General features: G+C 33.1%; 109 protein-coding genes and 2 tRNA genes (1 of these 111 only partly in view). 74 read left to right on the forward strand and 37 right to left on the reverse strand.

Features of this window, described 5'->3' with window-relative positions:
• The 6 genes from ACRBBL_RS14475 to ACRBBL_RS14500 all read left to right on the forward strand — a co-directional run.
• A protein-coding gene (locus tag ACRBBL_RS14475; protein ID WP_431369783.1) for a nucleotidyltransferase domain-containing protein crosses the window boundary here: on the forward strand, positions 1 to 13 show its end. It extends 770 nt beyond the left edge of the window; the window shows 13 of its 783 coding nt (coding positions 771–783); the start codon falls outside the window, past its left edge; it ends in the stop codon at positions 11 to 13.
• Entirely contained in the window at positions 6 to 1,469 is a 1,464-nt protein-coding gene (locus ACRBBL_RS14480; RefSeq protein WP_431369784.1) for a B12-binding domain-containing radical SAM protein, read from the forward strand. Before ACRBBL_RS14475 ends, ACRBBL_RS14480 begins: the two co-directional genes overlap by 8 nt.
• Positions 1,462 to 2,247 carry a class I SAM-dependent methyltransferase gene (locus tag ACRBBL_RS14485; RefSeq protein ID WP_431369785.1) on the forward strand — a complete coding sequence of 262 codons (786 nt, stop codon included), beginning with the start codon at positions 1,462 to 1,464 and terminating at the stop codon, positions 2,245 to 2,247. Before ACRBBL_RS14480 ends, ACRBBL_RS14485 begins: the two co-directional genes overlap by 8 nt.
• A 248-nt stretch (positions 2,248 to 2,495) precedes the next feature.
• Positions 2,496 to 3,881, forward strand: coding sequence for a B12-binding domain-containing radical SAM protein (locus ACRBBL_RS14490; protein ID WP_431369786.1), 1,386 nt, complete (start codon positions 2,496 to 2,498; stop codon positions 3,879 to 3,881).
• Positions 3,878 to 4,627 (forward strand): class I SAM-dependent methyltransferase, encoded by a 750-nt coding sequence (locus tag ACRBBL_RS14495; RefSeq protein ID WP_431369787.1) that lies wholly within the window; start codon positions 3,878 to 3,880, stop codon positions 4,625 to 4,627. The genes ACRBBL_RS14490 and ACRBBL_RS14495 overlap by 4 nt, the downstream gene beginning before the upstream one ends.
• A gap of 29 nt (positions 4,628 to 4,656) precedes the next feature.
• Positions 4,657 to 5,763, forward strand: a complete 1,107-nt coding sequence (locus ACRBBL_RS14500; protein WP_431369788.1) for an SGNH/GDSL hydrolase family protein — start codon at positions 4,657 to 4,659, stop codon at positions 5,761 to 5,763.
• A 258-nt stretch (positions 5,764 to 6,021) separates the two neighbouring features.
• Here ACRBBL_RS14500 and ACRBBL_RS14505 read toward each other — a convergent pair whose 3' ends face one another.
• On the reverse strand, positions 6,022 to 7,440 hold the full coding sequence (locus ACRBBL_RS14505; protein ID WP_431369789.1) for a B12-binding domain-containing radical SAM protein: 1,419 nt from the start codon (positions 7,438 to 7,440) through the stop codon (positions 6,022 to 6,024).
• A 30-nt stretch (positions 7,441 to 7,470) separates the two neighbouring features.
• On the reverse strand, positions 7,471 to 8,211 hold the full coding sequence (locus tag ACRBBL_RS14510) for a glycosyltransferase family 2 protein (protein WP_431369790.1): 741 nt from the start codon (positions 8,209 to 8,211) through the stop codon (positions 7,471 to 7,473).
• A 100-nt stretch (positions 8,212 to 8,311) separates the two neighbouring features.
• Here ACRBBL_RS14510 and ACRBBL_RS14515 point away from each other — a divergent pair, with 100 nt between their 5' ends.
• A complete protein-coding gene (locus ACRBBL_RS14515) occupies positions 8,312 to 9,745 on the forward strand; it encodes an ArnT family glycosyltransferase (RefSeq protein WP_431369791.1) in 1,434 nt (477 codons plus the stop codon).
• A 200-nt stretch (positions 9,746 to 9,945) separates the two neighbouring features.
• Positions 9,946 to 11,064, forward strand: a complete 1,119-nt coding sequence (locus ACRBBL_RS14520) for a hypothetical protein (protein WP_431369792.1) — start codon at positions 9,946 to 9,948, stop codon at positions 11,062 to 11,064.
• 79 nt (positions 11,065 to 11,143) lie between these two features.
• Here the strand turns inward: ACRBBL_RS14520 and ACRBBL_RS14525 are convergent, their stop codons facing one another.
• From ACRBBL_RS14525 to ACRBBL_RS14535, 3 genes are read right to left on the reverse strand one after another with little or no spacing between them, the layout of a single operon-like run.
• Positions 11,144 to 11,872 (reverse strand): LytR/AlgR family response regulator transcription factor, encoded by a 729-nt coding sequence (locus tag ACRBBL_RS14525; RefSeq protein ID WP_431369793.1) that lies wholly within the window; start codon positions 11,870 to 11,872, stop codon positions 11,144 to 11,146.
• Between the two features lie 25 nt (positions 11,873 to 11,897).
• Positions 11,898 to 13,592 (reverse strand): ATP-binding protein, encoded by a 1,695-nt coding sequence (locus ACRBBL_RS14530; protein WP_431369794.1) that lies wholly within the window; start codon positions 13,590 to 13,592, stop codon positions 11,898 to 11,900.
• 18 nt (positions 13,593 to 13,610) lie between these two features.
• The gene (locus ACRBBL_RS14535; protein WP_431369795.1) at positions 13,611 to 14,114 is read right to left on the reverse strand and encodes a hypothetical protein; all 504 of its coding nucleotides are present in this window, start codon (positions 14,112 to 14,114) and stop codon (positions 13,611 to 13,613) included.
• Positions 14,115 to 14,331: 217 nt separating this feature from the next.
• Between ACRBBL_RS14535 and ACRBBL_RS14540 the strand changes: the two genes are divergently transcribed.
• The 6 genes from ACRBBL_RS14540 (at position 14,332) to ACRBBL_RS14565 (ending at position 20,223) form a co-directional block, all read left to right on the forward strand.
• Entirely contained in the window at positions 14,332 to 15,318 is a 987-nt protein-coding gene (locus ACRBBL_RS14540) for a polysaccharide deacetylase family protein (protein WP_431369796.1), read from the forward strand.
• Positions 15,319 to 15,321: 3 nt separating this feature from the next.
• Positions 15,322 to 16,251 (forward strand): GNAT family N-acetyltransferase, encoded by a 930-nt coding sequence (locus ACRBBL_RS14545; RefSeq protein WP_431369797.1) that lies wholly within the window; start codon positions 15,322 to 15,324, stop codon positions 16,249 to 16,251.
• Between the two features lies 1 nt (position 16,252).
• Positions 16,253 to 17,095, forward strand: coding sequence for an FkbM family methyltransferase (locus ACRBBL_RS14550; RefSeq protein ID WP_431369798.1), 843 nt, complete (start codon positions 16,253 to 16,255; stop codon positions 17,093 to 17,095).
• 179 nt (positions 17,096 to 17,274) lie between these two features.
• Positions 17,275 to 17,604 carry a GIY-YIG nuclease family protein gene (locus tag ACRBBL_RS14555; protein WP_431369799.1) on the forward strand — a complete coding sequence of 110 codons (330 nt, stop codon included), beginning with the start codon at positions 17,275 to 17,277 and terminating at the stop codon, positions 17,602 to 17,604.
• 437 nt (positions 17,605 to 18,041) lie between these two features.
• Positions 18,042 to 19,091, forward strand: a complete 1,050-nt coding sequence (locus tag ACRBBL_RS14560) for a glycosyltransferase (RefSeq protein WP_431369800.1) — start codon at positions 18,042 to 18,044, stop codon at positions 19,089 to 19,091.
• On the forward strand, positions 19,084 to 20,223 hold the full coding sequence (locus ACRBBL_RS14565; protein WP_431369801.1) for a lipopolysaccharide biosynthesis protein: 1,140 nt from the start codon (positions 19,084 to 19,086) through the stop codon (positions 20,221 to 20,223). The genes ACRBBL_RS14560 and ACRBBL_RS14565 overlap by 8 nt, the downstream gene beginning before the upstream one ends.
• Positions 20,224 to 20,758: 535 nt before the next feature.
• On the opposite strand, the gene ACRBBL_RS14570 is transcribed toward ACRBBL_RS14565, so the two are convergent.
• Positions 20,759 to 21,595 (reverse strand): 2OG-Fe(II) oxygenase, encoded by an 837-nt coding sequence (locus tag ACRBBL_RS14570; RefSeq protein ID WP_431369802.1) that lies wholly within the window; start codon positions 21,593 to 21,595, stop codon positions 20,759 to 20,761.
• A gap of 159 nt (positions 21,596 to 21,754) precedes the next feature.
• On the opposite strand from ACRBBL_RS14570, the gene ACRBBL_RS14575 reads away from it, so the two are divergent.
• From ACRBBL_RS14575 to ACRBBL_RS14610, 8 genes are all read left to right on the forward strand, one after another.
• Positions 21,755 to 22,807, forward strand: coding sequence for a hypothetical protein (locus ACRBBL_RS14575; protein ID WP_431369803.1), 1,053 nt, complete (start codon positions 21,755 to 21,757; stop codon positions 22,805 to 22,807).
• A gap of 86 nt (positions 22,808 to 22,893) precedes the next feature.
• Positions 22,894 to 23,796 carry an ExbD/TolR family protein gene (locus ACRBBL_RS14580; RefSeq protein ID WP_431369804.1) on the forward strand — a complete coding sequence of 301 codons (903 nt, stop codon included), beginning with the start codon at positions 22,894 to 22,896 and terminating at the stop codon, positions 23,794 to 23,796.
• A 72-nt stretch (positions 23,797 to 23,868) separates the two neighbouring features.
• Positions 23,869 to 24,894, forward strand: coding sequence for a metallophosphoesterase (locus ACRBBL_RS14585; protein ID WP_431369805.1), 1,026 nt, complete (start codon positions 23,869 to 23,871; stop codon positions 24,892 to 24,894).
• A gap of 334 nt (positions 24,895 to 25,228) precedes the next feature.
• Positions 25,229 to 26,089 (forward strand): sensor histidine kinase, encoded by an 861-nt coding sequence (locus tag ACRBBL_RS14590; RefSeq protein WP_431369806.1) that lies wholly within the window; start codon positions 25,229 to 25,231, stop codon positions 26,087 to 26,089.
• A gap of 44 nt (positions 26,090 to 26,133) precedes the next feature.
• A complete protein-coding gene (locus tag ACRBBL_RS14595) occupies positions 26,134 to 26,676 on the forward strand; it encodes a hypothetical protein (RefSeq protein WP_431369807.1) in 543 nt (180 codons plus the stop codon).
• Positions 26,673 to 27,710, forward strand: coding sequence for an RNA ligase family protein (locus ACRBBL_RS14600; RefSeq protein WP_431369808.1), 1,038 nt, complete (start codon positions 26,673 to 26,675; stop codon positions 27,708 to 27,710). Before ACRBBL_RS14595 ends, ACRBBL_RS14600 begins: the two co-directional genes overlap by 4 nt.
• A 384-nt stretch (positions 27,711 to 28,094) precedes the next feature.
• Positions 28,095 to 29,327: a hypothetical protein gene (locus ACRBBL_RS14605; RefSeq protein ID WP_431369809.1), complete on the forward strand. Its 1,233-nt coding sequence runs from the start codon at positions 28,095 to 28,097 to the stop codon at positions 29,325 to 29,327.
• Positions 29,324 to 30,073, forward strand: a complete 750-nt coding sequence (locus ACRBBL_RS14610; protein ID WP_431369810.1) for a hypothetical protein — start codon at positions 29,324 to 29,326, stop codon at positions 30,071 to 30,073. Before ACRBBL_RS14605 ends, ACRBBL_RS14610 begins: the two co-directional genes overlap by 4 nt.
• A 57-nt stretch (positions 30,074 to 30,130) precedes the next feature.
• On the opposite strand, the gene ACRBBL_RS14615 is transcribed toward ACRBBL_RS14610, so the two are convergent.
• The 3 genes from ACRBBL_RS14615 to ACRBBL_RS14625 are packed head-to-tail and all read right to left on the reverse strand — an operon-like array spanning position 30,131 to position 33,271.
• A complete protein-coding gene (locus ACRBBL_RS14615) occupies positions 30,131 to 31,720 on the reverse strand; it encodes a glycosyltransferase family 39 protein (protein WP_431369811.1) in 1,590 nt (529 codons plus the stop codon).
• Positions 31,713 to 32,147, reverse strand: a complete 435-nt coding sequence (locus ACRBBL_RS14620) for a hypothetical protein (protein ID WP_431369812.1) — start codon at positions 32,145 to 32,147, stop codon at positions 31,713 to 31,715. Before ACRBBL_RS14620 ends, ACRBBL_RS14615 begins: the two co-directional genes overlap by 8 nt.
• 2 nt (positions 32,148 to 32,149) lie before the next feature.
• Positions 32,150 to 33,271 (reverse strand): hypothetical protein, encoded by a 1,122-nt coding sequence (locus ACRBBL_RS14625; RefSeq protein WP_431369813.1) that lies wholly within the window; start codon positions 33,269 to 33,271, stop codon positions 32,150 to 32,152.
• Positions 33,272 to 33,476: 205 nt separating this feature from the next.
• Between ACRBBL_RS14625 and ACRBBL_RS14630 the strand changes: the two genes are divergently transcribed.
• The 7 genes from ACRBBL_RS14630 to ACRBBL_RS14660 all read left to right on the forward strand — a co-directional run bounded on the left by ACRBBL_RS14630 (position 33,477) and on the right by ACRBBL_RS14660 (position 40,518).
• Positions 33,477 to 33,824 carry a hypothetical protein gene (locus ACRBBL_RS14630; RefSeq protein ID WP_431369814.1) on the forward strand — a complete coding sequence of 116 codons (348 nt, stop codon included), beginning with the start codon at positions 33,477 to 33,479 and terminating at the stop codon, positions 33,822 to 33,824.
• A 189-nt stretch (positions 33,825 to 34,013) separates the two neighbouring features.
• Positions 34,014 to 35,084, forward strand: coding sequence for a radical SAM protein (locus ACRBBL_RS14635; RefSeq protein WP_431369815.1), 1,071 nt, complete (start codon positions 34,014 to 34,016; stop codon positions 35,082 to 35,084).
• Positions 35,085 to 35,113: 29 nt separating this feature from the next.
• Entirely contained in the window at positions 35,114 to 36,634 is a 1,521-nt protein-coding gene (locus ACRBBL_RS14640; protein ID WP_431369816.1) for a B12-binding domain-containing radical SAM protein, read from the forward strand.
• A gap of 11 nt (positions 36,635 to 36,645) precedes the next feature.
• Positions 36,646 to 37,302 carry a methyltransferase gene (locus ACRBBL_RS14645; protein WP_431369817.1) on the forward strand — a complete coding sequence of 219 codons (657 nt, stop codon included), beginning with the start codon at positions 36,646 to 36,648 and terminating at the stop codon, positions 37,300 to 37,302.
• A 223-nt stretch (positions 37,303 to 37,525) separates the two neighbouring features.
• Positions 37,526 to 38,467 carry an acyltransferase family protein gene (locus ACRBBL_RS14650; RefSeq protein ID WP_431369818.1) on the forward strand — a complete coding sequence of 314 codons (942 nt, stop codon included), beginning with the start codon at positions 37,526 to 37,528 and terminating at the stop codon, positions 38,465 to 38,467.
• 12 nt (positions 38,468 to 38,479) lie between these two features.
• Entirely contained in the window at positions 38,480 to 39,679 is a 1,200-nt protein-coding gene (locus ACRBBL_RS14655; protein ID WP_431369819.1) for a hypothetical protein, read from the forward strand.
• A gap of 14 nt (positions 39,680 to 39,693) precedes the next feature.
• Complete coding sequence (locus tag ACRBBL_RS14660; protein WP_431369820.1) at positions 39,694 to 40,518, forward strand: TerC family protein; 825 nt, start codon at positions 39,694 to 39,696, stop codon at positions 40,516 to 40,518.
• 170 nt (positions 40,519 to 40,688) lie between these two features.
• Here ACRBBL_RS14660 and ACRBBL_RS14665 read toward each other — a convergent pair whose 3' ends face one another.
• On the reverse strand, positions 40,689 to 41,657 hold the full coding sequence (locus tag ACRBBL_RS14665) for a hypothetical protein (protein ID WP_431369821.1): 969 nt from the start codon (positions 41,655 to 41,657) through the stop codon (positions 40,689 to 40,691).
• 299 nt (positions 41,658 to 41,956) lie between these two features.
• On the opposite strand from ACRBBL_RS14665, the gene rplM reads away from it, so the two are divergent.
• From rplM to tsf, 4 genes are all read left to right on the forward strand, one after another.
• A complete protein-coding gene (rplM, locus tag ACRBBL_RS14670) occupies positions 41,957 to 42,412 on the forward strand; it encodes a 50S ribosomal protein L13 (protein ID WP_431369822.1) in 456 nt (151 codons plus the stop codon).
• 1 nt (position 42,413) lies between these two features.
• Complete coding sequence (gene rpsI, locus ACRBBL_RS14675; protein WP_114902334.1) at positions 42,414 to 42,800, forward strand: 30S ribosomal protein S9; 387 nt, start codon at positions 42,414 to 42,416, stop codon at positions 42,798 to 42,800.
• A gap of 171 nt (positions 42,801 to 42,971) precedes the next feature.
• Entirely contained in the window at positions 42,972 to 43,793 is an 822-nt protein-coding gene (rpsB, locus tag ACRBBL_RS14680; RefSeq protein ID WP_431369823.1) for a 30S ribosomal protein S2, read from the forward strand.
• A 105-nt stretch (positions 43,794 to 43,898) separates the two neighbouring features.
• A complete protein-coding gene (gene tsf, locus ACRBBL_RS14685; protein WP_431369824.1) occupies positions 43,899 to 44,864 on the forward strand; it encodes a translation elongation factor Ts in 966 nt (321 codons plus the stop codon).
• A gap of 166 nt (positions 44,865 to 45,030) precedes the next feature.
• Here tsf and ACRBBL_RS14690 read toward each other — a convergent pair whose 3' ends face one another.
• On the reverse strand, positions 45,031 to 45,192 hold the full coding sequence (locus ACRBBL_RS14690) for a hypothetical protein (RefSeq protein ID WP_431369825.1): 162 nt from the start codon (positions 45,190 to 45,192) through the stop codon (positions 45,031 to 45,033).
• A gap of 158 nt (positions 45,193 to 45,350) precedes the next feature.
• On the opposite strand from ACRBBL_RS14690, the gene pyrH reads away from it, so the two are divergent.
• The 5 genes from pyrH to asnS all read left to right on the forward strand — a co-directional run bounded on the left by pyrH (position 45,351) and on the right by asnS (position 54,055).
• On the forward strand, positions 45,351 to 46,058 hold the full coding sequence (pyrH, locus tag ACRBBL_RS14695) for a UMP kinase (protein WP_431369826.1): 708 nt from the start codon (positions 45,351 to 45,353) through the stop codon (positions 46,056 to 46,058).
• Between the two features lie 109 nt (positions 46,059 to 46,167).
• Positions 46,168 to 46,722 carry a ribosome recycling factor gene (frr, locus tag ACRBBL_RS14700; protein WP_431369827.1) on the forward strand — a complete coding sequence of 185 codons (555 nt, stop codon included), beginning with the start codon at positions 46,168 to 46,170 and terminating at the stop codon, positions 46,720 to 46,722.
• Between the two features lie 185 nt (positions 46,723 to 46,907).
• Positions 46,908 to 49,430, forward strand: a complete 2,523-nt coding sequence (locus ACRBBL_RS14705) for a DUF5686 family protein (RefSeq protein WP_431369828.1) — start codon at positions 46,908 to 46,910, stop codon at positions 49,428 to 49,430.
• A gap of 49 nt (positions 49,431 to 49,479) precedes the next feature.
• The gene (locus ACRBBL_RS14710) at positions 49,480 to 51,951 is read left to right on the forward strand and encodes an efflux RND transporter permease subunit (RefSeq protein WP_431369829.1); all 2,472 of its coding nucleotides are present in this window, start codon (positions 49,480 to 49,482) and stop codon (positions 51,949 to 51,951) included.
• Positions 51,952 to 52,612: 661 nt separating this feature from the next.
• Positions 52,613 to 54,055 (forward strand): asparagine--tRNA ligase, encoded by a 1,443-nt coding sequence (gene asnS / locus ACRBBL_RS14715; RefSeq protein ID WP_431369830.1) that lies wholly within the window; start codon positions 52,613 to 52,615, stop codon positions 54,053 to 54,055.
• Positions 54,056 to 54,114: 59 nt separating this feature from the next.
• On the opposite strand, the gene ACRBBL_RS14720 is transcribed toward asnS, so the two are convergent.
• The 3 genes from ACRBBL_RS14720 to ACRBBL_RS14730 all read right to left on the reverse strand — a co-directional run bounded on the left by ACRBBL_RS14720 (position 54,115) and on the right by ACRBBL_RS14730 (position 56,662).
• Entirely contained in the window at positions 54,115 to 54,387 is a 273-nt protein-coding gene (locus ACRBBL_RS14720) for a hypothetical protein (protein WP_431369831.1), read from the reverse strand.
• Positions 54,388 to 54,423: 36 nt separating this feature from the next.
• Positions 54,424 to 54,660 carry a hypothetical protein gene (locus ACRBBL_RS14725; RefSeq protein ID WP_431369832.1) on the reverse strand — a complete coding sequence of 79 codons (237 nt, stop codon included), beginning with the start codon at positions 54,658 to 54,660 and terminating at the stop codon, positions 54,424 to 54,426.
• A 265-nt stretch (positions 54,661 to 54,925) separates the two neighbouring features.
• On the reverse strand, positions 54,926 to 56,662 hold the full coding sequence (locus tag ACRBBL_RS14730; protein WP_431369833.1) for a tetratricopeptide repeat protein: 1,737 nt from the start codon (positions 56,660 to 56,662) through the stop codon (positions 54,926 to 54,928).
• A 193-nt stretch (positions 56,663 to 56,855) separates the two neighbouring features.
• On the opposite strand from ACRBBL_RS14730, the gene ACRBBL_RS14735 reads away from it, so the two are divergent.
• From ACRBBL_RS14735 to ACRBBL_RS14745, 3 genes are read left to right on the forward strand one after another with little or no spacing between them, the layout of a single operon-like run.
• Positions 56,856 to 57,644, forward strand: a complete 789-nt coding sequence (locus ACRBBL_RS14735) for a hypothetical protein (protein WP_431369834.1) — start codon at positions 56,856 to 56,858, stop codon at positions 57,642 to 57,644.
• Positions 57,645 to 57,697: 53 nt separating this feature from the next.
• Positions 57,698 to 59,158, forward strand: coding sequence for an RNA polymerase factor sigma-54 (rpoN, locus tag ACRBBL_RS14740; RefSeq protein ID WP_431369835.1), 1,461 nt, complete (start codon positions 57,698 to 57,700; stop codon positions 59,156 to 59,158).
• On the forward strand, positions 59,159 to 59,764 hold the full coding sequence (locus ACRBBL_RS14745) for a hypothetical protein (protein ID WP_431369836.1): 606 nt from the start codon (positions 59,159 to 59,161) through the stop codon (positions 59,762 to 59,764). It abuts the gene before it with no gap.
• Here the strand turns inward: ACRBBL_RS14745 and ACRBBL_RS14750 are convergent.
• From ACRBBL_RS14750 to ACRBBL_RS14785, 8 genes are all read right to left on the reverse strand, one after another.
• Positions 59,759 to 60,454, reverse strand: a complete 696-nt coding sequence (locus tag ACRBBL_RS14750; RefSeq protein ID WP_431369837.1) for a porin family protein — start codon at positions 60,452 to 60,454, stop codon at positions 59,759 to 59,761. The genes ACRBBL_RS14745 and ACRBBL_RS14750 overlap by 6 nt on opposite strands.
• A gap of 100 nt (positions 60,455 to 60,554) precedes the next feature.
• The gene (locus ACRBBL_RS14755; RefSeq protein WP_431369838.1) at positions 60,555 to 61,040 is read right to left on the reverse strand and encodes an ExbD/TolR family protein; all 486 of its coding nucleotides are present in this window, start codon (positions 61,038 to 61,040) and stop codon (positions 60,555 to 60,557) included.
• 12 nt (positions 61,041 to 61,052) lie between these two features.
• A complete protein-coding gene (locus ACRBBL_RS14760) occupies positions 61,053 to 61,679 on the reverse strand; it encodes an ExbD/TolR family protein (protein WP_431369839.1) in 627 nt (208 codons plus the stop codon).
• A gap of 2 nt (positions 61,680 to 61,681) precedes the next feature.
• Entirely contained in the window at positions 61,682 to 62,092 is a 411-nt protein-coding gene (locus ACRBBL_RS14765) for a hypothetical protein (RefSeq protein ID WP_431369840.1), read from the reverse strand.
• A 30-nt stretch (positions 62,093 to 62,122) separates the two neighbouring features.
• Positions 62,123 to 62,848 (reverse strand): MotA/TolQ/ExbB proton channel family protein, encoded by a 726-nt coding sequence (locus ACRBBL_RS14770; protein WP_431369841.1) that lies wholly within the window; start codon positions 62,846 to 62,848, stop codon positions 62,123 to 62,125.
• A 77-nt stretch (positions 62,849 to 62,925) separates the two neighbouring features.
• Positions 62,926 to 62,995 (reverse strand) — tRNA-Ser (locus tag ACRBBL_RS14775).
• Between the two features lie 57 nt (positions 62,996 to 63,052).
• Positions 63,053 to 64,081, reverse strand: a complete 1,029-nt coding sequence (locus ACRBBL_RS14780) for an asparaginase (RefSeq protein WP_431369842.1) — start codon at positions 64,079 to 64,081, stop codon at positions 63,053 to 63,055.
• A gap of 163 nt (positions 64,082 to 64,244) precedes the next feature.
• The gene (locus tag ACRBBL_RS14785) at positions 64,245 to 65,012 is read right to left on the reverse strand and encodes a TatD family hydrolase (RefSeq protein WP_431369843.1); all 768 of its coding nucleotides are present in this window, start codon (positions 65,010 to 65,012) and stop codon (positions 64,245 to 64,247) included.
• Between the two features lie 146 nt (positions 65,013 to 65,158).
• On the opposite strand from ACRBBL_RS14785, the gene ACRBBL_RS14790 reads away from it, so the two are divergent.
• Positions 65,159 to 65,599: a retropepsin-like aspartic protease gene (locus ACRBBL_RS14790; RefSeq protein WP_431369844.1), complete on the forward strand. Its 441-nt coding sequence runs from the start codon at positions 65,159 to 65,161 to the stop codon at positions 65,597 to 65,599.
• Between the two features lie 379 nt (positions 65,600 to 65,978).
• Here the strand turns inward: ACRBBL_RS14790 and ACRBBL_RS14795 are convergent, their stop codons facing one another.
• The 3 genes from ACRBBL_RS14795 to ACRBBL_RS14805 form a co-directional block, all read right to left on the reverse strand.
• The gene (locus ACRBBL_RS14795) at positions 65,979 to 68,015 is read right to left on the reverse strand and encodes a carboxypeptidase-like regulatory domain-containing protein (RefSeq protein ID WP_431369845.1); all 2,037 of its coding nucleotides are present in this window, start codon (positions 68,013 to 68,015) and stop codon (positions 65,979 to 65,981) included.
• Between the two features lie 271 nt (positions 68,016 to 68,286).
• Positions 68,287 to 69,507: a 2-oxoglutarate dehydrogenase complex dihydrolipoyllysine-residue succinyltransferase gene (gene odhB, locus ACRBBL_RS14800; RefSeq protein ID WP_431369846.1), complete on the reverse strand. Its 1,221-nt coding sequence runs from the start codon at positions 69,505 to 69,507 to the stop codon at positions 68,287 to 68,289.
• A gap of 148 nt (positions 69,508 to 69,655) precedes the next feature.
• Positions 69,656 to 72,424 carry a 2-oxoglutarate dehydrogenase E1 component gene (locus ACRBBL_RS14805; RefSeq protein WP_431369847.1) on the reverse strand — a complete coding sequence of 923 codons (2,769 nt, stop codon included), beginning with the start codon at positions 72,422 to 72,424 and terminating at the stop codon, positions 69,656 to 69,658.
• Between the two features lie 114 nt (positions 72,425 to 72,538).
• On the opposite strand from ACRBBL_RS14805, the gene ACRBBL_RS14810 reads away from it, so the two are divergent.
• On the forward strand, positions 72,539 to 73,078 hold the full coding sequence (locus ACRBBL_RS14810) for an alpha-ketoglutarate decarboxylase (protein ID WP_431369848.1): 540 nt from the start codon (positions 72,539 to 72,541) through the stop codon (positions 73,076 to 73,078).
• Here ACRBBL_RS14810 and ACRBBL_RS14815 read toward each other — a convergent pair.
• On the reverse strand, positions 73,062 to 73,412 hold the full coding sequence (locus tag ACRBBL_RS14815) for a hypothetical protein (protein ID WP_431369849.1): 351 nt from the start codon (positions 73,410 to 73,412) through the stop codon (positions 73,062 to 73,064). The genes ACRBBL_RS14810 and ACRBBL_RS14815 overlap by 17 nt on opposite strands.
• Positions 73,413 to 73,644: 232 nt before the next feature.
• On the opposite strand from ACRBBL_RS14815, the gene ACRBBL_RS14820 reads away from it, so the two are divergent.
• Both ACRBBL_RS14820 and ACRBBL_RS14825 read left to right on the forward strand, forming a co-directional pair.
• The gene (locus tag ACRBBL_RS14820) at positions 73,645 to 75,795 is read left to right on the forward strand and encodes a hybrid sensor histidine kinase/response regulator (protein WP_431369850.1); all 2,151 of its coding nucleotides are present in this window, start codon (positions 73,645 to 73,647) and stop codon (positions 75,793 to 75,795) included.
• Positions 75,796 to 76,174: 379 nt separating this feature from the next.
• Positions 76,175 to 76,522 carry a hypothetical protein gene (locus tag ACRBBL_RS14825; RefSeq protein WP_298419231.1) on the forward strand — a complete coding sequence of 116 codons (348 nt, stop codon included), beginning with the start codon at positions 76,175 to 76,177 and terminating at the stop codon, positions 76,520 to 76,522.
• A gap of 211 nt (positions 76,523 to 76,733) precedes the next feature.
• On the opposite strand, the gene ACRBBL_RS14830 is transcribed toward ACRBBL_RS14825, so the two are convergent.
• Positions 76,734 to 76,815, reverse strand: a tRNA-Leu gene (locus ACRBBL_RS14830).
• Positions 76,816 to 76,968: 153 nt separating this feature from the next.
• On the opposite strand from ACRBBL_RS14830, the gene ACRBBL_RS14835 reads away from it, so the two are divergent.
• From ACRBBL_RS14835 to pth, 3 genes are all read left to right on the forward strand, one after another.
• A complete protein-coding gene (locus tag ACRBBL_RS14835; protein ID WP_431369851.1) occupies positions 76,969 to 77,910 on the forward strand; it encodes a ribose-phosphate pyrophosphokinase in 942 nt (313 codons plus the stop codon).
• A gap of 26 nt (positions 77,911 to 77,936) precedes the next feature.
• Entirely contained in the window at positions 77,937 to 78,536 is a 600-nt protein-coding gene (locus ACRBBL_RS14840; RefSeq protein ID WP_431369852.1) for a 50S ribosomal protein L25/general stress protein Ctc, read from the forward strand.
• 76 nt (positions 78,537 to 78,612) lie between these two features.
• Complete coding sequence (gene pth, locus ACRBBL_RS14845; protein WP_431369853.1) at positions 78,613 to 79,254, forward strand: aminoacyl-tRNA hydrolase; 642 nt, start codon at positions 78,613 to 78,615, stop codon at positions 79,252 to 79,254.
• Between the two features lie 55 nt (positions 79,255 to 79,309).
• Here the strand turns inward: pth and ACRBBL_RS14850 are convergent, their stop codons facing one another.
• Positions 79,310 to 82,675, reverse strand: a complete 3,366-nt coding sequence (locus tag ACRBBL_RS14850; protein ID WP_431369854.1) for a reprolysin-like metallopeptidase — start codon at positions 82,673 to 82,675, stop codon at positions 79,310 to 79,312.
• 216 nt (positions 82,676 to 82,891) lie between these two features.
• On the opposite strand from ACRBBL_RS14850, the gene ACRBBL_RS14855 reads away from it, so the two are divergent.
• The 11 genes from ACRBBL_RS14855 (at position 82,892) to ACRBBL_RS14905 (ending at position 93,842) form a co-directional block, all read left to right on the forward strand.
• Positions 82,892 to 83,824 carry a bifunctional riboflavin kinase/FAD synthetase gene (locus tag ACRBBL_RS14855; protein WP_431369855.1) on the forward strand — a complete coding sequence of 311 codons (933 nt, stop codon included), beginning with the start codon at positions 82,892 to 82,894 and terminating at the stop codon, positions 83,822 to 83,824.
• Positions 83,814 to 85,232 (forward strand): HTTM domain-containing protein, encoded by a 1,419-nt coding sequence (locus ACRBBL_RS14860; RefSeq protein WP_431369856.1) that lies wholly within the window; start codon positions 83,814 to 83,816, stop codon positions 85,230 to 85,232. The genes ACRBBL_RS14855 and ACRBBL_RS14860 overlap by 11 nt, the downstream gene beginning before the upstream one ends.
• Positions 85,233 to 85,432: 200 nt before the next feature.
• Positions 85,433 to 86,704, forward strand: a complete 1,272-nt coding sequence (gene serS, locus ACRBBL_RS14865) for a serine--tRNA ligase (RefSeq protein WP_431369857.1) — start codon at positions 85,433 to 85,435, stop codon at positions 86,702 to 86,704.
• A gap of 447 nt (positions 86,705 to 87,151) precedes the next feature.
• Positions 87,152 to 87,778, forward strand: a complete 627-nt coding sequence (locus ACRBBL_RS14870; protein WP_431369858.1) for a hypothetical protein — start codon at positions 87,152 to 87,154, stop codon at positions 87,776 to 87,778.
• Between the two features lie 62 nt (positions 87,779 to 87,840).
• Complete coding sequence (locus ACRBBL_RS14875) at positions 87,841 to 88,227, forward strand: VOC family protein (protein ID WP_431369859.1); 387 nt, start codon at positions 87,841 to 87,843, stop codon at positions 88,225 to 88,227.
• Positions 88,228 to 88,396: 169 nt separating this feature from the next.
• Positions 88,397 to 90,190 (forward strand): tetratricopeptide repeat protein, encoded by a 1,794-nt coding sequence (locus ACRBBL_RS14880; RefSeq protein ID WP_431369860.1) that lies wholly within the window; start codon positions 88,397 to 88,399, stop codon positions 90,188 to 90,190.
• 99 nt (positions 90,191 to 90,289) lie between these two features.
• Entirely contained in the window at positions 90,290 to 90,604 is a 315-nt protein-coding gene (locus ACRBBL_RS14885; RefSeq protein ID WP_431369861.1) for a DUF4286 family protein, read from the forward strand.
• A 13-nt stretch (positions 90,605 to 90,617) separates the two neighbouring features.
• On the forward strand, positions 90,618 to 91,064 hold the full coding sequence (locus tag ACRBBL_RS14890; protein ID WP_431369862.1) for a hypothetical protein: 447 nt from the start codon (positions 90,618 to 90,620) through the stop codon (positions 91,062 to 91,064).
• 6 nt (positions 91,065 to 91,070) lie between these two features.
• The gene (gene rsmA, locus ACRBBL_RS14895; RefSeq protein WP_431369863.1) at positions 91,071 to 91,853 is read left to right on the forward strand and encodes a 16S rRNA (adenine(1518)-N(6)/adenine(1519)-N(6))-dimethyltransferase RsmA; all 783 of its coding nucleotides are present in this window, start codon (positions 91,071 to 91,073) and stop codon (positions 91,851 to 91,853) included.
• Positions 91,840 to 93,192 (forward strand): magnesium transporter, encoded by a 1,353-nt coding sequence (gene mgtE, locus ACRBBL_RS14900; RefSeq protein WP_431369864.1) that lies wholly within the window; start codon positions 91,840 to 91,842, stop codon positions 93,190 to 93,192. The genes rsmA and mgtE overlap by 14 nt, the downstream gene beginning before the upstream one ends.
• Before the next feature lie 131 nt (positions 93,193 to 93,323).
• Positions 93,324 to 93,842, forward strand: a complete 519-nt coding sequence (locus tag ACRBBL_RS14905) for a GNAT family N-acetyltransferase (protein WP_431369865.1) — start codon at positions 93,324 to 93,326, stop codon at positions 93,840 to 93,842.
• 73 nt (positions 93,843 to 93,915) lie between these two features.
• Here ACRBBL_RS14905 and ACRBBL_RS14910 read toward each other — a convergent pair whose 3' ends face one another.
• Complete coding sequence (locus tag ACRBBL_RS14910; RefSeq protein WP_431369866.1) at positions 93,916 to 94,131, reverse strand: class I lanthipeptide; 216 nt, start codon at positions 94,129 to 94,131, stop codon at positions 93,916 to 93,918.
• Positions 94,132 to 94,241: 110 nt separating this feature from the next.
• A complete protein-coding gene (locus ACRBBL_RS14915; RefSeq protein WP_431369867.1) occupies positions 94,242 to 94,424 on the reverse strand; it encodes a hypothetical protein in 183 nt (60 codons plus the stop codon).
• Between the two features lie 203 nt (positions 94,425 to 94,627).
• Between ACRBBL_RS14915 and ACRBBL_RS14920 the strand changes: the two genes are divergently transcribed.
• The 13 genes from ACRBBL_RS14920 (at position 94,628) to ACRBBL_RS14980 (ending at position 105,999) form a co-directional block, all read left to right on the forward strand.
• Entirely contained in the window at positions 94,628 to 95,149 is a 522-nt protein-coding gene (locus tag ACRBBL_RS14920; RefSeq protein WP_431369868.1) for a GNAT family N-acetyltransferase, read from the forward strand.
• A 19-nt stretch (positions 95,150 to 95,168) separates the two neighbouring features.
• The gene (locus tag ACRBBL_RS14925; protein WP_431369869.1) at positions 95,169 to 95,534 is read left to right on the forward strand and encodes a cupin domain-containing protein; all 366 of its coding nucleotides are present in this window, start codon (positions 95,169 to 95,171) and stop codon (positions 95,532 to 95,534) included.
• A gap of 3 nt (positions 95,535 to 95,537) precedes the next feature.
• Positions 95,538 to 96,476: a 2-hydroxyacid dehydrogenase gene (locus ACRBBL_RS14930; protein ID WP_431369870.1), complete on the forward strand. Its 939-nt coding sequence runs from the start codon at positions 95,538 to 95,540 to the stop codon at positions 96,474 to 96,476.
• Between the two features lie 8 nt (positions 96,477 to 96,484).
• Positions 96,485 to 96,907 (forward strand): response regulator transcription factor, encoded by a 423-nt coding sequence (locus tag ACRBBL_RS14935; RefSeq protein WP_431369871.1) that lies wholly within the window; start codon positions 96,485 to 96,487, stop codon positions 96,905 to 96,907.
• A 52-nt stretch (positions 96,908 to 96,959) separates the two neighbouring features.
• Positions 96,960 to 97,700, forward strand: a complete 741-nt coding sequence (locus tag ACRBBL_RS14940; RefSeq protein WP_431369872.1) for a hypothetical protein — start codon at positions 96,960 to 96,962, stop codon at positions 97,698 to 97,700.
• 138 nt (positions 97,701 to 97,838) lie between these two features.
• The gene (locus tag ACRBBL_RS14945; RefSeq protein ID WP_431369873.1) at positions 97,839 to 98,354 is read left to right on the forward strand and encodes a DUF4199 domain-containing protein; all 516 of its coding nucleotides are present in this window, start codon (positions 97,839 to 97,841) and stop codon (positions 98,352 to 98,354) included.
• A 164-nt stretch (positions 98,355 to 98,518) separates the two neighbouring features.
• Complete coding sequence (locus ACRBBL_RS14950) at positions 98,519 to 99,034, forward strand: DUF4199 domain-containing protein (RefSeq protein WP_431369874.1); 516 nt, start codon at positions 98,519 to 98,521, stop codon at positions 99,032 to 99,034.
• Positions 99,035 to 99,051: 17 nt separating this feature from the next.
• Positions 99,052 to 99,438, forward strand: coding sequence for a VOC family protein (locus ACRBBL_RS14955; RefSeq protein WP_431369875.1), 387 nt, complete (start codon positions 99,052 to 99,054; stop codon positions 99,436 to 99,438).
• 73 nt (positions 99,439 to 99,511) lie between these two features.
• Complete coding sequence (locus tag ACRBBL_RS14960) at positions 99,512 to 100,072, forward strand: hypothetical protein (protein ID WP_431369876.1); 561 nt, start codon at positions 99,512 to 99,514, stop codon at positions 100,070 to 100,072.
• A gap of 96 nt (positions 100,073 to 100,168) precedes the next feature.
• Positions 100,169 to 100,888, forward strand: a complete 720-nt coding sequence (locus tag ACRBBL_RS14965; protein ID WP_431369877.1) for a hypothetical protein — start codon at positions 100,169 to 100,171, stop codon at positions 100,886 to 100,888.
• An 86-nt stretch (positions 100,889 to 100,974) separates the two neighbouring features.
• Positions 100,975 to 101,301, forward strand: coding sequence for an ArsR/SmtB family transcription factor (locus ACRBBL_RS14970; RefSeq protein ID WP_431369878.1), 327 nt, complete (start codon positions 100,975 to 100,977; stop codon positions 101,299 to 101,301).
• Positions 101,302 to 101,806: 505 nt separating this feature from the next.
• On the forward strand, positions 101,807 to 105,226 hold the full coding sequence (locus tag ACRBBL_RS14975) for a hypothetical protein (protein WP_431369879.1): 3,420 nt from the start codon (positions 101,807 to 101,809) through the stop codon (positions 105,224 to 105,226).
• Between the two features lie 224 nt (positions 105,227 to 105,450).
• Positions 105,451 to 105,999 carry a hypothetical protein gene (locus ACRBBL_RS14980; RefSeq protein ID WP_431369880.1) on the forward strand — a complete coding sequence of 183 codons (549 nt, stop codon included), beginning with the start codon at positions 105,451 to 105,453 and terminating at the stop codon, positions 105,997 to 105,999.
• 99 nt (positions 106,000 to 106,098) lie between these two features.
• Here the strand turns inward: ACRBBL_RS14980 and ACRBBL_RS14985 are convergent, their stop codons facing one another.
• From ACRBBL_RS14985 to ACRBBL_RS14995, 3 genes are all read right to left on the reverse strand, one after another.
• Positions 106,099 to 107,643 (reverse strand): glycine--tRNA ligase, encoded by a 1,545-nt coding sequence (locus tag ACRBBL_RS14985; RefSeq protein ID WP_431369881.1) that lies wholly within the window; start codon positions 107,641 to 107,643, stop codon positions 106,099 to 106,101.
• 36 nt (positions 107,644 to 107,679) lie between these two features.
• Positions 107,680 to 108,234, reverse strand: coding sequence for a class I SAM-dependent methyltransferase (locus tag ACRBBL_RS14990; RefSeq protein WP_431369882.1), 555 nt, complete (start codon positions 108,232 to 108,234; stop codon positions 107,680 to 107,682).
• A gap of 128 nt (positions 108,235 to 108,362) precedes the next feature.
• Positions 108,363 to 108,761, reverse strand: a complete 399-nt coding sequence (locus ACRBBL_RS14995; protein ID WP_431369883.1) for a hypothetical protein — start codon at positions 108,759 to 108,761, stop codon at positions 108,363 to 108,365.
• A gap of 52 nt (positions 108,762 to 108,813) precedes the next feature.
• Between ACRBBL_RS14995 and ACRBBL_RS15000 the strand changes: the two genes are divergently transcribed.
• Together ACRBBL_RS15000 and ACRBBL_RS15005 are read left to right on the forward strand one after the other, a co-directional pair.
• Positions 108,814 to 109,503, forward strand: a complete 690-nt coding sequence (locus tag ACRBBL_RS15000; protein WP_431369884.1) for a ComF family protein — start codon at positions 108,814 to 108,816, stop codon at positions 109,501 to 109,503.
• A gap of 61 nt (positions 109,504 to 109,564) precedes the next feature.
• On the forward strand, positions 109,565 to 111,181 hold the full coding sequence (locus tag ACRBBL_RS15005; RefSeq protein ID WP_431369885.1) for an Ig-like domain-containing protein: 1,617 nt from the start codon (positions 109,565 to 109,567) through the stop codon (positions 111,179 to 111,181).
• Positions 111,182 to 111,494: 313 nt separating this feature from the next.
• Here ACRBBL_RS15005 and ACRBBL_RS15010 read toward each other — a convergent pair whose 3' ends face one another.
• The 4 genes from ACRBBL_RS15010 to ACRBBL_RS15025 all read right to left on the reverse strand — a co-directional run bounded on the left by ACRBBL_RS15010 (position 111,495) and on the right by ACRBBL_RS15025 (position 115,198).
• Complete coding sequence (locus ACRBBL_RS15010) at positions 111,495 to 112,574, reverse strand: AAA family ATPase (RefSeq protein WP_431369886.1); 1,080 nt, start codon at positions 112,572 to 112,574, stop codon at positions 111,495 to 111,497.
• A gap of 62 nt (positions 112,575 to 112,636) precedes the next feature.
• Positions 112,637 to 113,422 (reverse strand): amidohydrolase, encoded by a 786-nt coding sequence (locus ACRBBL_RS15015; RefSeq protein WP_431369887.1) that lies wholly within the window; start codon positions 113,420 to 113,422, stop codon positions 112,637 to 112,639.
• A gap of 83 nt (positions 113,423 to 113,505) precedes the next feature.
• Positions 113,506 to 114,210 carry a LytR/AlgR family response regulator transcription factor gene (locus ACRBBL_RS15020; RefSeq protein WP_431369888.1) on the reverse strand — a complete coding sequence of 235 codons (705 nt, stop codon included), beginning with the start codon at positions 114,208 to 114,210 and terminating at the stop codon, positions 113,506 to 113,508.
• A 10-nt stretch (positions 114,211 to 114,220) separates the two neighbouring features.
• Positions 114,221 to 115,198 carry a sensor histidine kinase gene (locus tag ACRBBL_RS15025; RefSeq protein ID WP_431369889.1) on the reverse strand — a complete coding sequence of 326 codons (978 nt, stop codon included), beginning with the start codon at positions 115,196 to 115,198 and terminating at the stop codon, positions 114,221 to 114,223.
• Positions 115,199 to 115,343: the final 145 nt, after the last annotated feature.

The following is a 115,343-nucleotide window of genomic DNA, read 5'->3' on the forward strand; positions in this document are numbered from 1 at the left end:
AAAACATGCTTGATGTTGTTTTTTCACATTCCTATTACTATAAGTTTGATGCCAAACAATGGAAAAATCAAACACCATATCCGCCATTAGGAACTTTATATGCTGCTTCGTATTTACGCGAAAACGGATACACTGTTGGTGTGTACGACGCCAACTTATTAGACGATCCAAAAACGATTCAACCGTATTTAGAAGCACACAAACCTAAAACATTTGTATTATACGATGATGGCTTTAATTATTTGACAAAAATGTGCTTAACTACGATGCGTGAAGCCGCTTTTGAAATGATTAAAATTGCTAAAAATCTAGATTGTCATATTATTGTTTGTAGTTCTGATTCTACAGATCATTACGAAAAATATTTGGCTGCTGGCGCGGATTTTGTGATTCAAGGTGAAGGCGAAATTTCGTTGAAAGAATTGGTAGATGCATTAACGAATAATGAAGACACTTCACAAATAAAAGGTTTGGTTTTTGAAAAAGATGGCGAAATTATCAAGAATCCAAAACATCCTGTATTACGCGATTTAGACGAATTGCCAATGCCTGCATGGGATTTAATTGATATTGAACCCTACCGAAAAATTTGGGAAGCTGGCGGAAATGAATTTACGCTCAATATGGCAACTACACGTGGTTGTCCGTTTAAATGTAATTGGTGTGCGAAACCGATTTATGGAAATCGTTACAACTCACATTCGCCCGAATACATTACAAAACACATAAAATATTTAAAAGAAAAGTACGGTGTCACGCGTTTTTGGATGTGTGATGATATTTTTGGTTTGAAGCCGAATTGGGTTCAAAATTTTAACCAAGAACTCAAAAAAGAAAAACTTTCAATTGCATATTATATACAAAGTCGTGTTGATTTGTTATTGAAAGAAGATACGATTGAAGCCTTAGCTGAAAGCGGACTCGAAGAAGTTTGGGTTGGTGCAGAAAGTGGTTCGCAAGCTATTTTGGACGCGATGGACAAAGAAACCAAAGTGGAGCAAATTTATGAAGCAACACGCTTGTTGAAAGAAAAAAAGGTACGCGTTGCTTTCTTCATTCAGTTTGGCTATTTGGAAGAAACCAAAGAAGACATTCAGAAAACAATTGATATGATTAAAGAGTTGGTTCCTGATAATATTGGAGTCTCGGTTTCATATCCACTTCCGGGAACTAAATTTTACGATAAAGTCAAAGATGATCTAAAGTTAAAAGCCAATTGGACAGATTCTGACGATTTAGCTATGATGTTTAAAGGAACGTACAACACTCAATTTTATAGAAAATTGCAACGCTACGTTCACAAAGAATTTCGTAAAAGTCAAGCGACTCAAAACTTTAAGAAATTCTTTAAAAATCCATTTTCAATTTCTAAATCGGAGTTGCGTTCCATGATTTTGTTTGGGTATTATGTACCTGCTGCTTTTATTGACAAAGTTCAACTTAAAAATATGGAGAATACCAATGCATAGTGATTTTGATATAGCTGCGCCGCAGTATGATGATATTTTTACCTATTCAAACATAGGAAAAGCACAACGAAAACTTGTTTTCAAGCATATTAACTCTATTATTCAACAAGATAAAAAACTATCTATTTTAGAACTAAATTGTGGGACTGGAGCAGATGCAATTGAATTTGCAAAACTGGATCATGATGTTATTGCAACCGATATTTCCGCAGGAATGATTGAAGTTGCAAAAGCAAAATCGCATCCAAAAAATATAACATTCAAAGTACAAGATATCAATACAATCACGAAAGATACGTTTGACAGAAAGTTTGATTTTATTTTTTCAGATTTTGGAGGAATTAATTGTTTATCATACGAGCAATTACAAACATTCTTCAAAACTGCTGCCGATCTTTTACTTCCTAACGGAAAAATGTCGATTGTATTAATGCCAAAAAATTGTCTTTGGGAGCGCATGTATTTCACCTTAAAAGGAGATAAAGCCAAAGCCACTCGAAGAAACACAACCGAAAGTATTGTTGCCAATGTAGACGGTGTTGGCGTAGCAACTTGGTATTACAACCCACAAGACGTTTCTGCAGCAGCGAACGATTTTTTCACGACAAAAAAAGTAAAACCAATCGGAGTAACCATTCCGCCATCGTATTTAGAACAATCATTTGTGGCTAAATTTCCTATGCTAACTATTTTTAAAGGATTGGATGCTGTGTTAACGGCTTCATCACTTGCAAAATATGCGGATCACTTTTTGATTACTCTAGAAAAGAAAGGGTGATTTCTGGTTTCTGCATCTCGACTACGCTCGATGTGACAGTTTCTTATTAAAAAGTAAACCGTTTTTTACTAAACTCATAACTTTTAAAATCACAAACCATTTTTATATTCTAAATAAGCATGTACAGTAATTCAAATTTTAGAAGTCAATAAAACATCTTTATATTTACAAGCAACAAAACCTAAAATAAATTGCGATTAGCAATTTCAACCTAACAACGAACAACAGACAACCAACAACTAAAAAACATGAGCATCATTCTCACACATACCTATTATCTTTTTGAAGATGAGAAAGAGCAAAGCATCATGCGTCCGTATGCGCCGTTGGGATTGTTGTATATTTCGTCTTATTTGAATGAAAATAAAGTGGAGAATCATGTGTATGATTCTACGTTCTACTCCAAAAAAGAACAGTTGCGCTTTATTGAAGAGAAACAACCAAAAGCTATAGCTATTTACACAAACTTGATGACGAAAATAAACGTAATTAAGTTAGTTAAAATCTTAAAAACAGATGCTACGTATGGTTTTCCAAAAATTATTTTAGGCGGACCAGATATTACGTATAATTGTGAAAATTACTTGAATACAGGTGTTGATTTTTTAATTATTGGCGAAGGTGAACAAACGACTTTAGAATTGTATAAAGCCATTGTAAATGATGCCGATTATAGTGAAATTCATGGAATAGCGTATTTAGAAAATGGTGAAGTTGTTAAATCGCCTGCACGAATGCGCATGAAAAGTTTGAAAGAACTGCCATTGCCAAACAGAGCTGCCATTCCTGTAGAAAAATATTTGAATGCTTGGAAAACGCATCACGGACAAAGCTCTATGACCGTAAGTACGCAACGTGGTTGTCCGTATACTTGTAAATGGTGTAGCACGGCGGTTTATGGACAAAGTTACCGCAGACGTCCGCCAAATATGGTTGCTGCAGAATTGAAAATGCTGAAAGAAACCTATAATCCTGATGGAATTTGGTTTGTGGATGATGTATTTAGCGTAAGCCACAAATGGATTGAATTGTTTCATGAAGAAGTCATCAAGCAAAATGCTATTATTCCATTTGAATGTATTACACGTGCCGAACGTTTGAACGATCATATTTTACAACTATTAAAAGAAGCAGGTTGTTTCCGAATTTGGATTGGCGCAGAAAGTGGTTCACAAAAAATCATTGATGCCATGGATCGCCGTGTTGATGTAGATGTGGTAAAAGAAGCCATTCAAAAAACCAATGCGCTTGGTATGGAAACAGGAACGTTTATTATGGTTGGTTATCCTGGTGAAGATGAACAAGACATCAACGAAACCATTGATTATTTAAAAGCGGCAAATCCAACACATTTTACCATTACGGTTGCTTATCCGATCAAAGGAACTTCGTTATATAACGAAATTGAAGATAAAATTACTGTGCAACCAGAATGGGACACGTCTACCGATAGACAAATTGATTTTACACGTACATATTCGCGAAAATTTTACGATTTTGCTGTCCGCAGAATTGTGAATGAAGTCAACTACAATAAGGAATTGCTAAAAGGAAAAGATCGAAGTTTGCTCGCGTCTGTGAAATTAAAAACAAAGTCTTTACTAGCACAAACTGCCATGAAATTATATAAATGAAATTAGATTTTAGCCGTATAACTCAACAAGAAAACGTCTATTATTTGACGCCTGAAGATGCTAGTTTTTCTAAGTATTATCTTGCTGTGCGCGAAAAAGAAAATCGTATTTTGACTGATGTAGAAGTTCGTAAGTTGCCATATATAGATCGTGATGAGTGGCCGTATCGCATCAAATCTACAGAACGATTTTTAGCGTATGTAGCCGAAGAGAATGATCCAATGGAGATTTTGACTATTGGTTGCGGAAATGGTTGGTTTTCTAACAAAATTGCAGAAGTTGACACAAAACATGAAGTCATTGGTTTGGATGTAAACCGTGAAGAATTGGAGCAGGCTGCGCGTGTTTTCAAGAAAAAAAATCTACATTTTGTGTATGCCGATATTTTCAAAGCTTCCGAATACTTTCAAAGAAAGTTCGACATCATCACACTCAACGGAGCTGTTCAATATTTTGAGGATTTTGAAGGTTTAATTTCGCTCTTGACTACATTTTTAGCAATTGATGGTGAAATTCATATCATTGACAGTCCTTTTTATACAACAGCTGAAATTCCTACTGCAAAAGAACGGACCAAAGCCTATTATACAGAACTTGGTGTTCCAGAAATGGCAGCACATTATCACGCACATCACAAGAACTTTGTCAAAAATTTTGATATCCTATATACATACAAACGAAATATTATACATAAGATTCTAGGTAAAAAAGATTCGCCCTTTTCTTGGTATGTATTAAAAGGGTAAGACAAATAAGAAATATAAAATCATCCAACATGAAGCTTTTTTCAAAACGATTCCTTAAAAAACTAGCATTCTCAGGAGTGGTAACACTTGTATTGTTGATTATTGCCGAAATTATACTTTCTGCACTACAAATTTTTCCAACTGATTATTATACAAATACACCAAATTCTGGTTTTGTTTGGGAAATTAATCCTGATGAAATCATCGGTATCGATCAAGACTCTGAAGTTATTTTTGATGAATTAGGCGCGCGTTCTATCTCAAATCACAAAGATGCTTCACATAAGATGATTGTTTTTGGAGGAAGTACCGCAGCATGTTTTGCATTGACACAAGAAAAATCTTGGCCTGCCTTGGTTGAAAAAAAGTTAGGTGATCAGTATTGGGTTGGAAATTTTGGACGCCCTGGAAACAATAGCAGTCATCACGTATTGCAGTTTAAGCACATGCTTGAAAAACCTGAATTGAAAGACACGAAAACGGTATTGGTAATGCAAGGTGTAAACGATTTGGTTGCGTATTTAATCTCTTCGGAACGTTATTTAAACATGCCTCAATTGAAACTAAAAAAGTTTGCATTTCAACACATTCCAGACGATCATTTATCATGGCATAGACGATTAACGTTATATAAATTAGCTTCGAGAGCAAAGAAAAACATTTTGTTCTATTTTAACCACAAAGACCATTTAACCAAAACAGTTTTAGACATTAGAGACTTAAGAAAGAAATCTAAAATTATTGAGGAATTGCCTGATTTAACTGCTGGTTTAACACGTTACGAAGCAAATGTTAAAGCTATGATACAACTGGCAAAAGAAAAGAATGTCCGATTAGTTTTTGTCACACAAGCAACAATGTGGAAACCTAATTTAGAGCCACAATATGAAGAATTAATGCTTACAAGCGGCTTTCAAAACAACGAAGCTTTTTATAGCACAACAGCATTGTATGGCGGAATGGAACTGTTTAACCAACGATTGAAAACTATTTGTGCGCAAAACAACATTCCATGCATCGATTTGCAATTACCTAAAACGACAGCATCATTTTACGATGATTTTCACTTTAATGAATCGGGTGCAGAGTTAACCTCTGATCAAATTACGAAAGAGTTGAAAGTTATTTTGGAGTAAGCTTTGAACAGAGATTCATAGTACTTCTCGATACAATTTTTCTTCATTACATTACGAAAAACCACTCGAAGTGACGTTTTGTATATGAAACGTCTTTGCGAAAGTTTTGCTAGCACTGAGCGGAGTCGAAGTGCAAAAACTTGTGGCAATCTGTTTCTTAAGCTACAGATTAGTTTGTCATTCTTTCTCGTAATAACGTATCAAAAAAATCTAAAGCAAAGCGTATCTAACATTCTAAGAGCGATAGCGTCTAAAAACCTAAGCAAGTTGTTGTTTCTTAAAGAATTTATCTACTATTTTCTTCTCTACAGGAACATTGAAATATTTATGTTTACAGCGCCATCTCGCTAGTAATTGCAATGGTTTATAAATCCACTTTTGATTTGAATATGCAAATTTTAAATAGAACTTGAATTTTTCAAAGAAATCATACTTCTCTTTACTTACCCAAGGTCCAGATGAACCTACAAAATCAAAATCGGACCATTCGTGAACGGTTTCTGGAAGCTTGTATCCTTCTTTCACCACATTATCCGTAATTGTAGTTCCTGGATAGGGTTTAAAATAGAAAATTGGTGTATGAAAATTTGGATGCATACTATTTAAATCCAACGCAACTTTTACCGTTTCTTCAATACTTTTATCTGTTTCTTCTGGGAAACCAACGATAAACGGGAATTGTACCGCAATACCTAAGTCTTTGCAACGTTCGGCACACATATATACCTGCTCAACTTTGATATCCTTTTTCAACCAATTCATCATTTCTTGCGAACCAGATTCTACTCCAATCAACAAACGTCTTAATCCAGATTTAGCACAGATTTTAAAATCTTCCACGGACATTCTTGAACCTTGATCGGCACGCATTGTCGCTGCCCAAGTAATATTTAAGCCTTTCTCAATCATACGTTCCGAAATCTCAATAACTCGATCTCTGTATGTAAAATAGGTTTCATCTTGAAGATTCAAATCTGTAAACTTATATTTTTTATGAAGTTCTGCTAATTTATTCACCATAATTTCTGGCGAAATAGCAGTCCATTTTCTATTATATACAAAAGGATCGGCACAAAAAGTACATCTAAAATAGCAACCTGTAGAAGAAATATAATCAAGTTGTCGTCTCCCTTTCTTTTCAAAGTATTTTTCAACATCAATCAATTCGTAATTGATATCTGCAAACGTATCCATTGCTACAATCACACGTGGTGGATTTTTAATAATCTCACCTTCGTCATTTCGGTAACAAATTCCCTTTACGCCAGAAACATCCCCAGTAGTTGCATACGCCTCTACCAATTCTTTAAACGTATCTTCTCCTTGTCCTTGTGCAGTAACATCAATACAAATTTCATCTTTCAAGGTTTGTTTTGGAAACAAAGAAGTATGCCATCCGCCCCAAATTACAGGAATATCTTGGCGCATTTTTTTAACAGCTTGCGTCACAGACAAAGCATCTTTTATAGGTCTTCCCGTTAACACAGTTGTACCAAAACACAAAGCCTCATCAATATGTTTATTAATGCTTTCTAAAGGATTTTTATCAATACGACCATCAACAATGATGACTTCATATTTCTCAGGATCGAGAACAGATCCAATTGCCAACAAGGCAAGCGGCATATCAAAAAATACGGCTATTGGATTGTACAATAAGATTTTATGCTTTTTCAAATCGGGCGATTTTTTTATAAAGATACTTAACTATTTGAATATTTTGAATGACTTTATTTTCTTTTTGTGTAAAAAGTATTGAATTGAGACCTTTAAAACTCCTAAACCATAGGTAACACTGCGTTGAAAATTGATCGATGAACTTTCGCTAGAATAGGTTGTTGGACAGGTAATTTCAGCAATTTCAAAACCTTTATTAAATATTTGACACAACATTTGATTGTCGAAAATAAAATCGTCAGAATTATGTTCTAAAGCTAGTGAATTCAACACTTCTTTTGAAAATGCTCGGAATCCTGTATGATATTCAGATAATTTCTGATTGATGACAATATTCTGAAACAAGGTTAAAAAACGATTGGCAATATATTTATACATTGGCATACCACCGCGCAATGCTCCTTTTCCCAAAATTCGTGATCCCATTACAACAGGATATACATCATTTGCGATTAAATACGCCATAGAATGCACCAACTTTGGTGTGTATTGATAATCTGGATGCAGCATTATTACAATATCGCCTCCTAACGATAATGCCTTTTTATAACAGCTCTTTTGATTAGCTCCGTATCCTTTATTTTTATCGTGTTTCACTACATGTTCAATTCCTAACTCCTTTGCAACTCGTATGGTTTCATCGGTACTATGATCGTCTACCAATACAACTTCATCCACAATATCAAACGGGATTTCGTTGTAGGTTTTTTGCAAAGTTTCCGAAGCATTGTATGCAGGAAGTACAATAATTACTTTTTTGGAGTTTATCATGAATTTTATCTTAATTGCGCATAAAACACAAAAAATATTCCTAATTTTTTACGATCGACAATTTAACAACTATATTTATATACGCAAAACAAAACTAGCATTGAAATTACAAAAATTCACCGCACCTTTTTCTCAGAATTTAATCCTGTTCATCATTCCATTTTTCTTTATCACAGTATTGGGAATTATAGGTTTTGATGGTTTGTACGGACAAGATTCTTATGAATATTTACGCTACACAAATGCTATTCAAGAATATATGACAGATGGTGTACATCCTGGGAATTATTTTTGGCCAGTTTTATACCCAACTTTAGGAAGCCTACTTGGTTTTATTTTTGGAAGCGCACTTGCTTTACAATTGATTAGCTGCATTAGTTTTTCAATTGCCTGTGTGTATATTTTAAAAACGATTCGACTTTTATATCCGAAAGCTTCCTATCACTTTTTCTATGTATTGATTTTTGCAGTTTTCTGTCCGTTTCTACTTAAGATGGGACTTATAGTTATGTCTGATGCATTAACGTTAGTTTTTGTTGTTTTATCATTCTATTTTTTCTTTAAATCGTATCATAAAAAAACAAGCCTTACTCCTATTTTTATCTTTGCAACTTGTGCGTTAATGACGCGTTATGCTTCATTATTCATCACTTTTCCAATCATTATATATGCATTGTATTTAGTGTGGGAACGAAAAAAGTTTGTACAATTAATCATAGCAACTTTAGTAAGTGTTGTTGCGGCAATTCCGTTTCTTATTTTTCAATGGGGCGCATTGTTTGAAGCATCTTCGAATTACTTTTTACAAATTTGGTCCGTTGGTAATTATTTCAAATCGAGTTTTACAACTCAAGATGGCACAACAACTTATATGTTTCCCAATTTGATTCATGCATTGTCTGTGTTTTTTCATCCCGGATTTATCTTTATTGGAAGTGTTTTAAGTTTGATAACGCTTAAAAACTACAAATCACTCTTTACATTCACTCAAAAGATACTATTGATTTGTAGCGGATTGTATATTCTATTTTTAGCAGGAATTCCGTTTCAAAATCCACGAATTATTGGCTTGGTATTTCCGCTCATTTTAATCTTATTATTTCCTGCATTTTCCAAACTGATAGAAATAAAACTAATCAAACGTTTTTTAGTTCCAATTGCTGTAGTTTCTATTGCATTGCAACTCACATTTTTCGCAATCACATTCAAACTTATCTTTACGCGTACCATTATAGAAAAAGAATTGGCAACCATGATTCAGCCTTATCAAGGCGAGACTTTATATAGTTTCGATGTAGATTTAGCAATGGAAGGTCGCGGATTGGATTTTGAATTTAAAAATCTATATTTAGAACGATACGAGAACTTTCTACCAAACGATTTAATTTTGTTTGATCCAGCGCGTTACGAAGTGCAATGGAAAGGCAAAACGCCCATGCAAAACTGGGAATTTATTGAGCAAAATTATCAATTAAAAGTATTAGAAACTCATTCACAGGGATGGAAATTGTATCAGATCTTATCTGAAAAGTAATTCTTCAAACACATACAATACTACTATTCGCTTTTAATTTTATTCACCTCAACTCAAAGCTGAAACTCTTGAGGTTATCAAAACCATAACATACTACAAGTCGTTTATAACATTGCTCCTGTCGTCTGTAGCATTTTTCACATATGACTATGGTTGACACTATACTTTTATGTCAATTATAAACCAAAAATCATACGATTATGAAACAAAAAGTAACTGTAACTACAGCAGAGAAAGACCTACAAAACACTGATGTAAGTTTAAACGGAACGTACCCATGGAACAGTATTTACACAAATTTGTTGCGAAGCAATGAGTTTTCTGCCTGGGGAAATTGGAGTCTGAATCCAAATATAAAAATTGGACTTACAGGTATTTTGAATCCGCATACAGGAACATTTGATGCAACGGGAGATACACTTCCATTGGGAGAAGAAGATATTGAAAGCTTAACAAGAGCCGATTTATGGAAAGTACAATCAGATCACATGAAACAAACAAGTACGAATGTTGATGTTACTGTTGCAGGAGGTGAAACGGAAGCAGGTACTAAACTGAGTTGGACGTTTGGCAGAAAACGATCTGTATTGTCAAAATTTGTACGTAGTAAAGATGTAAGTATGCTATCGCCCATTACATTGCTTGAAAACAATATGAGTTGGTTGAAAGAGCAAGCTGACGATCTTGGCATGACAAACCATGAAGGCATAACGCAAAGTTTTTGTGTAGTTACAAAGGTATACTATGCAAGTAGTGGATTGAATGTAGGCGCTGAATCAGAAGATACTACATTTTCTTTGTCAGGAACTGTAGAAGGTATGACAGGAATGTTTACACCATCAGTATCAGCAAGTGCAGGATACACTTCTGAAGAGTATACAAAAACTGTAGATAAACATTTGTGCCCAGTAGGACCTAACGCAACAGCTTCTTATGAAGTGCCTGTAGGATTCGAAGTAGCATCATTTGACGGTACTATTGTAATGCCAAAATGGACACATAAGTTTGAGAAGTTAAACTTAGCAGTAGATAATCATTATGGAGGCACATATATTGCTGATTCTACATTAACGTATGAGGTAGACGGTGAGGTTATTGAGGAAACAAGATCTACATGGGGCGGAGATACAAGTCATTATCTGATTCCGTTGAATGCAACTAATTTACAATTAAAAATAGATTTTGAAGCTAGTGGTGATGTAGAGTATCACTTTAATTGGAATAATCCGTTGGTGCAATGGCCATCGGGAAGTAGAAGAATAAAAATGACAGGTGTATGGCCGTGGAAACCTAAAGCTATTGATTTAGAGGCTTCATAATTTTCACAAAAGGTATTTAGTAAAACGATGATGATATGAGGCTGTGTTAAAATTTTTAATGCAGCCTCTATGTTATATGCTATTTTATAATTTTATACTTATCAAAAAAAGCTGCTTTATACGCTCTGCCTAGCGTAATGGTTTTGTCATTTTGTAAAATAATTAAGTTATCGTTAGGATGTACTTCTTTTATCATGTTACAATTGATGACGTAATTACGATGAACCTTAATGAAGGTACTTGGCGATAGTATATTGAGAAAGTCTTTTAATGATATTTGTGAGATGAAAGAATTTGTTGCTGTATGTATATTGCAATATCTACCTTCTACTTCTATGTAAATAATATCGTTTTGCGTTACTTTATAAAAGACATTCTGTTTTTTAAAAAAGAAAGGTGTTTCTATATTGGATAGATCATTTTTCCTAGCATTATTTTTTTCTAATATTAATTCAATGGTGTATGCTAATTCTTGTTCATTAAAGGGTTTTAGTAAAAAACCATACGGATTTGTGATTTTCGCAGCTTCAAAAACTGAGCGATCAGAACTTCCCGTAAGAAAGAGAAAAGGAATAGATTGTGAGGTATCTTTTGCAACTGTTTTGGCAAACGTAATACCTTCATGTCTTCCATGTATATAAATATCAATGATAAGAAAGTCAAAATTTTTAGCCGCAAACATTTCTAATGCTTCATGTAGTGTGCTCGCTCTATCAGTAGTGAAATTTTGAGCTTCTAAACTTTCTTTTAAGATGGAAGCTTCAAAATCGTCATCTTCTAAAATGAGTATGCGTATCGTATCTGACATGGTTAATGAGTTTATATAATTGGCTTTATTTTTTATTTTCTAAAGATAGAACTATTGTAGTTCCGACATCTTCTTTGCTTTGTATTTTTAGTGTTCCACCTAAGCGGTCTGTAAATAAATGACAAATACGCATGCCCAATCCTGTACCGTGATTTTTCGCAACAGTATTGTTGGGTAGTGTTGGTATTTTTAATTGTTGAATATCCTGTAAGATAGAAGCTTTTATACCAATACCATTGTCTTTTACAATAAATACAGTGCGGTGTTGATTCTGCATAGCTGTGATAGAAATAGTTCCTCCTTTTGGTGTAAATTTCACTGCATTATCTAGTAAATTTCGAATAATAACTTTTAGCATGTTTTGATCGGTATACACTATAGTATTAGCAGGAATTTCTAATTGTAATTGTATTGCTTTGCGTGTTATAACAGGTTTAAACAATAATGCTGTAAAACTTACCAATTGATGTGCGTTGTGTACATCTTTATATATTGCCAACTCAGTGTCTTGTAGCCTAATCCATTGTAGTAAATTGTCTAACAATCGATACATGGTATTGGCAATTTCGTTGTTTTGTTTTAAGAGTTTGTGTAAAGCATTAGCGTCTTTTTTAGCATGTGCTTTAGTTAATGAATTTCCAGTTGCCATTAACTGATGCATAGGCGCACGTAAATCATGCCCTAAAACAGTGAATAGATCGTTTTTAAATCTATTTAATCTATCTAAATTTTTCTTTTGCTTTTTTAGTTTTAAACTAAAGAAACCTATAATGATAACAAGACTAAATAATAGCAATGCTAATAGGATGTAGTTTTGTTTTCGTTGTTGCTCATTAAGAAACCGTTCTTTGTGTATTGCTACAGCTGTTTCTTTTTGTTTTTGCGCAAGTTCCCAAATTTTATCTCTGCTATAAATACTGTCTTTAATAAGTTCGTAACGTTTTCTATAGGCAAGTGCCTCCGAAAAATTTTTTCTATTTTCCTCTACTACAGACATATTCTTCAATGCACTTTCCAACACATCTAAATCCTTGCTCTTTTCAGCAAATAGCAGCCCCTTTTTAAAGTATGAAATAGCGAGACTATCTTTGTATTGTTCGTAATACAGGTTTCCAATATCTAAACTCGAAAGCGCTAGATTTAAGGTATCTTTTTTTTGAAGATCCAATTCATAACTTTCTAGCAAGTTAATTTCTGCTTGCGTGTAATTTTTAAGATGCAAATAGCTTACACCTAAATTATGATAGTTTTGACTAGCATTAAAACTAGATTGCACATTGTATTGCTCTTTTTTCCAAGCTTCTAAAATTTGTACCGCTTTCTTAAAGTTTTCTGTGTAAAAATAAAGTTCTCCCAAATTAGAATAGACATGCGACAAAGAAGTAATATTTGCATTATTAGCATACTTAAGCGCAATATGTAAACTCTCTACAGCTGGTTCATACAACTTTTTCTCTTTCAGTATTTTACCTTTTAAGCAATATAAAATAAAGAGTTCTTGCTCGTTTTTATAGCTTTCTTGTTCAATACTTTTAGTAATATTGACAAGTGCTATGTCTATTTTATTATCAAAGAAATAAGTATGCGCTAAATGAAAATCGTCTTTGGAAGACGCGTCCGTTTTACAAAAAGAACATACAGAAATAACTTCTTCTTGAAATGGACTAATTGTAGTTTGCTCTACAAAAAATGACGCGATCAGAATGTATATGTAATTCATGTGAAAACATCCTAATTGCTATTTTGTTTTTTTGGCTGTAGTTACTGTTCCTCTGCTTAGTTCTGGATCAACATTTTGATCAAAAAGAATTACAGCCTCCGCATTTATTGCATAAATTGCATTTAGCACTGTATACTTTACTACAATAAGGTAAAATTCATAATTACTAGGAGTACTATCTTCACAATCATATACTATTTCAAAATTTCTGCAAATTACTTTTCCTTCATAATTAGTTGTTGTAATATCGGTTGGAGTACGAGATAATCCATTGTATTTTAAATGCACTTTATTTTCAGTACTTAAAGCAATTGCGCTTTGTATGTCTGTATTCGATTTCAGACTAGTTCCTTCTGGAATGCACGCAACAATATTCATTAAATACGTATGCTCTTCATCTGTAGGTTTTACAGATACCAAAGGATCAAATATTGAGGTTTCTAGCCCTGGTTTAAAAGGAGTTTCATTTAGTTTTTTAAATAGTTCTATCTGTAGTTGAAGTCCAGCAAGCTCTTGTATCATAATAAGCAGGTTATTGAGAATTTAAATTTAATTAATATTCTCAAGATAACGCATCATATATCTAAAAAATCCTACATACCTTGTCATTAAACTAGAAAGCACACCATGCACCTTTTATAGAAATTGTTTTCTAAGTATTCCAAAAAAGATTAAAACAATAATCTTAATTTTATTTACATAGTAAGTTATATATTGCACATAAAAACAGTAAGAAAGTATGCTTTGGATGCGTATCAAATATCGGCTAGGATTACTCTACAAAACTGTATTGTTCAAACTTGGTTTTGGCAAATTATTGCTGAAAGATCGCTATGGCGAACGAATCTTGATTTATCACGGAATTGATGCAGTTGGTGAAACAAAATACAATAGCCGATTTATCTCAAAAGTATTCTTTGAAGAATTCATCAAGCATATTACCACACATTACAATGTGATTTCCTTGGATGATTTCTATCAGAAAAAATTTAAAAAAGACACACTCAATATTGCGCTTACATTTGATGATGGCTATTTAAACAATTACAAATACGCAGTTCCGATTTTAGAAAAATACAAGGTTCCTGCGTCTTTTTACATTACAACCATTCATGAAAAAGCACCGTATTTATGGGCAGATTTTCTCGATTTAGTTTCCTATCACACTGAAAAAAAAGAAGTGATTTTAGAGCAAAATCGCTATCAAAAAAATGATAAGAAAGAATTTATTTGGAATGGCACTTCCATGAAAAACAGTGCCAAATCATTACCATACGATGTACTAAAAACGATCTATGAAGTTTTTAAAGACGATTGGAAAGTATTGCCTACAGAAGATTTAGAAGACTATTGGAAACTCATGAATGCAGAACAGATCAAAGAAATTGCAAACAATCCATTGTTTACCATTGGCGCACATGGCGAAACACATGCTAATTTGGTAGACATTCCACTCTCAGCAGCCAAAAAAGAAATTTTAAACAGTAAAAAACAACTTGAAACTATCTGCGAACAACCAATTACGGAATTCGCATTTCCGTTTGGATATTACAATCAAGAATTGGCTGACTACTGTACCGAAGTCGGATATGACAGATTATTATTGGTAGATTACAATACTAAAAAAGATGCACAAAACGAAACTTGGCAAAACCGATTTGTCATGAATCCGTACATTTCTATGGAACAACAATTAGCCTGTTTATTAAAAGGTTCTTATTTTTAGAAAATGATCGCATACAAAGAAATATACCAACTCAAACGTGTAGATAACAACGATTTTCCCGCGATTAAAGAACTCTTTTGGAAAGTCTTTAAAAAGAAAGTCACACTCAAGTATTTACAAAACAAATACAATACGTCGTATGTTGGCGTTAATTACATCTGTAGCATTGCGTATTGCGATGATATTCCTGTTGCTTTTTATGGTGCTGTTCCGCAAAAATTCAAAAATAATGATCGTGAAATTTATGTAGCACATGCTTGCGATTCGTATACATTGCCTAATCATCAACGGAAAGGTTTGCATAACGCATTAGCAAAATTTGCGTATGAAATTATGAAAGAACACGACATGAAATATGTATATGCTTTTCATAGTGCAAACACCTATCGCAGTACAAAAAAGCTAGGCTGGAAAGAACACGAAAACTTACAGCGTTTTCATATAAACATCAATACGTTTCCTATTGGAAAAGTGCTCAACAAATTCCGTTGGACAAACATATACGATGCTTTCTTTAAGCAGAAAGTTTCTCCAGAAGCCATAAAAAAACTGACTTCAGCACATCCAGAAAAATATCGATTGAAGTTTGATAAAAATTTTATCGATTACAAAAATAGTTTCAAAAGTCATTACTGTGTAGAAATTGAAGGTTGTATATTTTGGTTAAAAATTCAGGCCATCATTCATGTTGGAAAATTCTATGCACCATCTGCGGAAGCGTTACAAAAAGCCATTAAAAAGCTAAAACGAAAAGCATTTTTCTCAGGAATTACGGAATTACTATTTCAAGTAGATCAAGATTCTACGATGGCGGCACAATTACAAACCATTGCACAACCCAAAGAATCGTGGTTGGTTGGTTATTTGGATTTTGACCCAGAAATCGACTTAAAAGACTTTATATTTACCTACTCAGATTTAGATACATTTTAGCATGCAAATTCAGCTTAAAAACCAAACGTTTCAGGTAGATCCTGGGCAAAACAAACACTATTGGTCATATATAAATTCGATTGATTGGGAACCGCATACGTTTGCCATTTTTGATCATTTTGTCAATAAAAACTCTGTGGTATTAGATGTTGGTTCGTGGAGTGGCGTGTTAACGTTGTACGCAGCAAAAATTGCCAAAGAAGTGCATGCGCTCGATCCTGACCCTGTGTGTTTTTCTGAGTTGAATAAAAATGTAGCATTGAATCCAGCTGTAGCTGATAAAATAAAAACGTACAAAACGGCAATTTCAGACACTAAAGAAACCGTCCGTTTGTCTGCACGTGAAACTTATGGTGCTTCATCAAGTAGTATTTTAGAACGCAAACGCGACACAGAAAATTCGCTAGAGTTAAAAACAATTTCGTTAGCTGATTTTTTAGAACAAGAAAACATTCAACAAGTAGATTTCGTTAAGATGGACGTAGAAGGCGCCGAATTTCGAATTCTACCTACGATTGGAAAAGCGGTAGAAAAAGTAAATTATCCGACATTATATATTTCATTCCATTATAGTTTTTTGAATGAAAATCTGTATCACAAAAACATTCCATCGGTATTTTTAAATAAATTATTAATTCGATTGGAAAACACCTTTGGATTTTCTGTATTTAAAAAGCGGATTCGAAAAGAAATTGCGAATCTATATCAAGATTTAAAAGCATATACATACATTTATAAAAGTGATGGAACACAGATTACTTTTGATGATTTAGCACGCAAACCCGAATTGATTAAGGAAACCGATTTGGTGTTTACGAATACAAAATGGGTAACAGCAAACTAAGAATAATCAAGTGGGTTCCGCAACAGGTGCGGAATGACAACTCGGAAGCAAACTGTCATTCCTGTGTAGACAGGAATCCAAAACAACAATAAATAAAAACTAGATTTCGCAATAAATGCAGAATGACAACTCGGAAGTAAAATGTCATTCCTGCACAGGCAGGAATCCATTAGTAAACTATGTATAAAACAATTCATCAATACTATGTGTATATCCTTTCCAATAAAAAGAATGGAACATTGTATATTGGTGTTACTAACAATTTAGAAAGAAGAATATTTGAGCATAAGAATAAGTTAATTGAAGGATTCTCAAAAAAATATGGTTTAAGTAAGCTAATATATTTTGAAATTTTTCAACATATTGATGAAGCAATAGCAAGAGAAAAAAGATTGAAGAAGTGGAAACGACAATGGAAAATAAATTTAATTGAAGAAAAGAATCCTAATTGGAATGATTTAGCTTCCGATTGGTCAACAAACATGGATTCCGCAACAAGTGCGGAATGACAGATCAAACATAAATTGTGATTCCTTAGCAAGCAAGAGTCCACAATAAGTACTAAATATTGAGTCAAACACTAACTGTCATTCCTGCGCAGGCAGGAATCCATAAACAATAAACAAAATAGATTCCGCAACAAGTGCGGAATGACAGATCAAACATAAATTGTGACTCCTTAGTAAGCAGGAGTTCACAATAAGTACTAAATATTGAGTCAAACACTAACTGTCATTCCTGCGCAGGCAGGAATCCATAAACAATAAGCAAAATAGATTCCGCAACAAGTGCGGAATGACAGATCAAACATAAATTGTGACTCCTTAGTAAGTAGGAGTTCACAATAAGTACTAAATGTTGAGTCAAACACTAACTGTCATTCCTGCGCAGGCAGGAATCCATAAACAATAAACAAAATAGATTCCCGCTTACACGGGAATTAAAAATGAACAAAACAAACCAACATATCGTATTTTTAACACCAGGTTTTGCAGCATCTGAAAATGATTCTACGACAATTCCTGCATTGCAAGTGTTTCTAAAAAGTATGCGGAAAGCTTTGCCAAATGCGAAGTTGACAATCCTTTCGTTTCAGTTTCCGTTCACTAAAAAAAAATACGATTGGTATGGCATTGAAGTGATTCCGTTGAATGGACAGAATAAACGTTTGAAGAAATTACAAACTTGGCGAAAAGCAACAAAAACACTTAAAAGAATTCATAAAACACAAAAAATTGATACGATTCATAGTTTTTGGATTGGCGAATGTGCACGTATCGGAGAAAAGTTTGCAAAAAAATTCAATGTCAATCATGTAGTGACTGTCATGGGACAAGATGCATCTATCAAAAATTCGTATGGAAAGCTTCTATTGAATTCAAACGCAAAAATTGTGACGCTTTCTGAGAATCATCAAAAAGCATTACAAGTCAACTACGATTTAAACTCCAACATTATTCCTTGGCATTTAGATGTTTCCGAATTTCCTGAACTGCAAAAAAACACAATTGATATTTTAGGTGTTGGTTCTTTAAATACAATCAAAAATTACGGCGATTTTATCGATATCATTTCCGCCCTAACGAAAACACACAAAAACCTCAACGTAGAAATTATTGGTGAAGGTTATATGCAAAACGAAATTGAAACCAAGATTAAAAATCTACAATTAGAAGACACAATTACCTTAACTGGAATCCTACCTCGAAAAGAAGTATTTCAAAGAATGGCACAGTCGCAACTATTGTTACACACAAGTATGTACGAATCATTCGGATTTGTGTTTTTGGAAGCTTTATATTCGGGAATGCAAATCGTTTCACATAATGTTGGACTCGCAAAAGCTGCTGAAAACTGGCATGTATGCGAACATAAAATTGATTTGATTGAAGCGTGTTCAAAGCTACTTTCGAAAGAAAACATTCAAAAAAAACGTATTACATTAAGTACCGAAACTGAGACCATCAACGCCTATTTATCTTTGTACCATGCATAGATTAATCACCATAGGAATCAACACGATTCAAGGATTTGCCAATCCTGCGTTCAACTTTTTGATCGTAGTTTTTGGTATAAAAGTCTTTGGAAAAGCCGAATGGGCAAGTTTGATCAATGTGATGTTGTGGGTGTTTTTTGTTTCGTTCGTTTTTGGTTGGGGAAATCGCGATCATTTGTTGCGTGCATACAGCGAAAACCCAAGTAAAATGTATCACTCTTTTTTCAGTAATTTACTGTCCAGATGTTTGCTTTTACCCTTCGCGGGAATTTTCTTTTTGTTCTTTCCTTCACAGATCGCTATTTGGGCTATTGCATTGATTTGCATATTAGTTCTGTATAATTCTTTAAGTACTTTGGTCATTTATCATCAAAAATTTGGCGCACAATTACTCGCAGAAATTATTGGATTTGGGCTAATTTTCGGAAGTATCTTTTATATAAAAACATTCAATCTAGAAACCTTCTTACAAATCTATGTCCTTGCTACATTTGTTAAATTGGTTATCTTAAGTTTACAATTAAACTTATGGAAAGAATCATTTTCTGCTAAAATTTCATTGCAGGAATTTAAATTAGGATTGCCCTTTTTTATACTCGGATTGAGTGGTTGGTTGATTTCCAAAACAGATATTTACATCGTAGATCTTTACTTAGAACCGTCGCAATTAGCCGAATATCAATTGCTCATTACTGCCTTTTTAATGTTACAAGCTTTGGCTGCTTACATTACAATTCCTTTTACCAAACATGTATATCGTGTATCGAATGAAGTGGTACAAAAAATAAAATACAAATTATACTTAGTTTCGCTTCCACTTACCATTCTTGGTGGATTTGCCATTTGGTTTTTGATGGAATATTTTGTCAAATTAGGCTTTAGCTATGAATATTATATTGTTGGCGCATCGATTGCTTTGCCGTGTTATTTTTACACTTTAAACATCATGGAATTGATGAAAAATCACCAAGAACGCACCATCATTTATATTAGCTTTTTTGCTTTTTTAGTGAGCATCAGCTTGATTTTTTTATTGATTGAAACTTATGAGATTTTAGGCGTTTTAATCAGTGTTTCTTGCACACAATGGCTTGTATTGATTGTGTATAAGTTGCACAGGAAGTTTTCTTAGAAAATGTTAAATTTTGAATGTTTTTAGCTTGTTTGTAGACATGAGTTAAAAACTTGCGCTAGCGTAGAAATAAAAGGAAATTGTTTTTAATAATCAAACGTCAGTTCGTGTGATTTTTCGCAATAAAATGAAGAAAAATTGTATCGAGAATAGCTTGAATAACCAGTTCATTTTATGTTCTACAGTAGATCTCGATACTAATTTGTTGCACAAATTCACTCGATCTGACGATTAGAATACAATACAAAAGTACAAGAGTGAAACGTGTCTAATAATCTAAAAACAAAGTGCGTCTAACTATCCAAGAGCGCTAGTAAGTCTAGAGATGTGTAATAAGATATTAGTATAGAGTAAATTTAAAGTGTTATTGTTACAAATAGTTACTAGTAAAGAAACAGATTGCCACACATTTTTCTAAAATGCTCGCAAAGACGTATCAAAGAAGTCTAAATATCTAAGAGCAAAGCGATACCAAAGCGAAGCGTGACTAACAGCGTAAGTGCATCTAAAAATCTAACAGCACAGCAAGTCCAAATTACTTTTTCTTCCGTTGAAATAAATTCAGTACTTTACTAATAAAATCATCATTAATTCCAAAGGTTCCTTTTACCCACGTATATGCTGCAATCATTTTTTTATCGAGCCAAATCCAAACCGCTCTAAAACCATCGCCTGGACGTGCACGATAATTGGTAGATCGTCGTTTAAACGAACCCGTTTTTTCTTCTGTGAAGTAATACAATGCAATCGATTTTCGCGTGACATCTTCTGGACAGGTAATTGGATCAGGGAAACCGTGATATGAGTCTTCATCCGTATTAAAAATGACAATTCGATTAAAGATAGGTTCAATCTTCGCAGCACATTTCGACATGTCTTTTTCCCAAAGTTCCAATGCGCCACCATACGAAGTGTCCCAGTCTTTATTTAAATACACCAACACATTTACACGACGACGCCATGTTTTTTTGTGTGGATGTACGGTAAAATCAGCATGAATATTTAAAAAACCACCTTTTTCACTTTGATGAATTCCTCCACCTTCAATCGTAGTGTCTGGTAATAAATTTGGAATTCCTGTGAGGTTTTCTAAGTAGGTGATAAATTCAGGTGAATTCAATTCTTTAATAATTCCGTCACGAATAAATTCAGGAATTAATTCAAGCTTGTTCAATCCGTGTTTTTTTTCATTGACATGAATATAATGAATCCAACCTGCGTCTTTAATTTTCGGAAATACATCTAAGGCTTTTTCCGCCGCAGCGGTTTCTAAAAAATTGTCAACCACAATATGCGGATACGGCGAAGCACTTTGATAACTTTCAGTATCAGTCGCTAATCGTGTATTCCATTTTGAATAATCAAAAATCATAAGTGGGTTTCATATTTTCGTGCTAAATGTACTGAAAATATAATATTTTAACCTAGCCCTTTATCATGCTTTTTTTTAAAATTTCGAGAAACAAAAAATGTCAGCAACGACTTTTTGTTTATTATATATTTTTAGTTTCTTTGTTTGAAACACTTCTCTATGAAATATGTTCGACTTGTTAAAATTAACCTACTAGTGTTAAGTGGATTGTTATTAATCTTAGCAATTATAATGTATTATATGGAAGTACATCGCATCCAAACATTTTTTTCATTTACAAGTGAAAAGCAATCAGAATATTTTATTCCAGATTCTACAGCAATGTTTTTACATAAACCTAGTATTCATCTCTATGATAATTGGGGAACACCACAACAAAAAATTTCTACCGAACGGCGTACTAATAATTTAGGTTTTCGAGATGATGATGATGCTACTGAAAAAAAGCCTAACGAATTTCGCGTACTAGTTGCAGGCGATTCACATACCGATGGTGTTTTACGCTACAACACACAATCTTTTGTAAACATTTGGGAACAGAAATTAAATGCAGCAGACACAACCACATATTATAACTGTATGAATGGCGGTGTTGGTTATTACACATTTCGCAACTACCATGGCTTTTTAAAAAAGTTTGCTTATTTACAACCTGACGTCTTTTTAATCAATGTGTTTACAGGAAATGATTTTCGAGAAACTGTCAAGTTTGAAGACGATCGAACAAGTATTTCTAACATCTATAAAAGTTGGCACATGCGCTTTCGAAGAAAATTTCAATCTGCCGAACAGCAAGCATTTCCGTATATTCAAGGTATAGAACAAATGTTATTTTACGAGTCGTTCCCTGACGAAAAAGAACGCTCTATGGACATCGCCAAAAAATACTTATTGCAAATCATAGCGTTGTGCAAGCAAAAAAAAATTCGACTCATTGTGACCTTATTGCCTTCAAGATTGGAAGTGAAACCAGAATTTCATAAGCACATACAAACATTATTCGATCTCGATACAGAAATCATGAACACCAATATAGAATTAACCGAAACGTTGATCGATTTCCTAAAAGAACAACAAATTGAATATCACAATTTAACGCCTGTTTTACAAAATAAAACTGAAAAACTGTATTGGGATGAAGATTTACACATCAACCCAAAAGCACATGAATATATTGGGGAGTTTTTATATGATACCATTGTTCTTGATTGATGATTAACTACTGTTGACTTCTTTCTTTTCTCACAAACTCACAAACGTTTCTTATATTTAATCACTTAAATATTACAGCATCCTTTATGAAAACATACATAGCCATTATTACTTTATTGATTGTGAATTTTACAATGGCACAAGACAACATAGAAGTTCCAACTTTTAAAACTGTTCAAGTCAATTCGTATCCAAGCGATTATATTACCATTGTTGTTGATAAAAAAGGGCATATTATGCTTGGAGGTGAAAAAATAAAATTGAATACACTAAGAGCAAAAGTATCTGAATTGTTGTATGATGGAATAAATCACAATATTGGGTTGAGTGTTTTCTTTTTGACAGAATTGGTTGCTGACAAAGACATGCCATACTCAAAATTAGTTCCTGTGTTGAATGAGCTTCGTAAAATGGCTACTTATCGTGTTCTTTTTGCTTGCAATTCTGAGACGCATCAAAGAATTCCAAGAAGAAAAACAACAGGGTTTCAATACAAACTTCAACCTGACAAAAATGCTAAATCTGTTGTGGAAGCAGTTTTTAAAAAGATGGAAGCAGAAAAAAAGAAAAGTAATCCAAATGAAACGGAAGAAGCTTCAATGATTCCGCCACCACCACCTCCGCCACCACCATTGCCACATTTTTCACGTGAACTTTTAGAAAAAAGTTCTGAAAAAATGGAATCAAAAGTGATTGTAATCAATCATAAATCATTTACTATTGACAATCAAGAAATGTCGGCAGCACAACTTGCAGAAAAGTTTATGTTGTGGAATTCAAAAAAGAAAATCGCATACATTTTAGAGCCTAGCAAAAATTGTACATACGAAGATGTAGTAACACCGATTGCGCAGCTATTGACTGTATTAAAAATCATCCGCGACAAAGAAAGCCTGCATCAGTTCGGCAAAGAATATAGTGTATTAGATCCTTATCAGAGAAGTGACATAAGACACAAATTTCCTTTTATCATGGTTTTTGATGAGTAGTAATTTTTGGCTTACTTTTAAAAGATATCTTAAGCAATTACTTTACAGCGGATAGTTTCAAACAAAAAACAAATGAGCAAAACATATATAATAGGCGACATTCACGGTTGTTACGATGAATTTATCGAACTCATGAATCAAATTGGAGTTACTGATAATGATTTAGTGATTTCTTTGGGCGATATTGTCGATAGAGGAAATAAATCGTTAGAACTCTATCATTATTTTAAAAATAGAACGAACTCAGTTGTGTTGATGGGAAATCATGAGCGCAAACACCTCAACGGAGTTTTGAGTTATTCGCAAGAGATTGTAAAAGTGCAATTTGGTGACGAATATGAAGATTTTCGCAAATGGTTAGAAACACTTCCCTATTATTATGAAACGCCAGAAGCAATGATTATTCATGCCTTTTTTGAACATGATAAATCCTTGTATGAACAAAAAGAAGAAGTACTTGCAGGCACCACTTCGGGCAGCCGTCATTTGGAAGGAAAATATGAAGAAGGCACGTATTGGTCCGATTATTATACAGGCGAAAAACCAATCATTTACGGACATCATGTTGTTGGCGATGCTCCAAAAATAAAAAACAATACCTACGGAATTGACACTGGCGCCTGTCACGCAGGAAAATTGACTGCAATTGAATTGCCTGGTTTCAAAGTCCATCAAATACAAGTACAAACCGATCATTGGAAAGAACAGCAATCAAGCTGGCAAATTCCTGTATTGGAAGCCAAAGATTGGGAGCATATGAAGATTGATCAGGTGTATCGACAACTAGACAAACTCGGTTATAAAAAAGAAGCTAACATTCAAGCGTTTCTCACAAAACAACGCAATTGGATTCAGGAAATAGAAAACGTACGTATCACAATTCAAACAAAAATTGAAGCACTTACCAAAGAGTTGATTCAAAAACATGGAGATAATTTCAATCAAGAAGTTGCCAAATTGAGTTATCGATCGTTTGTGTTTAAAGCGAAAGCAGGAACTTTACAACTATCCGATATAGAGAAAACATTGTATACACCTCAAAAAATACTCGATTTAGCCAACGAATTACAAATTGAGAAAATTCCAACACGGAACTAAGGGTATAATTCTAATTTTTCATTAAAAACTAGAACTTATTGTAAAATTTCAACAGAAGCACAAGCTTCAAAATTGCATATTTGCTTGGTTTATGCTACATTTATATAGTTTTGAGAGTAAAAAGTCCCCTAATTCACGTTGCCAAACGTGCTAATAAACCCGAATGTAAAACCAACTTTTAAGAAATCGTATGCACTTTTCTGACTATATTATAGCAGCCCTAATTCTTTTAGGTGCATTTATCATGCTCTTAAGTGCTGGTTATACACAAAAAATTTTCAACATCCTTCCTAATAATGAATTAAAAAGGAATTGGAAAAAACTCCGTTTCCTCATGTTATTATTTTTAACAGGATATATAGCTGTGGCTGTAGTCGTAATTTTAGGAAGAACGGAATTACTCGCTTTCCTTTCGGGAGTTATCTTTTTTATGGGATCGCTCTTTGTTTTTCTTGTGGTTAGAACCGGATTGGACAGTTTTCGAAAACTAAAAGAGCTCAATCAAAATTTAGGTGACACCGAATTAAAAAATAAAGAACTAGAACAGTTTGCATACATTACTTCGCACGATTTAAAAACACCAATTAGAGGAATTTCTAGTTTGGCTTCTTTTATTAAGGAAGATTTGGAAGCTGGCGAAACCGATGATGTATACGATCATTTAGACACCATGCAAGGACGTGTGAAGCGACTCGAAAGTTTGATTGATGGTATTTTGCATTATTCAAAAATTGGAAAAATAATGCCCGAAAGTGTCGATTTGAACGCAATGCTTCGAGGTGATTCTAAAAATTATCCAGACTCAACCAAAGTAAAGTTTATAAAAAAAGGATCGCTTCCTATTGTATATGGAGATAAAATACAATTATCACAAGTGGTTTCAAACATTATCAGTAATGCCGTAAAATACAATGATAAAGAGGTGTGTGAAATTACGGTTTCAAGCACAGAAACGTCAAATGCTTATGAAATTACTTTTGCAGATAATGGTCCTGGTATTGCCCCAAAATATCATGAAAAAATCTTTGAGATATTCCAAACACTAAGTGAAAAAGAAATCTATGAAAGTACAGGCTTGGGACTTTCTATCGTAAAAAAGATTCTTGAAAAACACCAAGGAAGTATTCATGTAGAGTCTAACGGAAAACTAGGCACAAAGTTTATTATTACCTATCCGAAAGTATTGAAAAGTTAGGTTTCACTTTCAAAACGTATCTTAGCGTATATTCAATCCTTACAATGAAAAAAATATTATTCTTCATAAGTCTACTTATTACGTTTCAATCCTTTTCTCAAAACAAAGAAAAATTCAAACCTGGCGTTAAAGTCACTACCATTGAAAAAGTAGCGGAGTATCAAAAGCCTACATCAGTGTTATTTATTTTTGAAGGAGATACGCATTTAGTTAATTATTTTTTGGATTTGGAAAAACACATACAACGTAGATTTAAAAAAGATATCGGAAAGGGATTCAAGTTAGATTTTATATATGAATTAACTTCTGAAAAACCATTAGAAAGCGACTTAGTTAAACTTCCTAGACAAAGCTTTGACAAAACCAAATATGAAGCAATTGGCTATATTACGTTAGCTGATTTTAAATCTGTAGAAACTAAGCTAGGTCAAACAAGAAAACAACGTTATGCTATAAATGTTGAATTGAAAAATAAAGATTCAGATCAACTTCTATATTTTATTTTAAACGTGAGGAGTTTTAAAACAATAGTTACACAGAACAAAAAATCAAGCAAACTGATTTATAAACACATCATGGAATTATGAACGAATTTTCAGGATATGAAAAAATGCCAAGTAGTTTAAAAAAACTTGGATTGAGTGAAAGCGATTTTTCTAAGTTGGAAAAATTGTCTTGGGTTGTGACGGAAAAAGTTCATGGTGCCAATTTTAGTTTTGTATATGAAAATGGTATGCTGAAGTTTGCCAAACGAAAAGCCTATTTAGCATGGGAAGATGATTTCTTCGGATTTCAAATTGTGGTGAATCAGTTAGAAACAAATATTATTCGATTGTTTGAAGCACTAAGCACAGACATTTCGGGAACTAAATTTATCATGTATGGCGAATTGTTTGGTGGAAAATATCCGCACGATGCTGTAACTGCTGATCCGAATGTACATGCCATACAAACTGGTGTATATTATTCGCCTACGATTAATTTCTGTGCGTTTGACATTGCCATAGAAACGGAAGGCAGTTCGTCGAAAACCTATTTAGACTATGAAACCGCCGTTTCCTATTTTGAAAAACACGGCATTTTTTACGCAAAACCTTTATTCATTGGGAAATTTAGCGAAGCTGTCAACTTTGATACACGCATCAATTCTACGATTCCAAAACAATTGAAACTTCCTGAATTGACTGAAAATTTGATTGAAGGCGTTGTTGTAAAACCATACAACAAACTTGAAAACGGTAGCATTTCTTCCAGGCCAATTGTGAAGTTAAAGAACAGTGAGTTTGAAGAAGAAAAGAAGTTTCACCAAGCAGAAAAATGGACGTACATTCCGAAGTTGACTTCGAAATCGGAAGACTTATCGTTTATTCTAGATGAACTTCGAAATTATATTACTACGAATCGATTGGAAAGTGCTGTTTCTAAAATTGGTGCTTTAGACATGACAAATGCACAACGTGTAGCAGACATCGAAACAGAATTCTTTAGAGATACGTTGGTAGATTTTAATGAAAATAACGACCATCTTTTAGAAGAATTAGCAAACGATGAACAAGAATGGATTTATGAACGTGTAAAGGCGGAGATATTGAAGTTGATGGTTGGGTTTGAGAAAAGCTGATTTTTTTATTAATGTATTTCTTGTGATTACGAGAAACCACAATTGTAAAAATTCATCACACATTATCTTTATTAAAAATTTATACGCAGTAAACTACATAAAACATCACTATCATGAATTTGTCACATTAACGAAATGTGACACTTAAAATTCAGAGTTTTTATACAACTTTAAATTACTTTAGAAATATTTTCATTGACTTCAATGATTGAATTGACTAGCAAATGATATAAGATTACATACAATACCACTGCAACTACAGGTAATTTTAAAAAATAGTATTGTAATTATATAACCTTTAACTTAATTTAGTAAAATAATAGGCGCTTTAATTATGAATACCTATTATTCGTTTTTAATCAAATTAAAAAACAATACTCAAATTTGAAATACAACTATAATAACCCTTTGAGCATAACTAGTCAATTCAGTTTTTGTGGACTACCATTTAGATTAGATACCTATTCAGGTTGCGCAATAGGTTGTAAATATTGTTTTGCAAGAATTAGAGGAGGTAATTTTGAATCAAGAAAAATTAAAATCGCTGATCCAAAATCAATTATCACAAGATTTAAAAACGGAATAAAAAATCAAAATACAGGAATTATTTCTGAGTTTATTAAAAACAGAAAACCTGTTCATTTTGGTGGAATGAGTGACCCATTTCAGGACATTGAAAAAACTTGCGGCATATCTTATATGGTACTTGAATATTTAAAGAGTATCGATTATCCTGTGGTTATCAGCACAAAATCAGATTTAATTGGAAATCATAAATATTTAGAGCTATTTAAAGATTATAAAAGCCTAGTAATTCAAGTTTCATTTTCTACATTAGATCACAAAAAGTCTAAAATTCTAGAGCCAAACTCTCCAAACCCAATAGAGTTACTTAATTGTGTTAAGCTACTACAAGAAAATAAAACAAATGTCACTTTAAGATGGCAACCATACATAATCGAAGTTAGTGATGATATCGATTATTTTATAGAAGAAGTTAAAAAAACTGGAATAAAACATATTGGTTTTGAACATTTAAAACTTCCTACTGAAAAGAATTCTGATATTGAAAACAAATTTCAAAAAATCACTGGAAAGAGTATTTACAAACTATATAATGAAAAAGGAGCAATTTTAGACGGGAGAGAATATATTTTACCAATACAAGAAAAGCTCAAAAATATTTCTAATATAAAAAACTCTTTAAAAGGCTCAAATATTAGTTTAGGACTTGCAGATAATGAGTTTCAATATCTTTCTACATATAATTGTTGCTGTAGTGGAGTAGATATGTTTGAAGGCTTTGACAATTGGTATAAGCCACAGATATCTTATGCCATTAGAAAATCCTATTTAAACAATGACAATGAAATCAGAATAGATAATATTAGAAACGAATGGAATACTAATGGTTCTATTGATAAGTTCATGAACTCAAAAAGTAGAATAAAAAAACAAGGAAATCCAAATACTATGTTCGACTATGTTAAGGCAAGATGGAATGATTTAAACTCTTCTTTTAATCCTTCAAAATACTTTAATGTAGAATATTCAAATCGAATTGATGAACAAGGAAACAAAATTTATAAATTCGGAAATGAAAATCTGACATTATGAAAGATGAAAAATATAATTGGCAAAAAATGAAAAATAAGGTTTTAAATTGGCAATGGTTTAGAGACTTCTTTAAGATAACAATATTTAAATACTTTGTTACTTGGTTTGCACTTGTCCCTATTTTTGCTAAACTATCACAATATTTACCAAAGGTTATTAGAATTCAATTAAGTCATTATGAAAGCTATTGTATTAACCTTTCTCTTCCTTTCAAGTGGGAAATACTTTGGATTTCATCTTTACTTTTTGTTATAGCATACATACTATATTTATCATTTGCTCCCACTTTTGTGAAAAGATATTTTTCATTAAAAGATTATAGAGATTATGAACACTCTCCTCGCTGGATTGTCTGGGAATCTCAAAAACTTATTAAAAGTGATTATGTTGATTTAGATAAATTTATTGGGAGAATGGTTAAAAAAGAATATGTTTATAAGGTAGATGACAAATCCAGTTTTGAAGATAAAAAAGTTATTGTAGATAAAAAACAAACTCATTTAATGTTTATTTACAAAAATGAAAAATATAAATTTTCAATGCCCATATTAATTGACAATAATGAAGATAAACATTTAACAGAAATAGCAGTCAGAGAAATTTTCTGGGAGGTCTTTGCTAGATTTTCAGCATCGAAATTTGGTGTAAGATTTGCGATTCAAAGCTTTCTAATAGCCTCCTTAATAACATTTTCCATACCACTTATACAAAGCATTATTTCAGGATTTCAATATTTATTAAAATAATTACAGAAAAAACACACTATCATTTTTATATTATGCTATAAACTTTTCTAATATAATTCACTCCACCAAATAAATAACCCCATCACCAAACAACCAACGATCATATTCATATGTACGAACCACTTTCTGTCCATCCGCAGGTTTAAAAACCAAGGTATATTTCGCCTTTACATTTTCCCACCATTTTTCTTCTTCCTCCGAAAAGAAATTCCAGGTTACGTATTCTACGCCGCCTTGTATTTGATTTTTAGGAATGGTTTCGGTCAGTTCGTTTAGTGCTTGCCAACGCACACGATTCCAAGACAAATAATCGTGTACTGCCGCAACTGAAAACCAAGTGAGTAATCCTAAGAAAGCATAAGTGCAATATTGATATATTTTATTTGGAGTTTTTGTTGAATTCACACCTAAAAACACAATCGCAATTGGAAATAAAGGCAGTAAATATCTGTCATACACACCAACAATTAAGAATGGTGTTAAATACACTAAAAAGAACACAAACGACAATACCACCAACGAATCCACTTTTTCTTTTTTAAATACAGAAACCACCATCTTACGAATGTGAAAAATCAATGCGACACTCGAAAAGATTCCAATACATGTAACCGTTTGCCAAAACCAATGTGGCGCCGTCGGATCGGGACTTTGGGTAAAGTTTCCTGCATGATCTTGCAACGTTGTGGGTCCAACACCAAAATCGATCCAGATATTATCTAAACTTGGCAATACTTTTCCGAGTTTCATCAAATACGCAGTAATTGCAACTGTCCATAAGATTGCCCAAATTTTGTAGCCTTTAAATTTGTAACGATTGATATAAAAAACATGAATTGGCAATAACAAAAACCCAAGATAGGCTAGACTTTCAAAGAAAAAGGAGAAGATAATAATCAGCAATCCTTTTCGAAGTCCTTTTATGTTTTCTACAAGCAAACCGAATTTTGTATTGTAGCGTTCTTGTAGCAAATCATTCGATTCCATGATGTATGAAAACACCAACGAGAACAAAATCACAGCCAATAATGGTGTTATTGCTTTCAGTATATTCTTCCAGTTTCGTTGCTTCACCAATAACATTGTAATCATCCACACGAGTGGAAAAACCCATGCCAATTGACGAATTAAGAATGCCCAATAACAAAAGAAAATTGCCCAAATAATTGGTTGCCAACTATCCGTTCTCAATGCTTTTGCAAAGAAATAAAACGTCCAAATCGTGACGCAATAAAAAGGAATATCTGTCATGAATGAAAACGATAAGGATAAAAATATCGGATTCACCATACATAAGAAAACACCAACTAATAGTGCCCAACGTGAGAGTTTTGCCAATTTAAAGAGTTCGTAAATTCCTATGATCGTTGCAAATCCTAACACTAAGGTTGACCAACGCAATACGGTAAAAGAAAACCCAAAGATTTCGGTAAAGAAATAGCCCCAATATACATGTCCAACCAAGGTCATTTCGCCCCAATTGTACAATTTTAAATAGCCATCTTCGTATAGGGTTTTTACAGATTTTCCGTAACACCAATCGTCGTTCAATGGAAAATCGCCTATCGGATTAATGATAAAAATAAGCAACAACCACAACAAAAGCAGTCCGATGTAATCTTGGTATTTTTTAAAAAAACTATGCATCCAGACTCATGTTATAGCCAAAACCGACATATCGAACTTCTTTTTTCGTAAAATAAGCCTTGTAATTTTTTGCTTCTTGAATTGCTTCTTCAATATGTGCTTCCATTTGTTTGCGATCAAATCGAAATGTTTTATCATGATCTAACACATTCCAAACAATGACATCTTCTTCATGAATCACTTCTATTCCTTCATCCCAACCGCCGCATTCAGGTATTCCACAGTTGCATGAAAAAATAAAATAGGTTCCTTCTTTTTTCATACTTCTCAATAGCAAATCATCCATCACAATATCGCTTTCTCCATACGGTTTTTCGGAATTTATACGAATTTCCAAATTCCCTGCCATCCAAATATCTTTTTGATCCATTTGACAAGCTTGCACAAGCAATTCAATATAAATTGTATCTAAATTTTCTGCTGTCATCTTTACTGCTTGTAATAGGTGAAAAATGATTCAATTTCTTTCTTGGCAAAGGCATTTCCTGCTTCGCTCCAATGTCCGTCACATGATAAAAATAGTGCTTTATATGCATCTTCTGTAAAGCGATCGGTTTTTGGCAATAAGTCTAAATATTCTACATTGAGACTGTCACAAACTGCTTTCAACTGTTTTCCTAGCGGATTCTTTTTATGCTCACGATACGCTTTTATTTCTTTTTCAATCGGAATGCTATATACCATCACAGGACGATTTCCTGCCAATTCCTTGATGACTTCTAAGGTATATTTTAAACGATCAAATTGCGCTTCCGAATAGTTGAAATAACTAGGTACTTTTGACGCTGCCAATAATTGATCTTTTGGAATGGTGCTGATAGTTTGTCGCGTACGCAAGTAATAATACATATTGTACGAATATGTAAAGTTTTTTAATAATCTGTGAATGAAATGCGGTGTTCTTGGACGCGCTCTCGAATCTTCTATATTTTTGGTATGATATACGACTTCATAATTGGGATAATTTCCTTTTAGAAACGGACGATAGCGATTGCCCCCAACTTTTTTCGCAATTTCGTAATCATCGTCTATAAAATCATTCGAAGGTAGAATGCCCACCAAAACTGCATCATGTGTGTATTGTATTGCGTGTGTTTTGTACAACATCCAATATTGCGTGGGTCCAAAATTTCCAGCCAAACCAAAATTTAAATGTGGAATTGTTGTATTGCTTTCCAGCAGATTTGTCAAACGACCAGCTACATTTACGCCAATTCCTTCAGTGAACGAATCGCCCAAAGCAACTACACGATGGTTTGTACTATTTAGATCGCGTTCTGCATCTCTAAAACCTTTTGAATTGGTTTCATACACTGCATCAAAACAATATTTTTTCTGTCGATACACATCATTTGGCAAATGTAATGTTCCGAAATTTTCATCTAAATCATACCAAAAATTGTGTGTGTTTTGAAATGTATATGTTGGCAGTTCAATCTTAATTTCTGCCACACGAATATAAATGGCAAGCACAATTTCGAGCAATACAAACGTAATTCCGAAAATAATAATCAGATTTTTGAGTGACTTAAAGATGCGCTTTTTCGACAAAATAGTTCTGTTGGTTTTTGGTGTGATGAAAACAAATATACAGTCTCTTAGAAAAGAATGTGTATGAAATTGGAAAAAAATAACGATTAATGAAACTTCACCTTGTTTCCTTTGACTTTAGATAGGATTATTGTAATTTTAGGTATAACAAATTGTAAGACAACAACCGTTTTTCCTGTTATCTTATGGTAACAAATTTCAAAAAATGAGTTTAAATAAAAAAGTTCTGATTGGGCTCATTGTACTACTAGTTTTTACAACAGCATACAATTCATTTTTCCCTAATTTTATTGTTACAGGCGAATATCAAGCACATATAAAAGATCCATTTGCTTCACAAGGCATTAAAAATGGAGATAAACTCATCCTAAATGACGATGGTACTTTTCAAAGTGATTGTTGGGGAAACGGAAATTATACAATAAGTGGATATAAAATTTCTTTTGAATTTGGAAATGAAGGATTTCACAGTTATTTCAATAGGCCCTTTTTTTTCGGAAGCCCAAGAATAATTATAGTTCGAGACTTAAATTCTGAATTTATTAGAAAATAAAAATATGATATAATAAAAAAAGAACCAACCCAGATAATTGTTTTAAAAACACAGAAAATACTTCAACAAAACCACCTTATTTAAACTCACTCAAGAAGATGTCGTGTTTTTTCAATTTAAAATGTAAATTTGAACATACATTTCGCATTTAGATTTGTAGTTTTACAACATTGTAGAAAAAGAAAGCCCATGAACGTTGCTACATTTAAAAAAGTCAACAAAAAATTTCTACCAAAAAAATACATGTTTGCGCCAGAATGGATTATTTTGGGTGTGAATAATGTCTGCAATTTGCATTGCAAGATGTGTGATGTTGGTACCAAAAATTTGGATTCAAATTTTGCGCAAAATTTAGTTGGTACACATCCTATAAATATGCCGTTACCATTGATTGAAACAATTATTGATCAAATGGCAGAATATTATCCTAGTTCAAAATTAGCCTATGCTTTTACAGAACCTTTGGTATATCCGCATTTGGAAGCTTCATTAAAATATGCCAAACAAAAAGGTGTTGAATGTTCTATTACGACCAATGCACTTACGTTAAAACATAAAGCAAAAATTGTAGCAGATAGCAATGTCTATATTTCATTGGATGGACCACAAGATATTCACAACGAAATTCGTGGACATAAAAAATCGTTTCAAAAAGCCATTGAAGGTATTGAAGAAGTATTGTCTATCAATCCAAATGCAACGATTGGTGTTTTTTGTGTAATTACCGAATGGAATATTGGACATTTAAACGAATTCTTAGACTTTTTTAAAGAGTATCCATTACAGCAAATTGGGTTTATGCATTCTAACTTTGTAGAACAAGACGTTGCCGATACGCACAATCAAATTTGGGCAAACTCTTATCCTGCAACAGCTTCTAATACGGATGAAGTTAATGTTGATAATTTAGACTTGGATATCCTTTGGAATGAAATTGCTACAATAAAATCTAAAAACTTTAAATTTCCTATCAGTTTTTCTCCAGAAATTGCTTCAAAAGAAAAACTACACGAATATTATCATAAACCAGAAGTACAGATTGGGAAAATGTGTAATGATGTTTTCACCAATGTGATGATAAAATCAGACGGAAGTATAATTCCTGCACATGGAAGATGTTATAATTTAGAATTAGGAAATATTTACGAAGAAAACTTAAAGCAAATTTGGAATGGACGCGTCTTGTCAAAATTCCGATCTGCACTTTCTAAAAATGGAGGTTTACTACCTGCATGCAGTCGTTGCTGTAGTGCTTTTTAGAAATAAAAAAATATTATAGAATACAATTCATGGGAAATAAAATCATCATATTCAATCCAAGAAGTGCCAATGCAAAACATCGTTTGCCGAATACAATTATTCAAGTTGGTGCGGCAATTCATGGAAAGTATGACTATGTTTTTGTAGATGGAAACATGGAAACTGATCCTTGGGGAAAAATTGCTGGTTATTTTGCTACAGGCGAATACAAGTATTTTTGTCTCACCGTCATGCCTGGACCGCAATTAAAACAAGCGATTCCGTATGCGAGAAAGATCAAAGAAATGTATCCAGATTCCGTTAATATTTGGGGCGGATATTTTGCATCAAACCAATACAAAGCGTGTTTAAATTCTGGGTATGTTGATTATATTATAAACGGACCTGGCGACAATACATTCCCACAGTTATTAGACGTTTTGGAAGGCAAAAGCGATGAAAAACTTATGTTGATTCGCAACTTGATTTTTAAAGATGAGGAAGGCAAAATTGTGCAAACAGTCAAAGAAGCATTGCTCGATCAAGATTCACTGCCACCATATCCATATCAATATTTCAACACCTTTTATCCGCTAGAAAATTATTTAGCAAAGACATTTATGGGGCGAAGAACCTTTGCGTATCACTCAAGTATGGGTTGTCCGTTTAGCTGTTCTTTTTGTGCCGTTGTGCCAATTTATAATGCAAAGTGGAAAGCAAAAGCAGCTTCTACCATTTATAAAGATTTAAAATATTTTAAAGAAAATTACAATATTGATGCAGTAGAGTTTCACGATAATAACTTTTTTACATCTCGTAAACGTGTGATGGAATTTTCCAAACTCGTAATGGATGATCATATTGAATGGTGGGGCGAAGGACGTATAGATACAATTAATAAATACTCTGACGAAGAATTACATTACATGCGAAAAGCAGGTTGTCGCATGATGTTTTTAGGTGCCGAAACTGGAAATGATGAAGTATTGAAGCAAATGAACAAAGGTGGAACACAATCGGGTCAGATGATCAAAGATTTTGTGAAACGTATGAAAGATGTTGATATTATTCCTGAATTATCGTTTGTACTTGGTTTACCTGGACCAGACGAAAAGAAAGTATACGAACAAATTTTGTGGGATATTAATTTTATTCGTGAAATTAAATCAATCAATGCTGATGCAGAAATTATCATTTACTTATACAGTCCGGTGCCAACAGAAGGTTCTGAGTTGTATAAGCAAATTACAGATGCAGGTTTTTCATTTCCATCAAAATTAGAAGAATGGATTGAACCGAGCTGGGAAAAATTCGATTTACGAAGAAATCCGCTAACTCCTTGGTTAAAACCCTATATGATTGATAAAATTCAAAATTTTGAAACGGTATTAAATGGCTACTACCCTACTGCTTCCGATTTTAGAATTAAAGGTTATAAAAAATGGTTGCTAAAACTCGTTTCTGGATATCGTTTTAAATATGGTTGGTATAAGTTTCCTTATGAAATTAAGGTGTTACACAAAATTTGGAAATATCGTCAGCCAGAAATTGAAGGTTTCTATTCAGAATAATTTTCAGAAATATGTTTAAAAAACTTAAAAAACACATATTTCCTGTTGCAAAATTTTTCTTTGATAAGTATACTTTAAAACAACGAAAGTATACGTATGAAGGCATTACAGTAAAGATTAATGAAGAAGTGTTTCCGCCAAAATTTACGATCAGCACCAAGATTCTTTTAGAGTATATAAAACCTTTAAATATTGCTGATAAAAACTTTTTAGAACTCGGTTGTGGCTCTGGAATTATTTCTTTGTTTGCTGCTTCTAAAGGTGCAAATGTAACTTCATCTGACATCAACCAAATAGCGATTGATGTACTTAAAGAAGCTTCTACAACTAATGAAATTCCTGTGAATGTTGTGTATTCGGATTTGTTTGAAAATTTGTCCGATCAACAGTTTGACTATATTATCATTAATCCGCCATATTACCCAAGAACACCACAAAACGACAAAGAACGTGCTTGGTTTTGCGGAGAAAATTTTGAGTATTTCAAAAAATTATTTGCACAACTTCCGCAACATATTGCGCCAAATACGTGGATGATTTTATCGGAAGATTGTGAAATACAACACATTAAACAATTGGCTAAGAATAATGGGCTTACTTTTGAGTTGATTTTTGAAAAAAGTGTCGTAAAAGAGAAAAACTATATCTTTAGCATAAATTCAACGTAAGATATCATTAATAAAACACGAAAAGTTAGTTAAAATTAACTGTTTGTCAGTTCGAGTGCAGTCGAGAAACTAAGAATACTTTCGTTTTTATAGAATCTCGACTGCGCTCGATTTGACACTGGAAAGTGTTAAAACATAACATATAAAGATAAATTTATATCCAAACCAAGTCATTTAAGATTCAAAAGTTATAACAGAGTTGCAAACCACTTCGCGAAACATATTGCTCGATATTTTAAAAGTTGTAGCTGCACTATTTGTAATTGGTACGCATGCTGGTTTTTTGTTTGAATACAGTGAAGTAGCATCTCAAATTGTTACAAACGGAATTTTTAGAATTGCAGTTCCATTTTTTTTCTGTGTAAACGGTTTCTTTTTATTTAATGTATTCAAAAATGATCGCATAAAAATGTGGGCAAAACGCGTTGGTATTTTATATCTGATTTGGATGTTGATTTACACCTATTTTTGGGTATACTTAAATGATTTTGAATTGTTAAAAGTTATTCCAACATTTTTCTTTGGTTTTAATCATTTATGGTATTTAGCTGCTCTTTTCTTTGGTGGATTAATACTATATCTACTGCGAAATGCTTCAGATGCAGTATTACTGGTAAGTACGTTTATTTTATTTTTAATTGGAATTGTCATTCAATATTTAGGACAACTTCATGTATTTCCGGAACAATCTACATTAGATAAGCTGATTAATTATCCGCCATTACATCGAAATTTCTTGCTGTTCGCATTACCATTATTAAGTATTGGCTATGTAATAAGACGCACAAATTTTCATACAAAACTCAGCAAGCAATTTGTCAAAAGATTACTCATTATAAGCTTAACTCTTTTAGTAGCAGAGAATTTAATTACGTATTATTTTGTAACAGGCGAAGCAATTCTCAACACCTATCTTTCGTATTTATTCTTGGCTCCAGCATTGTTGATTGCAGCATTTACTTTTAAAATCACATCCAATCTTAATAGTAAATTACTATCGTCATATTCAATTGCAATTTACTTAGTGCATCCATTTATTATTTTTTTAATTTATAAAACGCTTACTTTGTCACCTACGGTGACGACTTTTGTGACCATTATAGTATCAGTAATTGCAAGTTATGTATTGATTCAACTCAACAAAAAATTAAAATACATTATATAAACCATTTTATTCGTGAAAAAGAAACTCAAATTTGCCTTCGTTATATTCAGAAATGTGCTGATCACTTTCTTATTGTTAGAAATTGTATTGGGTATTTTTTATAATTATTACGATCAAAGTGGAATTGATGGAAATACAGAACGTATTATTGCTTCTGGCTTGTATGAAGGTTCTGGCTTGAGTGATGAAGATATAAAAATTATTCACCGAGAACTTCGCGAACAAGATATGATGTGGGAACCATATTTACATTATCGCTTTAAATCGATGAATGGTAAACACAATACAATCTATGAAAATGGGCTCCGAAAAACAGCAAATCCAAGTTTGAAAGATTCCGCAACAGCGATCAAAATTTTCTGCTTTGGCGGTTCTACCATGTACAGTTCGGGTTCAAGAGATGAATACACAATTCCTTCAGAATTATCAAAATTGATTCATAAAACATTTCCCAATCAAAATGTAGAAGTCACTAATTTTGGTTGTCATGGCTATACACGTGCTACAGAGAACATTCAGCTACAGCGAGAATTAGTTAAAAACAACATTCCAGATATTGTTATTTTTTATGATGGTGTAAATGAAGTTATTTCGGGACATCAAAACAATGAAGCTGGCGCACCAACAAACGCATACAACAGAAAAAGAGAATTTAAGTTAGCGCACAGCTATAAAAAGCGTGTCAGACTACTCATTACTTCTAGTAATTTATATAGATTCATGACTACAATGCAACGCAAAATATTTTCAGGATCTATATATGCGCAAATGAGTGCGCGTTCGGATGCGTTGTCTGAAGCTATTGCCAAAAATTATATTGGTTTGGTAAGAGTTTCTAAAAGTTTAGAAGATGAATACGGTTTTAAAGTCTTTAACTTTATGCAACCAAATATTTATTCAAAAAAGAATTTGACAGAAATCGAAGAAGTATATCACAAAGATCAGATTCATTATGAGAACTTATATAGGTTATCGTATGAAAATGTTCGTAAAGATTCACTGATGATTAAGGATTCAACTTTTGTAGATATCAGTGACGCTTTTGACACTACTGATAAAGCTATTTATTTTGATTTTTGCCATACGGGTGAAACTGGAAATCAATTAGTTGCCGAAAGAATATTTTCGCATATACAATCATTACTAGCACCAAAAGTGTCTGAAGATGTAACAATACCTGAAACTGAACAACTAACAGAAATCAATCAATAATTATATAAAGAAACATGGAACAACTTTTAACCTTAGATAGTCTTTTTACTTTATTAATGCTTGTTTTATTGCAAGCTGTATTAGGATTTGACAACTTATTATACATTTCTTTAGAATCGCAAAAAGCGCCAAAAGACAAACAATCGTATGTTCGAAAAATGGGCGTTGGCCTGGCAATTATATTGCGAATTGTATTATTATTTGCCTTATTACAATTAATCGCTTTTTTCGAAGATCCATTTTTATCAATGCACAGTAATTCGTTTATAGAATTTGATATTAGCGGACATAGTATTATTGTATTGGTTGGTGGAATTTTCATCATTTACACAGCTGTAAAAGAAATTTGGCACATGATGCTTATGAAAGAACACGCCAAAGTAGAAGGTGCCGAAAGCAAAAAATCTGTAAAAAGTGTTATTACTTGGATTGTAGTGATGAATTTGGTATTCTCGTTCGATTCTATTCTGAGTGCGATGGCGTTGACAAGTGACTTAGACAAAATGCCACAACTTGTTTTGATGACTGTTGCGGTGATATTAGGCGGATTGTTAATGATTGTAATGGCAGATAAAGTATCAGACTTTTTACAGAAAAACAAAATGTATGAAGTACTTGGACTGTTCATTTTATTTATTGTAGGAATCATGCTATTGTCGGAAGGTGGACATTTGGCCAATCTGCAATTATTTGGAAGTCATGTAACTCCAATGAGCAAAACAACATTCTACTTTGTCATTATTACCTTAGTGATTATTGATATTGTACAAGGTCGTTACCAAAAGAATTTATTAGCAAAGAAAGAAGCACAAGACAAAGCTGCGGAAGAGAAAGAGTAATGGGTTTTTGATTGACGATTGCTGATTTTCTAGCACAAACGTCTGATCGAGTGAAATTCTGAAAAGAATTTTGTATCGAGATCCACTATGAAGTGTATGAGTTTAGTTTTTGAAATAATTCAATAGTTACAATTTCAAAGTACTTCTCGACTGCGCTCGAAGTGACAATCTTATTCCAAAGAAAGTTCCGACTGCAAAAAGTCGCTCAACACCACATTTCCATTATCATTAATATGTGGATCGTTGGCAAAATACAATCGATGATCGTTTGTGTCATTGACTTGAAAAACCGATAAAGGATTTATTTGTATCACATTTGTGTATGCGTTTAAATCCTTTGTTGCTTTTGCAAAAAACGGATAGTCTGATTGTTGTATTACAATTTCATCTTCAAAAGTAGCTCCTAAAGATTTCAAATTATTCATATAATAAGAGTCGACTTGCGAACAATGTGGAATCCATACTACATATACAGGAATATCCTTTGGAATGGTTTCTAAAAAAACATTCATTTCTTCAAGCCAAGCATCATACCTTGAAACAAAAGGTGTTTTTAACATCAACGTATTATTAAAATAAGAAGTATCATAATTTAAAAAACGTATTGTACGCTGATCATAATAATCTGGTCTAAAAATGTCGGTTGCCATAGTTGTTGTTCTACTTGTAACACGCGGACTAAATGCAGAAGCTTTATGATTTAAATACGATAAACTCAAAAAGTAATCGGATGCTGCCCAATATAAATTACGTGTAATGGAGAACTTTTCCCAACTCCATAAATGATCTACATCAGTTAAATCGTTTCCAACATATACTTGATAGATGATGGCTTTCGGGTTGTGTTTTTCAATCTTCTTACTTGCAAACGTATTTACTTGTCGAATTCCAATACCTGGCACACTCACATTCAAAAACGACTTCGTTGGATTATTTTCACGCAGTTTGTCTATATAATTAATTTCTTTCGCTGTGGCTGAAAAAGAATCGCCAAACACTAAAAAATCTACAGAAGTATTTGCCATATCTGCTTCACTATTTAAATGCGAAGTTTCTGCTTTGTAAAAATCAATAAATGAATTTCGGTACAACACTTCAAACAAAAAAAAGCTTAACACCGTTATAATAATGGTATTCATTAAAAACTTCTTTATTTTTGGCAAATATTTCATCGTTAAAAACTTTTGCTAAAGATAATAGTAAAAATGTGTTTTTATACAATTAGAAATACAGGCTTACAATAAATTGTCAACTTGTTTTAGTTTCCAAAGCGAATTGCACTTTACGCAATTGTTTAAACAATAAATAAACCGATGAAAACCAATACATTCAACTATTTTCACTATTCTTTGTAATGTATTTGTTATCTACAGAATAAATCTTACCTTTGCGGACTCTTTTAAAGAGATAGGAATGTTTAATTAATAAATAAATTAGTGTGGATACATTAAGCTACAAAACAATTTCAGCCAACAAAGCTACTGCAGATAAGCAGTGGGTTTTGATTGATGCTGAAGGACAAACGCTAGGGCGTATGGCTTCTAAGGTAGCAAAATTACTTAGAGGTAAGTACAAGCCTAGCTTTACACCACATGCTGATTGCGGAGATAATGTTGTTATTATCAATGCAGAAAAAATCATCTTAACTGGAAACAAGTGGACAGACAAATCTTATATTCGTCACACAGGCTATCCAGGTGGTCAAAGATCATTAACTGCTACGGAACTTTTCGAAAAAGATCCAGCAAGATTAGTGGAGAAATCAGTGAAAGGAATGTTACCAAAAAACAAATTAGGTAGCGCTTTATTCCGTAACCTAAAAGTGTATGTTGGAGCAGAGCACGGACAAGAAGCTCAAAAACCAACTGCTATTAACTTAAATGATTTAATGTAACATGGAAGTTATTCACAAAATTGGTCGTAGAAAGACCGCTGTTGCTCGTGTTTATGTAACTCCAGGAACTGGAAACATTACAGTAAACAAAAAAGCATTTGAAACGTATTTCCCAACACCAACATTACAGTACAAAGTAAAACAACCTTTTGCTTTAACTGAAACTGTTGATACGTACGACGTAAACGTAAACGTATATGGTGGTGGATCTACTGGACAAGCTGAAGCTGTTCGTTTAGCAATCTCAAGAGTATTATGTGAGATCGATGCTGAAAACAGATTAGCTCTTAAACCAGAAGGATTATTAACAAGAGATCCTAGAATGGTTGAACGTAAGAAATTTGGACAGAAGAAAGCTCGTAAGAAGTTCCAATTCTCGAAACGTTAATTTTTGGTCGTTTTTCAAAAAAACGTACTGTTCATTTATTATTGAAATTAAAATCATGTTGTCGTTGTTTCGCATACAGCGAAATTTAGTTTAGCATCTAAATAGATAAGACCAATACAAATTGCTACTTACCTATTGCTAATTCCAACGGAACGTAAACTATTTACAAAAATGGCAAATAACATAGAAGTAAAAGACTTACTTGATGCAGGTGTACACTTTGGACACTTGACAAGAAAATGGGATCCAAACATGGCGCCGTATATCTACATGGAGCGTAATGGAATCCACATCATTAACTTATACAAGACTGCTGCTAAAATTGACGAAGCTAACGAAGCTTTAAAGAAAATTGCAGCCTCTGGTAGAAAAATACTTTTCGTAGCTACCAAAAAACAAGCAAAAGACATCGTTGCTGAAAAAGCAGGGAAAGCTAACATGCCTTACATCACTGAAAGATGGCCAGGTGGAATGTTAACTAACTTTGTAACGATCAGAAAAGCCGTTAAAAAAATGGCTTCTATTGATAGAATGAAGAAAGATGGAACGTTCATGACTTTATCTAAGAAAGAACGTTTACAAGTTGATCGTTTAAGAGCAAAATTAGAGAAAAACTTAGGTTCTATCTCTGATATGACTCGTCTTCCAGGTGCATTGTTCGTAGTAGACATCAAGCGTGAACATATCGCGATTAAAGAAGCTCAAAAATTAAACATTCCAATTTTTGCAATGGTTGATACAAATTCTGACCCAAGAGAGGTTGATTATGTAATTCCTGCAAATGATGATGCTTCAAAATCAATCGAGAATATCTTAACTCACGTTACTGATGCTGTAATCGAAGGATTATCTGACAGAAAAGCTGAAAAGGAAGCTAAGAAAGCTGAAAAAGAAGCTGCTGCTGCACCTGCTCCAAAGGCAGAAGTAAAAGCAGAAGCTCCAAAAGAAGCTCCAGCTGCGGTTGAAGCTCCAGCAAAAGAAGAAACAAAATAATTATTATTTAACGTTGATACGTTCATTCATCAAAGAAAGACCAGTAGTTTAGCTATTCGTTTTAAAGATGCTGAATGGACGTACTAACATTAAAACAAATTCAAAATGGCAAAAATTACAGCCGCAGAAGTAGGTAAATTAAGAAAAGCTACAGGTGCAGGAATGATGGACTGCAAAAAAGCATTAGTTGAAGCAGAAGGTGACTTCGATAAAGCAATTGATATTCTTCGTAAGAAAGGTCAAAAAGTTGCTGCTAAAAGAGCAGATCGTGATTCTTCAGAAGGTGTTGCTGCTGCTAAAGTAAATGCAGACAGTACTGCTGGTGTTGCAATTGTTTTAGGATGTGAAACTGATTTCGTTGGAAAAAACGAAAGTTTTGTAGCCTTAGCAAAAGAATTTGCTAACCTAGCAATTAACTTTAACACGAAAGAAGAGTTTTTAGCTTCTGATTTCGGTGGAATTACAGTTGCTGAAAAATTAACTGAGCAGACTGGTGTAATTGGTGAGAAAATTGACTTAAAAGCTTTTGACAAAGTTGAAGCTCCTTATGTTGGTTCATACGTACACATTAACAAAATTGCTGCTGTTGTTGGATTATCTGCAAAAGTTGAAAACGCTGAAACATTAGCAAAAGACTTAGCTATGCAAGTTGCATCTATGGGTGCTACAACTTTATCTTACAAAGATTTCGATCCAGCTTATGTTGCTTCTGAAACAGAAGCTAGAATTGCTGCAATTGAAAAAGATAACGAAGAATTAGAGCGTTTAGGGAAAACATTGAAAAATGTTCCTCAATACATCTCTATGTCTCAGTTAAGCGAAGAAGTTATAGCACAAGCTGAAGAAGCTGCTAAAGCTCAATTAGCTGCAGAAGGAAAACCAGAAAAAATCTGGGATCGTATTTTACCAGGAAAAATGGAAAGATTCGTTTCTGACAACACTACGTTAGATAAAGAACAATGTTTATTAGACCAAGACTTCATTAAAGATGAAAAGTCTACAGTTGCTAAATACGTTTCTTCTTACGGAGAAGTTGAAGTAACAGGTTTCAAACGTGTATCTTTAGGATAAACAAATTACTCGCAAGAGTTTTTAATATAGAAAAAGGATCGTCAATTGACGATCCTTTTTTGCTTTTAGATCTTATTCTATTTCGCTTTTCATTACTAAATTCTCATTCATAAACTCGTTGAAATTTTCAGCAATGAAAAATCGTTTTAAATCGAACAACTAATCTCTAACAGCCTACACAAGTGTTTTGTAATTCTAATGAAAATACACACTGACGCTCACAACGCTTGAAAGTAGAAAGTCCTTGTCCTCCAATTGAAGCAGAAATTTTTACTGTTGAAATCGTTTTTTTGTTAAGGCTTAAACTCTTGATACTTCTTTTTTTCATAATAATATGTTTTAAATTAATAATAAGTCAAAGTTAAATGCATCTACAATTTTGTGTAATACCATAAATATGGTATTTTTCATTTTTTGGATTCACAACTTATATACTTTTTTAAACTTCATTATTTGCTATATTTGCACAACTCATCAAAAGAAGCAATGCAATACAAAAGAATTTTACTTAAATTATCGGGTGAAGCGCTCATGGGCGAAAGACAATATGGAATTGACCCAAAACGTTTAGCCGAATATGCAGAAGAAATCAAACAAGTAGTTGATTTAGGAATACAAGTAGCCATTGTAATTGGTGGTGGAAACATCTTTAGAGGTGTTGCAGGTGCTAGTAATGGTATGGACAGAGTACAAGGTGACCACATGGGAATGCTTGCTACCGTAATTAACGGACTTGCCTTGCAAAGTGCCTTGGAAGATGCTGGCATATATACACGTCTATTAACAGCATTAGAAATTAAAGAAGTTGCAGAACCTTATATTAAAAGAAAAGCCATTCGTCATTTAGAAAAAGGTCGCGTCGTTATTTTTGGAGCAGGAACTGGAAACCCATATTTCACAACCGATTCTGCCGCTGTATTACGTGCTATTGAAGTCAGTGCAGATGTTATCTTAAAAGGAACACGTGTTGATGGTATTTACAATACAGATCCTGAAAAAGATACACAAGCCATCAAGTTTGATCACATCTCTTTTGACGAAGTTTTAAAACAAGGTTTAAAAGTAATGGACACAACTGCTTTTACATTAAGTCAAGAAAATGAATTGCCAATTATTGTATTTGATATGAATACTACAGGGAATTTATTAAAAGTGGTTTCAGGAGAAAATATAGGAACTAAGGTAAACTTGTAGTAAAAATTGGCTTAGTTTTTGATTTTATTCCAGCAAAAACAAAAAAATACTTTAAATTAGTAATGATATAGAAAGTTACAAGATTACTTTCATTAATAATTTTAACAGCATGAACGAAGACATTAAATTTATTATAGACACAACAAAAGAATCTATGGATAGTGCAATTGCTCACTTAAATAAGCAATTATTAGCAATTAGAGCTGGAAAAGCTTCTCCTGCTATGCTATCAAGTGTAATGGTTGATTATTATGGTTCGCAAACACCTTTATCGCAAGTTGCAAATGTAAACAGTACTGATGCACGTACCATTACAATTCAACCATGGGAAAAAAGCATGATTCAAGAAATTGAAAAAGGAATTATGATTGCAAATCTTGGTTTTAATCCTATGAATAATGGTGAATCTGTAATTATCAATGTTCCACCATTAACTGAAGAACGCCGTAGAGATTTAGCAAAGCAATCTAAGAGCGAAGCAGAAGATGCAAAAGTTGGTATTCGTAATGCACGTCAGGATGCAAATAAAGAAATTAAAAGTCTTGATATTTCTGATGATGCAAAAAAGAATGCTGAAATTGATGTACAATCATTAACAGACAGTTACGTAAAGAAAATTGACGAAGTTTACGCAGTGAAAGAAAAGGAAATCATGACCGTATAAAAACGTTAAACTTATAATAAACTAATTATAAAGCGGCCAGTGGTCGCTTTATTTTTTGTAACATTATGCCATTAATTTCGTTATAAGAAAAAGGTCGTTTCAAAACATGTCGCCATATAAGCATTGATAGTAATGAATGTGGTTGTCGACTAAACACATTAGACCATTAAAACAAACCCTATTAGATGAAAAAATCAGTATTGATTTTTATTGTATTGCTTACTTCTTTTGCGGCTGTTGCGCAACAAAGAATTTCAGGAATTGTAATTGACCAAGAATCTAAGGAATCACTGCCGTTTGCGAATATTTTTATTTCAAAAACAAAAGGTACCATTACAGATGCAGAAGGGAAATTTAGTCTAAACTTAAAAAAAGATATCACCTCCATTAAGGTTTCTTATATTGGTTATAAAACGGTTACTTTACCTGTAAACGAAAACACTAGCTATCTTAAAATACAACTTGAACGAACACAAGAAGCACTAGATGCAGTTGTATTATACAACAAAGAAAACCCTGCTATACAAATTATGCGTGATGCTATTGATCGTAAAAAACAAAACGATCCAGAACGCAAATTAAAATCGTTTAAACTGAATGCTTACAATAAGCTTTTAGTAACTGCGAGTCCAGATTCTATCAACGGAAAAATTGATTCCATCTACACAAAAAAAGAAGGAAAGCTTGTTTTTAAAGAAGTCGATTCTTCAAATTACAGCTTTAAGAAAGATATGACACGAAGCCATATTTATATGACTGAAAAGGTTAGTGAGGTTTCATTCAGTTCATCTAAAGGAAAGCGTGAAAAGATTTTAGCTACACGAATGGCAGGTTTTAAAGAACCGATCTACGAAGTTTTAGGTATAAAAATTCAGTCATTTTCATTCTACAATAATAAATATGAACTTTTTGGAACTTCGTATGCAGGTCCAATGGCAGGAAATGCACTTTCAAAATACAAATACAAAATTTTAGACACGGTTAGCAATAACAACCGCGAAGCATACATGATTTATTATAGTCCGCAGAAAAAAGGCGAAACTTCTGGTTTGGAAGGTATTCTATATATTGATCGTGAATCGTACGCGTTACAAAAAGGAATTGCTGAGATAAAGGGTGTGATTGATATCAAAGCTGAACAAAATTTTGACTACAACGAAACATTTGAAGTTTGGTTTCCAACTGACAAACAAATTCAAATCCGAAAAGGAAAAACAGACGATACAGTATCTCTTTTCGGGCAAGCTGTCAAAGTACAACGTGGAACACCACAAGACAGTACAAAAACAGTGCGCACGAACAAACAGGAAGTGAGTGACTTTATTTATCTGATCTCTAAAACAAAAAACTTTGATTTATCTATTAACAAACCTGTAAAAATTCGCGGACGCGGATTGGCAATTGAAATAGAAGACAAAGCACATGATAGAGACGAAGCATATTGGAGAAAATTTAGAACAGATAGCATTACCCAACGTGGTAGAGAAACCTATGCTGTACTAGATAGCGTTATTGCTGAAGATGGTGTTGAAAAAGACATCTATTTAGCTAGAAAACTATTGAAAGGATATTACCCAACAAAATATATCGATTTAGATCTACGTTATTTGGTCAAATACAACAACTATGAAGCATTCCGTTTGGGACTTGGTGGTGTAACAAATGCTAATTTTTCGACTAAATATCGTTTGAATGGTTACGGAGTTTACGGAACACGTGATAAAGATTTTAAATTTGGAGTTGGCGGTGCTGCACGATTAGACAAACGCACACAAACATGGTTTGGAATGTCGTATACAGATGATTTAGTAGAAACGGGAAGTTCTCGTTTTATCACGGATAGACGCGCATTCTCACTTTTTGAACCACGCTTATTCAATATTGATTTATTCTATGAAGTAAAACGCTTAACGGCTAATATTGAACATCAAATTACAGCGAAAATGCATGCAAACTTGATGGTTTCTAGAAGCAATGTAGAGTCTACATACGATTATGGTTTTGTAAATAACGGTCAAATTTTTAACGCATACGATATTACAGAAGCTACGCTTGCTATACAATGGAATCCGTTTAGTGAATACATGCAAACCCGTCACGGACGTAATGAAATCAAAAGAGGATTTCCTCAATTTGCATTTCAAGCTACCAAAAGTTTTGACGGCTTGTTAGGTGGCGATTTTGATTATACAAAGTTAGATGCTCGAATTGTTCACGAAATTCGTCCTATTGACAAAGGTGTAACATCATTTTTACTAAAAGGTGGTTTGGGTATTGGCGATATTCCAATTTCACATTTATACCATACATCTCCAAACAATCCGAACAAAGATGTACTCTTACAACGTTTTTCAATTGCTGGTAGAAATAGCTTTGAAACCATGTATTTTAATGAGTTTTTCTCTGACAAATACGCAATGTTTCAAGCAAAACACAAGTTTAAGCCATTTAAAATTACAAAAGGCTTTCGCCCAGAAATGACCTTAATTACGCGATTTGCTATTGGTGATGCCAAAAACATTGAACGTCACTTAGGGCAACAATTCAACTCATTACAACACGGATATTCAGAATCTGGGTTTGAAATCAATAAACTATTTGCTGGTTTTGGACTGAGTTTTATGTACAGATATGGCGCATATCATTTGCCAAAATTTGAAGACAACTTATCATTTAAATTCACTTATTATTTTAGTTTAGGTTTTTAAGCCTGTCTTCAATCGTTTTTCCTAAATTTGCACGAGCAAAAACTGAACAATGATTAAATGGATAAATACACGCTTCTGGTCAAGTGTTGCACGACTGATTCTTCGAAATAGAATAATCATTCTAATGCTTGTAGTCGGAATGACTGTGTTTTTAGGATCCCAATGGAAAAACATGCGTTTCTCCTATACGGAAGCAAATTTATTACCCGATAATCACATTGTTAATGTAGAATACAACAAATTCCTTGATATTTTTGGGGAAGAAGGAAACTTAATCATTCTTGCCGTAAAAGACAGCTCACTTTTTACACCCGAAAAACTAAATGCTTGGAATCGTCTCAGTAAAAAATTCAACGCAAAACCAGAAGTAAGTGCGGTAATTTCTACTGAAAATCTCAAAAAACTTGTCAAAAACGCAGAAGATGAACGTTTTGAACTCGATAATTTAATCAAAGGAGAAATCAAAACTCAAGCACAAGCAGATGCCATTCGTGCTGAACTCTTTAAAAACTTGCCATTTTACAAAAGCTTACTTTATAACGACGAAGGCACCATAAGAACTGCCGTATATCTTGACAAAGAAATTGTAAATACTCCTGTTCGAAAAGACTTCATATATGACGAAGTGCTTCCAATGATAGATGAATTTGAAGCAGAAACCGGACTCGATTTGCACGTTTCTGGAATGCCTTACATACGAACCTTAAACTCACAAAACATTGTCGATGAAATCGGATTGTTTATTGGTGCGGCATTGCTCATTACAAGTTTAATCTTCTTTTTCTTCTTCAGATCGTTCCGTGCAACATTCATATCAATGGTTGTAGTAATTATTGGTGTAATGTGGGCGTTTGGAGTCTTAGGATTACTAAACTATGAAATCACAGTATTAACAGCATTAATTCCTCCATTAATTATTGTAATAGGAATTCCGAATTGTATATTCTTCATCAATAAATATCAACAGGAAATAAAGAAACATGGAAATCAAGCCAAGTCACTTCAACGTGTAATTTCTAAAATTGGAAATGCTACATTGATGACAAATATGACTACAGCAGCTGGTTTTGCTACGTTTATCATCACAGAAAGTAAGCTATTGAAAGAGTTTGGTATTGTAGCTTCCATAAACATAATCGCCATTTTTATCCTATCACTGTTAATCATTCCGATTATATACAGTTTTATGGCTTTACCAAAAGAGAAACACTTAAATCACTTAAACAAACGTTGGATTGGTGCTTTTGTTGGTTGGATGGAAAAAATGGTACGCCATCACCGATTTGCAGTATATGTTTCTTCTGTAGCATTGTTAGCATTAAGTATTATTGGAATTTATCAAATACGTATTTCAGGAAGTTTGATTGAAGATATGCCACAAAATGCTGATTTCTTTCAGGACATTCGCTTCTTTGAACAAGAATTTGATGGAATTATGCCATTGGAAATTTTAATTGATACCAAACGTAAGAATGGTGTACTAAAGCTTCCTACGCTTAAACGAATGGATAAATTTGAAGAATTGATTGTAGATACTCCCGAACTATCACAACCAATGTCTGTGGTAAGTTTAGCAAAATATTCGCGTCAAGCGTATTTTGGTGGACTCGCTAAAAATTATTCCATACCAGCTTCAAACGAAAATACAATCATTTCTACCTATGTAGCAAAGTCAGATTCAGGACTTAATATGCTGTCAAGTTTTGTAGATTCTACAGGAAGATACGCACGTATTACAACGTTCATGAAAGATATCGGAACCGATAAAATGGAACGTATCGAAGAAAATTTACAAGCAAAAATAGACAAAACATTCAAAGACAGATATGATGTCACTATTACTGGGAAAGCACTCGTTTTCCTAAAAGGAACCAAATATTTAGTCAACAACTTAATCATGTCATTGTCCTTGGCAATTTTCTTGATTTCGTTATTTATGGCGTATTTATTCCGTTCGTTCCGAATGATTTTAATTTCATTAGTACCAAACTTATTACCATTGTTAATTACTGCGGGAATGATGGGCTTTTTAGGCGTTCCTATTAAACCTTCTACTATTTTGGTATTTAGTATTGCTTTTGGAATTTCTGTGGACGATACCATTCATTTCTTGGCAAAATACCGACAAGAGTTACGTAGCAACCATTGGAAAATTCGAAAATCAGTATATGCTGCTTTGCGTGAAACAGGTGTAAGTATGTTTTATACTTCTATTGTATTATTCTTCGGGTTTTCAATATTTATGATTTCTAGCTTTGGCGGAACTGTCGCTTTAGGCGGATTGGTTTCTGCAACATTACTCTTTGCAATGTTAGCTAACTTATTACTATTGCCTTCATTATTGCTTTCGCTAGAACGTAGCATTGCAAATAAACGTGTATTAAAAGCGCCTAACTTTAGAATTCTTCCTGAAAAGGAAAACAGAAAACTATCAGACTTGGCACGAAGAAATGACGACGACGAAGGTGATGATGATAAAGACAATACTAAATCACACAAGGCAAAGTTTACCAAAAAATAAAGCGAACGACACTTTTCTTATGGTTTAAATACTACTGTCGTAACTAACTATTGATTGTATAATGCCATACAATTAACAGCTACTTTGTATGCGACCAAGAAGTTAAAAAACTGATTATTTCTATTGAAATCAATTACTTATTTGATAAAAGTAAAAAATTACTTACTTTTGTGAAATAGGCACAAAAAATAAAGCCTGAAGTTGTTGTTACAACATCAGACTCTATTCGGTTCCCCCAAACCTACCTTAATTTTCTTAATCATTGAAGACAAATTAAGATTACAATTGATTAATAGCCATGACAAATATATGTCAAGTTTGAGCGATTAGACAAGGGGAAAAATCCCCTTTTTACTGGATTATTCCCTTTTATTTATAGGTATTTTTACGCTTTGTCGAATTCTCTCAAAAGAAAAACGTACTCTTCGTACAAAATGCGCACCTATTTATCATCAGTTTTATTCCATGACCTTTAATCTGTTTATTTTATTCTTATTAATTCTATCAGATTGAATTACTCATACATTTATATTGTTTATCAATGAATTTGTGAATCTATGATTTCGTTGAGAACCATATAAGTTGGTGTCAAAAAATTGTTGTAGCTCATTTCATAAGTTTTCACTAATAAACTATATTTGTCGCCTAAAATATTTAAAAGATGAAATCATACACAGTCGCTGAGTTACTAAACTCAGAAACATTGCTACAGGAAGTTACTGTAAAAGGTTGGGTACGAACGTTTAGAGCAAATCGTTTTATTGCTTTAAATGATGGATCTACCATTAATAATATTCAATGTGTTGTTGATTTTGAAAATACCAATGAGGATATTTTAAAACGTATCGGTACTGGTGCTGCTGTTGCTATTAAAGGAGAATTGATTGAAAGTCAAGGAAAAGGGCAAAAAGTAGAAGTTAAAGTACAAGAAATTACCATTTTAGGTGATGCAGATCCAGAAGAAGTATCAAAAACTATATTACAACCTAAAAAACACAGTCTAGAATTTTTACGTGAACAAGCGCATTTGCGCACACGTACAAATACATTTAGTGCTGTAATGCGTTTGCGTTCGTCATTATCGTTTGCAATACACAAATATTTCAACGAAAATGGATTTTACTATATGCACACGCCAATTGTTACCGCAAGTGATGCAGAAGGTGCAGGAGAAACGTTTAGAGTGACTACACTAGATCCTAAGAATCCGCCATTAGATGAAGATGGAAATGTTGATTATTCACAAGATTTCTTCGGAAAAGAAACCAACTTAACGGTTTCCGGACAGTTGGAAGCAGAATCGTACGCGATGTCTTTAGGAAAAGTATATACTTTTGGTCCTACTTTTAGAGCTGAAAACTCAAATACATCACGTCACTTGTCTGAATTTTGGATGATTGAGCCAGAGGTTGCTTTTATGGATTTGGCTGGAAACATGGACTTAGCAGAAGATTTTATGAAATCTGTGTTGAGTTATGTATTAGAGCACAATCCGGATGATTTGGCATTCTTAGAAAATCGTTTGATTCAAGAAGATAAAACAAAACCACAAGCTGAACGTAGCGAAATGTCGTTGACAGAAAAATTGCGTTTTGTAGTTGAAAATAACTTTAAACGTGTAAGTTACACAGAAGCTATTGATATTTTACGCAATTCTAAACCTAACAAGAAGAAGAAATTTAAATATTTAATCAATGAATGGGGCGCAGATTTACAAAGTGAACACGAACGTTTCTTAGTAGAAAAGCACTTTAAGTGTCCAGTGATTTTATTTGATTATCCAGCAAATATCAAAGCGTTTTACATGCGTTTAAACGAAGATGAAAAAACGGTTCGTGCTATGGATATTTTATTCCCTGGTATTGGAGAAATCGTCGGTGGATCGCAACGTGAAGAGCGTTTGGACGTATTGAAAGAAAAAATGGCTGCTTTAGATATTCCTGAAGAAGATTTATGGTGGTACTTAGAACTTCGTAAATACGGAACAGCTGTACATTCTGGTTTCGGACTTGGTTTTGAGCGTTTGGTAATGTTTGCTACAGGAATGAGCAACATTAGAGACGTAATTCCTTATCCAAGAACTCCACAGAACGCTGAGTTTTAAAAATAAAAATTATACATATTAAAAACCGTCAAGAAATTCTTGACGGTTTTTTTATTGCCTTAACAAAGAGCACTATAAGTAATTGGACCTGGGCAAGTTTTTCCATTTTCTGATGGGCAACCAAAACCAGGGCAAGTAATACACTTAGTCTTAACTTCTGATAACGTAACTGGAATTGTTGGACCTACTGTAAAGGTAGTTGCGCAAATTATCACCAACTGCGTTTCCAGCAATGTAATATTTGTTCCTCCTTGAATAGATTGCGCGTTTACCGATGCAATTGTCTGTTTTTGTAAAGACAACATTTTTAAATTTATTTTTCGTTTTTTCATAATATTTAATTTTATGGATTTATAATTACCGTGTTTTTAGCAAAACGGACAATACGATTTGCACGAATTGAAAACTGTCACACAAATTTCTTTATCTCGATCCACGGTGATTAAAGGACGTGTTGGGTCTTGTACTGTTGTACAATTTAAAATAATACTCGTACCTGGACCACAACCTAATGTTTCTGGTGCGCCACCTTGTACATATTGCATATTTGCAACTGTTTGTTTCTGCAAAGCCAGCATTTTTAAATTTACCTTTCGTTTTTTCATACTAAAATAGTTTAATGGTTAATAATGTTCTTTTAAGATCAAAAAAAACCGCTTTCTGAAAACACGTAAACTAAATTCCCAAATCTAAATGTGCTTATGTTTGTTATCATTGAAATGATGCGTAAAACTTGAAAGCGATTTTTCAATTACTCATTCCAAAATTAGAAGTACAGTCTATTTTATTTAAAAAAACAACAAGACATAAGTGTGACAAATACGCTCCAAAACATACTATATACAGATATTGAGACAAAAACAGGACAAACTATAAATCGTAAATAAATTTTTGCAATTCTTTTTCAGAAGCTAAACTCATTTTTTTGCGAAGTCTGTATTTACTTTTACGAACACTATCTGGAGATATGGCCAGAATTTCAGCTATTTCTTTCGTATTGAGGTTTAAACGAATGAGCGCAGCCAATTTTAGATCGCCCTGCGAATAATTCTTCGATTTAACTTTGAAGTTTCTAAAAAACTCTGGGTACACATTTTGAAATATCGATTTAAAACCTGTCCAATCGTTTTCCGTTAAAATTTTAAAATCGTGCAATTCATTTACTATTTCCTTTATTCCTTTTAGATCTTTTGTAGTAGTGGAAGCATCTTTAGATAATAGCTGCGTATATACTTTTAACTCTTCTTCTTTTTCAATTGCTTTCTCCTTTTCTTCGATCAATTTTTGTTGCATTCTAAATTTTGCTTTTTCTTTTCTTTCTATTAATTGAAGAAAGCGTTCTTTTTTTCGTTTGTAAAAAATAAATCCGAAACCAATAGACATTAACAATGCTCCTGTTATTAAAAGCGCACTCAATCTTAGTTTTTCTGAATTTGCATGCACCACCTGTAATTTCTCTTTGCTTTCCTCTTCCGCTTTTAAATAGTCTTCTCTAGCAATTGCCAACTTCCCTTCTTCCCTATTAAAACGTCCTTTAGCCCTATTATATATTTCAGAAAAATGTAACGCTCTTGCTGTATCTCCTCGTTTTTTATACAATTCTTTTAATTGCCTAGAAGAAGTTAATAACTTTCCAGGAATATCTTTCAATTCTGCTATCTCATAAGATTTCAATCCGTTTTTAAGAGCCAAGTCCATATCACCTTGCTCACTATATATTAAAGACAATAATAGATAAAGGTTTTCTTCAAGATTTTTTTGTTTGGCTTTCTCTGAATCTTCCATGCTTTCTAATGCCAACGACAAAGCTCTGGTATTATCTCCTTTTTTATGATATATTTCTGCTAGGTTTTTCTTAATTAGAATATCATAGTTAGCACGCCTTTTTTTCTTTTCATTATTTTTATTTAGATGTGCCGCTTTTTGAAAATGTTTTAGCGCATCATCATACTTGTCCATTTTTTTGTAAACACATCCCGCATGTCGATACACAAAAACCTCATTCGCTATATCTCCATTATCAACTAATCTCATTGCTTTCTTAGCACAGTCTATTGCCTTATCAAACATTTCTAACTTTGCATATAATCGTGCCATTCTTGCATACGATTTTGCCAACACATCTGTATTGACTAATTCACCTTGCGCTGAATTGATTTCTAACGCGGCTTTATAAGATGAGAATGCTTTTCCTGTCTCTCCGTCCAACTGAGAGAAATAGCCTGTTTTATTATATATTTTAGCTTTTTGAACTGGGTCTTGCGTATCAGGAAGTAATTCTTGCATTTTTTTCAAATACACACGAGCAGAATCTAATGTAATTTCCTCTTTAAAAAAATAAGTTCCGCACCTGCTATATACTCTATAAAGTTCTTCAGGATTTCCCAAAGCTTGTTGTTCTGCTTTGTGTAAATAGAAAATTGCTGAGTCTTTTTTATTCTCAAATGCACAACGGTTACTTTCATTTAAGTATTCTTTAACTAACACATCACGCTTTTGTGCTTGTGTATTTTCTGTATAAACAAAACAACAACTTATTGAAAGTATGAGTTTAACAAACAGATTTAAGGAAAGAGAATTTTCTTTTGTTTTCGGGAAGGTATTCATAGTCGGTTTCTATTAACAGTTATTATTTTTTAAAAAAACATATTTTCAAATACTAAAAAAAGAGTGTTATCCCCCAAAAACAACCCATTTTTACCTCTTATTTCTAAAGACAGGAATTCCCTTGCTATTTTTCATACCACAGCTCACAATACCATTGAAGTTTGTTATATTTGTGTAACACTTAAACCGATTTATGAAAAAAAGTCTTCTTATCTACACCATATTGGTATCATTTTTGGTGGGCTGTACTCAAAAAAGTACTGATAAAGTCAATTCAGCCTTAAATTTTGAGAAAGGATTCACACAAACACTTGTATTTGGAAATAAAACAAATGCCAATAAAATAGGGCATTTTGAAGATTTAAATGAAGTAGAATTTCGATTAGATGAGATTACAAGCGATAGCAGCTTTGTGTTTACAGGAAAAGTGACACGCATGCAATATAAATCTGATCTCTATGGAGAAAAAGAAAGTTTGGACACCGAAGTTGTTAAAGCATTAAATAACACAAGTAACTTAAGTGAGACTGAGCTAGAATTATATAATGATATAAAGAGGTACATTGATAAAGAGTATACTTTTACATTAGACAAGTACGGAAATGTGATAAAAGGTGCTCAATTCAAAGATCAATCAACTTATATCGATCCAGCAGTTATTGAGAACTTTACAACTGTGCCTACGATGGGATTTCCCAAGGAACAACTTGCTGTAGGAACTACGTGGAATTATGATACAAATAATCCATTGATTGAATCACAAAAAATAAAGTTCACCTATACAATAGATGATATTACAGAAGATAAAATTTTTATAGCTGTTAAAATGGATATTGATGGACTTGGCGGAATGCTTAAAAAAAGTGAAGCGACTGGAATGTATGAAATTGACCGAAAAACAAAGCAATTTATCAAAGGAGAACGCAACATGAATATGCAGATTGGCGGCGGAAAAGTATCTTATAAGATATACAAGAAGTAAAGAATTGCTCATAAATTAATCAACGACAACCGAGTGTTTTTACACAAAAGACTATGCTAAAACAACAACTTAACTTTAGATTATCTCAAAAATTATCTCCTCAACAAATTCAGTTAATGAAGTTGATTCAATTGCCTACGCAAGCTTTTGAACAACGTCTAAAACAAGAATTGGAAGAGAATCCTGCATTAGATAGCGGTAAAGAACAACTCGATGAGTTTGATTCTGATTTGTCAAATGATTATGATGACGATGATTATGGAAACGAAACTATTGCCGCAGAAGAGATCAATGTTGACGAATATTTGAGTGATGATGAAATCCCTAATTACCGCTTGCAAGCAAATAATTATAGCGTTGACGATGAAGAAAAAAGTGTTCCGTATGCTTCTGGAACATCTTTCAATCAGCATTTAAAAAATCAATTAAATACATTTCGTCTTTCGGAAGAAGACAGAGAAGTTGCTGAGTTTTTGATTGGAAGTGTTGACGAAAGTGGATATATCCGTAGACCTTTGGAAGATATTGTTGACGATTTAGCTTTTACACAAAATATCTTTACAACAGATGAAAATATAGCCAAGATTTTACAAATTGTACACGAGTTAGATCCTGCTGGAGTTGGTGCCCGAAATTTACAAGAATGTTTGTTGATTCAGTTGCGAAGAAAGGAACCGACAGTTTCTATTGACATGGCAATTAATATTTTAGATAAGTCGTTTGAGCATTTTACCAAGAAGCATTACAAGAAACTTTTACATAAGTTTGATATTACTGAAGTAGAATTACGCGATGCAATTTTAGAAATTGAACGTTTGAATCCAAAACCTGGCGGTTCGTATGCAGGAAATACAAAAATCATTGAGCATATTGTTCCCGATTTTGCCATTCGTATCGTAGAAGGCATGTTAGAGTTGACTTTAAATGGACGAAATGCTCCTGAGTTGCATGTTTCTAAGGAATACAACGATATGCTGAAAGGCTATAAGGACACGCGTCAAAAAACAAAATCACAGAAAGATGCGGTTATGTTCATAAAACAGAAGTTAGATGCTGCAAAATGGTTTATAGACGCTATTAAACAACGTCAGCAGACACTTTTGGTTACTATGAATGCTATTTTACATTATCAGGAGGAATACTTTCTTACAGGCGATGAACGCAAGTTAAAGCCAATGATTTTGAAAGATATTGCCGATATGATCAATATGGATGTTTCTACAGTATCACGTGTAGCAAATAGCAAATATGTAGATACGCCTTATGGAACGAAGTTGATTAAAGAATTTTTCTCTGAATCAATGAAAAATGAACAAGGTGAAGACGTTTCTACTCGTGAAATTAAAAAGATTCTTGAAACTGTAATTGAAGACGAAAACAAGAAAAAACCGTTAACAGACGAGAAGTTAGCCACTATTTTAAAGGAAAAAGGATATCCAATTGCTCGTAGAACTGTAGCAAAATATAGAGAACAGCTCGATATTCCTGTAGCACGATTACGAAAGAAAATATAAATGCGCACTTTTCTCAAAGTAATATCATACATATTTCATCCTATTTTTATTCCTGTGATGGCTACAGTTGGCTTCTTTTTACTGACGCCACGACTGTACGACTTCAATTTTAAAATTGATGTTTCTATCACGATTTCTATTTTCACGATTTTCATTCCAATTTTAACGTTTATACTATTAAAACGCTTTCAATTGATTGATTCTATTTTTGTAAAAGATGTAAAACAGCGCAGAATTCCGCTCTATTTGTATGTATTATTGTTGTTTTTAATCATCACCAAAGTCATTTCGAAATCTATTTTTGCAGAGTTGTATGATTTCTTTTTAGCAACATTAATTTCTGCTATAGTCTGTCTGGCTTTTGTTTTATTTCGTGTAAAAGCAAGCATGCACATGATGGGAATCTCAGGTTTGGTTATGTTTCTTATCGCATTAAGTATTACTTATCAACTCAACATTACCTTTGCTTTGAGTATCCTTATTCTTATGATTGGACTCATTGGCACTTCTCGGTTATTCCTAAAAGCACATACATTTACTGAACTGATAATTGGTTTTTTTATTGGATTGATTCCACAATTGTTGGTTATGACTGATTGGTTATAAGATGTAAAACATTAAACCAACTTTGATGATACTCATTTCAAATTGTTCACCATTTGTAGTTATAGTGCCATCTTTAAAGAGTTTGTTAAGCGCATAATACAAATGAAAATTCCAGGTATTATAACCTGCACTTAGCGTTAATCCGTACTGAAAGCGGTTTATATCGTCATTTTGAAACTTGATTGTTTCGCTATTGCTTACAAATTTAGAAACTCCAGAAAAAATATACCCAAGTTTAAATCCACCGTAAATGCGCCAAAACTTATAGCTTTCGGCTGTAGAAGTACGCCAGCGAAATTCTATTGGCAGTTCTACCAGATGTGTTCTGTATTTGTTTCTCTTAAAACTTTCGTCACTGTCAATAATCTGATACGTAATTCCGCTATTAGTTTCGGTAGCTTTTAAATTGTGGAAATATGAATTATAGGAATAACCTAAACCGACTCCTATGGCTTTATTTCGCCTTTTATTAATTGGGAAATCACGAATAACACCTAAATGGATTCCGTTAGATAAATTATTTTGAGAGATTCCGCTAGGGCGATTTTGAAGAATATTATACGTAAACCCTATATAAAATTGATCTTCACGATACTTGTCATCAGGAATTGTATCCTGTATTGCTTCTTCTTGTGCAAAGGCAAATTGCATTCCTAAAACAACTAAAATTCCAATAACAATATGTTTCATTCTATTCTATTTTGACAAAATCATTTCATTAACTAGTAGCAAGATAATATAAAAAAAGCACTCCTTTAAGAGTGCTTTTTAATATAAAATTTAAGATTTTCTATTTAAAATTATCACTAAACGCACCTTTTCTGGTTGTATAGTTAATTTTCAGAGCGTTAATCTCACGAAGCCTTTGTTTAATATCAGCTACAAGTCCCATATTTGTTTCATTATCTACTTTTAAAGCAGTAATGGCAACATTTCTGAATTCTGCACCAACTTCATTATTTAATGTGTTGAACCAGTAATCTTTAATTTCAGAAACATCAGCAAACTTGTCATTCAACTGAATTTTAGCTTGTGTTCCAACATCTTTCTGATATCTTGCACTTGGTTTACCTGCATAAATATAAATAACTGGATCTGTTTTATCTAGTTTTTGTATTTGATCTGCAAACGGTAACTCTTGCGCTACTTTGTAATCATCTTTCTTAAACACAGTTACTGTCATAAAGAAGAATAATAACATAAATACAATATCAGGCAAAGCTGCTGTAGATACCGGTGGCAATTCACCACTTTTTTTCTTTTTAAATTTAGACATAATAGCTACGTTTTAATTACTAGTTTCTGCTTCAGATATCTTTAAAGGATACATATCCTTTATAACCTTCATCTTGTCTTTCAAATCTTTTATAAGATTATCATCTGTAGTTTGTGGATGTGCTAAGATAGAATCCATTTTCGTAAATGACATATTCTTACCATACATTCTGACAGCTTCTCTATTTCTTAAGAAATTATACGCTCCCACAAGCTCATTTTGAACAGAAATGAATGTTCCATACTCTGTTTCTCTGTCATTTCTAACAGAGACAATTGCTTTATTAGGGTGATCCGATGATTCTGGACTTCTTTTCCCTTTGCAATATGTACACGGCTCTCCTTTTTCGTTAGTTCCTCCACCATTATCAAGGAAATCAATCGCTGCTTGTTTCAAGTCTTTTAATTCCATGACTTCTTCCTCAACCAAAAGATCATTATTTTTATTTACTAATACCGTAAATAAGTTCTTTTGCTTAATAATAGGTGGTGTTACTCCTTCAGGCGGCATTGGTGGTAGCTTTCTAGTGATACCTGCATCTTCCTGAAAGGTAGTAGTTACTAAGAAAAAGATAAGAAGTAAGAATGCGATATCGGCCATAGACCCTGCATTCACTTCTGGTACGTTTCTTCTTCCCATAATTATTTATTAAGTGTTTTTTTAACTCCAAATCCTACCATTGCTAAAATAGCAACTGCTGCCAAGAAGTAGAACATATAAATACCAGTTCCTACCATTTTTGACGTAGACCCATCCACTTTAATTTTACCTACTTGAGTTAAAGCATCACTAGCTGCAACATAAGATATAATTACAATGATTGCAAAAACCGCTAGTGAAATCAATGATTTCTTCAAAGCTTGCGGATTGGTCGCCAAGTTTTTAATCCCAAAAAACAATGCGATAGCAGCAGTAACAGGTACAAGTATTTCACCTGCAACAATCATTGCATTACCTGTTGACTTCTCTGTCAAGATCATTATATATAGGACTACTCCTACAATCGCGATCACGGCGATTAAAACTGTTAATATTAATTTTAATTGTTTCATATTATATTGTATTGTATAAAGTTGATAGTATTATTTCTTGTAACGAACCAATAAATCTATTAAAGAAATAGATGAATCTTCCATGTCGTTTACAATACTATCAATCTTAGCAATAATATAGTTATAGAAAATTTGAAGTATAATACCTACGATCAAACCAAATACTGTTGTTAATAAGGCTACCTGAATAGAACCTGCAATTAAAGATGCATCAATTGCTCCAGCAGCTTCAATTTGAGTAAAGGCTTGAATCATACCAATTACCGTTCCCATGAATCCTAACATCGGCGCAATTGCGATGAATAAAGAAATCCATGATACGTTCTTTTCTAATTGTCCCATTTGTACTCCTCCGTAAGCTACAACCGCTTTTTCAGCGTTATCAACTCCTTCGTCCATACGGTCTAATCCTTGGTAAAAGATAGACGCAACTGGTCCTTTTGTATTTCTAGCAACTTCTTTAGCAGCTTCTACACCACCACTTGCTAATGCGTTCTCAACATTTGCTAATAATTTTTTATTATTAGTTGTTGCCATATTTAAGTAGATGATTCTTTCGATACATATTGCTAGTCCTAAGATAAGACACAACAATACAATTCCCATGAACTCGGGTCCACCCTTGATGAAGTATTCTTTTAATATTTGGTGAATACCTTGTCCGGCGTCTGCTGCAGTATCATTTTGAGCTGTTGCTACACCTACATTTAAAATCGTTAACATGGCTACAGCCATAATAGAAAATCCTTTTTTCATTTCTCTTGAACTTAAATTTTGTTAGTTAATCGGGTTAAAGATATAAAAATTTTATAATAATGTACGATATTTTTACGCAGAGAGGAAGGGATTCGAACCCTCGNNCACTTTCCAGGCGTGCGCCTTCGACCACTCGGCCACCTCTCTTTATTGATGGGCAAATAACAAAAAATATTTTAGTTTTTGAAATATATCTAGTTATTTTTAGGACATTTCACCCCTAATTTGTGTTTCGAAGACAGTTTTGAACGTTGTTTCGTCCATTTTCCTTCCCAAAAGATACATTAATTTTGCAATAGCAGCTTCGGTTGTAATATCATTTCCACTAATTATGTTTAGCTTTTTTAAGGCAACACTTGTTTGATATTGTCCCATGATAACTTTTCCTCCAGAACACTGAGTTACATTCACAATAATTATACCCTTTTTCTTTATTTTGTATAAAAATCCTAAAAACCATGCTTCAGTGGGTGCATTTCCTGCTCCATAAGTTTCTAAAATGATTGCTTTTATTGTGTCGGAGGCTAAAAAACCTTCTAAACTTGCACGTGTAATTCCTGGAAATAGCTTTATTAATGCAATATTATTATCAATTTCTTTGTGAACTTTGAACAATTCTCCCTCTTTTGGACGCAATAAATTTTCTTTAAATACCTTTAAATGTACACCCGATTCTGCTAATGGCGGATAGTTAAGTGACGCAAATGCTTCAAAATGTTCCGCATTTATTTTTGTCGTTCTGTTTGCTCTGTAGAGTTTGTATTCAAAATATAAACCTACTTCTTTGATTTGCGGATTTCCATCTTCATCAAACAAAGAAGCGACCTGAATAGAGGTAATTAGATTTTCTTTTGCATCTGTACGCAAATCACCAATTGGAAGCTGTGAACCAGTAAATATGACTGGCTTTGCCAAATTTTCTAGCATAAAACTCAAAACTGAAGCCGAATAACTCATTGTATCACTTCCGTGCAATACTACAAAACCATCAAAATCATTATAATTTTCTTCAATGATGCTCGCCATTTTTATCCAGTTTTTTGGATTCATATCCGATGAATCTATCGGATTATCAAAGGCAATGGTTTCTATGTCACAATCTAAATGTGAAAGTTCTGGAATACGCTCCAAGAGCTTGTCAAAGTTGAATGCACGCAATGCGCCTGTTTCAAAATCTTTGATCATACCAATGGTTCCACCTGTATATATGAGTAATATTTTTGGCTGTGTCATTGTTTGGTTTTTCGGTTGCTTGTTGCTTGTTGCTTGTAATATGTTTTTCTGCTTTTTAAATCAAAACGTAAACGACTAAACTTATAAACATCTAAACTTCATTGCTTATCAATTCGTTTTTCGTGGATTTATTTATTTGCATTTCTGTTTTTCAGGTTCAAATTCAAACACCAAAGATAGTTTTTGAATTTTCTGTGGTAATTTTTGCAACTTCTTCTTCTGACAAATCATAGATTGAAGCTACTTTTTCTAACACATTCATCACATAACTACTTTCATTTCGTTTTCCTCGAAATGGTGTAGGTGCTAAATACGGAGCATCTGTTTCCAAAACAATGTTTTGTAATGGAATTTCATGCAAAAATTTATCAATTTTACCATTTTTAAAGGTTACTACACCTCCAATTCCTAGTTTCATGTTGTAACTAAGCGCTTTTTCGGCATGTTCTTTTGTTCCAGTGAAACAATGAAAAATTCCAAATAACGATTCGTCTTTCTCTTTTTCTAATACTTCAAAAACCTCATCAAAAGCATCACGACAATGAATAACGATTGGAAGTTTGTATTTTTTGGCAAGTTGAATTTGATATTGAAAAGCCTCTTGCTGTGCTGTTAAGAAAGTTTTATCCCAATATAAATCGATTCCAATTTCTCCAATTGCATAAAATTTTCGTTCCGCTAAAAGTGCTTCTACATGTGCAATTTCTTCTTTGTAATTTTCTTTTACATGTGTAGGATGCAATCCTGACATAAGAAAAACTTCATCTGGATAGCTTTTTTCGAGCTGAAACATACGTTCCGTATATGTAGAATCAATTGCTGGCACAAAGAAACGTTTTACTCCATTTTGCAAAGCACGCGTCATCATTTCATCCCTATCTTCATCAAATGCTTCACTGTATAAATGTGTATGTGTATCTGTAATTATCATGGCGTAAAAATAGTATTTTATATAAGATTTTTGGAAGAGTTCATTTTAAAAAACATTGTAAGTTTTCACTTTTTAAGAATTATTTGTTATAGTCATACGTTTTGATTTGTATTTTTGCAGGAAATTGAATTTAGATATTTGTGTAGATGAAAAAAAGTTTGCGAAAGTTTTTACTTGGAAAAGGATATAAGCCTATTAAGTTAAATAAAATTAATACCAATCATTATGAGGTAAAAGCAAAGATTAATGGCATTGAAGGAAGTTTTATTTTGGACACAGGTGCTTCTACTTCTTGTGTAGGCTTTGAGACAGTAAAAATCTTCAATTTAAAAGCCAAAGATTCGAAGATAAAGGCTGCTGGTGCTGGTGCTGTGAATATGGAAACACAAATTTCTAAAAGCAATAAGATTCGTATCGGTAAATGGAGAAAGAAGCGAGTTGCACTCGTTTTATTTAATTTAGATCATGTAAATACTGCGCTTACACAGCACGAAGCTGAGCCAGTACATGGAATTATTGGCGCTGATATTTTACAAAAAGGGAAAGCCATTATCGATTATGATAAAAACTGCCTGTATTTAAAATAACACACTTCTTAGTAAATTCGTTATTAAAATATAAATGACCAGAACAAAGTCCGTAATGAATCGGTTTTTGTTATGGTCATTGTTTTTTGCTCTAAAAGGATCTTAATTCACTTTATGTCATGTAAAATTCTTTCATTTTTAGCGCTATAAAGCTGAATAAATACTACGTTTCACTATAAATCAGGTAATTTTACGTATTGTTTGGAGTCTTGTTTTTTTAGACTTTTACACTAATATTAATCAAATATTAGTTGTTATGACTTCCCCTTACCAAAACAATAAACGTTTTTTAGTACTTTTTGTGATACAAGTTTTGCTATTAATTGCAGGATTTTGCGTAAACTTTTATGCGTTATTTTAATAAATGTTTACAACCTTATTACTTCTCTATTGTTGCAGATGATTGTTGCGATTGATAGTTAATTTTATCTAAAGTAATTTTTTGCTGTTGTTGATAGAGCTTCACTACTTTAATAGTACGTTCCTCATTTGACTTCCCGTAGTTTGTATAGAGTGTATATTTTAAATACGTCGGATTGAACGCTTTTTCTTTATTTAAGTTTTTTACATTAACAATCCATTCTCCTGCATTTTCAGCATCGTCAATGATAAATTCTTCTGAGTGATATCCATTTTTCACTTCATCAAACATGCGTTCTTTATTATCGGCAAGTGAATGTTTCCATGTGTAAAATTTACTTGTTGGGTTTACAAATTGCAATTCAAATTCCGTATCGCTTTTATTCCATTCAAATACAACACGAACATCGTATTTAAAACTTGTTGTGAGTAAGTTTGATGGTATTTTGTTGTAATCTACCTCACTACGGTGTCTGCGCAACAATTGTTGCATTTCGCTCATTAGTGTTTTTTCCAATCCTGCAAAATCTATGTTTTGATATGAATTGGTTAACATTTTCACATATAAATCTAATGATTCTTGATAGTTTCCTGTTCGCTTGTACGCTAATGCTAAATCTCTATATGATTGAGCTGCATTTGGCAATAATAATGCGATTCTCTGATAGATAAGTTTTGCTTTTTCAAATTGATTTTGCTCTTCTAACTTATACGCCAAAGCTTTCAATGCAGTTGGATTGTTATATGCTAATTTTTCAATGGTTTGTAAAATTTCGATTGACTTTTTGGCATTCCATCTTTTAAAGTACTCCGCAGTATCCATGTAATATGGAATTGTTTGAAGCGAATTATTTTGCTGTTGTTTCTGATAGATTGCTAACGCTTCATCATAACTTTTTGCTGTTTCTAAAGTTTTTAAATAGCTTGCTTTTTGAGTGTTATTTGACAATAACGGAACTGTTTCTTCATAATTATTATTTGTAAGCAATGCATCATTAATCACTCTCCCGTTTTCATCTTTTTTCAAAAATCTATTTTTTGAAGTAATTAATATAGTTGGTCGTCCACCATATATTATAGTAGATGCCATCGATTTTAAAACAACTATATTATCAATAGAGCGTATTTCTATTTCGTTGATGTTACCATAATATGGAAATCCATCATAAAACACTTGCACTGCTGTTCCTCTGAGCGATATTACTGGCTGCCCTGGACCTGTTGAAGCACTACCATCCGCAGGATTCATACTTCGTCTAGCAAATCGATTGAAGCGTGATCTTATATTTGATTCACCATTATTTACAAATAAACCAGCAACACTACCACGCAATACATCTGTTACATATATATGTTGCGATCCAATATTATCTGAAGTAATTACCGTTCCTAAACTAAATGTATTCAAACTGACTTTCCCAAATCCAGTATCGACATATTGCTTTTTCTTTGTTGGCTTTTTTCCTTTAATCATAACCGTGCTCAATAATTCGGCATTTGGTGTTAATTCTATATCAAAGGCATTTGTATCAGTTACCAAAATTTCTTTTTCATGCATTCCTAAATAGTCAACCACTAAAACATCGCCAACTTGTGCAGGAATTTCAAACATACCATTAACATCTGTTTGGGCGACTAAAAATGTATTTTTTACAGATATAGTAGCATTTTGAATAATCCCATTTTCTTTGGTAGCTACTTTTCCTTTTATAGTATTTTCAGAAGATTTTTTATGGCTTTCAGTTAAGTAAATTTTATCTGTTACACTTAAATATCTACTTAATTTTGACATTTCAACCGTAATTTCATGATAACCACTCGTTACAATTTGAAAGCGATCTTTATCCGAAATCAATTCTTCATCAAATGTCAATGTAAACTTTCCTTCAGCATCTGTTACTGCTTTTAGGTCTTTATCTAAAAATTCTACATTCGCATACGGAATAGGTTCTTTGGTTTCTTTGTCCAATATATAAGCATCTACAGTAATTTCATATTGTGCAAATGCAGTAACCGTGAAGAGAAACGAAATAATAAAAGTAAGGTTAGTTTTCATAGTTATTTTTTTGATTGATTGATTTGTTAACGACTAATGTTGCATCAAAAATTATACCGATTTTCATAAGAAAAATCAATCGAACACCTTTATAATATACTGAAAATATTCAATTTATACTAATACCTTTTTCTTAACTTTAAGTATTCAATCCAAAAAACATAAAAAAAGTCTCCGTTGAAAAATTGAAGGAACTCAACGCTGAGTTTTGCTAAAAAAAATAGCCATTACTTTTCAGTAACGGCTATTTGTATATAAATTGAATTTCTTTTTACAATTCTAATGCTCTTTTCACATTATTGTCCATCAATAATTCTACTGGATTTTCTAGCGCTTCTTTTACAGCTACCAAGAAACCTACAGATTCTTTTCCATCAATAATTCTGTGGTCATAAGACAACGCAACATACATTATTGGAAGAATTACCACTTCGCCATTAACAGCCATTGGTCTTTCAACAATATTGTGCATTCCTAAAATTCCAGATTGTGGCGGATTGATAATTGGTGTTGACAACATACTTCCGAAAACTCCACCATTTGAAATTGTGAATGTTCCACCAGTCATTTCATCAACTGTAATTTTCCCGTCTCTTGCTCTAATTGCTAATCTTTTCACTTCAGATTCTACGCCTCTGAATGATAAGTTTTCTGCATTTCTAATTACAGGAACCATTAATCCTTTTGGACCAGAAACCGCAATACTAATGTCACAGAAATCGTAGCTTACCATTTCTTTTCCATCAATCATTGAGTTTACTGCTGGATATAATTTTAATGCTCTAACAATAGCTAAAGTAAAGAAAGACATAAATCCTAAACTTACACCATGCTTTGCTTTAAACGTTTCTTTATATTCTTTACGCAATTCGAAAATTGGCTTCATGTTAACTTCATTAAATGTAGTTAACATGGCAGTTTCATTCTTTGCAGATACCAAACGTTCCGCAACTTTTCTACGCAACATTGATAATTTTTTACGCTCACTTCCACGCGATCCACCTGAAGGTGTTCCCATACTTGGTTGTGCTTTTACAGCGTCATCTTTAGTAACACGACCATCTTTTCCAGTTCCTTTTACTTCACCTGCGCCCATTCCTTTTTCAGCTAATATTTTCTTAGCTGCTGGAGACGCACTTCCTGATGCATACGTTTTTGCAGGCTCAGTTGCTTTTGGAGCTTCTACTGGTTTTGCAGGCGTTGGTGCTTCTGCTTTCTTTTCTTCTTTTGGTGCATCGCCACCAGTTGGTTTTGCTGCACTTGTATCAATGAGACACACTACTTGTCCAACTTCTACCGCATCGCCTTCTTCTGCTTTTAAGGTGATTGTTCCACTAGCTTCTGCTGGCAATTCTAATGTTGCCTTATCAGAATCAACCTCAGCAATTGTTTGGTCTTTTTCTACGTAATCGCCATCTTGTACTAACCATTCTGCAATTTCTACTTCAGTGATCGATTCTCCTGGCGAAGGAACTTTCATTTCTAAAATCATCGTGTTCTATATTTTAGTTTTTATTTTACTTTTTTGGGCGTTTGCTTCGACTTCGCTCAGCAACCGCTGTTTGCATTTAGTAGTATAAAGACTTGTTTTATTGAGCCTTTCGACAAGCTCAAGATAAACTAAAGTCAAAATACAACCCTTAACGCATATTATTTTTAGTTTTATCAAAAACATACGCAATCACTTCTTCATGACGACGTTTTGATCGCACTGAGCTTCCTGCCGCTGGCGCTCCATAAAATCTTCTAGAGGCAACTCTAAAGTTTCTTATTTCATCCATGTGCATTAACAAGTGACTGTACGCTCCCATATTTCTTGGCTCTTCTTGTGCCCAAACAATATCGTCTGCGTTTGTATATTTTGCAATAACTTCTTTGATTTTTGTTTTTGGTAATGGAAACAATTGCTCCAATCGTACTAAAGCAACATCTTCTTCTCTTCCTTGTGCTGAGCGTTCTGCTAATAAATCATAATAGAATTTCCCTGTACAGAATACTAAAGTTTTTACTTTGTCAGCTTTTGCTTCCGCATCATCTATTAATGTTTGGAAACTTCCGTTTGCAAAATCATCAACAGTTGATACTGCTTTTGGAAGACGCAATAAACTTTTAGGAGTGAAAACAATTAACGGTTTTCTAAAGTTTGCTTTCATCTGACGACGTAACAAGTGATAGAAGTTTGCTGGTGTTGTACAATCAGCAACATACATATTGTCTTTTGCACACATTTGCAGATAGCGTTCCATACGTGCTGATGAATGCTCTGCTCCTTGCCCTTCATAACCATGTGGTAATAACATTACCAATCCGTTTTGTGTTTTCCATTTATCTTCTGCTGAAGATATGTATTGGTCAATCATAATTTGCGCTCCATTACTGAAGTCTCCAAATTGTGCTTCCCAAATTGTAAGCGTGTTTGGGCTTGCCATAGCGTAGCCATAATCAAATCCTACAACACCATATTCTGATAAGAATGAGTTATAGATGTAGAAGTTTCCTTGATTTTCTCCTACATTATCTAGTAATTTTATTTCTTCTTCTGACGCTTCAACTTTTACTACAGCGTGACGGTGCGAAAATGTTCCTCTTTCTACATCTTGTCCAGAGATACGCACATCAAAACCTTCTTGCAGTAATGAACCGTATGCGAGCATTTCCCCCATTCCCCAATCGATTGCATTTTTTTCAAAGAACATTTTATTACGATCTCCGATTAGACGTACAATTTTGTTTAGGAATTTTTTATCCTCTGGTAATTTAGAAACAACTTTTGCAATTTGTTCTAATTTTTCTTTAGGATATGTTGTGTCTACATCATTTCCCATTCCACCTTCGTCAACTCGAACAAATCCGTCCCAAGTATCTTGCATGAATGGTGTTATAACTGTTTTTTCTTCTTTACGAGAATCCTCAAGTTTTACTTCTAGTGAGTCTTTGTATGCTTTTTCTAAACCTTTTACATACGAATCATCAATGATTCCTTGCTTTATTAGCTTAGCAGCATAAATATCTCGTGCGTTATTATGAGCTTTAATTGCTTTATACAATTTAGGCTGTGTAAATCGTGGTTCATCACCTTCATTATGCCCATAACGACGATATCCAAGTAAATCAATAAATACGTCACGTTTGAATGTCATTCTATATTCTAACGCAAATAACGCTGCATGTACAACTGCTTCAGCAGCATCAGCATTTACGTGCAATACTGGTGAAAGTGTTACTTTTCCAACATCTGTACAATATGTTGATGAACGCGCATCCAAGTAATTGGTTGTAAAACCAACTTGATTGTTTACTACAATATGAATTGTCCCGCCAGTTTTATAACCATCAAGCTGAGACATTTGTATAATTTCATACACCAAACCTTGTCCTGCAATAGCAGCATCACCATGAATAACTATTGGTAATACTTTTGAGAAGTCATCTGCGTGATAACGATCTTGTTTTGCTCTTGCTATTCCTTCTACTACAGCGCCAACTGTTTCTAAGTGTGAAGGATTTGGCGCAATATTCATGCTTATTTTCTTTCCAGAATCTGTTTCTCTATCAGAAGTCAATCCTAAGTGATATTTTACATCTCCATCAAAAATTGCTTCCGCATAGTCTTTTCCGTCAAATTCACTGAAGATATTTTTTGCAGATTTCCCAAATATATTTGTCAATACATTTAAACGACCTCTGTGTGCCATTCCTAAGATGAATTCCTTTACGCCTTTATTTGCTGCTGCTTCTACAACGGCATCTAATGCAGGAATTAAGGATTCTCCTCCTTCAAGCGAGAAACGTTTTTGCCCTACATATTTTGTGTGCAAAAAGTTTTCAAACGAAACTGCTTCATTTAGCTTTTTAAGAATATGCTTTTTGGTATCATTTGAAAACTGTGGATGATTGTCATTGATATTCAGTTTATCCTGAATCCATTTAATCTGTTCAGGTTTTCTGATATACATATATTCTACACCAATAGATTCGCAATAAATGCGCTCTAAGTGTGTAATGATGTTTCGAAGTGTTGTTTTTCCAATACCTAAAATTTCACCTGCTTCAAACGTTTTATCTAAATCGTTTTCGCTTAGTTGAAAATTTTCTAAAGCTAATGTTGGAGCATATTTTCTACGTTCTCGAACAGGATTTGTTCTAGTAAATAGGTGTCCTCGCGTACGGTAGCCATCAATAAGTTTTACAACTTGAAATTCTTTTTTTACATTTTCAGGAACAACAACTTTAGTAATTGCCTCTGTAGTTTCAGACATTTCTTCGCCGTAACTTTCTGTTCCGAAATCATATCCTTGAAAGAACGCACGCCAACTCGGCTCTACGCTGTCTGGGTTTTGTAAATATTGATCATATAACTCAGCAAAATATGCTGTATGTGCTGCATTTAAAAAGGAAAATCTATCCATGTTTTTTCTTTCTTGTCTCGTTTCGACAAAATTTTATCAAAAATACAACTTTTGATAAAAACACATCATAAGTTTTGTATATATTTATACGAATAATCCATAATTTTCTCATAGATGAAAAATTCTGTTTTTTACCACACAAAAAATACTTTTTTAGTGATTTTTATGTTTTTGTTGTCTTTTACAGCACTTTCACAAAATAACAACAATTCTCAAGGAAGTGATTTTTGGAGAAATGTTCGCTTTGGTGGCGGATTGGGACTGGGTTTCGCCAATGGTGTTTTTAGCGCTACGGTAGCTCCAAGTGCTATTTACGATTTTAATACACAGTTTTCTGCAGGTATGTCATTGAACTATACTTATTTTAATGATGATGATTTTTTTAAATCAACTATTGTTGGAGGAAGCTTTATCGGTTTATTTAATCCCTTACCAGAAATTCAGCTTTCAAGTGAGTTTGAATATTTGAACGTAAGCAGAAATTTTGAAGATCCAATTTTTGAAGATGATAATTATTGGCAACCTGCCGTATTTTTTGGCGTTGGATACAGAACTAATAACATTACCGTTGGCGTTCGCTATAATGTACTGCACGATGATGATAAAAGTATTTATGCAGATGCCTTAGTGCCGTTTTTTAGAGTTTATTTTTAAACCACACTTTTTGCCACTCACGCTTTAGCATTAAGAACGCTACTTGTTCTGAAAGCACTACCATATCAGATCCATCTAATGCTTTAATTTTAGCTTCGGAAACATCCATGATGTACAGTAGATTCAAATATTCAGCAAATTTTTCTTGAATTAACTGATATACAACAGCATGTAATTCTCTTTGTAAAGATTTTGGAGAAATATTAGCAGGAAAAGTTTCTTCAATGTTTGCCATTAAAAAATCTTTATTGAGTTGTGCAATAAGTTTTTCATACAGCATTTCTTTTGTTGCATCAACCAATAACTCTTCTATGTGCTTGTGATTTTTTAGCATGTAACGAAAATAATCAAATCTTTGTTACAATAATTTACAAAAGCCTAAAAAATTATGCTGTAACACTTAGAGAATTTTAAAAATTACGATCTTCTATCTTTTTATAGAGGTTATTATTTCTACTTTTTTAAATAAAGCTTAAAAACAATAAAATATTCAATTAAAAGTCATTTCCATTGCAACTATTTGCAATAGTTTTAGTAAATTAAATGATGCAAATAGTTAACAAAATTTGAAACGATTATATTTCCTTTTATTCACCTTTGCTCTTCATAGTTTTGCATTGGCACAAAACACATCGAATACCCTTTTAGACTCTATGTTAGCTGAAAAGCAGAGAGCCTTTAAATTATTTGAACAAGGTAAACATGGAGAAGCGATTACTATTAACAATAAGGTACTCAAGTATGCTAAAGAAGCAAACGACAGTATTTTAATGGGACGCTGTTATGCTTCACTTGGAAATTCACATTATTTTGTAAGTAAAGATTCATTAAGTTTTTATTATCTATTTAAAGCCAGAGATATTTTCGAAAGGGCTAAAGACACTTTTAATTTAGTTTTATCATACAATGATATTGGAGTAAATTATAAAGATTTTGACAGTATTCCCAAAGCTAATATGTATTTCACGAAAGCAATAAATTTAGCCAAAGCTGGTGGATATGAAATAGATATGATTTATCCTTTGTCAAATGTTGCTGAGAATAAAATTTATTTAGAACAAAATTACACTGACGGAATAACGTATTCATTAGAAACACTGGGTATAATGAGCAAGATTCCAGTTTATGACGATCGAAAATTAAAAGCGCTTATATATGTACAATTATCGTATGCGTACTATAAAATTAACGATTTAGAAAATCATCAATTGTATTTTAATAAATCTGTTGAAGCTTCCAAAAAATATAACCACATAGGAGTTTTGGTAAAACTATATAAGGAACAAGCTGAGTTATTTAGAAAAGACAATAATCTCAAAAAGGCATATGATTTTATGCATAAACATGCTCTTTATAACGATTCTTTAAATAAGATTAAAGAATACGAAAAAGCAAAGCAGATTGAGGCTGATAATTTTTTACGAGAAAATCGAGAAAAAGTTCGTTTACTAGAAGCCAAACAAGAATTTAAAGATGCCACTATTACAAAGTTTAGAACTTATAATACAATTCTAGCTTTTTTCATATTAGGACTTTTAATCAGCATTTATTTAATTTTTAAGAAAAATAAACAGCTCAATGCTACAAAGAAAGAAGCTGAAGAGCTTTCGAAAGCTAAAAGTGATTTTTATTCAGAAATCAGCCACGAATTACGCACACCATTATATGGCGTTATTGAACTATCTAAATTACTATTAAAAGAAAATGTAAATAGCTCTCACAAAGAGTATTTGGAATCATTAAATTTTTCTGCAAGTCACTTATTATCCTTAATAAATAATGTATTAGAACTTAACAAAATTGAATCTGGAAAAATAAAATTGGAAGTTTTAGATTTTAAACCAAAGGACTTAATAAATAACATTGTAGATAGCTTAGAGTTTGCACTTGTTAATAGTCAAAATAAAATCCATATTGAATATGACGATAGAATTCCGACATCTTTAAAAGGTGATTCTTTAAAATTATCGCAAGTATTTATTAATTTAATTTCTAATGCTATTAAGTTTACACATAATGGAAATATTTATGTCAAAGCAAGATTGTTAGAAGATTTAAACGAAAATGTGAAGATCCATTTTGAAGTACAAGATAATGGTTCAGGAATTTCGAAGACGAAACAAGAACAGATATTTGAAAAATTTTACCAAGAACAAACAAAATTTGAAAAATCATATAAAGGAACTGGCTTAGGACTTTCTATTGTGAAAAGAATTTTAAAAGTCATGCAAAGTGACATTGTTATTGAAAGTGAAGTTGACAAAGGAACTTCTTTTAGTTTCGAACTTGTTTTTGATAAAAAGGAAACTGTAAAACTTCAAAACAATACATGCGAAAGTATTAGTAAAGCAATTGCCGGAAAATACATTTTAATTGTTGATGATAATAAGATTAATCAATTAGTGACCAAAAAAATACTTGATGAATATAAGGTAAACACCAAAGTTGTTGGTTCAGGAAAACAAGCTATTTCGGCTTTGAAAGAAACTTCTTTTGATTGTATTTTGATGGATTTACATATGCCCGATTTGGATGGTTATAAAACTACATCTATTATACGTGAATTTAATACTGAAATTCCAATTATTGCACTCACAGCATCTTCTAGTGAAGAAGTAGAACAAAACATTAGTAAATATGCCATGAATGGTCATATTATGAAACCGTTTTTAACTGCTGATTTTATAACTACTATTCACAAAACGATAACTTCTTAAATTATTTTTTGTATTTGCAATTTGTATTTAGAAAAAGAGAAGATTTCTTCAACTTACATTTGTTTTACCAAAACAAAAAAGCCGAAGTATATAACTTCGGCTTTTCCTTTGTAGTACACCTAACGAACCTAAAATCGAACTTTTTGTATGAAGATTTGAAAAAAATGAATCTGTTTTTTAATGAATATTCTCACCTTTTGAATGCTTCGTAATAGAGTTCCTGTTATTCTTTCATCCAATAGGCATATCAGGAATTTTATAATGCACTAGCAATTTTAGTTAGTAAACCTTATTGGTATTAGATGAAAAAGGTTTATTCTAGAATAAAGAAATAAGGAGAAATTACTGTTATATTTACACTATAACCAATAAAAAAGTAATGAAAAGACATAAATTTAAAATCATCCTTATTGTTTCACTAATAATATTGGGCTTTGTTGGATGGTTTATCCCTTTTGAATATAACAACGAAGGTTATTGTTCTGAATCTCAATTGTATCGATATCAGTTTGGCATATATGCATGTGAACGTAACGATGAAGGTCACCCTGACTTTCAATGCTGGAAAAAAATAGGTGGATTTTGGAGTTATATAGGATTAGAAAAGTTAGAATGTGAGGTAACAAATTATAACAGCTCTTTTATTGACAATACTAATAAGAAATTAAAGCAAGATATTTTTGTAATTATCAAATCGACATTACAATCAGATTTTGACAATTTTTAAGTTATGGATTAGATTGATGGTGATATAAATAAAGACGAAAAAGGAGACTCTGTTGTTTTAATTAATATTAACAGATAAAAAACTATCTATCTTATTGAAAAACTTTAACTGAAAATCCTTTACCCTTAAGCTTATCAGATAAAACGGGAGTTATTGTAAACAAAAAAATCCTAACAACTGCTAGGATTTTTATTAGAAAGAAATTTCTTAGTACTCGAGGTGGGAATCGAACCCACACTCCCGAAAGAACTGGATTTTGAATCCAGCGCGTCTACCAATTCCGCCACTCGAGCTTCTTTTGCTTCTAAAGGAGTGCAAATTTAGAAAATATTTTTAATTCTTGCTTAAAAAAAGAAATAAAAGCTTTTAGAGTTGCAATAAATTTCTAAATTTGCACCTCATTTGACACAACACAACAATTAACTAACTACTAAACAGAATATTAAATGGCTTATACCGTCCCTGTACCAAAGATTTTTGCCTGTACGCAAAGTGATGAGCTTGCAAGAAAGATTGCAAAAGAATATGGCGCAGAATTAGGAAAAGTTACGTTCTCAACATATAGTGATGGCGAATTTCAACCTTCGTTTGAAGAATCGGTTCGTGGCGCAAGAGTATTTATCATAGGATCTACGTTTCCAAACTCAGATCATTTGATGCAAATGCTTTTAATGTTAGATGCAGCTAAAAGAGCTTCTGCACGCCATATTACAGCAGTACTTCCTTACTTCGGTTGGGCAAGACAAGATCGTAAAGACAAACCAAGAGTGCCGATAGGAGCAAAACTAATAGCAAAAATGCTAGAAGTAGCTGGTGCAACGCGAATTATTACAATGGATTTGCACGCAGATCAAATTCAAGGTTTCTTTGAAAAACCAGTAGATCATTTATTTGCTTCTACCGTGTTTTTACCATATTTACGAAAGTTGAATTTGGATAAGCTCACCATTGCTTCTCCAGATATGGGTGGATCAAAAAGAGCCTACGCATATTCTAAGTTTTTAGAAAGCGATGTTGTTATTTGTTACAAACAACGTAAAAAAGCCAACATCATTTCACACATGGAATTAATTGGTGATGTAACAGGAAAAAATGTGGTATTAGTAGATGATATGGTAGACACTGCCGGAACATTAACGAAAGCCGCAGAAGTAATGATGGAAAAAGGAGCATTATCTGTACGTGCAATATGTACACATCCTATTTTATCAGGACAAGCGTATGAACGAATAGAAAATTCAAAATTAGAAGAATTAATCGTAACCGATTCTATTCCTTTACGCCAAGAATCAAGCAAAATAAAAGTAGTAAGCTGTGCGCATTTATTCGCAGATGTAATGCAACGAGTACAAAACAATACTTCTATTAGCTCAAAGTTTTTAATGTAATTTAAATATTAATATAAACACAAAGAATGAAATCAATTACAATCAACGGATCTCAAAGAGAAAGCGTAGGTAAAGTATCAACTAAAGCCTTACGTAATGCTGGAAAGGTTCCTTGCGTATTATACGGAGGAGACAATCCATTACACTTTTCAGCAGAAGAATTATCATTTTCTAAATTAGTGTATACTCCAAATGCGCACACAGTTGTGATTGCATTAGAAGACGGTTCTACACACAATGCTATTTTACAGGATATTCAATTTCACCCTGTAAATGACAGAATTTTACACATTGACTTCTACCGTTTATTTGACGATAAAGAAGTAACAATGAACATTCCAGTAAATGTTGTTGGAACTGCACCTGGTATTATTTCTGGTGGTGTGTTACGTTTAAACAAACGTAAACTTAAAGTAAAAGCATTACCTGCAAATTTACCTGATACTATTGAAGCAGATGTTTCTGAATTAGAAATTGGAAATAAATTATACGTAACTGCTTTAACAAACGACAACTATAAGTTATTACACGCTGATAACACTGTAGTTTGCCAAGTAAGAATCTCGCGTGCTGCAATGAAAGCTGCGCAAGATGCTGCAAAAGAAGCAAAAGAAGGAGAAGCTTAAAAATATTTGATTTTCCAATCTATAAAAAGCATTCCATATCGGAATGCTTTTTTATTTTTACACAAATTTTTACAGTATGCTTCAATTTTTCAGAAAACTATTGAGTACATCTCATTCAAAAGCATCATTAAACATCGAAGAAACAGATCCTATGAAAAAATTTCTCATTGTAGGTTTAGGAAATATTGGTAGTGAATATGAAAATACACGCCATAATATCGGATTTAAAATACTTGACTTTTTTGCCAAGAAAGAAGAACTTACGTTTAAAACAGACAAATTAGGTGATGTAACCTCATATAGATTTAAAGGAAGAACGTTTATTTTCTTAAAACCTAGCACATACATGAACCTCAGCGGAAAAGCAGTTCGCTATTGGATGACAAAAGAAAAGATTCCTGTAGAAAATGTTTTAATTATTACTGATGATTTAAACCTTGAATTTGGAACGATTCGCGTAAAAACCAAAGGAAGTGATGGCGGACATAATGGCTTAAAAAGTATCCAAGCATTACTAAACACTACAAAATACCCTCGATTCCGATTTGGAATTAGCGCTGATTTCGGCAAAGGACGACAAGTAAATTATGTTTTGGGTGAATGGTCAACCGAAGAAAATGACAAACTTCCTGAACGTTTAGAAAAAAGTACAGAACTCATTAAATCCTTTGGAACAGCTGGAGTTTCAAACACAATGAACAATTTTAATGGAAAATAAAAAAGAGAGGCAATTGCCTCTCTTTTCATATCATATTTAGTTTAGTAAATATCTTTTACTGAACGATTAGTTTTTTAATACTTACACGCTCTCCATCATTTACACGAACCATATACAATCCAGCTTGAGCTGAACCAATATTTAACTCCTCAGTGAAGTTTGCTGAGTTATTGTATTGCTTTGTAAAAATAGCACGTCCACGAACATCAAAAATATCAATAGTAACATCTTCAGAAGATGTAGAGGTAAATTTCACTACAAACTTTCCTCGTGTTGGATTTGGCCAAATAGCAAAGTCTTCCAATTCATTCTCTATAGTCGATAACGTATTCTGAACATTAATACGATAATCTTCTACTTCTCCATCTGCTCCATTTTCACAAGACGTTGGAAACACAATCGTATTTCTAGAAGTATACTTTGTAGATACACGCATCGTAGTTGATCCTACTAGCGCTGTACTTGGCACCATCACCATCATTCCAGAGTTTGCTGTTGCTCCATCTGCTACATTATCTGCTTCTCCTAAATCATATTCCTCTCCTGGATCATCAAAACTACAATTCTGATTCCAATCAATCCAAACTTTCGTTTGTGTTCTATAGTCTCCATCTGTATTTGCATGCACCGTAAGTGCGTATGATGACTCTTTAATTACATCTGTAGCATCTGTAGACGTATAATCAGTATATCCTGCAGGTTTTGCAGAAACTCTAGTAATATCTTCAAAATCTACCAGCGTTGTACTTGTTTGAAAACTCGTATTTGCCACAGAAGCACATACTGCACATGATTGTGTTGTAAATGAATATGTACTTGAATATACGGTTGAAACACAATCGTTAGAGATACCAATTCTCCAATAATATAAAGTTGATTGCCCCAGAGATGTAGCTGTATAGTTTGCACTAGATACTGTAGCCGATTCTACAATATTTGTGAATCCAGCATCTGTTGCGATCTCTATTTGATAACCATCTGCAATCGTATTTACCGACCAACTCAGACCAGTATTCGTCGGAATATTTGTTGAACTATTTGAAGGTGAAATTAATGTAACTGGCGATAAGCTTCCTGGAAGCACACTAATAGTTAAATCTGCTCCTCTTGTTGTTCCTCCAGACGTTCCTTGAGCAGTAAATAAATATGTACTTGGCGCAACTCCTGATGTTCCTGAAATGGTAAGTGTTACAGGTGTTCCATCAACAGAAGCACTTACAGGATTAAAAGTTGCGTTTGCTCCTACTGGAAGGTTTAATGTAGAAAAAGTAGTTGTTCCATTAAATCCATTAAAAGCATTATATGTAAAGTTATACACTGCATCAGCTGGCTGACAAGCAGTTTCGTCACTATCTGTAAAAACCAATGCAAAATCTGGCTCTACCAAAGTAAAGTTTGTAGAATTCATTGCAAAAAAGATATTTCCTGCTCCTTCCACAATAATTCTTGTTTGCGAAGTTGGCGTCGTTACAGGAACCGTAATTTGATGCGAACCATCATTTGGCACATTAGATGCTAATGTAAATGGAAATGTATCTCCACCATCTGTAGACATTAAAATATTAACGTTTGCCGTACTTACTGGTGCAGCAGTTGTATTTGCTACATTCCAAGTTACTGTTTGAGCAGTTCCCATTTCCCAACTTGTACTTGAATTTTGCGATGTTACCGTAAAAGGTCCTGCAGCAGTTGTAACTTGAATTGCTGTTAAATCAAAACTAGATTGCCCACCTAATCCTGTCGCTGTTGGTTCTCTATCACGAACTGTCAACGCCCAATTCATTGTTCTATTTACAGTTGCTACTGTTTCCCATGCACTATTAATAGTTGGGTTTGTTTGTGTTAAGTTTCCTGAAGCAACTCTACTTAATTTTGGAATATATCTATTTGGAGAGCTTGTAGGTACTTGCGATCGGTTCATAGAACCACCTGTTACCGTTGGTCCAAATGTTGTATTTGTAACCTGTCCGCTATCTGTTTGTTCCCAGCAATATGTAAGCGCATCGCCTCCATCAGCATCTGTAGCACTTCCTCTTAACACATAAGCAGTTCCTTGCGGAATCGTATAATCACTTCCTGCATTAGCGTTTGGCGGATTGTTTGTTAACATTGGCGAATTATTTGCATTCCAACAAGTACGCACGTCTAAATTATCTAAAACTTGCTTAATACTGTGATAATGAAAATATGGATCACTATTCTGTTGTACATTATTTGCTCCCGTAATTCCTGCATATCCCATTATGGTAGATCCACTTCCTGGCTCAGCATTTACACCAGTTCCTTCAGTACTGAAAGCCCAAGTGTGGTTTGCTCCCATTTGGTGACCAATTTCGTGCGCTACATAATCTACATCAAATGTATCTCCTTCAGGAATTCCATCCGATGGAGAAGTATAAGCACTTCCTTTATTTTTATCTGTATTACTAGCCGTATCATCTACACAAACACATCCTATACAACCTGCGTTTCCACCACCACCAGTAGCACCAAATAAGTGCCCAATGTCATACGCAGCGTTTCCTACAGTTCCTGTTGTCGTTAGTACATTTTGCACCTGAACTCCCCAACCATTTGTATTATTACTATTGGCTGAATCTGTTCCTACACTAGCGACTGAATATGGATCTGTATTTGCATTTGTATAAATAATGTCTTCATTATTTGCAATTACTTCAAAAGTAACTGCCATATCTACTTCAAAAATAGCATTTACTCTCGCCATCGTTGCATTAATGGCTGCCATGGCACCAGCTACAGTTCCGCCGTGATATTGCGTATACTCACCTGTTACAGAAATTGCAATTCTAAATGTTCGCAATGTTTGGTCGTCTGCGTCTTTAGGTTGAATATCGATGTTATCTTTAAATTTTCCTTGTACTTCGTCTATCGTTTTACAATTAAATTCGTTTACCGAACCAATTCGCGCATCTCTTGTGTATACTACATAATTTACGATATCATTTCCTGCTCGCTGCATAAAAACAGTTGGTCGATCAATGTATGAAATCATTGTTTGTACACCTTTGTGAGAAACACTCATACGCAATTCAGCTCCATAATTATCTTGACTATACCCAACATACGATTTAATATCTGGGAATTTTGCTGCCAATTCAGGCGCAAAAACAGGAGCTTCATACATTTCAAATGTTTCTAGCTTTCCATCAATTCCTGGAACTTGTATTGTAGTATTTGATCCAAAAGTTTCACCTCGTAAAGGTGCGTTAATAAGTTGTTGCTTAAAGTTCTGGTAGTTCAGCTCAAAAAAATCGACTTTTTGGTTTGATAGGTTTAATTTTGATACTGATTCAGTATCATTTACGGTTTCTAGCTTTTTCCAATCGTTGCTTTGAGCAAATCCAACGGAGGAAATCAAAAAAAGACACGCTAAAAGACCGAAGCATAATTTTTGCTTCATAGCTTTTTATTTTAAGATAGGGGTTAATTTTAATTTCCAAAAATGACTTTTTTTAAAGTAGTAACATAAAATTTGCTTGATTTTTCGACGAAGCAGAAGAATTTGAGCGACGAAGGATTTATTTTTGTCTGTGAATGAATGTACTTTTTAGTAAAAAAAGAAGATTATTTATTTTTTTGCGAAAGATTTAAATAGTTTTGTAAAAAAGACTGCATAGTGAATACCATAGATTTTTTTGACGCATATCGAGCCAAAAATCCATCCGCAATTACAATTGGCACTTTTGACGGTGTTCACGTAGGGCACAAAAAAATTATAGAAAATCTGATCGAAAAGTCAGAAGGACTCAATACTATGTTGCTCACTTTTTTTCCGCATCCGCGAATGGTATTGCAACAAGACAGTACTATTAAACTAATTAATACGATTGAAGAACGCATTCAATTGCTTGAAGCTACTGGGCTCAACACATTAATCATTTATCCATTTAACAAAGAATTTTCACGATTGAAAGCGCGCGATTTTGTACGCGACTTTTTAATTGATCATTTAAATCTGAAAAAAATTATCATTGGGTACGATCATCGTTTTGGTAGAAACAGAACTGCAAATATTGATGATTTGCGAGAATTTGGCGAAGCATTCGATTTTAAAGTAGCTGAAATTGGAGCAAAAGAAATTGACGATATCACTATCAGCTCTACTAAAATTAGGAGAGCATTAAATGAAGGTGATATTACAACCGCAAATACCTATCTTGGATACGAGTTTATGCTCACAGGAACAGTTATTTCTGGTAAAGGTTTAGGAAATACAATTGATTTCCCAACCGCAAACATTCACATAAAAGAAACCTATAAGCTCATCCCAAAACAAGGCGTCTATTTTGTAAAAAGTATAATTGATGACAACACTGTTTTTGGAATGATGAATATTGGCACAAACCCTACGGTAGAAGGTACAAGTGAAACAATTGAAGTTCATTTCTTTGATTTTGATCGTGATATTTATGATAAAAAAATTCAAATCCGATTGATAAAACGCTTACGAGACGAACAAAAATTTGATTCAATCGAACATTTAAAAGCGCAGCTACAAAAAGATAAAAAAACATCCTTAGCACTAATTAAAAACCATTATGCTTACTAAATTTCTATACAAACAAATAGACAATACATCACTCGTAATATTTCGAGTATTTTTTGGGTTGTTAATTTGTTTGGAAGGATTTGGTGCTATTTTTACAGGTTGGGTAAAACGTACGTTTGTCGATCCTGACTTCACCTTTCCATTTATAGGGTTTGAAGGCATTTTAACTCCAATACAACAAGTACTAAAACAACCTTTATTAGATTTTAAGTTATTCGGAATTGAAGCCTTAAATATGGCAGATTACACCTATGGTTTTTACTTCTACTTTGCTTTGATGGGAGTTTGTGGTTTTTTAGTCATGATTGGCTATAAATACCGCTGGAGCATTGGTACGTTTACCGTTTTGTGGACTACTGCGTATTTGATGCAGAAAACCTCCTATAACAATCATTATTATTTACTAATATTATTGTGTGTGTTTATGTGGATTGTTCCTGCGCACCACTACCTTTCGGTTGATGTAAAAAAGAATCCTGCATTAAAAAAAATACACATGCCCAATTGGGTTTTATGGATATTTATATTACAATTATTTATTGTGTACACGTATGCTTCGGTTGCAAAATTGTATCCAGATTGGATTTCAACGGAAGTTCCTAAATACTTAATGGGCGGACGACGAAATTTACCAATTGTTGGCGAATTTTTGCAACAATCTTGGATTCACTACTTGCTCACATACGTAGGAATAGGTTTTGACTTATTAGTGATTCCATTATTATTATGGAAACGTACACGCGTATTTATCTTTGTTTGCGCAATTGTTTTCCACTTATTCAACTCGTTTATATTACATATCGGGATATTTCCATACATGTCGTTGGCGCTTTGTGTTTTCTTCTTTGAACCAGAAACCATTCGCAATATTTTCTTAAAGAAAAAAGAAGTCTACACAGGAAACGAAATTATACTGTCTCCATACAGAAAAGTGGTTATTCCTATTTTTGCTATTTACTTTATTTTTCAAATTCTATTGCCTTTACGTCATTGGACATTTGAAGATGATGTATTATGGACCGAAGAAGGACATCGTTTAAGCTGGCGCATGATGTTGCGTACTAAACAAGGAAATATAACGTTAAAAGTAGTTGATAAAAAAACTAAAAAAATCACCTATATAAGTCCCTCAAAATACACCTCTGCAAAACAAGCAGCACGTATTGCTGTAAAACCCGATATGCTATGGCAATTTGTACAATTTTTGAAAAAAGAGTATGCAAAAAAAGGAACTGATATTGAAGTATATGCAGACGGACGTGTACGCGTAAACAATCATCCGTTTCAAAGACTCTTTGATCCAACAGTAAATTTGGCTGAGGAAGAATGGTCACACTTCTCACATCACGATTGGCTATTGCCTTTTAGAAGCAAATATGAAAAGAAGGAATCTCCACAAAAAAAGTGATTCTAAAATTTCTTCATTCTAGGTAAAAAATAACTCTTGTTTTCTGTTAATTTGATTATTTTTGTCGCTTAATTAATTCGTGCGTTAAGGATTAAGGCATTTGTTGAAGCTCCTCGAAGAGAGCGACTGCCGAAAGCCTGACTGCTTTTATACTGAGCGAAGTCGAAGTATACAAGGAGAAACGCCAAAAAAATAACAAAATGTTACAATTACAATTTATTAGAGAGAACAAAGCAGAAATTATTGAGGCTTTGAAGAAGAGAAATTTTGACGCTACTGAAGTTGTAAACGAAGTTGTTTCACTTGATGAAGCGCGTAGAAGTTTGCAAGTTGAATTAGACAATACATTAGCTTCCTCTAATAAATTATCCAAAGAAATTGGGCAGTTATTTAAGAGTGGTGAACGTCAAAAAGCAGAAATTTTACGTGAAAAAAGTACGCAATTAAAAGCAAAAGCAGAAGGTTTAAAAACTGAATTGAAAGCAAAAGAAGAAGCACTTCCTGAGCTTTTATACACCATTCCAAACGTGCCAAATGCATTAGTTCCTGCCGGAAATAGTGAAGATGATAACGAAGAGGTTTTTCGTAAAGGCGATATTCCTACGTTGCATGAAAACGCGCAACCACATTGGGAATTGGTAAAGAAATACGATATCATCAATTTTGAACTAGGAAATAAAATAACTGGAGCAGGATTTCCTGTATATAAAGGAAAAGGTGCGCGTTTGCAACGTGCGTTAATTCAATATTTTTTAGATAAAAACACAGATGCTGGTTATACAGAATATCAAGTACCACATTTGGTAAATGAAGCTTCTGGGTACGGAACTGGTCAGTTACCTGACAAAGAAGGGCAAATGTATCATGCTACTGCTGATGATTTGTATTTGATTCCAACGGCAGAAGTTCCGATAACAAATATGTTTCGTGGCGATTTGCTAAAAGCAGACGATTTACCAATTTGCTGCACAGGTTACACACCGTGTTTTAGACGTGAAGCTGGAAGTTATGGAGCGCATGTACGTGGTTTGAATCGTTTGCATCAGTTTGACAAAGTAGAAATTGTACGTATTGAACGTCCAGAAGATTCGTATGCTGCTTTGGACGGAATGGTAAATCATATCAAAGAAATTTTGGAAGAGTTAAAGCTTCCGTATAGAATTTTACGTTTGTGTGGTGGCGATTTAGGGTTTACAGCTGCATTAACTTATGATTTTGAAGTATTTTCTACAGCGCAAGATCGTTGGTTGGAAATCAGTTCGGTTTCTAATTTTGAAACATTTCAGGCAAATCGTTTGAAATTAAGAATCAAAGATAAAGACGGTAAAAAGCAATTGGCACATACTTTAAATGGAAGTTCATTGGCATTACCGAGAGTTTTGGCAGGAATTTTAGAAAATTATCAAACAGAAAACGGAATTGAAATCCCAGAGGTATTACGCAGATACACAGGCTTTGACATCATTTCTTAAGCCAGAAAAAACTTATAAATTCATATTTTTTAGAAACATCGATAATGCATTTTGTCGATGTTTTTTGCTTTTTATCGACATTTTAACTACGTTTGTATTCCCAATTTTTAAACCAAGATATGTTACGTCAACCCATAGATTAATAGCTAGTACGTACCATATTCAAGCTTAACAGAAAATGCTATACACCCAAACCTAGTTTTAAATAGTTGAATCTATGGAATTTATTTATAGCTGATAGAAATGCCTGAGCAATTGCTTGGGCATTTTGATTTTGGCGAAGCTAGTATTTTTAACACCAAACGTCACTTCGAGTGATTTTTTTGTAATGAAATGAAAAAAATTGTATCGAGAAGCGATTTGAAAATCACAGTAGATCTCGATACAAAATTTCTTCGAAATTCCACTCGATCAGACGCTTTTGTATAGAAGAAATGCATTTTCAAGATGAAACAAAAATCAGACATTCAAAAAGTTAAAGAATTAAGAGAACGATTATCAATTCCGTTGAATACTGCTATGGAATTGATTCAAGAAAATAATAGCGACTTATCTCGCTGCGAGCAAGAATTTCATAGACACAACATTAATACAATTTGCAGACTCACACAGTGTAATGAAGAAATAGCCAAAAAATACTATCGCATTTGCAAATTCAGCATTGAAAAAGCCATTAAAAAAATTAATGAACAACTATTTTTTCTTACAGCAACACCTAATGAACCTATTGATAAAATAGGCTTTATTTTATGGGCGGAAAATGACAGTATCAATAAATATATAAATGCTGGCAATGAAAAAAGCCTTTTTATTCAAGCTAAAGATTTTGATTATGTTATTAATGTTTTCAAATCGGTCTATCCTCTCAAAAATGAGTATGGAGAAATAGAAAATGGTTTTGACATTCTAAGCAATAATTATTTTGACAATAAAACCGGCAGAATTATAGTAGAACACATGTCAAAAATAAAAACCAAAGACAAGAACGTTGAACTCTTTTTACGTGATTTAATCAAATGGTTTCGAGCAAAATTACGCTATGCTGATTATATTGTGGTCTATGGAAATCTGTAAATAGTACTATTCAAATATGAAACTTCTTCAAAATCTAATGATTAGTAATCAAAATTAAAAATATGAAAATTGAACGCATTGATCATTTTGTCTTAACCGTACATAATATTGAAAAAACGATTGAGTTTTATACAAACATTCTTGGAATGAAAATAATTACATTTGGTCAAAATAGAAAAGCATTGACTTTTGGGAATCAAAAAATAAATCTTCATGAAAAAGGAAAAGAATTTGAACCAAAAGCACAACATCCAACATGTGGCTCCGCAGATTTATGCTTTATCGTTTCTGAAAACATAGAACACGTTAAAACAATAATAGAAAATAAAGGCATTACTATCATCGAAGGTATTGTAGAAAGAACCGGAACTATAGGAAAAATTAAATCTATTTATCTTAGAGATCCAGACTTAAATTTGATAGAACTGAGTAATTATATTGAATCTTAAGTGTTCACAACACAATCTAAAGTTAAAAACATACGTTTACTAAAAAGTCTAATAGCGAAGCGATCTAACATCTAACAGCGTCAGCGGTCTAAAAGCCATAGCGATCTAATATCTAAACATTACAATTTATTTAACATACTTTATGTTATCTTTGAAAAAAAGCTTTTCTATGCGTATCTTTTTATTTATCATTTTTAGTTTGGCAATGTGTACACAAACATTGGCACAAAATGATGCATTGGCGCAACAATATTACGAGAAAGGAGAATACAAAAAAGCCGTTATTGCTTTTGAAAAACTCTATAAAAAATCGCCGCGAAAAATCAATTATTTCATTGGAATGATTAATAGTCATCAGCAAATGGAAGATTTTGATACTGCCGAAAAACTCCTTTTAAAAGAGATAGAAACTCCAAAATTAAAAAGGTTGAATCCAATTTTGTTGGTAGAAGTTGGTTTTAATTACGATTTAAAACGCGACTCTGTTAACGCAAATAAGTACTACGAAAAAGCAGTAGCATATACTGAACAAAAAGCTTCCGCTTCTTATGGAATTGGACGTGCATTTGAGAAAAAATCTTTGTTAGATTATGCCTTACGCGTTTACAAACACGCAATGGAAGTAAATCCTAACTATAATTTCTTAAACAATATTGCTCGAATTTATGGTGAAAAAGGAGACATTGAAAAGATGTTTTCTAGTTATCTCGATTTAATAAAAGATCGGGTAGAACAAAAAGGATATGCACAACGTATTATCAGTCAGTTTTTACGAAACGATCCAAACGATGAAAACAATACACTTTTCCGAAAACTATTACTCAAACGAAATCAAGATGATCCTAATTTACTCTGGAACGAATTGTTGAGTTGGCTATTTATTCAGCAAAAGCAATACAAAAGAGCATTCATTCAAGAGAAAGCAATTTACATGAATGGTGATTATTCGTTGCAACGTATTTTTGAATTGGCAAATTTAAGTATTGAAGATAACGACAAAGAAACAGCGCGCGAGATTTTAAATTACATCATTGAAAAATCAACGCAAGACAGTACCATCATCCGCGCTTCACAAAGTTTACTTCAGTTAGATATTGAAGCTGTTACTGATGGAAATTACGATGCTATTCAACTACGATTTGAAGAATTACTAGCACAATACGGTCGTAACTTCAGAACCATCTTATTACAACGCGATTATGCTAATTTTATAGCTTTCCAAAAAGATGATCCCGAAACAGCAATTGCCTATTTAAAAGAAGCGATAGAAATAAAACTAACCTTACGTCAGCAAGCAGTTGTAAAATTGGCTTTGGGCGATATTTTAGTGTATAAAGAACAATTCAATCAAGCATTGATCTACTTTTCGCAAGTACAAAAAGCTTTGAAAAATGATGTTACAGGACAAGAAGCACGTTTTCGCGTAGCACGCACTAGTTATTACAAAGGTGATTTTGAATGGGCAGAAACGCAGCTCAAAGTATTAAAATCGTCTGTATCACAATTAATTGCGAACGATGCGTTACAACTCAAATTGATTATTTCTGATAATTCTTTGGAAGATTCTACACAAACTGCTTTGAAAAAATATGCAAAAGCAGATCTTTTATATTATCAAAAGAAAGAAACTGAGGCTATTAATACTTTAGAAGATATTTTGCAAAATCATAAAGGAGAAAAAATTGAAGATGAAGCTTTATTGATGCAAGCAAAACTCTATGAAAAACGTAGCGAATTTGACAAAGCACGTTTAAACTACAAGAAAATCATTGAGTTTTACAAAGATGATATTTTAGTTGACGATGCGTATTTTGCCATGGCACAACTCTATCTCAATCATTTTGATGAACCCGAAAAAGCCAAGCAATTCTTTGAAGAAATCATTTTCAATCATCAAGACAGTATTCACTATGTAGAAGCGCAAAAAGCGTATCGAAAGTTACGTGGCGATTCGGTGAATTAAATTTAAATGAATTCTTTTTAAATAACTCTAATTCAACAAAGAATCCACACATAATTCAGCTTAAAAACGTAATTTTGCACTTTATTACAAAACTCACCTATGTACATCTATAATGTAACTATTAACGTTTCCGATAGCGTTCACGACGAATTTTTAATCTGGATTAAAAAACACATTCCTGAAGTATTGGCAACAGGTAAATTTACCGAAGCACGTTTTACACAAGTATTAGTAGAAGAAGAAATGGAAGGAACTACATATTCCGTACAATATACTGCTAAAACCAGAGCCGATTTGGATGCGTATTATGAAGAAGATGCACCAAGATTACGTGAAGAAGGCATGAAAAAATTTGCCGATCAAATGCTCGGTTTTCGTACCGAATTAAAAATAATAGAAGACTTTAAAGCATAAAAAAAACGAAGATATGAAGGAGAGAAGATATTTTTCGCAACTTGCTTACTTTGTCAAAGCAATTCTAATTATTGTTGTAATTGGTGTGTTTTTCTATATTGTAACAGAACTTTCAGATAAACTTGCAGAAACATTAAGCATCAAGTTTCGTAAAAACTTAGTCGTTATTGAATATGTTGTCAACATACTAATTGGTATAATTTGTTTTTTACTTATTTTGATTATTCTCTTACGAGGGAAACCACAAATTACACTTAATGCTTCCACACTTCGTACCAATCGCTTTAAACGAAATTTCTCTGACTTAAAATCTTATCATCCAAGTAAAGGTGGAAGTGAACCATATGTGATTTCTCATGATGGAAAGCAATTTGACATTGAACTCTCTTGGTTTTCAAAAAAAGACCGACAAGAAATAGAATCATTTATTATTAAACAAATAGAAACTGCTAACCTATAAAGTGAAATGACTGATAAAGTAAGAGCAAAAAAGCATTTAGGACAACATTTCCTAAAAGACGAAGAGGTAGCAGAGCGCATTGCAGATACGCTTACGCTGAATCGGTATGATAATGTCTTAGAAATTGGTCCTGGAATGGGCGTTTTGACAAAATATTTACTCAAAAAACCTGTTAAAACCTATGTTTGCGAAATTGACACGGAATCGGTGGCATACTTGCAAGCGCATTATTTGCAACTTTCAGATCGAATTTTGGAAGAAGATTTCTTAAAATACAATCTTAAAAAAACATTCAAAGACGAAGCATTTGCCATCATTGGAAACTTTCCGTACAATATTTCTACGCAAATTGTATTCAAAACGATAGAAATGCGCGATCAAATTCCAGAGTTTAGCGGAATGTTTCAAAAAGAAGTAGCACAACGTATTTGCGCTCCACACGGAAACAAAACCTATGGAATACTCTCCGTTTTAACACAAGTGTTTTATGATGCGGAATATTTATTTACTGTACCGCCAGACGTATTTAATCCTCCACCAAAAGTAGATTCTGGCGTAATGCGACTCATTCGAAAAGAAAATTATTCACTTCCATGTGATGAAAAATTATTCTTCAGAGTCGTAAAAACAGCATTTCAACAACGAAGAAAAACACTTCGTAACAGTTTAAAAACATTCAATCTGTCCAATAATTTAAAAGAAGATACTATATTTGGGCTGCGACCTGAACAACTAAGCGTTCAAGGATTCGTAGATTTAACCATCAAGATAGCAAATGACTCCATTTAAACTCAGTGATGAACTCATTGCGCAAGTAGAAAAGCACATTGAGGAAAAAAAAGATGCTACACTTCTAGAATTACTAGAAGAGCTTCACTATGCAGATATTGCTGAGATCATTGACGAATTAAATCTTGAAGAAGCCACCTACATAATTAAACTGTTAGACAGTGAAAAAACATCCGATATTCTTACGGAAGTTGACGATGATGTACGTGAAAAAATACTTGAAAATCTTTCTGTCAAAGAAATTGCTGAAGAAATTGATGAACTTGACACAGATGATGCTGCAGATATTATTTCTGAACTTCCAGAAGGAAGAAAGCAAGAAGTAATTTCGGAATTAGAAGACAAGGAACACGCCAAAGAAATTGTAGAGTTACTTCGATATGATGAAGATACTGCTGGTGGATTGATGGCAAAAGAACTGGTTAGTGCTAATGAAAACTGGAATGTACTCACCTGCGTAAAAGAAATGCGCAAACAAGCAGAAGAAGTTACACGTGTACATTCTATCTACGTAATTGATGATGATGGAATTTTAAAAGGAAGACTTTCACTCAAAGACTTATTGACAACGTCTACCAGAGCACATATCAAAGATGTATACATCCCAAAAGTAGATTATGTAAATGTAAATGACGAAGCCGAAGAAGTGGCAAGAGTCATGTCTAAATACGATTTAGAAGCCATTCCAGTAGTTGATGAAATGAAGCGATTGGTTGGCCGTATTACGATTGATGATATTGTAGATGTCATTCGTGAAGAAGCCGAAAAAGATTACCAACTTGCTGCTGGTATTACACAAGATGTAGAAGCCGATGATAGTATATGGGAACTCACACGTGCACGTTTACCTTGGTTATTTTTAGGGTTACTAGGCGGAATTGGTGCTGCAGCTATTATGGAAGGTTTTGAAGAAATGATAAGCAAATACGCTATTCTATTCTTCTTTACACCGCTAATTGCCGCCATGGCAGGAAATGTTGGTGTACAATCGAGCGCAATAATAGTGCAAGGTTTGGCAAATGATGATATAAAAGGAAGTGTAAACAACCGATTATGGAAAGAAATGTTATTGGCACTCTTAAATGGTTTGGCGCTGGCAATCATTCTCTTTTTTGTTGTTTGGTTTTGGAAAGAAAGTCCTGTTGAAGCCTTAGCAATATCAGCCTCATTAGTTGTTGTTATCATAGTTGCAGGAATTATTGGTACGTTTATTCCACTATTCTTAAACAAACGTGGAATTGATCCAGCAATTGCTACAGGTCCATTTATTACGACAAGTAATGACATCTTCGGAATTTTAATCTACTTCATGATTGCCAAATTGATTATTGGTATATAAATGAATTACCTCCATGTATGCATTTTCGCTATATCTGGATAATTTCTATACTTAAAATAATCGCAATGCGTATATTTAGGTAGTGTACGTCATACTAGAAAACTGGGAAACAATTATAATCTGAACCAAAAATGAACGAAATTTCATTCGGGAAAGCGAAACTTTCAGATGCTTTGAGAATATCTGTTTTACTTAAAACTGTCTATATTCAGACATACGCAATTGACGGAATAACTTTTGAATTTTCGAACTTTATTACACATAGATTCTCAACTGAAAATATTGAAAATATAATCAAAGAAAACCCAAGTCGATTGATCATTGCATATCAAAATGGAAACCCGATTGGAGCGGCTGAAATAATCTATGATAGTACTTGTCCGATTAGAAAAACACATGTTCCCGAATTAAGCAAACTGTATGTATTGGAAAGATTTTACGGAAAAGGGATTGGGTACAAACTTATTAATGAAGCGGAGAAAGAAGTACGTCAAAATGGTTTTACCGAACTTAACCTTGAAGTCTATATTAATAATGATAGAGCAATTACTTTTTATGAAAGACAAGGTTATGTTTCAATAGGCAATGTAGATTTCCCAATGGAATCTAATACCTATGAAAATTTAGTAATGAATAAAGTGCTCAACTAAAAAAGCGAACCGAAGTCCGCTCTTGCAATTGAAAAAAAAGAAGTGAATCTAATTTCACTTTAAACGCATACCATTATATCGTTCCGTTACAATCAATTAGTACAGAACATGCTCCACCTTCGGTAATGATATAGCATTCGTCTCTGTCTGGTCTAGAGAAACATAATGGTGATGTTGGACAATTTTCAACATTCCCACTTTTTCCTCCTTTTACTTCATTTAAGTTTGTAAAACTTAGCTCAGAAACTTTCGTTTTGTTTAATCTTAATATTTTAATTTGTTTTTTCATGGTAAAAAAATTATGGTTAATAATCTGTGTATTTAATGTATTCTAATCGGTAAAAAAGATTATAAAAAAAGCGAACCGAAGCTCGCTTTAAAATGCTTATTGTTAACCACCTAGCAACCTTGCGTAGCTTCACATGGAGATGTAAAACACGGTCTAAAATCATACGTAGAAACACATTCGCCAAAAGGACCACCTGCTCCAGTTTTTCCTCCAATAATTTCTCCTACTTTAGCAATGTTTAATTCAGAGATTGTTGCTTTCTTTAACTTTAAAATTTTTGTTTGTTTTTTCATAATATTATATTTTTTAAATCGTTAATGATGAGACAAATGAAGTATTAAATTTGTTGAGAAAAAAGAGAAGTAAACCGTGATTATCGAATTAACGTGTCGAAAATCAAAATATATCCAAACAAATTAAATATCGTAACAAATTAAATATCAGATATATAAAACAACTCTAAGCCGATAATTATCGAATTCAAGGTTCAAAAGGAATGGAAAATCATACAATTAGAAAAGCGGTTCCCGCAGACGCAAAATTTATATCATTATTGGCAAAAATTAACTTTTCTGAATCTTTCGGTAATTTATTTATTTCTGAAGAAGAACTCCGACAGTATATTGATAAAAATTTTTCCGTAGAAAAAATGGAGAGTTCGCTTCAAAAGAGTGAAAATATATTTTGGATTGCTTATGTAAAAACACTTCCGGTAGGATATGCCAAATTAAAAAAAGACATTCCTGTTCCCGACACAAACTATAGTGAAGCTGCTGAACTTCAAAAACTATACATCCTAAAAGATTATATTTCAGAAGGAAACGGTTTGGAACTGAAAATAGATTTTTTTGAAGAAATTCAAAAACTCAACATCAAACGTATTTGGCTGAAAGAACTCCACACGGATCAACATGCTATAAATTTTTACAAAGCGCAGGACTTTCATAAACATCATACACAATCATTTACCATCGGAAAAGAAGATTTTGTTTTCAATATTATGATGAAAACATTCTAAAATCTCGTAATTTAGTTGCATGAACGCAATTAATATCAAAGACAAATTTAAACTCGTTGACACTCAATGGCATCCGCGCCAAATTGCAATTGTTGACGATATGCAAGTGATTTTAGCTAAAATTCAAGGTGAATTTGTATGGCATGCACACGAAGACGAAGACGAACTATTTCAAGTCATTAAAGGAACACTCTTTATGAAGTTTCGCGACAAAACGGTTACCGTAAACGAAGGTGAACTTATTGTTGTACCCAAAGGGGTTGAACATTGTCCAGCCACGAAAGATGGCGAAGAAGTACACTTATTACTTTTTGAAAAACTTTCTACAGCGCATACAGGGAATGTACAACACGAAAAAACGCAAACAGAATACCCAAAAATCTAACACGTGAACATATTACACCTTGATGAAAATCATCCGTTGCTTATAAATCAATTTGCAGAATTGGGACATATCAATCATGAAGATTATACGTCTACAAAAGCCGAAATTGAAGCTAAAATTCACAACTATGACGGTTTTATTATTCGCAGTCGATTCAAGATTGATGCAGAATTTCTAGCGAAAGCGACCAACTTAAAATTTATTGGAAGAGTTGGCGCAGGCTTGGAAAATATTGATTGTGAGTTTGCAGAAAGGCAAGGCATCAAGCTTATTTCTGCACCAGAAGGCAATAGAAATGCCGTTGGAGAACATGCACTCGGAATGATTTTATCGTTATTCAACAAGTTTAACAAAGCCGATAGAGAAGTTCGTGATGGAAAATGGTTGCGCGAAGCCAATAGAGGTTTTGAACTCGATGGGCAAACGGTTGGAATTATTGGCTATGGAAACATGGGAAAAGCCTTTGCCAAAAAATTACGCGGTTTTGATGTTGAAGTACTTTTTTATGATTTAAAAGATGGTATTGGAGATCAAAACGCAACACAGGTTTCGTTAGCTGAATTGCAAGAACGCGCTACTGTCCTAAGTTTACACACGCCACAAACACCGTTAACAATGAATATGGTGAACAAAGAATTCATTGAAGCGTTTCAACACAACTTTTGGTTTATAAATACGGCACGTGGAAAAAGTGTAGTCACGCAAGATTTGGTAGCAGCATTACAATCTGGGAAAATCTTAGGTGCTGGATTGGATGTATTGGAATATGAAAAAAGTTCATTTGAAAATCTATTCAATGACAATCAAATGCCAGCTGCATTTCAATACTTAATTGAAGCAGAAAATGTGCTATTATCTCCACATGTTGCAGGTTGGACCAAAGAAAGCAAAGAGAAATTAGCACAAACTATTGTAGATAAATTCAAAGTTCATTTTCATTAGATGTAAAAATGAAAAAAACGATTTTCATATTTGGTGTACTTATCATCGCATTATTGGCATTGCTCCAATTGAGTCAATATTCGTTGATTTCTAAAAACACTTCTATTGAATATATTATTGGAGGAATTGCTATTGTCTTTTTCTTTGTTGGATTATATATAAACAAACGAAAAAACACAGCACAATCTGTAGTTCCTACACCTGAAATAGACACAAAAAAGATTGAAGATTTGGGTTTGAGTAAACGTGAATATGAAGTTTTATGTAAACTTGCCAAAGGACATTCCAATAAGGAAATTGCTTCACTCCTATTCGTTTCAGAAAGCACTATAAAAACACATGTGTCTAATGTATACACAAAATTAGATGTAAAGCGACGTACACAAGCAATACAAAAAGCAAAAGCGTTGAATATATTGCCTAATTCATAGCACTACTTACCTCAATAAAACTATACATTCACAAATACTCATTTTACTACAGATGAAGAAATTAGTAGTTTCAATCTTCATTGTAAATTTCCATCAAATGTGTATATCCAAAATTAGAACCTTCTTTCAGTTAGCGTTATTTTTTATGTTGACAAATGTGCTTTCGCAAAACAACTATCTACGCATTGAATTAAAACCCATAAAAGAACATCGTATAACAGACTATCATTTCTACAAAAATGATTCGTTAATCTATGCAAATTGTGGTTCTATAAGCCACATTAATTGGTTTTCTAACTTAGAAAAAGGGGAATATCGATTAAAATATGATACAGTTTTTGGAATTGATTCTGTTGAATTTAGCTTTACATCAGATCGTGGTTCTAAAAAAATCATTCTGGAAACAGAGAAAACTTCCAAAAAACGACTTGCAGAAACTCATTCTTATGTTGAATCATTAAAAAACAATGAGCGTATTACGCTAAATTATAGCTTAGGTGCATGCTTTATTTCAAGGAAAAAAGAAGCAACTATTCTCAAAGAAAACGACCTCTATTACTTTATTGATTATGGACAAAAAAGATTGATTTCCGAAAGAAGAATAAAGCGAATCATTCGACATGAAAAAATTCTTAAAAACTTAAATTTTACTGAAAACATACATGATAGCGAATTATATGTTACCTGTAGTGAGTTTTTTTCATTAACAAAAAATGGAAAACAAGTATATGGAAAAAATGTGTATTGCGGTACTTGGAGTGAATCGTCAAATATCAAAAGATACATGAGATAATATAAAAGCAAAAAAGCGTAACATATTGCCTATTTTATAAAATTGCTACCTTAGTATGAGCGATTTGGTACTTTCGTATGAGTGCGTTTTTTACACATTCTCCTACTTTTGAACCACTAATCATAAAAACTTAATACAATGAAAGCAACAGTAAAAAAGTATGGACTCTACGCATTAGGTATCGCCTTAGTAATTTTCTTTCTGGGCTTATACTTTGGAAAAGAATTATCGTTCAAAACACAAGAAGTCATTGGATATACAACCATGGCTGTATCTTTAATTCCTATTTATTTTGGCATCAAACACTACAGAGATTATGAAAATAATGGTGCTGTAAATTTTAAAGAAGGATTCATTATAGGTATTTTAATCGCATTGTGCGCCGCTATCGGTTTTGCTATTATCGATTTCCTATTTGTGAGTTATATATATCCTGAATTCCCACAGGATTATTTAGCATATAGCATAGATAATATCAATGCTTCTGACATTCCTGCAGATCAAAAAATTAAAGACATTGCAGACGCAAAAGAAATGATGAAAACATACGGAACGCCATCTTTTGGTGCTATATTAATGTTTTCAATGGTTTTCATTTTTGGAATCATCATATCATTGATATCTGCTTTGACTTTGCAACGAAAAAGTAATTAAGATATACATATTACATAGAGTGAATCCTTAAATATCTATAGCGTTAAGTATAGTTCCAATTCTATAAAATTACTACCTTAGTACGACCGAATTAATCCTTTTGCAGGAAAACTATTTTTAGTGTCTGCTTTAGTTTGGGGACAGAACTCTTAAATTTTACAACAATGAAAAATACAGTGCTCAAATACGGAATTTACAGTTTTATTTTAGCTTCCATTCTCTTTTCGTCAGCACTCTATTTTGGTTATGCATTGGAGTTTAAAACACATGGATTCATTGGATATTTGACCATGATTTTATCGCTGAGCTTTGTGTATTTTGGAATTAAACACTACAAAAATCATGATCTTGAAGGTGAAATTGATTATAAAACTGCTTTTGTTATTGGTTTTGGAATTGCCTCCTTTGTGGCAATTGCTTTTGGACTGATTGACGCAATTTATATTGCTACTATTAACCCTGATTTTTCAGAAAGTTATGTTGCGTATGAATTTGGTTTGTTGGAAACTCAAAACTTATCAGAAGCAATAAAGGATATTGACAAAGCATCCATTTTAAAACGAAGTGAAGTGTTTCAAAATTCAACACTTGTCTTTTTTGTCACGTTGATGATGGTTTTAGTTATCGGAACAATTGTTTCGCTACTTTCCGCATTATTATTATATAAAAAAGAAAACTAATTATAACAAAACTAAGAATGAAAAATAGAGTCACTGGCTTAGGCGGATTTTTCTTTAAAACAGAAGACCCAAAAGGATTAAAAAATTGGTATGGAAAACATTTAGGATTACCTGTAGATGATTACGGCTGTACATTTTGGTGGAAAGATAAAGAAGGAAACGACTGTTCTACACAATGGAGTACGTTTCCAAATGACACCAAGTATTTTCTACCAAGTGAAAAACAGTTCATGATGAACTTTAGAGTAGAAAACTTGGTAGAACTCTTGGCGGTTTTAAAAGAAGAAGGAGTCACCATTGTTGGAGAAGTAGAAGAATATAGCTACGGAAAATTTGGTTGGATAGTAGATCCTGAAGGGAACAAAATTGAACTTTGGGAACCTAATGATGATGCTTTTAAATAGGGTTTAATTACGCCAGAAACAATTATATAAACCTACCTAATTATAAAACCAACATATATAACTTTAAAGAATAATGAGAAGACTTTCACTCTTACTATTTCTTGTCTGTGCCATTGGACAAGCGCAAATTGAAAAAACAATTAAAACAGATATTTCTACACTTGCAGAAATCATCAACACGAAAAACGCCAATGCTTTTTATGGTTTTTTAGCTGATGCGAAAGACTTAAAAAAAATATTTGCAGCAAGTAATGTAACGGATTATAACAAAATCAAATCTCGTTACGGGCAACATTTAAGCCTTCAACCCAAAAAACTTTTTGCCGAGCTTGACAAAAAATTAAGTAAATACAAAAAACGTCCTACACTCAAACCTCATGTTGTTTTATATGAAAAAGCAGATATGGACGCCGAGAAAAAGACGTTTATGACTATCTTTTTTAAAGATACGAACGGTTCTTTGTACAGTATGGAACTCAAAAGTATAAAAGTTGGGAATGAAATCTTCTACGCGTATAAAGGCGAAATAGAGAAACTTCAACAAAAAGGCCTAGACAATTTTAAAAAGAATATTGTTCCGTTAATTGCTAATAATACAAGTGAATTAGCCATTTTAACATTCAATAAAAAATAACTTCTAGATTTTAGCGCAACAATAATTTGACATTAAATATTGTAACAAACACATGACATTGTAAACTAATAAAGTATCATCAAAAGAAAAACAATCATGAGTGAAGACACGAATAACGTACCAAAAAAAACAGAAGACTCCGAAGAAGTTGTACACAAAGCAAAAATAGTGAGAGAAACCAAAGCTGAAGAAATCAAAGATGAAGTAAAAGAAAGCATACATAACGCTAAGGACAAAGCTTCCGAATTCGCAGATAAAGCAAAAGAAAAGGCAAGCGAATTTGCAGACGAAGCCAAAGAAGCTTTTGGAGACGCAAAAGAAAAAGCCTCAGAATTCGCAGGTGAAGCAAAAGAGAAGTTCTCCGAGTTTTCGGAAAAAGCACAAGAGAAAGCTGCCGATTTTGCCGAAGATGCGAAAGAAGCATTCGGAGATGCAAAAGAGAAAGCTTCTGAGTTTGCAGACGAAGCAAAAGAAAAGTTTTCTGAGTTCTCTGAAAAAGCGCAGGAGAAAGCTGCCGATTTTGCCGAAGATGCGAAAGAAGCATTTGGAGACGCAAAAGAAAAAGCTTCTGAGTTTGCAGACGAAGCCAAAGAGAAATACGACGAATACAAAGAAGTTGCAAAAGATAAATTCTCTGAAATTAGTGAAGAAGCAAAAGAAGTCTACGAAGATGTCAAGGAAAGAGTAAGTGAATTTGCCGAAGAAGCAAGTGAACGTTTAGGAGAATTCACTGAGGAAGCAAAAGAAACTCTAGAAGAAGCTTCTAAAAAAACAAAAAGTTTCTTTCAACGCTTATTTGGGGAAACAAAAAAATAAAATTTCACGAAATAAAAGATATAAAAAGCAGCAAAATTATATTGCTTTTTATATCTTTATTGTAATATCACGTTACAACTTATGTTATGGGCATTACAAAGAATCACATCTTCGATGAATACCAAAATGAAACGGCTTTAATTACGAAAGTTTTAGGACATCCAGCGCGAATTGCCATGTTACAACACATTAGCAAAAATGAATATTGCAATTGTAACGACTTAGTAAAAGCGACAGGTTTGGCACAACCTACAGTTTCTCAACATCTTTCCGAAATCAAGAGAATACACTTACTCAAACAAAAACAACAAGGAAAAAATACCTTCTATGCAATCGATTTGGATTTGCTAAATCAGTACCGACGAAAAATCAATGACTTTTTTGTAAAAGTACAGGTGAATTGTCAGAAGTAGGGTCTTGGGTCTTGGGTCTTGGGTCTTGGGTCTTGGGTCTTGGGTCTTGGGTCTTGGGTCTTGGGTCTTGGGTCTTGGGTCTTGGGTCTTAAAAGAAATACTTTTTGTTTCAAAACTTAAACTATTCAACTTCAATTTTTGTTAATTCGTTTTTTGTGGATTTGTGTTTCTATCAAAGTCCAAACCGTTCAATTTACAAACTACTAAACTATCAAAAACGTCACTGCGAGGAGTTTACGACGCGGCAGTCTGTTTTTAAGTAAAGTCTAAACTTTCTTTGAACGAGATTGCCACGAATTTTCACAAAATTCTCGCAAAGACGTAACAAAGAAATTATCAAAGTCTAAAACCATTCAATCTATAAACTACTCAACTTATAAACTCATAAACAAGAAAAACACTTTTCAAACCAACAGATTGTTATGAGAAAAGCATCCTTTCGACTAAAAAGCTTCTTTTCCTGCGAAATTTAAAATATTTTTGATTGGAATTAGTTTAGTTGTAGATGAAGTCACTCTTTCTATTTTTTTGTGTCGGATTGTTTTTCGCTGTAAATGCTCAGGGACAAACAGAAAATCGCCGTATCAAAAAAGTGGCTGTAAAAGATTCCATTGTCTTAGATTCGGTAAGTATCAATCCGTTTCAATTTAAACTCACAGATAAGAAAAATAAAAAGATTGATTCCACTGCCTATCGAATTGATTTTACAAAAGCGATTCTCTATTTAGATTTATCAAAAATAAGTACCGATTCTATTCGCGTAAGCTATACCAAATACCCAGATTTTTTAACCAAGAAATACACAGGTTTTAATAAAAATTCTATTGTTCAAAACCCGATTGATATTGATAAAATTGTTTCACTTAGCACGAATAAAGAACCTAAAAATACACGTCTTTTTGATGGTTTAAATACTTCTGGAAGCATTTCCCGTGGTGTGACTATTGGAAACAACCAAAACTCTGTATTAAACTCTGAACTCGATTTACAAATTTCTGGAAAAATCTCTGAAAATGTAACACTTCGCGCGTCTATACAAGATGCTAATATTCCGATACAAGAAAGTGGATATTCGCAGCGTTTGGATGAATTTGATCAGGTTTTTATTGAACTAGAAAGCAAGAACTGGAAAATACGCGCAGGAGACGTAAATCTGGAAAATACCACGACTGATTTTATGCGTTTTCAAAAGAAAGTACAAGGTGTTGGTGTAACCGCAGTTTTGCCTGGTGAAAATGGAAAAACGACACTTTTTGCTTCTGGAGCATTAGTACGCGGTCGTTATACACAAAGTAGGTTTCAAGGACAAGAAGGAAATCAAGGTCCGTATAAATTGACAGGTCCAAACGAAGAATTGTTTATTTTGATTATTTCGGGAAGTGAAACGGTATATGTCAACGGATTGCCTGTAGAACGCGGAGAAAATAACGATTATATTATTGATTATAACGCAGGAGAGATTACGTTTACATCCAAATATCCGATTACCTCGGAAATGCGTATTACAGTAGAATATCAGTTTACGGATAATAATTATACGCGATTTGTAGCATACGGCGGTGCGCAATATGAACATGAAAAGTTTAAAGTTGCAGGATATATTTATTCTGAGAATGATTCCAAAAATCAGCCAATTCAACAAAATTTATCAGACGAGCAAGTGCAAATTTTGCGTGATGCAGGAGACGATCAACAATTAATGTCTGCGCCTTCTGCTGTAGAACAAGCATTTACAGAGAATCGAATTTTATACCGAAAAGAAACCATTAGCGGCGCAGAAATATTTGTATTTTCTAACAATCCAGATGATACTTTATTTGATGTACGTTTCACACTTGTAGGTGATAATCAAGGAAATTATGTCTTATCAGATACCGCTTCTAACGGACGCATTTACGAATATGTTTCGCCAATTGCAGGTATTCCACAAGGAAATTACGAACCGATCATTCAGCTTGTATCTCCTACAAAAACACAGGTTGCTGTTGTAAACGGAGCATATACGCCAAGCGAAAAAACGAATGTACAGTTTGAAGTTGGCGTGAGTAATAATGACCAGAATTTATTTTCGTCTTTGGACGATGATGACAATCAAGGTTTGGCTGCAAAAGTTAGCGTTCGTCAGCAATTGCTAGACAAAAAATGGAAGGTTGGTAGTTTTGCAAATTTCAATCATATTGATGAAAAATTTCAAACTATTGAACGTTTATATTCTATTGAATTTAATCGTGATTGGAACTTAGACAATAACATCAACACTGGAAATCAGCAGTTTTTAGCAACAGGTTTGGATTTTTCTAATGAAGAAAACGGAACTGCACAATATCGTTTTGAGTATTTAGATTTTAAAAATAACGCGACAGGAAATCGTCATGTATTAGAGTCCAATCTAAAATTTGGGAAATTGCAATTCCAATCTAGTGGCAGCTTTTTAAAGAATGAAACCAATACGACAACATCCGATTTCTTACGTTTATTTGCACGTTCTGCCTATAGTTTTGATAAAAGCTGGATTGGCGCACGCGTAGCTTTGGAAAGCAACGAGCAAAAAGAAATTACTACCGAAAATTTTACACCATTAAGTCAACGATTTAAAGCGTACACAGGGTTTATTGGTGTTGGAGATAGCTTAAAAATTCACGCCGAAGTTGGTTATACATATCGTGTAAATGATAGTTTGCGCAACAATAATTTGCAACGTGTAAATACGTCAAATACGTACTTTTTAAAATCACGATTAATTCAGAACGAGAATACACAATTATCATTATTTGTGAATTACAGAACGCTCAATCAGGAAGATGAAGACTTGGAAGATGAGCAATCATTGAATTCACGTTTGATATATCAGCAGCGATTGTTCAATAAAATTGTAACCTTAAATACAGTTTACGAAACCAATTCGGGAACGCTTCCACAACAAGAGTTTACATACGTACAAGTTGATCCTGGGCAAGGTGTGTACACATGGAATGATTATAACGAAAATGGAATTCAAGAATTGAACGAATTTGAACTCGCACAATTTCCTGACGAAGCCATTTATGTTCGTGTGTTATTACCGAATCAGGTGTTCATTAAAACGCATCAAAACAAATTCAGTCAAGTCGTTACATTCAATCCAACACAATGGAATACAAGTAATGCAAAAGGTGTTCAAAAGTTTTTATCGCATTTTTACAATCAAGCATCATTTTTAATAGATAAAAAGATTCGACGTGAGAATGATAATTTCAATTTCAATCCATTTGACAGCGATGAAAGTGACAATGTTTTAGGTTTGAGTCAAACCTTACGAAATGCACTCTTTTTCAATCGTGGAAAACAGAAGTATACAACTTCGTATACGTATTTGAATGCAAAGTCGAAAAACTTACTTTCTATTGGTTCCCAAGAAAACATCAATACATCACATCAACTTCAGTTTACTCATAAAATTGGCAAGTTTTGGTTAACTGATTTTGTTAGTAGTACAGGGAAAACCGAAAGTATTTCAGAGAACTTTCTAAATAAAAACTTTGAAATCAATCTATTTAAAGTAGAACCAACGCTTTCTTATTTATTTAGCAGGAACAGTCGTTTTAGTGTATTTTACAAGTATGAAAACAAAGAAAATTTGGTGGGCAATTCTGAAACTTTAACTCAGCAAAAAGTTGGAATTTCATTCGCATATAGCAATCAGCAAAAAATTGCGTTAAATGGTGAGTTTAATTATTTTCAAAATGACTTTTCAGGAAATGCATTTTCTCCGGTTGGTTATCAAATGCTAGAAGGTTTACAACCTGGTACAAACTTTACGTGGAACATTTTAATTCAAAAGAAATTGACTAAATTTTTAGACTTAAATCTTTCTTATTTTGGTCGAAAAAGCGAAACTTCACAAACAATTCACACAGGAAATGTGCAACTAAAAGCATTCTTTTAATTTCAATTTGAACCAATTTTATTAAAAACCTGAATCTAAATTACAATCCATTAAAACTTGAAAAACCCAGTATTTATAGTAACTCATGACTTTACTGTATGTTTTCTAAATTAATTTATTTAAAATTATTCTAAATAATACGCAACCTTTTCATGAAAGTAGAATCTATTAATGGTATAATTCTTGTTATTAAGCAACAAACAATAACAAAAAAATCGTTAATTATGAAAAACAACTTTACTACAAAATTACTCGTATTACTCCTTTTTATAGGTTTTCAATCGTATGCACAAGATACAATGTCTGATGACCAATTTGGTGTTGGTGATCGCCAAAACGAAATCCGTTTAGATGTATTTGATGCAGCATTTTTCTCGGCTTTAGATGTAAGTTATGAACGTGTAAATGACACTTCTATCGGCTATGGAGCTTCACTTTTTGTAAACCTTAGAGATACCGATGAAAATGCGGCGTATTATGAAAAAATTGCGTTTACACCATTTTTTAGATTCTACTTTTTTAATGAAGAAGATTATGGAGCTAAAGGTCTTTTTGCAGAAGTATTCTCAAAATTTGCTTCAGGAGATAATCCTGATAACTTAGACGAGGAATATTTTGATGCTGCCTTAGGTTTAGCTATTGGTAAAAAATGGGTAAACAAAAGAGGATTTATGTTAGAGATTTCACTTGGTGGTGGACGAAATATCGGATTGGACGATAATTCTCCAGATTTTACTTTTAGAGGTGGAATTTCATTAGGATATAGATTTTAAATACTGAAATTTTAATATTTCGGCACACTAAAAATTATATGAAAAAGAAAAAAGCGACTTAAAAAAGTCGCTTTTTTGTATTGTATTTTTTAGATGAATTTACATTTTCATTAACCAAGCGCGCATATCAACTTCCTTGCTAATAATTCCGCGAACATCTTCTATTTTTACACGTTGTTGTTCCATGGTATCTCTATGACGAATGGTAACCATATTGTCTTCTACAGTATCATGATCAACTGTGATACAAAATGGTGTTCCTGCCGCATCTTGTCTTCTATAACGTTTCCCTACAGTATCCTTTTCTTCATAAATAACATTGAAGTCCCATTTTAGATCTTCCATAATTTCTTTCGCAATTTTAGGAAGGCGTTCATCACTTTTCACTAATGGAAATATGGCAGCTTTCGTTGGCGCTAATACAGCTGGCAAACGTAATACTACACGTGTTGATCCATCTGGCAAGGTTTCTTCTACCAACGAGTTTGAGAAAATTGCCAAAAACATACGATCCAAACCAATAGAAGTTTCTACCACATACGGCACATAACTTTCTTTAGTTTCATTATCGTAATACTGTAATTTTTTACCTGAATATTCTTCGTGCGCTTTTAAATCGAAATCTGTGCGCGAATGAATTCCTTCTAGTTCTTTAAAACCAAATGGGAAATTAAATTCTATATCTGCAGCAGCATCGGCATAATGCGCTAATTTATCGTGATCGTGAAAACGGTAATTCTCCTCGCCCATTCCTAACGACAAATGCCACTTCATACGATTCTTTTTCCATTGCTCGTACCATTCTTTTTGAGTTCCTGGTTTTACAAAGAATTGCATTTCCATTTGTTCAAACTCACGTTGTCTAAAGATAAACTGACGTGCTACGATTTCGTTACGGAATGCTTTTCCTGTTTGCGCAATTCCGAATGGAATTTTCATACGCCCCGTTTTTTGTACGTTGAGGAAATTCACAAAAATACCTTGTGCCGTTTCTGGTCGTAAATATACTTTGGTTGAACTATCTGCGGAAGCACCTAATTGTGTACCAAACATCAGGTTAAATTGCTTTACTTCTGTCCAATTCTTTGAACCTGAAACTGGATCAGCAATTCCTAAATCCTCAATAAGTTGCTTGAAACCTTCTAAATCATTTTCTTCCTGTACACGTGCCAATTCGTTACTTATTTCATCAATTTGTTTTTGTCGACGTAATACATTTTGATTTGTAGAGCGAAATTCTTCTTCATTAAACGCATCACCAAAACGCTTTTTAGCTTTTGTGATGTCTTTAGTTATTTTTTGAACAATTTTTTCTCTGTGATCTTCTACAAGTACATCAGCGCGGTAACGCTTTTTTGAATCTTTATTATCAATAAGAGGATCATTAAACGCATCTACATGGCCAGAAGCTTTCCAAGTTGTTGGATGCATTAAGATTGCAGCATCAATTCCTACAATATTTTCATGCATTTGCACCATTGCTTTCCACCAATAGTCGCGTATATTTTTCTTTAACTCTGCTCCATTTTGAGCATAATCGTATACTGCACTTAACCCATCATAAATTTCACTTGATTGAAATATATAACCGTATTCTTTTGCGTGCGATACTACTTTTTTAAATTGGTCGTCTTGTTTTGCCATGTCGCAAATATAAAACGTTTGTATATGAGCTACAAGCTATTTTTTAGCGATGTATACAAAAGCTGGCGGAATGTTGAAAAGTTCGAAGGATAACTTCACTTTATCGTTAAAAACTTTTTTGAGTTTTTTGTAGTACGTAAGACTGTATTGGAATTGAACAAACAAGCCATTATCTATCATGGCATCGTAAGCATTTTTTAAAATTCGATCACTAATATCGCTTGGAATGTTTGTAAAAGGCAAGCTTGAAACCACACAATCGGTTTTTTCGAAACCGTGTTTTTGTAAAATTGGTGTCACTTCTTCAGCAGATACTTTTTCAATAATTAACTGTGAGTGTTGTATTTTTTCTAATGATTCGAAAAATTTGTCATTAACCTCAAAAGTAATTAATGTAGTATGCGGTTGTATTTTCTTTAAAATCTCTTTGGTAAAGATTCCGTTTCCCGGTCCAAATTCTACAATGACTTTTACCGTATCGAAGTCGATATTTTTTAACATTCTTCTACATAAGAAACGGGAACTAGGGAAAATGGTTCCAGCTGTTTTAATATCGCGTATGGCTTCTCTAAAAAATTTTAACTTATCCAATCGAGGAAGTTTTTATTACTTAGTGTTCGTTTTTTTGAATGTATCGCGAAGTAAAGAAAATATTCAGAAAATATCGTCTTTTTTGTGTGAATCTTTTCCTTTTAAGGAGTGAATATTGAAATGTAAGTCTAATAACTAGGGTTCATTGTCCCTATAGATATGCCGTTATAAAGTTTTCGTTGCAAGCTAAGATTGCTTTTTCGAAGCTCAAGCATTTTTCTTCTGTATTCTAAAATAGACTCATAGTCTAGCACTGTATGTTCTAAATTATCGAGTAATTTTTCTGCTTTTTGCTTTTCCTTATTTACTTCTTTAGCATGTGATTTATAGTCTTTAGCTAAATGCGCATAATTTTTTATGATTTCTTTTAATTCTTCTTGTACCAACGACTTCTCGTTATCTAAGTATTTATCCTTCTTTTTGTTGTCTTTGTAATTGAATACAGAAATGCAAACCATAGATACTGTCATTGCCGAAAGTGCAATAAGTAATATTTTTTGAATTGTATCTTTTGTGGCTCCACTCATAAAAAAGTAGTACTTTTAAAGTATATATGTTAAAGAATTTAACGTTTTTAGTGTGGCAAATATATTAAATAATATTCTTTCTTCCTTTTTTCCTGCAATTTGCTTGGCTTGTTCTGATAAATTAATGCATCAAGAACAACACATTTGCACGAAATGCTTACACAACTTACCTTTTACTGAATTTCATAAACATCACGAAAACCCTGTATTACATACATTTTACGGACGTGTTTCTGTTGCAAATGCAACCGCACTACTCCACTACAAAAAGAATGGATTAGTACAACAGTTGGTACATCAATTAAAATATAAAGGAAGACAGGAAGTTGGTGCTTTTTTAGGAAATATGCTAGGTAAAAGCTTACAGGGCGAACTTTCTTACCAAGACATTGACTACATTATTCCTGTTCCATTACACAAAAAGAGATTGCAAAAACGTGGATATAATCAAGTGACAACTTTTGGCAAACAATTGGCAATTCATCTTGAAGCGGTTTATATAGAGGACATTCTTATCAAAATAAATAACATAAAAACGCAAGCTTTTAAAAAACGTGCTGCACGTTGGCTAACTGCACAACATTCTTTTGAAATAACGGATACAGAGAAACTAGCAGGAAAACATATACTATTAATAGACGATATTATTACTACAGGTGCTACTTTAGAAGCCTGTGCATTGGCGCTTCAAAAAATACCAAATATTAAAATTAGCGTAGCAACTATGTCAATAGCAAGTTAAAACGTTCGTAAGTACCAAAAATAATTAGTTTATTTGTAGCGCATATATTTTATATCAGTTAATGAAACAACGTTTTATATATTTCTCTTTAGTGGCTTTGACCTTTTTGACATTGTTCAATTGTGCCAAACGTGGTTATCCTACAGGTGGCGATCCTGACAAAACACCGCCAAAAATGGTAAAGTCGCAACCAGAAGAGTTTAGCACTAATTTTGACGAGAAACGAATTCGAATTTATTTTGATGAGTATATTAAAGTCAAAAATATTCAGAAGCAATTAATTATTTCTCCGCCAATTAAAGAAGGCGGTTATATTGTATATCCGCAAGGTAGCGCCAGTAAATATATTGATATTCAAATTATTGATACACTACAAGAAAATACAACGTACTCGTTTAATTTTGGACAAAGTATTGTAGATAATAACGAGGAAAACCCTTATGATTATTTTAAGTATGTGTTTTCTACAGGTTCCTATATTGATTCATTAGAAGTTACCGGAACAATCAAAGATGCATTAAACAGAAAGCCTGAAAAATTTGTTTCTGTGATGTTGTATGAAATTGATTCTATGTACAATGACTCAACGGTATATAAAAAGACACCAACATATATTACAAATACATTGGATAGCTTAACTGAGTTTAAACTATCTAATTTACGTGCAGGAAAGTATAAGATGATTGCTCTTAAAGATAAAGCCAACAATTATCTTTTTAATCCATTAACAGATAAAATTGGATATGTAGAACAAGAAGTTACCATTCCAACTGATTCTTTTTATACGATTACTTTGTTTAAAGAAATTCCAGCGTTTAAAGCGACACGTCCTGCACAGATTTCTAAAAACATGATTGCTTTTGGACATGAAGGTCCTGTAGATGATATGAAAATTACTATAAACTCAGATGTTCCTGAGAATTTTAGGTATAAAACTACACGTCATCCCGAAAAAGATACTTTGCGTTATTGGTTTGAAAATTTAAAACCAGATACAGATTCGTTGTTATTTACCGTTTCTAAAGGTGAGTACAGTAAAGATTTTACAGTAAAATTGAAGGAGTTGGAAAAAGATTCCATGAACCTTTCTGTAAATTATCGAGGAAGTATTCCGCCAAACGGCGATTTTAAAATAGCTTCTAACACGCCTATTACAGCAATTGATGAGAACACAATTTCGATTCAGAATAAAGATTCAATTCCTATAAAATTTACTACTAAACTCAACGAGAAAAATAATAGTTTGGATTTATTTTTTGAGAAAAAGGAAAATCAGCGTTATAACATTCAGATGCTACCAAAAGCAATTACCGATTTTTATGGTGAAGTGAATGATACATTAAAGTATACATTGATTACGAAAGAAAATAAAGATTACGGAAATATTCAATTGGCATATACTAAATCTGAATATCCTGTTATTGTTCAAGTTGTAAATGAAAAGTTAGAAGTTATTGCTGAAGAGTACCTAACAGAGCCAAAACCTTTTTGCAACTTTCCATACATCGATCCGCAATTTGTGTATTTCCGCGTGATTTATGATACGAATAAAAACGGAAAATGGGACACTGGAAATTATCTAAAAAAGAAACAACCAGAAGTCATAAAATATTATCCGAAAAAAGTGGAAGTCAGAGCCAATTGGGATGTTATTGAGGATCTTAAGAATTTAAAGTAGTTTAGATCGCTTTGCTCTTAGACTTGTTCCTGCGTAGGCAGGAATCTATTAGATCGCTTCGCTGTTAGATTATTAGACTACTTTTCTTTTAGAGTTTTCAGATGAAACTTCATTGACGTGAATTCAACTTAAAAAACGTTATTTTACTCTTAATTTACTAAAAACTATATGCTTTTAGTTCGAGCATTATCGTAGATACTGAGTGTAGCTAACAACATTAAAGTTTCAATTGAATCTCTACTGCGCTCGATTTGACATTTAATACATGATATTAAACATAAAACGTATAGGAAATAGTTAAATCAAACTCTCATTAATTAAACCCAATTTTTCTTGTTTCGGTGTGTTTGAATTTTTTGTTTTCGTAGTTAAAGATATCTGCCAATATCATAGCTGTATTACTTGCTTCATGATCTAGTGTGCTAAGAAGTTGATTGGATTTTTCTTTCGACAAGGCTTTAAATTCATAATAGGCAATCATTCTACCTTTTCTTAGAAGTGCTGTGTCAATTTTACTAATACTTGTATTGAACGTACAAATTATTTTTATGTTTAAATAGTCACTGAATAGCCCGTCTGTTAATTGTAGAATGGTAGAAACAACTGAGCTTTCATTCTTTTGTTCTCTACTAGTCAATACTTTTTCCGCATCTTCAATAATTAAAATTGAATTTTGATTTTTCAGTAAAAACGATATAAAATCAGGATGCAGTAATTCATTGACAAATTCGTTCTGAATAAAAATAAAATTCTTTTTATGATGCTTACTAATCAGGCTTTTTATGTACGATGTTTTCCCTGTTCCAGGAATTCCGTGCAATAAAATAAGTCCCGCTTTTTCTATAGCCAACGATGCTTCAATGGTATCATTCACTTGACTAAAATCATTGTTATACATGCTTTGTATATCGCACTCAAAATCTTCAGTGCGCACATCTTCTGTAAAAAAGCTGTGATTATCTCTTGATAATACTTTAAATACAGGCGTTCTGTCTAATCCGAATTTAGTTCTTAACGTATGATTCATAGCAATTACCCATTTCTCAAGTTCCGAATCTGAACTGTCATAATAAAACTCAATATTCAGTTCATCGTGTTCTAATGTTATCCATATAAGCAAATTTTTCGCAGTGCTTTTTAGGAGATATTGATACGGGAAATCTATTGAAAAATCAGCATTTTTAGTATCTTCAGTATTCCAATTTTTAAAAACAACTTCTATATTGTTTAACTGCAAATTTATTGCATCAACAATAGCTTCCATATGTTCTTTTGTTTCTTCAAGCGGCGTTTTTAGGCTGAGAATTGAAGCAATTTTATCAAAACAAATAATATAATACGTGTTTTTATCAAAATCGCTATACGAATCAAATGCATCAATTAATTCTGCCATGAGTATCTTTTAATTTAAATTTTTAATTTTCGCTTTTGAATATAGAATTGCTTATAAATAGTTTACGAATGTAATGTAAATGCATCTTTATCATCTAAAAACTTCAACTTATTTCGATAGGTTGCAATATGTTCTTTGGTAAGCGTTACAATCTCAATTTCTTCTTTGCCTGAAGTAATATTGGTAAGTTGTTCACCCAATACATCATACGCTGCCGAATGTCCGCAATACTCAAGCGAATTTGCATCGAGTCCTACTCTATTCACTCCAATACAATAGCTCATATTTTCAATGGCACGAGCTTTTAATAAAGCATCCCAAGCACTGACACGTGGTTTTGGCCAATTGGCAACATATAACAATACGTCATAGTCTTCTACATTACGCGCCCAAACAGGAAAACGCAAATCGTAACATATAAGCGGGCAAATTTTCCAGCCTTTGTACTCAATGCTGTTTTTTGAAGTTCCTGCTTTGTATACTTTGTGTTCGCCAGCAAGTGTAAACGTATGTTTTTTGTCGTAAGTTTCTATTTTTCCAGAAGGCAATACAAATACTGAACGATTGTAATGGTTTCCGTTTTCGGAAATTACCAAACTTCCTGTAATTGCTGCATTTTTTGATGTTGCAAGTTCTTTTAACCAAGTAATCGTTTCTCCATCCATTGTTTCCGCTACATTTTGCGGATTCATTGTGAAGCCCGATGTAAACATTTCAGGCAATACAATAATATCAACTACATCCGTAATTGTATTTATCTTTTCTGCCAATTGCGTTCTGTTTTGTGCAGGATTTTCCCAAATTAAATTGGTTTGTACAAGTGCAACTTTCAGTTCTTGACTTTCCATGAGTTTTGTAGGTATTTTTGGTAAATTAAATACGTTTCATCAATCATTTTTATATTGAAAAAACAGTATTGTAAAGTTACCACTTATTTTCCATGAATGTCCAATACTTCAAAAAGTTTTGCTTTGAAAGTTCTTCCTATTGGAATGCGTTTGTCATGAATATAAACTTCATTTCCTGAAATTTTATCTACATGATCTTTGTTGATGACAAACGATTTGTGAATTTGAATGAATTGATGTTCCGGCAGTTTTTCTTTCCATGTACGCAATGCGCCAATAAAAGATAACTTTTGCTGTTTGCTTACCAAAGTGAGGTAATTTCGTTCTGATTCGACATAAAAAATTTCTTGAAACTGAATTTTATAAAACGTTTTATCTACATTTAAAAATAGTGTTTCCAAAGCTGGTTTTTCTATTGCTGTTTCAATAATTTTTGTTTGAATTCGCTGTGTTTTTTGAATGGCTTTTAGAAAACGTTCCAACGAAAAAGGCTTTACCAAATAATCAATAATAGTTTCAAATTCAAAACTTTCTACAGCATAATCAGGATATGCAGTTGTCATGATAATTGTTGGCGGATTTTTAAGCGTTCGCAAAAAACTCAATCCAGAAATGTCTGGTAAGTTGATATCTAGAAAAATTAAATCAATAGCCTCTGCATTGATTGTATCATAAGCTTTTAAAGCTGCATTGAACGTTCCGACCAACTCCAAATATGATACTTTTGCAATGTAACTTTTTAAAATACGCTGCGCAGGAATTTCATCTTCTATTATGATACATTTCATCAGTTTGTTATTATTTTTTATCTGTCAATTCTAATTTTAAGCTTACACGATATATATTTTCTGTAGAAACTTCCAAGTCGTATTTGTCTTTATAAATTAATTCCAAACGTTTTTTTAAGTTTTGCAATCCAATTTGATCGTTTGTGGCCATTTTTGTTGCATCAAACTTGTTTGTACACACACATTCTAGCACATCATTAGCTACTGCAATTTGTATGTCAATATTAGTGTCAATCGTACTATGTTTAAAAGCATTTTCAATAATTGTAATAAGCAATAAAGGTGCTATTTTATAATTACCATGAAAGATCTGTTTATCGTATGAAATCGTTTTGATGCCTTCCGTTCTAATTTCCTGAAATTTAATATAATTATCTATAAAATTGAGTTCTTTTTCTAGCGGAACAAACGTCGCATTGCTTTCATACAAAACGTGTTTTAGATTGTTAGACAGCATTAAAATCAATTCAGGAACTTGCGCAGGCTTTTCTAACGAATACGAATAAATTGTATTTAAATTGTTGAACAACACATGCGGATTTATCTGAGATTTTAAAAACTTCAACTCCATTTCCGTATGTTTTTGCTGAATTGCTTCTACCTCATCTTTCTTTTCTAAATAACGAAATAACATCCAAATAAAAGAGAAAAAGATAATTGGCACAATGGTTTGCCATACATAATCTGACAAGCATTTTGCAATACTACAACCACATTCTGCAAAAACATAACAATACAATTGTGTTGCAAAAAAACTAATCAATGCAATGATGAGAATGTATATTGTATACCACTTTTTCATCTCAAAAAAAGGCAATAACACAAAGTCATTTACGTATACAATAATGACTAGAATGGATAAGTATTGTAGAAACGGATTTTCTGTCCAATAATAATCTGAAAAGTAAAATAAAGAGACAAAAATGAACAATGCCCAAAACAGAATGTGAATCAGTATTTTAGAAATTTTGTAGTTGAAAAAGTTCATTTTCTTTTTTTATAAACGTTCAAAGTACTAAGAAACGTAAAAATCGTCAAATATATACGGATAAAATACACCCTTTACTGTACAAACTTCTATTTAGCACAAAAGAAATACATCTTTTTAAAAATTGCTTTTTGTGAATTTATTT

Origin of the sequence: Kordia sp., from assembly GCF_050633145.1 — a bacterium.
Taxonomy (GTDB): Bacteria; Bacteroidota; Bacteroidia; order Flavobacteriales; family Flavobacteriaceae; genus Kordia.

What these genes read in the sequence shown, in the direction of transcription:
- ACRBBL_RS14480 (WP_431369784.1), top strand. Translation starts at nt 6, where the DNA reads ATGCTTGATGTTGTTTTTTCACATTCCTATTACTATAAGTTTGATGCC.
- ACRBBL_RS14485 (WP_431369785.1), top strand. Translation starts at nt 1,462, where the DNA reads ATGCATAGTGATTTTGATATAGCTGCGCCGCAGTATGATGATATTTTT.
- ACRBBL_RS14490 (WP_431369786.1), top strand. Translation starts at nt 2,496, where the DNA reads ATGAGCATCATTCTCACACATACCTATTATCTTTTTGAAGATGAGAAA.
- ACRBBL_RS14495 (WP_431369787.1), top strand. Translation starts at nt 3,878, where the DNA reads ATGAAATTAGATTTTAGCCGTATAACTCAACAAGAAAACGTCTATTAT.
- ACRBBL_RS14500 (WP_431369788.1), top strand. Translation starts at nt 4,657, where the DNA reads ATGAAGCTTTTTTCAAAACGATTCCTTAAAAAACTAGCATTCTCAGGA.
- ACRBBL_RS14510 (WP_431369790.1), bottom strand. Translation starts at nt 8,211, where the DNA reads ATGATAAACTCCAAAAAAGTAATTATTGTACTTCCTGCATACAATGCT.
- ACRBBL_RS14520 (WP_431369792.1), top strand. Translation starts at nt 9,946, where the DNA reads ATGAAACAAAAAGTAACTGTAACTACAGCAGAGAAAGACCTACAAAAC.
- ACRBBL_RS14525 (WP_431369793.1), bottom strand. Translation starts at nt 11,872, where the DNA reads ATGTCAGATACGATACGCATACTCATTTTAGAAGATGACGATTTTGAA.
- ACRBBL_RS14530 (WP_431369794.1), bottom strand. Translation starts at nt 13,592, where the DNA reads ATGAATTACATATACATTCTGATCGCGTCATTTTTTGTAGAGCAAACT.
- ACRBBL_RS14535 (WP_431369795.1), bottom strand. Translation starts at nt 14,114, where the DNA reads ATGATACAAGAGCTTGCTGGACTTCAACTACAGATAGAACTATTTAAA.
- ACRBBL_RS14540 (WP_431369796.1), top strand. Translation starts at nt 14,332, where the DNA reads ATGCTTTGGATGCGTATCAAATATCGGCTAGGATTACTCTACAAAACT.
- ACRBBL_RS14545 (WP_431369797.1), top strand. Translation starts at nt 15,322, where the DNA reads ATGATCGCATACAAAGAAATATACCAACTCAAACGTGTAGATAACAAC.
- ACRBBL_RS14550 (WP_431369798.1), top strand. Translation starts at nt 16,253, where the DNA reads ATGCAAATTCAGCTTAAAAACCAAACGTTTCAGGTAGATCCTGGGCAA.
- ACRBBL_RS14555 (WP_431369799.1), top strand. Translation starts at nt 17,275, where the DNA reads ATGTATAAAACAATTCATCAATACTATGTGTATATCCTTTCCAATAAA.
- ACRBBL_RS14560 (WP_431369800.1), top strand. Translation starts at nt 18,042, where the DNA reads ATGAACAAAACAAACCAACATATCGTATTTTTAACACCAGGTTTTGCA.
- ACRBBL_RS14565 (WP_431369801.1), top strand. Translation starts at nt 19,084, where the DNA reads ATGCATAGATTAATCACCATAGGAATCAACACGATTCAAGGATTTGCC.
- ACRBBL_RS14570 (WP_431369802.1), bottom strand. Translation starts at nt 21,595, where the DNA reads ATGATTTTTGATTATTCAAAATGGAATACACGATTAGCGACTGATACT.
- ACRBBL_RS14575 (WP_431369803.1), top strand. Translation starts at nt 21,755, where the DNA reads ATGAAATATGTTCGACTTGTTAAAATTAACCTACTAGTGTTAAGTGGA.
- ACRBBL_RS14580 (WP_431369804.1), top strand. Translation starts at nt 22,894, where the DNA reads ATGAAAACATACATAGCCATTATTACTTTATTGATTGTGAATTTTACA.
- ACRBBL_RS14585 (WP_431369805.1), top strand. Translation starts at nt 23,869, where the DNA reads ATGAGCAAAACATATATAATAGGCGACATTCACGGTTGTTACGATGAA.
- ACRBBL_RS14590 (WP_431369806.1), top strand. Translation starts at nt 25,229, where the DNA reads ATGTTATTATTTTTAACAGGATATATAGCTGTGGCTGTAGTCGTAATT.
- ACRBBL_RS14595 (WP_431369807.1), top strand. Translation starts at nt 26,134, where the DNA reads ATGAAAAAAATATTATTCTTCATAAGTCTACTTATTACGTTTCAATCC.
- ACRBBL_RS14600 (WP_431369808.1), top strand. Translation starts at nt 26,673, where the DNA reads ATGAACGAATTTTCAGGATATGAAAAAATGCCAAGTAGTTTAAAAAAA.
- ACRBBL_RS14610 (WP_431369810.1), top strand. Translation starts at nt 29,324, where the DNA reads ATGAAAGATGAAAAATATAATTGGCAAAAAATGAAAAATAAGGTTTTA.
- ACRBBL_RS14615 (WP_431369811.1), bottom strand. Translation starts at nt 31,720, where the DNA reads ATGCATAGTTTTTTTAAAAAATACCAAGATTACATCGGACTGCTTTTG.
- ACRBBL_RS14620 (WP_431369812.1), bottom strand. Translation starts at nt 32,147, where the DNA reads ATGACAGCAGAAAATTTAGATACAATTTATATTGAATTGCTTGTGCAA.
- ACRBBL_RS14630 (WP_431369814.1), top strand. Translation starts at nt 33,477, where the DNA reads ATGAGTTTAAATAAAAAAGTTCTGATTGGGCTCATTGTACTACTAGTT.
- ACRBBL_RS14635 (WP_431369815.1), top strand. Translation starts at nt 34,014, where the DNA reads ATGAACGTTGCTACATTTAAAAAAGTCAACAAAAAATTTCTACCAAAA.
- ACRBBL_RS14640 (WP_431369816.1), top strand. Translation starts at nt 35,114, where the DNA reads ATGGGAAATAAAATCATCATATTCAATCCAAGAAGTGCCAATGCAAAA.
- ACRBBL_RS14645 (WP_431369817.1), top strand. Translation starts at nt 36,646, where the DNA reads ATGTTTAAAAAACTTAAAAAACACATATTTCCTGTTGCAAAATTTTTC.
- ACRBBL_RS14660 (WP_431369820.1), top strand. Translation starts at nt 39,694, where the DNA reads ATGGAACAACTTTTAACCTTAGATAGTCTTTTTACTTTATTAATGCTT.
- ACRBBL_RS14665 (WP_431369821.1), bottom strand. Translation starts at nt 41,657, where the DNA reads ATGAATACCATTATTATAACGGTGTTAAGCTTTTTTTTGTTTGAAGTG.
- rpsI (WP_114902334.1), top strand. Translation starts at nt 42,414, where the DNA reads ATGGAAGTTATTCACAAAATTGGTCGTAGAAAGACCGCTGTTGCTCGT.
- rpsB (WP_431369823.1), top strand. Translation starts at nt 42,972, where the DNA reads ATGGCAAATAACATAGAAGTAAAAGACTTACTTGATGCAGGTGTACAC.
- tsf (WP_431369824.1), top strand. Translation starts at nt 43,899, where the DNA reads ATGGCAAAAATTACAGCCGCAGAAGTAGGTAAATTAAGAAAAGCTACA.
- ACRBBL_RS14690 (WP_431369825.1), bottom strand. Translation starts at nt 45,192, where the DNA reads ATGAAAAAAAGAAGTATCAAGAGTTTAAGCCTTAACAAAAAAACGATT.
- pyrH (WP_431369826.1), top strand. Translation starts at nt 45,351, where the DNA reads ATGCAATACAAAAGAATTTTACTTAAATTATCGGGTGAAGCGCTCATG.
- frr (WP_431369827.1), top strand. Translation starts at nt 46,168, where the DNA reads ATGAACGAAGACATTAAATTTATTATAGACACAACAAAAGAATCTATG.
- ACRBBL_RS14705 (WP_431369828.1), top strand. Translation starts at nt 46,908, where the DNA reads ATGAAAAAATCAGTATTGATTTTTATTGTATTGCTTACTTCTTTTGCG.
- ACRBBL_RS14710 (WP_431369829.1), top strand. Translation starts at nt 49,480, where the DNA reads ATGATTAAATGGATAAATACACGCTTCTGGTCAAGTGTTGCACGACTG.
- asnS (WP_431369830.1), top strand. Translation starts at nt 52,613, where the DNA reads ATGAAATCATACACAGTCGCTGAGTTACTAAACTCAGAAACATTGCTA.
- ACRBBL_RS14720 (WP_431369831.1), bottom strand. Translation starts at nt 54,387, where the DNA reads ATGAAAAAACGAAAAATAAATTTAAAAATGTTGTCTTTACAAAAACAG.
- ACRBBL_RS14725 (WP_431369832.1), bottom strand. Translation starts at nt 54,660, where the DNA reads ATGAAAAAACGAAAGGTAAATTTAAAAATGCTGGCTTTGCAGAAACAA.
- ACRBBL_RS14730 (WP_431369833.1), bottom strand. Translation starts at nt 56,662, where the DNA reads ATGAATACCTTCCCGAAAACAAAAGAAAATTCTCTTTCCTTAAATCTG.
- ACRBBL_RS14735 (WP_431369834.1), top strand. Translation starts at nt 56,856, where the DNA reads ATGAAAAAAAGTCTTCTTATCTACACCATATTGGTATCATTTTTGGTG.
- rpoN (WP_431369835.1), top strand. Translation starts at nt 57,698, where the DNA reads ATGCTAAAACAACAACTTAACTTTAGATTATCTCAAAAATTATCTCCT.
- ACRBBL_RS14745 (WP_431369836.1), top strand. Translation starts at nt 59,159, where the DNA reads ATGCGCACTTTTCTCAAAGTAATATCATACATATTTCATCCTATTTTT.
- ACRBBL_RS14750 (WP_431369837.1), bottom strand. Translation starts at nt 60,454, where the DNA reads ATGAAACATATTGTTATTGGAATTTTAGTTGTTTTAGGAATGCAATTT.
- ACRBBL_RS14755 (WP_431369838.1), bottom strand. Translation starts at nt 61,040, where the DNA reads ATGTCTAAATTTAAAAAGAAAAAAAGTGGTGAATTGCCACCGGTATCT.
- ACRBBL_RS14760 (WP_431369839.1), bottom strand. Translation starts at nt 61,679, where the DNA reads ATGGGAAGAAGAAACGTACCAGAAGTGAATGCAGGGTCTATGGCCGAT.
- ACRBBL_RS14765 (WP_431369840.1), bottom strand. Translation starts at nt 62,092, where the DNA reads ATGAAACAATTAAAATTAATATTAACAGTTTTAATCGCCGTGATCGCG.
- ACRBBL_RS14770 (WP_431369841.1), bottom strand. Translation starts at nt 62,848, where the DNA reads ATGAAAAAAGGATTTTCTATTATGGCTGTAGCCATGTTAACGATTTTA.
- ACRBBL_RS14780 (WP_431369842.1), bottom strand. Translation starts at nt 64,081, where the DNA reads ATGACACAGCCAAAAATATTACTCATATATACAGGTGGAACCATTGGT.
- ACRBBL_RS14785 (WP_431369843.1), bottom strand. Translation starts at nt 65,012, where the DNA reads ATGATAATTACAGATACACATACACATTTATACAGTGAAGCATTTGAT.
- ACRBBL_RS14790 (WP_431369844.1), top strand. Translation starts at nt 65,159, where the DNA reads ATGAAAAAAAGTTTGCGAAAGTTTTTACTTGGAAAAGGATATAAGCCT.
- ACRBBL_RS14795 (WP_431369845.1), bottom strand. Translation starts at nt 68,015, where the DNA reads ATGAAAACTAACCTTACTTTTATTATTTCGTTTCTCTTCACGGTTACT.
- odhB (WP_431369846.1), bottom strand. Translation starts at nt 69,507, where the DNA reads ATGATTTTAGAAATGAAAGTTCCTTCGCCAGGAGAATCGATCACTGAA.
- ACRBBL_RS14805 (WP_431369847.1), bottom strand. Translation starts at nt 72,424, where the DNA reads ATGGATAGATTTTCCTTTTTAAATGCAGCACATACAGCATATTTTGCT.
- ACRBBL_RS14810 (WP_431369848.1), top strand. Translation starts at nt 72,539, where the DNA reads ATGAAAAATTCTGTTTTTTACCACACAAAAAATACTTTTTTAGTGATT.
- ACRBBL_RS14815 (WP_431369849.1), bottom strand. Translation starts at nt 73,412, where the DNA reads ATGCTAAAAAATCACAAGCACATAGAAGAGTTATTGGTTGATGCAACA.
- ACRBBL_RS14825 (WP_298419231.1), top strand. Translation starts at nt 76,175, where the DNA reads ATGAAAAGACATAAATTTAAAATCATCCTTATTGTTTCACTAATAATA.
- ACRBBL_RS14835 (WP_431369851.1), top strand. Translation starts at nt 76,969, where the DNA reads ATGGCTTATACCGTCCCTGTACCAAAGATTTTTGCCTGTACGCAAAGT.
- ACRBBL_RS14840 (WP_431369852.1), top strand. Translation starts at nt 77,937, where the DNA reads ATGAAATCAATTACAATCAACGGATCTCAAAGAGAAAGCGTAGGTAAA.
- pth (WP_431369853.1), top strand. Translation starts at nt 78,613, where the DNA reads ATGCTTCAATTTTTCAGAAAACTATTGAGTACATCTCATTCAAAAGCA.
- ACRBBL_RS14850 (WP_431369854.1), bottom strand. Translation starts at nt 82,675, where the DNA reads ATGAAGCAAAAATTATGCTTCGGTCTTTTAGCGTGTCTTTTTTTGATT.
- ACRBBL_RS14860 (WP_431369856.1), top strand. Translation starts at nt 83,814, where the DNA reads ATGCTTACTAAATTTCTATACAAACAAATAGACAATACATCACTCGTA.
- serS (WP_431369857.1), top strand. Translation starts at nt 85,433, where the DNA reads ATGTTACAATTACAATTTATTAGAGAGAACAAAGCAGAAATTATTGAG.
- ACRBBL_RS14870 (WP_431369858.1), top strand. Translation starts at nt 87,152, where the DNA reads ATGAAACAAAAATCAGACATTCAAAAAGTTAAAGAATTAAGAGAACGA.
- ACRBBL_RS14875 (WP_431369859.1), top strand. Translation starts at nt 87,841, where the DNA reads ATGAAAATTGAACGCATTGATCATTTTGTCTTAACCGTACATAATATT.
- ACRBBL_RS14880 (WP_431369860.1), top strand. Translation starts at nt 88,397, where the DNA reads ATGCGTATCTTTTTATTTATCATTTTTAGTTTGGCAATGTGTACACAA.
- ACRBBL_RS14885 (WP_431369861.1), top strand. Translation starts at nt 90,290, where the DNA reads ATGTACATCTATAATGTAACTATTAACGTTTCCGATAGCGTTCACGAC.
- ACRBBL_RS14890 (WP_431369862.1), top strand. Translation starts at nt 90,618, where the DNA reads ATGAAGGAGAGAAGATATTTTTCGCAACTTGCTTACTTTGTCAAAGCA.
- rsmA (WP_431369863.1), top strand. Translation starts at nt 91,071, where the DNA reads ATGACTGATAAAGTAAGAGCAAAAAAGCATTTAGGACAACATTTCCTA.
- mgtE (WP_431369864.1), top strand. Translation starts at nt 91,840, where the DNA reads ATGACTCCATTTAAACTCAGTGATGAACTCATTGCGCAAGTAGAAAAG.
- ACRBBL_RS14905 (WP_431369865.1), top strand. Translation starts at nt 93,324, where the DNA reads ATGAACGAAATTTCATTCGGGAAAGCGAAACTTTCAGATGCTTTGAGA.
- ACRBBL_RS14910 (WP_431369866.1), bottom strand. Translation starts at nt 94,131, where the DNA reads ATGAAAAAACAAATTAAAATATTAAGATTAAACAAAACGAAAGTTTCT.
- ACRBBL_RS14915 (WP_431369867.1), bottom strand. Translation starts at nt 94,424, where the DNA reads ATGAAAAAACAAACAAAAATTTTAAAGTTAAAGAAAGCAACAATCTCT.
- ACRBBL_RS14920 (WP_431369868.1), top strand. Translation starts at nt 94,628, where the DNA reads ATGGAAAATCATACAATTAGAAAAGCGGTTCCCGCAGACGCAAAATTT.
- ACRBBL_RS14925 (WP_431369869.1), top strand. Translation starts at nt 95,169, where the DNA reads ATGAACGCAATTAATATCAAAGACAAATTTAAACTCGTTGACACTCAA.
- ACRBBL_RS14935 (WP_431369871.1), top strand. Translation starts at nt 96,485, where the DNA reads ATGAAAAAAACGATTTTCATATTTGGTGTACTTATCATCGCATTATTG.
- ACRBBL_RS14940 (WP_431369872.1), top strand. Translation starts at nt 96,960, where the DNA reads ATGAAGAAATTAGTAGTTTCAATCTTCATTGTAAATTTCCATCAAATG.
- ACRBBL_RS14945 (WP_431369873.1), top strand. Translation starts at nt 97,839, where the DNA reads ATGAAAGCAACAGTAAAAAAGTATGGACTCTACGCATTAGGTATCGCC.
- ACRBBL_RS14950 (WP_431369874.1), top strand. Translation starts at nt 98,519, where the DNA reads ATGAAAAATACAGTGCTCAAATACGGAATTTACAGTTTTATTTTAGCT.
- ACRBBL_RS14955 (WP_431369875.1), top strand. Translation starts at nt 99,052, where the DNA reads ATGAAAAATAGAGTCACTGGCTTAGGCGGATTTTTCTTTAAAACAGAA.
- ACRBBL_RS14960 (WP_431369876.1), top strand. Translation starts at nt 99,512, where the DNA reads ATGAGAAGACTTTCACTCTTACTATTTCTTGTCTGTGCCATTGGACAA.
- ACRBBL_RS14965 (WP_431369877.1), top strand. Translation starts at nt 100,169, where the DNA reads ATGAGTGAAGACACGAATAACGTACCAAAAAAAACAGAAGACTCCGAA.
- ACRBBL_RS14970 (WP_431369878.1), top strand. Translation starts at nt 100,975, where the DNA reads ATGGGCATTACAAAGAATCACATCTTCGATGAATACCAAAATGAAACG.
- ACRBBL_RS14975 (WP_431369879.1), top strand. Translation starts at nt 101,807, where the DNA reads ATGAAGTCACTCTTTCTATTTTTTTGTGTCGGATTGTTTTTCGCTGTA.
- ACRBBL_RS14980 (WP_431369880.1), top strand. Translation starts at nt 105,451, where the DNA reads ATGAAAAACAACTTTACTACAAAATTACTCGTATTACTCCTTTTTATA.
- ACRBBL_RS14985 (WP_431369881.1), bottom strand. Translation starts at nt 107,643, where the DNA reads ATGGCAAAACAAGACGACCAATTTAAAAAAGTAGTATCGCACGCAAAA.
- ACRBBL_RS14995 (WP_431369883.1), bottom strand. Translation starts at nt 108,761, where the DNA reads ATGAGTGGAGCCACAAAAGATACAATTCAAAAAATATTACTTATTGCA.
- ACRBBL_RS15005 (WP_431369885.1), top strand. Translation starts at nt 109,565, where the DNA reads ATGAAACAACGTTTTATATATTTCTCTTTAGTGGCTTTGACCTTTTTG.
- ACRBBL_RS15010 (WP_431369886.1), bottom strand. Translation starts at nt 112,574, where the DNA reads ATGGCAGAATTAATTGATGCATTTGATTCGTATAGCGATTTTGATAAA.
- ACRBBL_RS15015 (WP_431369887.1), bottom strand. Translation starts at nt 113,422, where the DNA reads ATGGAAAGTCAAGAACTGAAAGTTGCACTTGTACAAACCAATTTAATT.
- ACRBBL_RS15020 (WP_431369888.1), bottom strand. Translation starts at nt 114,210, where the DNA reads ATGAAATGTATCATAATAGAAGATGAAATTCCTGCGCAGCGTATTTTA.
- ACRBBL_RS15025 (WP_431369889.1), bottom strand. Translation starts at nt 115,198, where the DNA reads ATGAACTTTTTCAACTACAAAATTTCTAAAATACTGATTCACATTCTG.